The following is a 115,343-nucleotide window of genomic DNA, read 5'->3' on the forward strand; positions in this document are numbered from 1 at the left end:
AGGACGTATTGTGGTGCACGGTCACCTACTTCCCAAAGGCAATATCGCTGCTGCCATTAAGCGGGGAATAGGGCTTGTTCCGGAGGATCGGAAAAACCAAGGACTGATTCTTGATGCTCCGGTTTCTGACAATATTGGCCTTGCGACCTTGCATAGCTCCGGAAAGTGGGGACTCGCAGATCGCGGTGGGCAACGACGTCGGGCTAAAGGAGTGGCAGAAAAACTCAAGCTCAGGATGGCGTCTATTGACCAGCCGGTCCGGGATCTCTCTGGCGGTAACCAGCAAAAGGCCGTCTTTGGACGCTGGGTTATGGCCCAGTCCCAGGTTTTGTTATTAGATGAGCCCACCAGGGGTGTGGACGTAGGCGCCAAGGTCGAAATCTACAACATCATCAATCAGGTGACCGCTCAGGGCGGGGCGGTGGTGATGGTGTCTTCTGATTTGCCGGAAGTACTGGGAATGTCGGACCGCGTCCTCGTCATGTCCGGCGGCAAAATTGCCGGCGAACTTCCCCCTACTGCTTCTCAAGATGACGTGATGTCTCTGGCCGTGGCCAATGTGCCTGACAACGTCGCTACTGCTCCCACCCCGAACCTTCGCACCCTGGAGATTTAGTGCCATGACTACTCGTAAGTCCTCCTTCTCGATAAAAGAGTGGATGCTCAGCAATGGTGCCCTGGTCGGGCTGATTGCCTTAATCATCATCCTCGCTCTGGCCTCACCGGCTTTCTTGAGCTTCCACAACCTCATCAATGTGGGGGTCCAAGCCGCTACTGTCGCTATCCTCGCCTTTGGTATGACCTTCGTCATTGTCACTGGCGGTATCGACCTCTCAGTTGGTGCTGTCGCTGCACTCGGCGGAATGGTCGCCGCCTATAGTTGGGCTGAGCTCGGCTTACCCGGCTGGCTCACCCTCATTCTTGGGCTTCTCACCGGTCTCCTCGCTGGAGTTATCGCCGGATTATCTATCGCCTATGGCAAACTCCCAGCGTTCATTGCCACCCTTGCCCTTATGTCCATTGCCCGCGGGCTCACCCTGGTCATTTCCGAGGGATCCCCCGCAGCCAGCCCCAACGCCGTCAACTGGATGGGTACTGATCTCGGATTCCTCCCCATGCCCGTCATCATGATGTTCCTTGCTGGGCTCATTTCCTGGTTCATTCTTTCTAGAACAGTCCTCGGCCGATCCATGTACGCCATCGGCGGAAACTTCGACGCCGCCCGCCTATCCGGACTACCCGTCAAACGCATCCTCATCAGCGTATATGCCTTATCTGGTCTTTTTGCCGCCTGGGCCGGTCTGGTTATGACCGCGCGGTTATCTTCCGCCCAGCCCAACGCCGGCACCGGTTATGAACTCGACGCCATCGCCGCGGTCGTTATCGGCGGAGCTTCTCTCACCGGTGGACGCGGCGGTGCCTGGGGCACCTTCATCGGTGCGCTCCTTCTCGCGGTCATTCGAAATGGTTTAAACCTGCTGAATGTGTCTTCTTTCTGGCAGCAAATAGTCATCGGCATCGTCATCGCCGTTGCCGTCGGTTTTGATGTCATCCGCAATAAAACAATTGCCCAATAAAACCAAGGTGGTGTGTTCTTCCATGAAGAAATTGACTCAAGCACTGGCCACCACCCTGGTGGCCGGGTGTACTGGGGCGATGATCGCCGGATGTGGCGTCGAACCTTATTCTCATGATGAGATTACGCTGGCGCTATCCACCCAAACCAACCCCTTCTTCGTTCAGGTGCGTGATGGTGCCCGAGCCAAAGCTGAGGAGCTGGGGGTAACTATCAATGTCCAAGACGCCGGGGATGACGCCCTTAAACAAGCGGATCAACTCAATAACGCTATTGCCACCGCTCCCGGCGCGGTGCTAGTGAACCCGGTGGATTCTGACGCGGTCGGAAATTCCGTCGTCGCTCTCAACAAAGCCAATATCCCGGTTTTTGCCCTGGACCGTACAGCGAACGCCGGTAAACTCACGTCCTACGTTGCCAGCGATAACATCTCTGGCGGAAAGCAAGCTGCCGACGCGATGGCCCAGGCAATCGGCGGAAAAGGCAAAATCCTCATTTTGCAAGGAACACCGGGAACCTCAGCTTCTCGGGACCGAGGACAAGGGTTCCGGGAGCAACTTGCCTACTATCCCGGGATCACTATTGCTGCCGAACAAACCGCCGGTTTTGATCGCACCAAAGGCTTAGATGTGGCCACGAACCTCTTACAGTCCAATCCAGATGTGGTGGGGATTTTCGCCGAAAATGATGAAATGGCACTAGGAGCAATTGAAGCTGCCGGCGGACGCGCCGGAAAAGACATTGCCATCATCGGCTTCGACGGCACTGCGGAGGGTCTCACCGCGGTTCATGCCGGAAGCATGACAGCCACCATTGCTCAACAACCAAGAGAGCTGGGCGCTACTGCTGTAGCTCAAGCTCAGTTACTCCTGAGTGGACAAGAAGTTCCAGGGGTGGTTCCCGTTCCAGTGGTGACAGTAGACCAGCGCAATATTGCTGAATTTTATCAAGAAGAACGGCACAACTAGGAGCAAATCATGAGGAAACAGGGAATCCTCAATTCCCAACTTGCTGGACTGATTGCCCGCCTCGGCCACACCGACACGGTTGTCGTCGCTGACTGTGGTCTCCCCATTCCCTCCCATGTCCCGGTGGTAGACCTCGCCCTGGTTTTTGGCGTACCACGTTTTCACGAAGTGTGGCAGGCGCTCATCGGAGAGTTAGAGATCGAAGCCATCACCATAGCGCAGGAAACTCCAGCAACGCTTCGGGAATTAATAATGCTCGACGCAACCCCGGTCCAAGAAGTCAGCCATGAGGAATTAAAAAAGCGATCCTCTAACGCATCCTTTGTGGTGCGGACTGGGGAAACTACCCCGTACGCCAATGCAATTATCCACTGTGGGGTGCCGTTTTAAAGATATTCGGTCCCCTGATCCCGCAGCAGAACCAGTAGCGGCCTATACTCAGGTTCGATAACTCTCAATGACCCATAAAGATCTATCAATCACTAGGAAAATAAGGTTTCAGGAGATTGAACTTGTCCTCTCGCCCAGCCGCTGCCGGGCTTAACCCCACTACACCGTCCCTCGCTGTTCCCCAGCGTCTTTGGCGGCTATTGGGACCGGCTTTTGTCGCTGCCGTTGCCTACGTCGATCCAGGAAATGTTGCCGCCAATATCACCGCCGGAGCCCGCTACGGCTACCTCCTAGTGTGGGTCTTGGTGGTAGCTAACCTCATTGCGGTGGTGGTGCAATACCAAAGCGCAAAACTAGGCATCGTAGCCGGGAAATCCTTACCTGAGTTACTCGGTGAACGGCTCCCAACCGCACAACGAATCAGCATGTGGGCCCAAGCGGAAATAGTAGCCGCCGCCACCGACATCGCTGAATTAATCGGCGGCGCCATCGCCTTAAATCTCTTATTCGGGATCCCTCTTTTTCTTGGTGGAGTCATCGTTGCCGTCGTGTCTCTGCTTCTGCTCCTCATCCAGAACTACCGCTACCAACGGGCCTTTGAATCCACCATCATCGGCCTCCTTGTCCTCATAACAGCCGGTTTCATGGCGGGATTATTCTTTTCTCCCCCCTCACCCTCCGGAATAGCTCACGGACTCATCCCTGGCTTTGCGGGAACAGACTCCGTCCTCATCGCTGCGTCCATGCTCGGGGCCACCGTCATGCCCCACGCAATTTATCTCCACTCCTCCCTCGTAATTCACCGCCACGGCACCACCGGCTCCTCAGGAACCGAGTACCGGATTAGCCCTAAACGGCTCCTCCGGGCTTCCCGATGGGATGTGGTCTGGGCTCTGCTCCTTGCTGGTGCAGTCAACATCGGTCTTCTCCTTCTTGCCGCCTCCGCACTAGGCGGGCAGGACAACACCGACACCATCGACGGTGCCCACGCCGCCATCGAATCCACCCTAGGCCACAGCGTCGGCATCATTTTTGCCATCGGACTTTTAGCCTCTGGTCTGGCCTCTACCTCAGTAGGCGCTTATGCAGGCTCAGAGATTATGAAGGGTCTACTCCATATCCGCATTCCAGTTAGCGCCCGACGCCTAATCACCGTCATTCCTGGCCTTGCGCTCTTATGGTGGGGCGTGGAACCCACCTGGGCGTTAGTCATTTCCCAGGTTGTGCTCTCCTTTGGCATCCCCCTAGCGATCCTCCCCTTGTTCCGCTATACAGCTAACCCCACTATCATGGGCGAATTCGTAGACTCACCTTTCAAGAAACTCACTACCTTGGTCATTGCGCTATTCATTGTGGGGCTTAATGCGCTTCTTCTGGTGCTCACCTTTACTGGGGTCGGGGTATAGCAGCGCTGACACTATCAGAGCACTGAGAGGGTTTCAGCGGTTTTATTCCTCTCCGATTTCGTCTGCCCTCGTCCCCAAAGCGTGAAGCGTGAGCGATTACTGAATACTTCCATCAGGACCCGTCGCGCTGGTTCTTCCACCAAGATATAGCTAGCGGCGGCAACCACAAGGGAGACGGCGGTTGAGGCCACAAGGATGATGAGGAAATCCGTCCAGGAACCGCTGAAGTAGGGGATCCCCAAAACCGGGAAGATTACCTCCAAGATGGCGACGTGCCAGAGGAAAAAGCCGTAGCTCCAGCGACCGCAAGCCTGGAAAAGTTCCGAGCTCAACAGTCGGGAGGGGGGCCCAATCAGGTAGGGAACTATGATGAGGAACGCAAAAAGCGCGCCGGCCAGAATGCGTCGGTTAAATTCCCCGGCACTGGGATGTTCTAAACCGAGGGGGCTAAACCATTCCTGTCCCGCAGCCCAGAGGACCACGATGGCTAGCGCCCAGGCGCCAGGTCGCAGCAGAGGCGAACGGGCTAGGGGGAGGCGTTGAAGAAAAGGTTCGGCTTCCGCGCACACGATTCCGACGGCAAACCACAGCGCCCAAGAAAGCGGGAATAGCTGCAGATTAACTGGGGCCCAGGCGGCCCCTTCCCAGAGCCAGGGCCAGGCTAAACCTCCAGCCACCAGAGCTAGGACGGTGAGGATTCGCCATCGCTTGGGAAGCAGGAGGATCAGGGGCAAGATGAGATAAAAGGCCACTTCCACGCAGAGTGACCACAGGTGCGTTAATCCTGCCACAAGTCCGTGCGGAACATAGATTTGGGTGAGGGTGAGCGTGGCGATGATCTGAGTGACAGAGGCTCCCATGAAAAGCAGAACCACCACACAGAGGCAAAGGTAAGCGGGGAGAATCCGTACCGCGCGTTTGAGGTAGTAGTGGCCGAAGCGGGAATCATTACGGTGCCGTCGCCACAGCAAATAGGCAGAAAGGGCAAAAAATACAGCCACAAAGAAATCACAGCGGGCGAGGATGGCGCCCGGGGTGGTGGCGGGATCGATTCCCACTTGGAAGGCGACGTGGGTGAGCAAAATCCCCCACGCTGCAATGGCTCTGAGGCCCTGCAACATGGGAAGAAAGCTAGTTGCGTAGGATGATTCCATGGGCAACGTAGGCAGCTCCCTTCATGTCATGATGTTGCTCTGAGCCTACCTGGAGGAGAACCCTGTGCCCGGAACCACCGCCCAAGGCGCAAGTTTAAGGCGCCGGATGTTCGGAGATCGACGCCTCAGGCGCACCCTGTTATCCCTACTGATAACGATAATTCTGCTTTTCCTCATCGGCTCCGTAGGCCCGCGACTGCTCATCTTCTTCACCCGCCCTATCCCGCTGGATCAGGATTATTCCTTTAGCACTACCCCGGTAACCGGAATTGTCGCTGGCCAACCTCATAGCATTAGCTCTACCTTGACGGTGCATACTGCTGCCGGATCTAAATCTAAATACACCCAGGTCAGCACCCAAAGAACCATTGAGGCCGACGGCTCTCCGATACTCCAGCTTGAGGACCAGGTTGACCTTATCCGTAGCTCAGCTTTTCCAACGCCCGAGCCCACGAGCCACACAAGTCTAGTGCTACCGACTGCGGGTATCACCTTAAGCAGTGAGAATTTCATTCGCGAGGGGTTGCAGTACTTCATGCCCTCAAGCACAGAACGACGTTCCTTTAATTACTTTGATCCCCTTACCCAACGTCCCACCCCACTGGATTATGTGGATAAAGATCAGCACGCAGGGCTTCGCGCCTACCTCTTCCAACAAGATGTGGAACCGGTGGATCTGGTGGAATCTGCTATTCGCTCTCACACCCAGCCCACCAAAGAAGGAGACGTTATTACCGAGGACCAGCGGCCGCACCTTTCTCAGTTAGATCCGCAGCTGCAACAAGACATCCTCAAGTTGAGTCGAACCGAGGTGACGTCGAACCTCTATCACGCAGACGAACTTCAACACCGTGGTTTATCGGCAGATTCTGCTCTTACCGTTCACCCCTATTACACGGTGGATCGCAAAGTATGGGTGGAGCCACGATCCGGCAAAATTGTTGATGTATCTGAAAACGTGCTCATAGTGTTAGCTAATTCTGACGACTCCGCCGCCCAGGACGCCCAAGCCTGGCGGGCAGGAAAAACTATAAATCCGGCGCGGGTGGTGTTTTCCGCCCCCTTGCACTGGGATGAGCACACTGTGTCCCAGCAAGCTCAGCTTGCGGCGGACCGGGTACACACCCTGAGAATTTTGCAATGGGTAGCGGTGCTGAGCACCACGGCCATGGTGATCTGCGGAATCGCTATGGTGGTGGTTCGGGTGAAAGGGCACTAATAGTGCTGCGTCCGCACTGGACCACGATGGCGCTAGGTGCCTGGTGCGCAATGGTGATCACTGCATTGCTTTTGCCACTTGCTCATCCTGGCCCGCTAACGCTACGCGACATGGTAGTGCTCCCCCACCCTGCCCTATCGCCCGGCGCCTTGGGTTGGGGGGATCTTCCCGCTCGTAACTCTCCCCAAGATGGGGTTTTAGCTTTAGCCGGAATGGTCCTTGACGCCAGCTATTGTGCCCGCGCAGCTATTCTTCTTTCCGCCCTAGCCGCCACCGCAGGGGCTCTCGCCATTGCCGGGGGACGCCGCCGTCCCTTTTCCTCAGCAGCAGCGGTTTTCATGGCCTTATGGAACCCCTTCATCATTGAACGACTTCTCCAAGGCCACTGGTCTCTTGTCATTGGAGTATGGCTACTCATCCCGCTCACCTGGGCAGGTCTAAACGGCCGCACCCGGCTCCAAGCACTCTGTCTCTGGGCGGCATCACTGACTCCCACCGGCGCCGTTTTTGGACTCATCACCGGGCTGATCACCGCGCGCCGTCGCTTAGTCGTGTTCTTCTGGGGACTTCTGTGTTGTCTGCCGTGGCTCGTCCCCGCCTTATTGGCTGCCCTGCACCAATCTTCTTCTGCGCTAGTCACCTCCGCTTCAGCGAACGTTTTTAGCCCCCGCGCAGAAGCTTTAAGCGGCACCGTGGGAACATTGCTGGGGTTAGGCGGTATCTGGAATAGCTCCGCTGTGCCTGCCTCCCGAGAAGCTGGCTTTTCCCTGGTTGGAGCACTATTAGGACTAGTGATCTTAAGCTATGCCCGATCCTGCCCGCGGTCTATTCATCTACTTCTTGCCCTGGGTGTCGGTGGGGCTTTCCTCGCCTGGATAGTCCCCCAACCTCTCTCCTGGGCCGTGTCCACTATTCCCGGCGCGGGACTGTTCCGCGACTCTCAGAAGCTACTCGGCCTAGCACTACCCGGCTATGTGTGGGTGTGCGCCCGGATCAAACGCCGCACTGTAGCTGCGGCCCTGATCCCGCTGATATTTTTCGCTATGCCCGACGCCCCCCTCGCGCTCAAAGAACTCACCCCCAATAATCCTCCGGTAGTGATTGACGGCAGCTTTGCCCAAGGAAAAGAAGTGCTTATTCCTGAGATTGGTGCAGTAACCACCATTAATGGCACACCGATGGTGCAGCCGTGGTCTAAAGCAGTAGCTTTGGTTGAACCAGGACAACTCCAGGTGGATGGGATAATAACTGATTCTGCTAATCCGCGTTACCTGGCTGCCATGGACGCCTGGGAGAACAAAGATATGCCCGCGCTGGAACAACTTGGAATAGGAATAGTTGCAAATAGCCACGGTGAGGTCCTGGCCGCCACCCCGGCAGCTAAACCCTCACTCATTACCGGACTTAGTATTCACCTCTTTTGGCTTGCTCTGCCACTACTTTTGCTATGGCCTGCCCGGTGGCTTCCCAGGAGAATTGCTGAGCAAAAACCTGCGCTTGACACCCCAACTCAGACCGGCGCTGCGGATTCTGCCACAAACTAAGCACATAGTCCCGAAACTGCGACGGGGAATGAGCAAGTAACCCGGTTTCTCCGTGGATGATGGAGTCTTGTAACCCGCCGGAGCTGACATATCCCACCGTAGGGGTGGCATGTTGGGCAGCTTCAATAACCGCCAAACCCCACCCTTCTTTACGGGAGGGCATGAGGTGAATATCCGCCCGTTCCAGCAGCGCATGTTTTATCGCTTCACTGCACTGACCATGGAAACTAATCCGATCTTCAACCCCGCTGCGCCGGGCATATTCTTTGAGATTTTCTGCCCACCATCCGCTACCAACAATATCCAGGTGACAATCCGGCACGGTGGCAACCAGATCAATTGCTTGCTCAATATGCTTATGCGGAACTAGGCGAGAAAGCGTCATGAGGTGCGTGGCCGAGAGCCGATTGAGGTGCGGAATATCGCTGGGCAGCGGATCCACCCCATTGCGGATAATCCGGATCTGTTCCGGCTGAACCCCTAGCTGAACTAATTCCTCTGCTGATGGCTGAGACACGGTGATATATTGGGAGTGGCGATACACTCTGGGTGCAACCCGGGATTCTAGAAACCACCCCAGGCGGGCGATGAAAGGGCCTGCAACTGGCCATTGTTCTCGGTGACAGTGATGAGTCAGGAGGATGGTGGGCCGGCCGGAAAATATTTTGGCAAAAAAGGGGATTCCGTTTTGGGTGTCGATGACAACGTCTACGTCGGCTAGTGGGCCGAAGCCTAGCCGGCCCCGAAGCATCCGCCACCAGGCGCGAGGATAGACAGTGAATTTTCCACCCGCCCGGAGATAGCGAATTCCCTTGCGACGGCTCCTAGCCGGGGCGTCAGTGTAGGCACTGGTTTGGTAAACCACCTCGTTTCCTTGCTGTGCGAGGTATTCCCCGACGCGCTCTAGGTATTGTTCACTGCCTCCCCCCTGGGGATGGGTGCTGTCACGCCAACAGAGCAAAAGGATCTTCATCAATCCTCAACACTATCCTTGGTACTGCTATGAAAGAACTTCGCCACCATGCAACGCTGCGACGCTCCTGGAAACTTCTTTCCGCGTTTCGGTACGAGCAGTCAGAACCAGACCGCTTCTACCAGCCGCTAGCAGCAGATACCGCGCAGCTCATTGAGGATGTGGTGGGGGATCTTCGCCATAAAACAGTCCTCGATATTGGTGGCGGTCCAGGCTATTTCCACCGCGAGTTTGCCGCTAGAGGAGCCAGATATATTGGCGTCGAACCTGATGTGGGAGAAATGGCAGCCGCCGGAATTACCATCCCCCACGCCATTCGCGCCGATGGGATGAACCTCCCCATCAAAGATGAGGCTGCCGACGTGGTGTATTCCAGCAACGTCGCCGAACATGTTCCCTTCCCCTGGCGCATGGCTGAAGAGATGCTTCGCGTCACCCGCCCCGGCGGGGTGATGATTTTTAGTTACACCATTTGGTTGGGCCCTTTTGGTGGACACGAAACCGGATTATGGCAACACTACCTTGGTGGCGACTTCGCCCGGGATCATTATATTCGCCGCCACGGACACCCACCGAAAAATTCCTTCGGTACCTCCTTATTCAATGTGTCCTGCGCTGAGGGGTTACGTTGGGCCCGCCAGCGGTCCGACGCCCACCTACTGCTCGCTTTTCCTCGCTATCATCCCTGGTGGGGGTGGTGGATGGTGCATATTCCTGGGCTTCGGGAGTTTCTGGTCAGCAACCTTGTTTTGGTTCTACTCAAGAAATAATCACTGATGGTGAAATTAGCCCCAGGGGACAGCTCCCCTTAGCAAAAATACCTATTTCCAGGGAGTTCCGATATATCTAAATTGTTGTAAGCGTCCTTTTTCATCTACCATTTTCACCGAGTGCACGTGTGCAACGTGAACATCTCGCCGAAAATATTAATTTTGTTCAAGGAGAAGCTGGGGTCTTTTAGCCGGAGATTTAGCCGATTTTGGTCCTTTTCTGGCTAAGAATCAATATGGCAGTCACTAATCGACGTTTTGTTGCAAAAACCCCAAATACTTTGTTGGGGATTATTCCCTTGGGCCATGAAGAGCGTGGTGTTCCCATTGGAGCAATTGCCGGTGTGACTTCCTCGCTGTCTGTCAAGGCCGTTCGGCTTATCATTGGTATTCTCCTAGTTATCTTTGCTCTCATCGTTATTTTCGACGCCCCTAAAGCAGGCGTAGGATTCCTCCTCTTCCTTCTTTTGTTAATTGGTTTAGCAATTGCTGCTAGCGGTATTGTGGGCAGCCTGAAAATCACTAATAGCGGAGGTGCAGTCAGCGAATTCTCCGTCTCAGTATTGGAGCAGACTAAATTAGAGCAATTTGCCAATAAGCTCAATGAGTACCTCTACTCCGCGAGCCCTGCCAGCCAAAGCTGGAAACGGGCAGAAATGATGGGTAATACGGGAAACCCCTATCAGCAAATGCCACAGCAGCCTTATTCACAACCCCCGCAAGGTTTCCACGACCAGAACTACCCTCAGCAAGGCTATCCGCAACAACCCGGTTTCCCGCAGAATTATCCGCAGCCTGGCTACCCCCAACGCTCTAGCGAGCAGCCCCAGCAGCCGTTGAACCCGTTCCGTGAACCTCATCAGGATCCTTCTTCTGATAATTCCGAAGGTAAAAACAATAACTAACCCTGTGAGGAAGGGATGGCACTCTAGCGCCCTTCCAACCGGGCTCGATCATCCCTGTGGGGGCTTCACCCTAGGCGCTTACGTGCTCGCTAACCACACTCGAGTCTCATAACCACGCAGTGGTGACTCCGGTGTGGTTTTTTCCTTATCTTCATAGTTCGAAAGAATAAGTCGATAACCAGGGTTAGAATCTACGGCAACGGAGCGCTCATGTTCGGTGAAATTAGACGTCACAAGAAGGGTGTCCGTCTTCGTTCTACGAAGATAAGAGAAGGTGTACGGGTCATCTGGACTCAGAAGCTGAAAATCTCCATCAATAATGACCGGGTACTTCTTCCTTAACTCAATGAGCCGTTGATAGTACTGGTACACCCCACGTGGATCGGCTACGTCCCGCTCCGCATTAAGCTCCCGATAGTTGGGGTTGATCTTGAGCCACGGGGTTCCGGTACTAAATCCCGCATTCTTGGTGGCCGACCATTGCATCGGGGTACGGGCGTTATCTCGCCCGCGGGCGTGAATATAATGCATCATCTGCTCATGGCTAAAGATCTTTGCCTTATCCACATACTGAGCATAGGCATTGCGCTGTTCAATATCGTCATAATCAGATAGCTCTGGAAAAGCGACGTTCGTCATGCCAATTTCTTCCCCCTGGTAGATGTAGGGGGTTCCGCACATCATATGCAAGGTAGTGGCCAACATTGTGGCGGAAGTTACTCGCCACTGGGGACTGTCATCACCGAATCGTGACACTACCCGGGGTTGATCATGATTATTCCAATACAGCGAATTCCATGCTTTTCCGGCTAACCCTTCTTGCCAGTGAGCTAGGTTCTGCTTCAGGGTAGGGACATCAACTTTTCCGTCCCACCATTTGCCGTAACCGTCAGGATTGCCGTCCAGCATCATATGTTCAAAGGTAAACACCATATTCAACTCACCGCGGTTAAACCCAGCGTAGGCTAAACCATCAGCCACAGTGGTATCCGGGGTTTCTCCTACCGTCAACGTGGAATAATCATCTAGCACCTCGCGTCGCATTTCCCGGAGAAACTCATGAACTCGAGGACCATTAGCTATCAGATAAAGCGAGGATTCCCGACCACCGGCGGTGACTCGAGGATCATCGGGAAATTCGGGGTCTTTACTAATGGCGTTGATGACGTCCATCCGGAAACCGGAGACTCCCCGATCTAGCCAAAAACGCATGAGATCATAGACTTCGGCGCGGACTTTCGGGTTGTCCCAATTGAGGTCTGGTTGTTTGGTGGAAAAGAGGTGCAGGTAGAACTGCTGAGTGGGTTCATCCCATTCCCACGCCGATGGGGAAAAACAAGAGATCCAATTATTCGGCGGGATGGGTTTCCCCTCAGTGGTGTAGCCGGATGGGTCGCGCCAAATATAGTAATCCCGATAGGGATTATCACGGGAAGATCGTGATTGCTGGAACCATTCGTGTTCATCAGAGGTGTGATTCACCACTAAATCCATAATGATGCGCAGCCCGCGTTTTTGTGCTTCATGCACTAAACGGTCAAAATCATCAAGGGTACCGAACTCCGCCATGATCGCGCGATAATCAGAGATGTCATAGCCATTATCATCATTGGGCGAAGCATAAATAGGTGACAACCATATATCTGTGACGCCTAAGTCAGCTATATAATCTAGGTGCTGGATAATTCCCGGTAAATCACCCACGCCATCTCCATTAGAATCAGCGAAACTGCGTGGATAAATTTGATAAACAACGGAACGACGAAAATCAATATCCTGGGTCATGGAATCTCCACTACTATTCCGGAATGGTCAGAAACTGCTTCATCAGTATTGTCCTGAAAAACTACTTGGTAGCTTGAGACCGAGAGGTCGTCAGATATAAATACAAAATCAATTCTGAGGTTGTCTGCAACGTTCTCCCATCCGTCAATAACCCGATGCACGGTGCACTCCCCTTCGGTGTAGTGAGCACACCGAAAACTGTCTCGCCAACCGTCATTGAGCACCAACGAATAGCCTTCCCCATCTCGATTCGCGGGATTATTGAAGTCTCCAGCGATGATCACCGGGGCCTGAGCACGCAGATCCTCTAGTTGCGGTTTGAGTTGGCCCCATTCTTCCCGAAAGGCTGGCCACCAAGAAAAATGTGAACTTAAGATCCATCGTCCAGCAATGTGAGCAGCTAAGGAACGACGACGCCGATGATCAGTCCATGGATAGTCTCCACCATGATCGAGTTCACGGCACTCTATCATCCCGATGCGGCTTAACACCGCAACGCCTTCGTCGTACCTATCGAAGCCACGATGTGTACCCAGCCAGGCCCATGTCCAAGATATCTGGGGATCACCTAGTTGGCAGAGCGCTAAAACCAATAATCGAGCAAAATTATCGTGATGGATTTTTCGCCCAAAACTTTCCTTCAATCCTAAGGGGTGCTCATCGCGTGGGGTAGCAGGGAATTGGTTGACTTCTTGAAGAACCACAACATCCACGTTCTCCTGCAGGATTTCTTTGGCCAAGGCATAAAGCTTAGGGATTTGATGAACCTCAAGCCAGGAATGAGTATTGAGCGTCAATAGCTTCATGAAAACCATGCTAAACCCGAATAGGAATTAACCCTCACCAAAAGCGGGAGTTAAAAAATACTAATTTTGGAAAATGATACAAGTTGCGAACTTTAGTACAACTTGCCCTAAATAGGTCCCCAAGGAAGAAAGCCAGCTTTAAAGTCAAATCAGATCACATTCATTCCTGAAGAATTAAAGGAATCACAACCATGATGGAGAAAATTCAGCGCTTCGGCAGCGCAATGCTGGCCCCTGTTCTGATTTTCGCGGTCGCCGGGTTGGCCGTAGGTCTCTCAGTCATCGCACTCAATGCAGACCTGGTAGGCGGTATCGCAGAAGAAGGAACATGGTGGTTTAGCTTCTGGACAGTGTGGCAATCCGGCGCATGGACCATTTTCAATCAAATGGAGATCCTCTTCGTGCTGGGGCTACCTATTGCTTTGGCTAAAAAAGCGCAGGGGCGCGCGGTCCTTGAGGCCGGAATGGTCTACCTCACTTTCCAGTATTTTGTTTCTTCTCTCCTCGAACTCTTTGGTGACACATTCGGAGTGGATTTCTCCGCTGATCCAGGCGGTAGCTCAGGCTTGAAATTAGTAGCCGGCATCAAAACCCTTGATACCGGCATCCTGGGTGCCATTATTATCTCCGCGATCGTGGTGTGGGCACATAATCGCTGGTTCGAGAAAAAATTGCCGGACTTCCTAGGAATTTTCCAAGGCACCCAATTTGTCTACGGGGCCTGCTTCCTCTTAATGCTTCCTTTCGCCCTGCTGACGTGTTTTGTCTGGCCTATTTTCCAGCACGGCATTGCTAGTATGCAGGGATTCTTCGTAGAGTCCGGGGTCATTGGCGTCGCCATATATACCACCTTAGAACGCCTCCTCATTCCCACCGGTCTTCATCACTTCGTCTACACTCCTTTCGTTTTCGGCCCAGCCGTCTACCCTGACGGAATTCAGCGCACCTGGATTGATAACCTCAGCACGTTCGCTAATTCAGATCAAGATCTGCGCACCCTATTCCCTGGTGGCGGCTTCGCATTACATGGCAACTCCAAAGTCTTCGGCGCCATTGGCATTTGCTTGGCTTTTTACAGCACAGCTTTTAAGGAACGACGTAAAGAGGTCCTTTCCTTACTCATCCCGGTCTGTCTCACGGCCGTCCTCATTGGCATTACCGAACCTTTGGAATTCACCTTCCTCTTCGCCGCCCCGCTACTCTTTGTGCTTCATGCCATCCTCGCCGGGTTAATGTCCTCAACGATGTACGCATTTGGGGTATCCGGCAACTTTGGCGGTGGGCTTATTGATTTCTTGTTCCAAAACTGGATCCCCTTATGGTCCAGTCACTACACCACCTACCTCATCCAAATCTTCATTGGTTTGAGTTTTACGGTGATCTACTTCCTACTGTTTAGGTTCCTCATCCTCAAACTCAATCTCAAGACCCCTGGCCGAGAAGACGAGGGCAAGGATATTCATCTCTACTCCAAGAAAGAGTATCGGGAGCGTAAGAAGCAGGCCACAATCGGTTCCACCACAGCAGCTGCGGAAAACAACACTGCTGACGGGGAGGAAGAAGATGATTCCTATGCTCACCGGGCCCGCGGTTTCCTCAGGCTGCTGGGAGGTCAAGACAATATCGCTAGCGTGACCAATTGTGCTACCCGGCTACGGGTTACCGTCCATGATGAAACGCTTGTGTCCACTTCCGATGGAGAGTTTAAAGAAGCCGGGGCCCTGGGAATTGTCCGAAAGGGATCGTCTTACCAAGTCATTGTGGGCATGGATGTGCCACAAGTCCGAGACCGCTTTGAGGAACTCCTCCACACCACAACGCCGGAATCTGCCTCATCATAGCTATACCTCTCCGCGTATCCATATTCTCCGACTATCCTCGGACGATATGGATCTTGTGGAACATGCCTGCGCAACTGGAACCTTTGCTGAGCTCAGTACCACCGAACGAACCATCTTGACCTACCTCGTCAATCACGAAGATGAAGTCATTAACTCCACCCTCTCCGCTATCGCTCGGGAAACATTTAGCTCAACTACTAGCGTTATCAGACTGTCCAAAAAATTGGGTTTCGCAGGTTTTTCGGAACTCAAATTCTTCATCAAGAACTCACGCCAAGGCCATTCCTTTAATTCTCAAGATCTTCTTGAGGGAGTTCGGGCAGATACTATGAATAGCATTGATACCCTCCTGAACTCTCCGGAATTCTCTACCCCAATTAATATTATTCACAAAGCTAGGGTGATCTATCTCTGCGCTACCGGATATTCCCAACGGCTAGCCGCCAAAGAACTCATGAAAGCCCTTCTTAATTACGGGTATTTCTGTGTTCTTATCCCTTCTCATTTAGAACTGGAAAATGGTTTAGGCGCTATCCAAAAAGAGGACGTGGTCATGATCCTCAGCCTCTCTGGTGCCACCCCCGGCTATGAGAATATCCTGACAAAACTCAAAGCCCGAGGGGTGAAGATTATCTGTCTTGCAGCACACACTAACGGGTACATCGCCGAAGCCAGTGACCATTTACTCACATATCAGTCCACACCCATTCCCGTGTCACCACGCTCCAAAGATTTTGTTAGCCTCATTGGGCTTCATATTCTAGTGGACTTTATTATCAGAAAACTTTTAATTCAAAAAATGGAAAATAATGAAAATTCTTACTAGCCCTCAAAAAATCTCCACTATTCTTTTTTGGTACTGGTTACTTTCCGCTCTTGCTTTTCTTGCTCTCCGTACTTTAGGTCTCCGAAATAATTCGAATAATTTTCAGGATTTATCTACAGATCCAGGACTCACAATAGCTTTCACCCTTGCCTGTCTCTCCCTTATTGTGGCAGTTTTCTTAAAATCGCTCACATCCCAGGGGTTTTCTCCACTCCTAAGAATTTTCCTTCCAGTGATCTTTATCCAACAGATTCTTCTCTGGAACTTCCCCGGAGCCGCTGGCGTGGGATTATTGTGGTGGAATAGGCCCCGGTGGCCGCAACCCCTTCATCACCAGATATCAACCTGGGTTTTCTACCCTGCCCTCGCGCTGATCATCGCCGCTTCACTACTGATGTGGATAGTCCAGGTGAGCTAACACAGCTCGGTCTCACACCGTGACCCCCAAGGCCATACTCGCTTTATAGTTCATCACGTTCTTCTTGATTCCAGTCTTGACTTTCGAATAAGTCCCTAAAAGGGCCCGCTTGGTTTTTCAGTTCTTCGAAGTCCCCGCTTTGGGCAAGCGCGCCATTTTCAAGGAGATAGATTGTATCTGCGTAGCGTAGCGTCCAAGCACGGTGGCTCACCAACAAGACGCTACGCTTGGGGGTTTCAGCTTTGAGCATACGGAACAGTTTGCTTTCGCTTTCAGCATCTACCGAAGACGTCGGTTCATCCAGCACAAGAAGTTTGGCGTCACTGAGTAACGTGCGGGCTAAGGCCAGTCGTTGCCATTGACCACCGGAAAGATCTGTACCGTCCCACTGTTCACCTAGCTGGGTATCTAGCCCGTGCGATAACACGTTCACATAGTCGGCTAGGTCTACTTTTTCAAGGACTCCCCAAAGTTCCGCGTCGCTGGGCACATGTGTGCCGTAATAGGGTAAAGAAAGAAATTGTCGAATGCTGAGCTCAAACTTTTCAATATCCTGCGGCATGATCGCCACGTCGGTTGCCCTTAGGCGGCTATACAGCTGGCCTGCTTTGGGTTTTAGCTGTCCAGTCAGCACCTTCACGGCGGTAGATTTTCCAGCCCCATTAGCCCCTACAACCGCAACAATTTTTCCTACCTCGACCGCTAGAGACAGATCATTGAGAACGTTTTCACTCTGGTCAGAATAGGAAAAATACACCTGTTTACATTGCATGAGGGTGTTGGGAGCAGCCGGCGTTTTCAGTTGTGGGCGTCATCCTCGTTGGTCGTGGAGTGCAGTGTGGCCCGCACATTCAAGTAGCGCATCACGATAGGTGCGGAAGCCATAAGTTCCCCGTAGGCACTTCCGGCACTTTTCGTAGCTAACATTGCTGAAACCACACCCAAGATCGCAGCTGCGAGCATGTCAATAGGAACTTGGGAGCGCCAGATAAGGGAACTTAATGCGCCGGCGATCAAGATTAGAGCGAAGAAACCGGAGGCAAGAGCGGAGGCAAAACGGATTGACATGATTTTCATCCAGTATCCGCGCAGGATCTCATGCTTGGCTTTGGCCCAGTTTGCGACCTGATTGGCACCGTTCAGGACGGACAATTCCGTCCCCGGGCGGGCGTAACGTAACTGATTTTCAAGGTAGTCAGCCCGTCGGGAGGTAGCTGCCTGTTTGGGCCAATAGAAATTTTCAGCCTTAGCAATCAATGAATAGCCGAACAACTGTGGCAGCAAAGAAAGCGTCACTAACGACGCAGCAACCACGTCCAAGTTCGCCAAAGAAGAAAATAGTAAGGCCGCGGTGGTAATTGCACCAATAATGTTCAGTGCACTGCTAGCTTGCCAAGACAGATTAAAAGGGATGGAATCGTGGGCAGCTTGCACTTCATCAATAACCGAACTATCGCGCCTTTGTGCTGGTGTTAATGATGCGTACAGGTCGATTACTTCATATGTGTAGGCATAACGCAAAGTAAACTGTAAGCGCAGATTTAAAGCATCAACCATTGCCGATAGCGGCAAAATCCCACCAGTCACCACAACCAGCAGCACTACTCCCCAAAGAGTTAGATTCGCGCCTGAACGACCGGCAATCACGTGACCAACTACGTACACCTGCAGGGCTGGTAAGGCTGCCTCTACTAGGCGCGCCAAACACAGGCCAATCGTGACAGGAAAAGAGAATTTTAGTGCATCTTTAAGGGCATACCCAGATGAAGACAGAGCAGACCAAACAAAAGAACGCTTTGCTATAACGTCACTGCTAGAGCGTGTAACACCACCGCTAGAGCACATACTACGACAATAAGCACGTAAACAGGTATTATCAAGTTAATTCTTCGCCCATTAGGGAAGAACAGCCTTTATTAGTTAAATAATAACGAATTACCGAAATTATTATTTTTTAGAAAATTTTAAAAAGTTTAAATTTTATTGGCGGCATCGTTCTGGCAATTCAAAATTCACAACGCAAAGGGCAAAGCCAAGCCTTATCAGGTCAACCAAGTTCTAGAAGCAATTGAAAACTGGAAGCACTGAAGAAGACCTAGAATTCTGGCAACCGTGACTGAATTCCCCTCTTTGTCATGGTTGGATACAGGCCGGCAGCAGGCCGAGCGTGGCTTGCTTGATCTTATAGCCGAGGTTGTTGAGGATATGGAGTCCTCCAGTGAGGTGGTTCCTACCCCTTGGGTAGCCGTAACCGTACATCGTCATCATTACATCGCCGGTTAGCTATTGCTGCGAAGTCGGAGGAAATATCTCTGAGCACCGTGAATATAGATCATGACCCGATCCATAGAAAATCGTGTGATTTCCCCTTTTCCCGCCTAAACACATAGCCCAAGGATAAAATCCTTAGGCTACGCGATGGAAAGAATCTTAGTTGGGTTTAGCTCTTGCGAGAGAGCCGATCAGCGATCCGCTCTTTGAGTGCCTCGAACTCATCCCAGATTTCCTGGGGCACCTTAGGCCCAAGGAACTTCAACCATTCCTCATTATCAGGCAAATCGCCTTGCCACTTCTCGGCCGGTGACCGCAGTGCTTCCTTGACATCATCCAAGGGGATGTCCAATCCTTCAAGATCCAGATCCTCAGCATTAGCGGTATAACCCACCAGGGTCTCGCGAGCAGGAACTCGTCCTTCAATGCGGTCGACAATCCACTTGAGAACACGTGAGTTATCACCGAATCCAGGCCAGAGGAAACGTCCATCATCACCACAGCGGAACCAGTTCACCAGGAACACTGCGGGCATCCGGTCGCCGCCCTTCTTGCCCATGTCAATCCAGTGCTGGAGGTAGTCGCCCACGTTGTATCCAATGAACGGCAACATGGCCATCGGGTCATGGCGCAGCGAGCCAACCTTGGCTTCTGCAGAGGCAGCGGTTTGTCCGGAGGACAGGGTGGCCCCAATGAAAGTGGCATGATTCCAGCTCATAGCTTGGGTTACCAGCGGCACAGCGTCGGCCCGACGTCCACCGAAGAGAATTGCATCAACCTTGACACCCTTAGGGTCATCGTATTCAGGGGCTGCCACCGGGCACTGTTTAATGGGAACACAGTAGCGGGAGTTCGGGTGGCTAGAGCGGCTTTCCCCGTCTGGGGTCCACTCATTCCCCTTCCAGTCAATAGCGTGGTTAGGCTTGTTCTCCATGCCTTCCCACCAGATGTCGCCGTCATCTGTAAGGGCCACGTTAGTAAAGAGGGTGTTGCCCGGTTCCATGGTCTTCATGGCGTTGGGGTTGGAGGAGTAGTTCGTTCCTGGTGCTACGCCGAAGAATCCATTCTCTGGGTTAACTGCATATAATCCGTCCTCGCGCAGCTTCAGCCAGGCAATGTCGTCGCCCACAACCTCTGCTTTCCAGCCGGGAATGGTGGGGGTGAGCATAGCCAGGTTGGTCTTACCGCACGCTGAGGGGAACGCGGCACATATGTGGTAGGCCTTGCCTTCGGGGGAAATGAGCTTCAGGATAAGCATGTGCTCAGCCATCCAGCCCTCTTCCTTAGCCATGACAGAGGCGATGCGCAGTGCGTAGCACTTCTTAGCCAAGATGGCGTTTCCGCCGTATCCGGAACCGTAGGACCAAATCTCTTTGGTCTCTGGGAACTGAGTGATGTACTTGGTGTCATTGCAGGGCCAGGGGACGTCTTCCTCGCCTGGCTCCAGCGGAGCTCCCACGGAGTGGAGACAGTGTACGAAGTCTCCGGTGGGGCCAATCTTATCTAGTGCCTCTTGGCCCATGCGGGTCATGATGCGCATGGACATGACAACATAAGCAGAGTCGGTGAGCTGCACACCCAGCTTTGGCTCCGGGTCAGTGATGGGTCCCATGCAGAAGGGCACCACATACATGGTGCGTCCTTTCATGGAGCCACGGAAGTGCTCGGTCATCTCCGCTTTCATCTCATCCGGATCAGCCCAGTTGTTGGTAGGACCGGCTCCTTCTTTGGTCTTGGAGCAGATGAAAGTGCGAGACTCTACGCGAGCTACATCGGAAGGGTTGGACCGGGCCAAATAGCTATTGGGGCGCTTTTCCTCATTCAGTTTGACCAGGGTGCCAGCTTCAACCAGTTCGCTGGCAAGACGATTCCATTCCTCATCGGAACCGTCGGCAAAAACAACACGCTCTGGGGTGAATAGTTCAACTGCCTCGGCAATCCACTTCAGCAGCTCCTGATTCTCCGTCGGAGCAGGTGTTTCCAAGCCCTTGATCTCAATGCTCATGTTTTCTCCTGACGTGATGGACTTTCGTTGGAGTATCCACTTATCAGGGTAATGACTTCCCCCCGTTGTCGCGGGGAATTTTGCTGACAGGGCAGGTTGTATCCACCCCGGCCGAGAATTGAGTGATTCACGGCACAAAATTAATACCCCCGGATTAGGGCACTGTTCCTAACTTCATCATCATAGAGGCTCGACGCCTACGTCCGAACCTTGCGCGATCTCAACCCGCTACCGCCGGTGGTTGCACCCCCTTCACCCCCGTGTTACGTGACGATGAATTTATGGAGCAAGAAAAGCAGTTGAACACTGTGAGATTTCTCGCAGTACGAACCGCGCCATTATCGCCATCGGGAATTGCAGTTCCTAGGGAGTTAACGCAACAATGTCCTGGATGTCTAATAATTCTGAAACGCCCGGTACCCGCTCTTATCAACAGCCCTCAGACTTTCGCGATGGACTGGCGTATCCGCGCTTAGGGTCAATCGGGTTTCGACGTGGGACCTTAAGCGATAACCAACAGGCTCGGTGGGATAAATACTGGCCGCGCTTTGGTCGGGAACTTGACGATGAGGTACTCGACGTTCCGGAATGGTTCAGCCGAGAGGGGGCGAAAACCATTCTGGAAATTGGGTCTGGCACGGGAACATCGACAGCTGCGATGGCGCCGCTGGAAGAAGATACCAATATCATCGCCGTAGAACTGTATCGACCAGGACTAGCTAAGTTATTAACCCAGATTGTACTTAATGACATAAGTAATATCCGAATGCTCAAAGGCGATGGAATAGAAGTGCTGAAGCGCATGTTTCCACCCGCTTCCCTCGATGGAGTACGGATATTCTTCCCAGATCCGTGGCCTAAAGCTCGGCACCATAAGCGGCGAATCATTCAATCTGGTCCGCTGCATCTGATTGCTAACCGGCTCAAGCCTGGCGGTGTGCTCCATGTGGCAACCGACCATGCAGACTATGCCGAGTGGATTTCAGAACTGGTGAACGTCGAACCTTTATTGGACTACCGGGGCTGGCCTTGGGATGAGTGTCCGCAACTTACTGACCGACAACTACTGACCAAATTCGAAAACCGTGGGTTACGGATGGAGCATTCAATTTCTGAATTTCTATGGCAGCGTACTGACGCGCCCGATACCCGGGAGATTTAATAATGAGTAGCTACGATGATCCTCGGCTCCCCCACCTCGGCGGCCCCTCGCATCCCGAGGAGAACACCTTATTACTGGTGTGGGACGCGCCAAACCTGGATATGGGACTAGGGGCGCTGCTGGGTGGCCGGCCTTCCTCACAACAACGCCCTCGCTTTGATGCGGTAGGCCGATGGCTGGTGGAAGAGTCCCAACGCATGTCTGAGGAGATTGTTCCGGAAGCCACTGTCTTTACCAACGTGTACCTCGATGGTGCGGAAGTTATTCGACCGTGGGTGGAAGCACTACGGAATGTAGGTTTCGCAGTATTCGCCAAACCAAAGCTGACTGAAGAATCTGATGTTGATCCGGACATGATTGACCATATTCGACGTCGCCATGCTGAAGGGGTGTTGCGTGGGCTGGTGGTAGCTAGTGCTGACGGTCAGAATTTCCGGGAGCTTCTTGAAGAACTCGCTGAAGAAGGTCTTCCTGTTACCGTACTGGGGTTCCATGAACATGCCTCCTGGGCAGTAGCTAGTGACCTCTTACGCTTTATTGATCTAGAAGACATTCCGCAGGTGTTTCGGGAACCGCTACCTCGGATTAACCTGGACCAACTCCCCGACTCCGGGGCCTGGTTGCAACCGTTCCGGCCACTGACGGCTTTGGAACATCAACGCGATCAGCTCTAAGCTCTACAAAGGTTTGAAGAGTTCAATCAAGGAAGGGCCGCAATGTTCGAAAAGTGGGGATATTTTGCCTACCGACATCGGCGAATCATCCCGATTGTCATTGTGGTGGCAGTACTAGCTCTCTATGGAGTGTTGGGAACCCGCCTGGCCGAAAGGATGAGCCAAGAAGGGTGGGATGACCCAGGTTCGGCGTCTACTCAGGCGGCCCAGATTGAAGAAGAAACCTTTGGCCGAGACAACAATGGCGACGTCATTCTGCTTTTCCATTCCCCTTCTGACCGCACTCTGGATGATCCTCGCACCTTTGGGGCGGCCCAGGAACATCTTCGGAACATCGCAGAACTACCGCAGGTAGATCATGTCACCAGCTACTTTGATACCCGTAATGTACAACTCATCAACCAGGATCACACCGAAGCTTTTGCGGCGCTGGGGCTAAAAGGAGATGGTGAACAAACTCTCAAAGACTTCCGAGCCATCAAAGATCAACTTGTCGGGGAACTGCCTGGCGGCACTACCATCCAAGTAGCTGGCGCCACCGCTGTCGCCGATGCCCTTGATGAAGGAATGGCGGGCGACATCCACCGCGCTGAAATCTATGCCCTTCCCGCTGTCGGCCTCCTGCTCCTCATAGTTTTTGGCTCCGTTGTCGCCGCCGCAATGCCGCTGATTGTCGGCGTTCTGTCCATCCTCGGTTCCCTCGGGGTGCTTTCTTTTCTTGCTGGATTCACCCAGGTCAACATCTTCGCCCAATCAGTGGTAACGCTGTTGGGCTTAGGCCTAGCCATTGACTACGGTTTATTCATGGTTTCTCGGTTCCGCGAGGAAATGGATAAAGGAATCAAGGTAGAAACTGCTGTAGCAATAACTACGGCTACCGCAGGAAAAACCGTGGTGTTCTCCGCCGCGATGGTCGCGGTGGCGCTGTCGAGTCTTTTTGTCTTCCCCCAGGCGTTCTTAAAGTCAGTTGCCTACGGAGCGATCTCCGCCGTAGGTCTCGCTGCTTTGCTGTCCCTAACTGTTCTACCCAGCATCTTCAGCATGCTGGGTAAGAATATTGACCGCTGGGCGGTGCGTCGAACCTCAAGGAAAGCCCGTCGGCTAGAAGACACCTTCTGGTACCGTCTCCCCGCCTGGGCGATGAAACATGCCAAGGTTTCGACCGTGGTTGTTGCCGGCGTGTTGGTAGCTCTCGCCATTCCGCTGGTGGGCGTGACCTTTGGTGGGATCAATGAAACATATCTGCCCCCGAAGAATGAAACCAGGGTGGCCCAGGATGACTTCAACGACACGTTCCCGGCTTTCCGCACTGAACCAGTAAAACTGGTGGTGACAAACGCTGATAACCGTCAGCTCGTGCAGATTTATCAACAAGCTAACGCGGTTGAGGGGCTTACCGGGAGGTTCAGTGCTTCATCCACTAAGAACGGCACCACGGTGCTTTCCGCTGGTATTCAAGATCGTTCCTTGAATCAGCATGTGGTGGAACAACTGCGCAATATCTCCACCCCTGAAGGTGTGAAGATGTACGTGGGGGGCACCCCTGCCCTGGAAGTGGAATCCATTGAGGCACTACTCAATAAACTTCCGTGGATGGCTCTTTATGTAGTCATAGCGACTTTTGTCTTGATGTCCCTCGTCTTCGGGTCCCTCGTGCTACCGGCAAAAGCCATCATCATGACTGTGTTAGGTATGGGGGCCACTCTCGGAATTTTAACCCTCATGTTCGTCGATGGTTTAGGTGCCGATCTCTTAAACTTCACCGCTGGTCCGCTGATGAGTCCTATCTTGGTGCTGCTTCTTGCCATCATGTATGGGTTGTCCACCGACTATGAGGTTTTCCTGGTTTCTCGAATGGTGGAAGCTAGGGATCGAAAAGCCAGTACTGACCAGGCTATTAAATACGGTACGGCCCACACCGGACACATCATTACTGCTGCTGCGCTCATTATGATTGTGGTTTGCGGGGCGTTTGGATTCTCCGAAATCGTGATGATGAAATACATTGCGTTCGGCATGATTGCGGCGTTGTTCCTCGACGCCACAGTAATCCGAATGTTCCTGGTTCCCGCCGTAATGCATCTTTTGCGTGAAGATAACTGGTGGGCGCCAAGATTTATCCGCACCGCCTATGCACACCTCGGACATGGCGAGCAGGTGCCGGAACCTAGAGCCGAATATGTGCCAGCGGCTCGCCCCCATCCGGAGCCCGCTGCAGCTGCACAGCCTGTTTCTTCTAGCTCCGAGCCAGCTCCGGAATCTCCGCCGGCTGATCCATGTCCAGACTGGCACGAAGAAGATGAAGGGATCTATGAGGCGGAAATTGTGGAGGACCATGAGACTTCCCGCCACGGACGTCGCGCCCGAGACGATGATGAGCTCATCCCCTTCTCAGAACTCATGCGACGATTAGAAATAGAGCAGCAAACACGAAACGAATTGGAGTAACATGCAGGCCTCGAAGAGGAAGATCATCACCTGGACTATCTCCCTCTTCGCTCTCCTGTGCATTTATATTGCATTCCGCAAACAACTAGGCTTCATCGAAGAAGGCATCGCTACCCTCGGCCAAGTATCGCCACTCAAAATTCTTTTAGTTTTTCTCTTCATCGCTCTTGCGCTCGTCGCCATGGCGGAAGTGATGTACCTGCTACTAGAAAACGGTGCGCCCCGGATGCGTCGTCGCGATACCACCCGGTTATCCTTTGCCGCTAACGCCTGGGCCACAACCCTACCCGGCGGCCCCGCCTTCGCCGCTGTGTTCTCCTTCCACGTCCAGCGCAGCTGGGGAGCCAGCGTCGTTCTATCCTCATGGTTCATCGTCCTCTCCGGAGTCCTATCAAGCATGTGGCTTGCGGTGCTCGGACTGCTCGGGGTATTCCTCTTAGGCGCCCACCTTTCCCTCGCCTCACTATTCAGCACCTTAGCCCTCATGTTCGCTGTCGCAGCAGCAGTGTTCTACATCTCCCGCAACCCAGAGTTTCTCGCTCACGGTGTCATCGCTCTGATCACCCGCTTTAATAAACTCACCCGCGCCCCAGCTAACCGCTGGGTCGATACGGTGAGGCACCAAATCCTTCAACTTCGTTCCGTGGAACTCAGCCCAACACGCTTCAGCCTCGCCGCTTTTTGGTCCCTCATGAATTGGGTTTTTGACATCCTCGGACTGTGGGCTTCTGTTTGGGCTATCACCGGCTCGCTTCCCTGGCTTGAACCCGAACCCGACTCCACCACTCTCGTCGGCGTGGTCCTTGCTTTTGTCACCGCAAAAATCGCTGGCACCGCCCAAGTCACCCCCGGTGGCCTCGGTACCGTTGAAGCTGCCCTCGTGGGAACCCTTGTCGCTACCGGCATGACTGCCACCACCGCCACCGGAGCAGTGATTATCTATCGTCTGATTTCCTTCATCGCTATCACCGTTATTGGCTGGGTGATCTATGTGATTCACTACGCCCGAAGCGGATTCAAACCCACCAGAAGATTAAGCTCGAAGTCATGACTAAACCCGCTATCGCTGGCATCGATGCCCTCGCTATATTCCTGTTCGCTCTCCTTGCTCGGATAGCTCATAATTCCGCCGATCTCCCCTTATCTTTCCTCGGAATTCTCAACTCAGCCTGGCCATTTTGGCTAGGTCTGGCCCTGGCGTGGGCGATTATTTATATCCGACGTCTACCTGGCCTTCCGCTCTCTCCGGCGGGCGTTCTTATCTGGGTGTGTTCCGTCGTCGTAGGCCTTGCAATCTGGGGTATCAAGCACGCCGCTTTCCCCCACTGGAGCTTCATCCTGGTAGCGGGAATTACCTCAGCAATCTTGTTATTTGGCTGGCGTTTCCTCTACTCCCGGTTCTGCACGAAGAAACGTGGCTAAACTTTATCCTGTAAAATCTTCTATCCGCTATCAAGGTGAAAAGCACCTTCCTGCCTCAGAGCTTGAGGATTTATATAACTCCGTGGGGTGGGGTGCCTACACCTCCGATCTTGAAGCGTTAGTTTCCGGAGTAGGGAATTCCCGGTACGTCGTTACCGCCCGCGATGATAACGGCACACTACTAGGATTAACCCGAATTGTTGGGGATAGCCACACCATTGCTTACTTGCAAGATATCCTGGTTCGCCCCACTACCCAGCGCCAGGGAATAGGGCGAGAACTCATGAACCGAGTTTTTCAACCCTTTATACACTGCCGGCAGCACGTCCTGATCACCGACGGGTAGGACAAACAGCGGAAATTCTATGAAGCACTGGGGTTTTGCGAATACCGAGACTTCACTGGCTTGGAATCTCGATGCTTTCTTCGCTTTCAAAACTAGGCCACAACATAGCCCCTGCGGTGTCATCCTGATACAGATAACCGCAGGGGCTATTTTTTAACCTCAAGCTACATTGAGCCCATCGGGGTTTAACGGAACTGGCTGATGAACTTGTTGATTTCAAAACCAGCGTAATCAGCTGCCACAACCACAGCGTTGATCAGTTCACCGATGATGTCAATGGTGATGCTCAGCATAAGTTTATCCTCCACTTAAGGATCGGTAATCGGGATTCTTTAGTGTAATCCCCTGGGGTCTTTACATCGTTACACGATAGCCGGATTTCTCCAGAAACTTTCTACCCAGATAGGGGTAGTGTGATGTGTTTCTCTTCCCATCCTTTAATCTTAAAAACTAGTCAGATTATTCCTTGGAGCTAGAAAGATAATTCTCATGAAAATCAAATTTTCCCGCCTCGTTGCCGTTCCAGTTCTCCTCGGCGCCCTCACTTTTAGCACCGCATGCAGTGGAGATTCCAAGGAAACGTCCACTTCTACGAGCACCAGTACCAGTACCTCTAAATCCAGCAGCTCCTCAAGCTCTACTACCCGTTCAAGCGGACACATGATAACCGAGGGAGAGCAAAGCGGCGGCCAGAACCAGGAACCGCAACCTCAGGGCGGATCCGGCTCTTCCGGGGGACATCATCACAACGCTCCGGCGCCAGCCCCAGCACCGGCACCTGCAGCTGGAGGCGCAGCTCCTGCCCCGGCGCCTGGCGGTGAAGCTCCTGCCCCTGCCCCCGAAACGCCGAAACCAGGTGAAGAAAAACCCGGCGATGATAATAAGGATGACAACAAAACCACAACCACTAGCACTGCGTCATCGACCGCAACTCCAGATGAGGGAGACAAGGACAATAACACTGGAGGCGGAGAGGGAAACGGCGGGAACTAAACCAATTGCCTCCAGTCCGCCCCAGTTAAAAACTCCATTAAAGACACTATTCTTCATTCATGCCTTTAATGGAGTCCCAAAACCTGACTTATGAGTGTTCTACTGCCGTTCAGTTTTACAAGTCGTCTCCTCTAGCTGAAGACTACTAAGAACCAACAATATCTTTTAATTCTTCAGGCATTTTTCCTAGATCCGGGTTCTTCACATATGCCCTTTCTCGATGGTCATACCGCCAGAGCCAATCTGCATACTTGTACCAACCGGTTCCGCTAACAGCACGAAACAGCTCATTTCTGATAGCCCTAGCACGGCCAGACTCGTGCCAGAGATCCCCCCAGAACCGCCCAGTTGTTTGGATTCTAGTACACCGTGGAATCCGTTCCGCTTGTACTTCGTCGAGAATATGGTCCCAATTTACTTCACCATTTTCAGCCACGTAATCAGCTGCATAATCAGCAATGCAAGCAGCATCTTCCATAGCCATTACTGCTCCCGACGCCAGGTACTGCAAAGGAGGGTGCGCTGCGTCACCTAGGAGAATAATACGGCCCTTCTTCCAATTATCTAAAGGCTCGCGATCACTCATCTTCCACCATCGATCTTTCCAAAGATAATCAACGCGACTTTGAACCGATTGATGACAATGTTTATAAGCTACCGAGAGTTCTTTATTTGTTCCCCATTCTTCAGGTACAGCCCCGTTGTCAATCGCGTCGAAATAATTTTTTGACCTAAATACACCCACTTGATTTAGTAGCTCTCCACACCGCAAAGGGTATTGGATGAAATGACAATCTGGGCCAATGTAACCCAAAACATCCTCTAATTCACTCATGCCTTTATCTTCAGCAAGTGAGGATGTTCCGCGATAAGCAACATATCCAGAAGGAACAGGCTGATCTGAAATAAACTTCTTTCTGAGAGTAGAGTGAATCCCATCAAAAGCAAGCAAGACTTCCGCTTCAACAGACCGTAGACCGTGCTGGTCTTTAATCTCTGCCTTCACTTTGACGCAATCACCTTCATGCTCAGTGGCTGCATCCACTACTTTCACGTTATTCAATAACTGCGCCCCAGCGTCTCGAGCTGCATCTACCAAAATACTTAGTAAGTCTGAACGGTGAATGACCAAGTACCGACCGCCGTAGTGTCGTTCAAAATCTTCATCAAAGCTAAGTCTTAACAAGTCATCACCAGAGACCGCATCTCGGAATTGGATTGCTTTTGGGAGATAACCGGCATTAACTGCTATATCGAGAACTCCCCACTGTTCTAGCATCCTCCACCCATGAGGACCTATTTGGAGTCCTGCTCCGACCTCTCTGAACTCTGCCGATTTTTCGAAGAGTTCTACAGCCGCACCCTTTTGTGCTAAAGCTAGCGCAGCAGAAACACCACCAATTCCCCCACCCGAAATGATGATTCTCGTGCCCTCCAAAGAAGCATTGTTTTCTTTTAAGTTCACTTTTCTACCTTCCATAGTTCTGCATTTTTGGTCTTGCTCACTTGAGCTGTTTACGCAAGACCAGGAACATCAAAAACGATGACAGTAATGCCGAGAACCCAAAGAGAATGAAATTAGAGTTGACACCGAATCCCCACCCTAAAAACAGGCCAGCAAGTTGAGGGGCCACTACCGCCCCAATTCGACCAGTACCTAGTGCCCACCCTAAGGCTGTGCCCCTCAAACTACCCGGGTATCCATTTGCAATGGCAGCAATTATCAAAATCTGGGACCCATGCGTTCCTACACCAGCACAAATCAAAATTAGATAGACTGCCCAAACCGGTGGCATAACCAATAAAGAGCAAAGTGCCACACCTGCTATAAAGGCAGCGATAATACCCGCTTGAAGTGGTCCGAATCGGTCTCCAGCCCAAGCGGTGAGTCCTGATCCAATAATTGCACCGATGTTCAGGGCAAGAGTGAACAGTAATGCTGCACCTAAGTCATAACCAGCGGTTTCCATTAACCTGGGAAGCCAAGTTCCAAGTCCGTACCACGCAAATAGCGTGACAAAGGTTGCCAAAGCGAACCAGAGCGAAATCGTGCGGTATTTGGAACCAAGCAAATCTTTGAAACCTGAACTTTCCGGAACGGCAGCTTTCTTGTTGGCGTCAGGTTTTAGATCTTTAGGTAGATACTTCATCGCTAGCGGTATTCCAACCGCTAGGGGGATAACTGCAACAAGGAACATTATTCGCCAGCCCCATTCTGGATGGCTTGGTACTACGCCTGTTCCGAGTAAAGCTGCCAAGGATCCACCGAGGGGAACCCCAGACATCATGAGGGTTGCCCACGCCGACATTGTTCGTCTTGGTGCTACCTCAGCAGTTAAAGCGTTGACTGATGGGACTAAACCACCTAAACCTAAACCAGCAACGAACCTTAAACCCCCGAAAAACCATGGGTTTGGCGCAAAGGCGCAACAGACAGTGAATACCGAGAGAATAACCACAGATAGCAAGACAGCCTTTTTTCGACCAACAAGGTCAGAGATCCGACCGATAAAGATGGCTCCCAGGGCCATCCCTAAAAAGGCAGTGGAACCTATGGTTCCCAGAGTGGTATTCGTTAAATTCCATTCTCTAGCCAAAGAGGTCTGCACGGTGCCATAAACAATCAGGTCATAGCCATCGAATATTACAAAGACCCAGCACACCAGTAATGCCACAAGCGAGGATCCGCTGACCCCTAAAAAGCTTAGACGTTTAATGCTGCTCTTATCTCTCTCCTCACCTATCTGAGGAGTAACTATTACTTCCGTCATATTGAGATAGTGACTGTGATGTAGGATATAGAAAAGATTTTTCCGCTATTTGGAAGACAAATCTATGCTCACTCCCCCACCTTTTACCTCTCAGCCCAAGGACTATCTCGCCACGGTTGATCTGGCTCTCGTTAGCGTTTTGCTTCTTAGAGAAAAGGGAAGCACTTCGGTTACTCAGCTGGCGAAGGACCTTGACATTAATCCCCCCAGGGCCCACCGAATCCTCCAGATGCTGACCTACCGTGGTTTTGCAACCCGAACAGAGTCTCGGACCTATCTAGCTGGCCCTTCACTGTCTTCCACGGGGATTAAACCTGGGTATGGTTTTGCACTTACACGGCTAGTCCAGGATCACATTACCGCGATCTCCCGTGAGAGCCATGAAACCTGCCACCTAATTGTGCGCTCTGGGACCAATTGCCATTTCCTTCATTCTGAAGAAGGATCTCTGCCCGTTCGGGTAGGAAACCGAAGAGGTCAGGTTATTCCAGCTCATCTAAATTCTGGAGGATTAGCTACTCTCACCGATCTCTCCACACACGAATTATCCAGCCTATATCCTGATATGGGGGAGAAAGAGATGCTGGATTTACGTCGGGTTCTGCATCGAGTGAGAAAGCAAGGATTCGCCGTAAATCAGGGAATGTACGAAAAAGATGTATCCGCCATCGGCATTGCATTACGCAACGATGTTGGTGATACGTTAGGAGCGCTCTCTTTGGCGATTCCTACTTCAAGATTCCGCCAGGTCAGGGATCGCTGTATCGAAATAATGGTTCGTCGTTGTAAGGAACTCAACCAAGTTCTCGAGAAGAACCACACGACGCATTCCGAATCTTTGAAGAGAGTAAAGATCTCAACCACGGGAATTCATCCCTAATTTTCCAATATATGGAATGTGCTTTGGATTACAAACATAGGCTCCTAAATTTTAGGCAGAGAGCTAATCGCATTCGAATCAATTTGGCTATCTGACTAGTTATTTTCATGAAAACGATTGAGCTGCGTGGAAAGCGAGGGAACGTGGATAACTTAGATGCCGAGGTTAAAACAGAGTTACTCGGCGAGGACCATAAGGCTGTGCGAGAGTCATGCGTAGTGCCCGGCCCTATCCCTGAAGAAGCCGAGGAACTGGAGCAAATTTACCAAGAGATGGAAAACCTCAATATCAAACCTTTATGGACTCAGATTGATGGACTTATGCCTTCAACCCCTGAGCCCAAGGCAGTTTCCCATCATTGGAAATGGGAGGAACTCTACCGTCTAGCAAAAAAATCGGGAACTCTAGTTCCCGTAGGCCGAGGAGGAGAGCGCCGTGCGATCGGACTCGCCAACCCAGGTCTTGACGGCAATACTTACATATCACCTACTTTGTGGTGTGCAATTCAGTACCTCCAACCGGGAGAAAACGCACCAGAACATAGACACTCCCAAAATGCTTTCCGATTTGTGTTGGAAGGTGAAGGCGTTTGGACGGTCGTTAATGGTGATCCCGTCCCTATGCGTAGAGGTGATTTCTTGCTAACTGCAGGATGGAACTTCCACGGTCACCACAATATTGCGACAGAACCGATGGCATGGCTAGATGGCCTCGATATTCCATTTGCTCATCAAATGGATTCTGGCTTTTTCGAGTTTGGTTCTGAAGAACTAACCGATCAAAGCACTCCAGAGAAATCTCGTTCTGAACAATTATGGGCACACCCCGGACTTCGTCCCCTGGCTTTCCCTGGACCCATGAGCTCTTCTCCCATTGGCCGTTATGCCTGGGAACATACAGACAGCGCGCTTAATGCTCAGCTGGAGCTAGAAGATGCCGGGTACCCCGGTGTCTACGAGCCGGGACATGCCGCTATTAGATTTAGCAATCCAACAACTGGTGGAGATGTGATGTCTACTATTAGGGCTGAATTCCACCGCTTACGGGCTAACGTCTCCACTAAGCCGCTCTACGAAGTCGGAAATCGCGTCTTCCAAGTTTTCGAAGGCCAGGCCACCGTCCAAGTTGGTGAGCAAACCTTCAAAGCAACTAAAGGCGACATCGTTAACGTCCCATCCTGGCAGCAATGGCACATTGAAGCTGGAAATGAAGGTGTCGATCTGTTCTGTTTTTCAGATCACCCGATATTCGAAGCCCTACACCTGAACCGTACATTCTCTCCGAAAGGAATCTGAACATATGCGTCTCGCTACTATTCGGCAAAACCAGACCACCTCTGCAGCACGGATAGAGACTGAAAATACCGCAGTCTTAATCCCCGGATTCAAGGATCTTGGTGAACTCCTTACAGATGCAAACTGGAGAAACATCGCGAAGGACGCTTCAGGGCAATTAATCGAGTTCGAGAAAACTGATTTAGCGCCTCTCGTTCCTAATCCCCGGAAGATTATTTGCGTTGGCTTAAATTATGCCAACCATATTCGGGAAATGGGGCGGGACCTACCAAAGTACCCGACTCTGTTCGTGAAGTTCGCTGAAGCACTCACCGGCCCTTATGATGACATCGAAGTTCCGGCCTATGGTGCCGAAGCTCTTGATTGGGAAGGCGAACTTGCCGTTGTAATTGGAAAAACCGCACGTCGCGTTAAGTCCTCTGAGGCCAAAGATTACATTGCTGGCTACGCAGTCATGAATGACTATACCCAGCGCGACCTGCAATACCGCACTCTGCAATGGCACCAGGGAAAGTCTCTGGAGAAGTCCGCTGGATTCGGCCCATGGCTTACGACCACTGACTCCTTCACCTTTGGTGGTGAGCTAGCCACTTATGTAGGCGAAGATAAAGTCCAGTCAACTCCAACAAATGATTTGGTTTTCAAGCCTGAAGACTTAGTAGAGTACATTTCTCACATCTATCCACTTGTCCCTGGCGATATCATCATTACCGGCACCCCTGGCGGCGTCGGCCATGCAAGCGATCCCAAGCGATACATCCAGGATGGTGAAACTGTAAGAGTTTCAATCGAAGGCTTAGGGGAAATTGCAAACAAAACGGTGATTGTCTGATGGATGAAAACTTTCACGATTTACCTCTTTCGGGGCAATTAACCCTCACTCGTCAAGGGACAGCTCATTATTCCGGGCAAATAGCCCAATTGTCTTCCGAGGATTTTGATGAACCCACTCTTCTGCCTGGCTGGTCCAGAAAACACCTCATAGCCCATGTTGCATACAACGCTGCTGCACTTTGTAACCTGATGCACTGGGCAGAAACGGGTGAAAGGACCCCGATGTACTCCTCGCCTGAAGCACGGCTACGAGAGATCGAGTTTGGCGCGACGCTAGATCCTGATCCACTGCGCAATCTCCATGCGCACACTGTGGCCCGCCTAGACGCGGCTTGGCGGGAGGCTACTTCTGAGGCTTGGCAATACCAGGTGGAAACAGCCCAAGGAAGAAGCGTCCCAGCATCGGAAACACTATGGATGCGAACCCGTGAGGTCTGGATTCATGCGGTAGATCTAGGGCTCAAAGCTTCTTTCGAGGAAATTCCTTCTATTATCCTTAAATCCTTGCTAGAGGATATTACTTCTAAGTGGCGTAGCAGCGGAGTTGGAGTGGGTCTGACTTTGGTGGATCCTGCAGACCAACTGGAAGTTACGGTTTTATCCTCCAGCGAGGAGCCAGAAACGATTATTTCCGGCGGTTTGTCCGGCCTCGTTCGCTGGGCTTCAGGAAGAGGAGCAGAAGGGGTTACAGCTCTGGATCGAGAGAGTGTTCCTTCGCCACCTCGCTGGTTATAGGTCAAACGCTTCAGCCGATAATCCTCTAAACTGTGCTCGTTGTAATTTTCCTAGTCTGTTATGAAGGATTACCTCTTCATGAGCACAGAAGACTCTCATCCTCGCCCTGAGCTTCCGCACTATTTCAAGAATCCACGGAAGATCGACTACGTGATCTTCGGATATATGGCGCTGAGCGTAGCTGTCGGGCTCATCGCCCTACCGCTGAGGGTGTGGTTGATTAACCGCCCGGAGATATACGCTCTTTTCATCGGTGGTTTTACCTCCGCTGTAGTCGGTGGCGCCCACTCCACCGCCGGCGGCAGTCCCATTGTCCTTATTGTGGCGTTATCGCTGGTCGGTGCACTATGGACAGTTCCGCTATGGTGGCTGGTGGGCCGTCACTGGGGTGCGGAATATCTAGCGCAGCTCACTGCTTCTTCTAGCCGGACTCGTTATTGGGTGAACCGCCTCCAAAAGCTCCCAGCACCGTGGCTGCTAGCTGCAACCATTATCTCCTATGTTCCCTTTATGCCAACTTTGGTGATATGCAATATCCTCTCCGGAATTAAGGGAATAAAACTGTGGCTGTTTCTTGTCACCAACGCTGTCGGTGTCATTCTGCGTAACACTTTCTTCGCTCTCTTAGGCGCCCGCTTCGGTGAGGAGGTCATCGAGGTCGTGAACCAAATTAACCGCTACGCGCTGTGGGTTACGCTCATCCTCATCGGTGTCATGTTCTACTCCGCCTATAAGAAAGGCCGACGCACCCCGCCGCCGGCCAGCCCTTCTACATCGGCATAATCGTGTGTTTCTTCGGAAGATCTGCGTCTTGTTTATCAGCCATCTGTCTTAAAGCTCGACGCAGCGCCAGCCGGGTATCTCGCGGCTGAATCATGGCATCGATATAGCCGCGTTCAGCAGCTACATAGGGGCTGGTCATGTTTTCATCATAGAAATCCATAAACAGCTTCTTGAGGTATCCTCGCTGTTCGGGCGGTGCCGCTGCTAGTTGTTTTCCTTGCAGCATAACCACAGCTGCCGCTGACCCCATGACCGCGATCTGCGCCGTTGGCCAGGCCAAGTTAATATCACCGGTCAGATTCTTTGAGCCCATCACGGCATAGGCGCCGCCATAGGCCTTCCGCACAATAAGCGTGATTTTTGGTACGGTTGCCTCCACCACGGCAAAAGCTAGCTTTGCCCCGCGGTGAATAAGACCTACTTTTTCTTGTTCCACACCCGGCAAATATCCAGGGGTGTCAACCACAAACACCAGCGGGATATTATAAGCATCACAGATCCTGATAAACCGTGCGCCTTTATCCGCAGCATCAGCATCAATACAGCCTGCGTATTGCATCGGCTGGCTTGCTACAAATCCCACACTTCGACCATCTATCCGACCAAATGCGGTTATCAGGTTCGGAGCAAAATTCGGCTGAATCTCTAAGATATTCTCGTCGTCACCTAATTTTTCCAACAGCTCAACCATGTCGTATCCGGCATTAGTATCATCCGGCATAAAGGAGTCAAGCTCTAGGTCAACGCCTATTTCTTTATCGCTAGGGGCTTCGAAAAGTGGGCTTTCCTCGAAGCAGGTAAGAGGAAGATGATCGAGGAGTTCATGAACTGCATGGAAAGCGGCTTCTTCACTCTCAACCACAAGAGAGACGTTTCCGTTGTGTTCTTGCTGTCGGGCACCGCCTAATTCGGCAGAGGTGATGTCTTCTCCAGTGACTTCTTTAATCACCGCGGGACCGGTGACATACATCTCTGCTTCCCCGTCAACAGCAATAACGAAATCTGTTGTCACCGGAGCGTAGACCGCACCACCTGCACATTTACCCAGCATGATGGAAATTTGTGGACTACGCCCAGAAAGCGGCATTTGGCGTCGGGCGATCTCTGAATACATGGCCAGGGAGGTCACCGCATCTTGGATTCGGGCGCCGCCGGAATCCTGAATCCCGATCACCGGGCAGCCAATCCGAATAGCCATGTCCATGACTTCGCAGACTTTTTTACCGAAGGTGACCCCCACGGAACCACCAAACACCGTCTTGTCATGTGCATAGATAGCCACTGGACGGCCATCTATACGACCATAACCAGTGACAACACCATCGGAGTAGGGGGCGTCTTCCTCGCCAGGGGTCTTCCCCAGGGCACCAATTTCGACGAATGTTCCCTCATCCAACAGCGCGTTAATCCGCTGGCGTGGGGTAGTGCGACCCGCCTCGTCGCGTTTAGCTCGAGAATGCTCGGAGCCAGGGTCCTGTGCCTTCTCCAAGCGGGCCCGCAAATCTGCGATCTTCTCCGCGGTGGTCCTCGCGGTCACACTCACACCTTCCCTCTATGAAAGGTTCTTAATCCGACGCGTCAAATCCGCGCCAACCTTCCCAATTTCCGGTTCATCCACGACGCCTAAGTGGTCGCCACGGAGCTGAACAATATCCAAGTCCTCCACGATAGCGGACCAACCACCATCCGGGTCAATTTCGGCATAGTGGGGTTCTAATTCAATGGCCCCATCATGCATCCGCTCCGCTTTATACAGTACGACAGGAACCTGGACTTTTTCCCAGCGCCGGAAATCTAATTTATCGAGAATCCGGTTATCTACAAAACTGTGATGCTGGTGCTGCAACACTGCCGCTGATAGCCCGTGAGCCGAAGCATCCGCAGTAGCCAAGAACTCCTGGATCATCCCGAGCACCGCGTCCTCACCCGCAGAATCAAGTAATTCTAGGGGAATCGGAAAATCTATATCATAGGTCTTCTTCGCGAAAGCGGCATAGCGCTGCCATCGGGCGCGGGTTTCCTCTGGAGTATCTGGGATGGGGGTACTGGGCTGAACGGTGTCAAGCAGCGCAATTAACTTCACATCCACGTCAGTGCCCTGAAGTTGAGAAGCCACCTCATAAGCCAAGGCACCGCCGAAACTCCAACCACCGAGAATTACTGGGTAACCGTCAGCGTAGCGGCGGATATCGGCCACATACTCGGCTGCGCGTTCTGCCAAGCTCCCCTCCCGGCGCTCTACCCCATATACCGGCACAGAATCTGGAAGACGTCGGGTTAATGGCTGGTAGGTCACCGTGGAGCCACCGGCTGGGTGGAACATGAATACCGCTGGCGCGGTAGACCCCTCTGGTCTGGCTCGAAGCACCCGGATATTGCCTTCAACCTCGGTTTCAAAACCTTCCCGAACCTGGTTGGCTAAGGGTTCTAGGGTTTCAGCAGCTAATACGTCAGCGGCATTAATCTCTACCCCGGCGCGTTCACTAAGGCGCTGCGCAATACGTTCCGCCGTATCTTCGCTTATAGGTGGCAGGGGGCTAGTTACCCCTGGCACGGCGCTGCCAGTTATTCCCGCCCAGGTTCCAAAAACCATTCGTTCTGAAGCGTCTCGGGGTGCTACTGCGGCAGCATTACTTGCTGGGCGTTCCTTCACATCTGGGGTGAGTTCCTGGGCCGGGGCGGCGTTCCCGTGGCGTTGAGCCACGAGATCTTCCACCATGGTGACCACATCAGCAACCGAGGCATCTCGTAGAGCTTGCACCTGTAGCGGTGGAATTTGGAAGTCATTTTCCACTCGGTTTTTAATTCTCATCCCCATAAGAGAGTCCAGCCCTAAATCAATAAGCGGTAACTCTCCTGGTAGATCATCGACGTCATAGCCCATGGATTCAGAAACAATGGCTCGCAGTCGATCCTCGACACTTTCACCGCTCGTAGGATCCCAGCGCCATTGCTCGACCTCGGGTTCTTCACTGATTTCCGGATCCACATCCTGTTCTAGGGCAGGTTGATCTTCCTCTGAATCAGCGGCACCGGCATTCTGGGTGAGGAAAGTACGGCTGCTAGCGGTAGTAGCAAAAGCCTGAGCCACCAATTGAACTGAATTCTCCCCGCGGATGTGGTACAGATCCACGGCTAGACCACCTACACTCCGCTGTACCGTGCAGGTTAATTCTCCCTCTGCTGGCAGATCACCCGTATCCACACTGTGTACTACCTGGGCGTCGGGATCCACGGCGGCGGCAGCGGCTTCAAGCACCGCTCCCGCTGAGGGAGCCTGATCTGCATTCGTGGAAAAGGCGACGCTGCCGTCGGGCATGGTGACCCGTTGCCCCGGCAATCCGCGGTTGCTGGAGCTTGCAAAGCGAGCATTGGTCCAATACCGCTGATGTTTCCACACCTGGTGCGGAGCGGGCAGCACTGTGCCCGGACCGTAGAACCAGCTAAAGTTCACTAGCTGACCGGCGCAATAGAGTTTTGCCGCAAGGTCGCTCAGAGAATCCGTAGCCGAAACTTTCCGCTTCAACACATATAACAGCTTGGCATTGGGTTGCCCGACGCTAAAAGCGGTATTCATCATGCCCATCAAGGCAACCGGGTTGGGGGCAATTTCCACCATCGTGTCATGCCCAGCAGCAAAAGCAGCCTCTGTGGCAGCCTGGAAGTGGACGGACTGGCGGGTGCACCGGGTCCAATATTCGGGATCATGAACTACCGACCCCTCCGGGTACGTAACCCCTTTATCCACCGAGCTAAAGAGAGGGATGGTCAGCGGTTTCGGGCTGATCATCGCGCATTCAGCGGCTAATTCCCCAAGGATCGGCTCCACTGCTGAGGTATGGCCTGCGCCCTTCACCTGAAGTAAGCGAGCAAATTTCTCCTCAGCGGCTAATTTCTCTACCAGCGCACTGACCTGATCCCGTGGACCACCAACAGTAGTCATCCCCGGCCCGGCATACACAGCCGGCTCTACCTGGGCAAACTGTGGATCCTGATTGAGTTCCGATAGTTGTTCGGGACTTAATTCCACCACTGCCATGGCCCCGAGTTGGTCCTCCAGCAAACTTGCTTCCCCCTCACCCATCAGCCGGGATCGGTGAGAAGCAATAGTCAAGGCATCCTCAGCGCTTAAGCCTCCACAGGCATAGGCCGCGGCGATCTCCCCCATGGACATGCCCATGACCGCAGCCGGGCGGATCCCCAGCTTAGTCAGATAATCTGTTAAGGCTATTTGAATAGTGGTGATGGAGGTTTGCGCAGTCTCAGTGCCATAGGTTTGCTCATCATCGTCAATGAGCTCCATGACTGACCAGCCGACTTCCCGTGTTACGACCTCGTCGAGTTCCTGGATGCGGCGGCGGAAAAAGGGAGAGAGTTCGCATAGGTCTTTCGCCATTTTGCGGTGCTGGGAGCCGAAACCGGAGTAAACAAAGACTGGGCCCATCACCGCTGGAGAGTCCGCCTGGTGAATCCCTGTGCCGGTTTTACCCTCCGCTATGCGACGCAACCTCGCAATAGCTTCTTCCATGGTGCTAGCTTGTACTGCCGCTCGAGAGCGCCCATGATTACGCTTCGCTAGAGAACGGGCTAGGGGAACTAAATCTTCGTCCCCATAATCGCTAAGGAAATCAGCGAGGGCTTCAGCGGCTTCTCGACGACGCGAAGGTAGTAACCCAGATACCGGTAGCACCGCAGCAGTAGGCGTCGAACCTTCAGGGGTTGCTAGTTGGGCATGGAGATTATCTGAGTCTTCGTGCTCGGGATAGCGGGCTGGGTCATAGTCACTAACCACCACATGGGCGTTGGTGCCGCCGAAGCCGAATCCGGAAACTCCGGCGATGCGATGGCCCGAATAAGCCGGCCATTCTCGTGGATCTTCCACTACTTCCAGGTGCTCAGCATCAAAGTCGATAAAACGATTTGGGGTGCTGAAGTGTAAAGATGGCGGCAAGGTGTCATTCATCAACGACAGCACCACTTTAATCATTCCGGCTGCTCCGGCTGCCGCCTCAGTATGGCCGAAGTTTGTCTTAGCAGAACCGAGCAGCAGCGGATCCCCCATGTCACGACCCTGCCCCAACACAGCTCCCAGCGCGGTAGCTTCAATAGGATCACCCAAAATCGTGCCCGTACCGTGGGCCTCTACGTAATCCACCTCAGCGGGATTGATACCGGCATCGGCATAGGCGCGTTGCAGTACCGCAACCTGAGCCTCCGGATTAGGTGCGGTAATACCGTTGGAGTGGCCGTCAGAGTTCACTGCGCTTCCGCGAATGACCGCCAAGATATTATCTCCATCGCGTTGGGCATCGGCCACCCGTTTGAGTACCACTACCCCGGCGCCTTCGCCACGGATAAAACCGTCCGCATCATCGGAAAAAGCGTGGATGTGACTGGTGGGGCTTAAGACTCCGAGTTCCCCGAACGCGGTGTTAATAAAGGGATTAGCTAGTATGTTGACGCCACCCGCCAAGGCGACTGAGATTTCCCCAGTGCGCAAGGCCCGAACTGCCTGGTGTATCGCCACGAGGGATGAGGAACAAGCCGTGTCAATAGCGATAGAGGGGCCTCGGAAATCAAAGGCATAGCTGACTCGGTTGGCAATAATGGACGTCGCGGTGCCGGTCATGGCATAGGGATGAGCTTCGGCTGGATCAGCGGAAACAAGAACCTGATAATCATTAGCTGATGAGCCAAGGAAAACGCCGACGTCGGTACCTCTAAGCTCATTAGCGGGAAGATGAGCGTGTTCGAGAGCCTCCCACACCAATTCCAGGATGATGCGCTGCTGCGGGTCGGTGTTGGCGGCTTCTAGCGGAGAGATCCCAAAAAACTCGGCGTCGAAATGAGCGATATCTCTCAAGAAACCGCCGTCGTTATTGGTGTTGTCAATTTTTCGGCTCATCTCCGGGTCGTGAGAATACTCACTCCACCGTCCCATAGGGAGCGGGCCGGTCCCATCCTGTCCGGCAACTAGAAGTTCCCACATGGCCTCAATGCCGTTGTCCGCCCCTGGGAAGCGCGCTGCCATGCCTACCACCGCGATGTCATGGATTTCTGGTGCGGTAGCGTTGTGCTGCGGAAGGTTCGACGGTAGGGCTGCAGGAGCCGTAGGTTCTCCAGATAATAAACGAGTAGCTAAAGACGCGATGGTGGGATGTTCATAGACGATCGTGGCGTCGAGCCTGGTGCCCAGGAGGTTTTCTAATTCCCCGGACAGTACTACCGCATCTCGGGAGGACAATCCTAAGGACTCCAAGGGCCGGTCCTCAGTAACTTCATCGAGCGGCAAACCGGTGGCTCCGGCTACCCACTCTCGAAGCCAGCTCCGCAGTTCCTGCGTGCTCATATCCATACGCGACGTCATCCTTATCAAAAATTAAGAGTTAACCTCGTTCATTATCGTGCATGCCGAAGCAATTGTTACGCGTAGACACACCGCTGAAGAACACTACAGCCCGGCACCCCATCTACGGTAATAGGGGCGGCCGGGCTAGTGTGCCATTGACTAACAGATCACAGTTATTAAGAATTCTGTGAGTCAACAAAACGTTTCTGGGCTACGCGACGCGCAATCTTCGCGCTAGAGGAGCGCGGAATTTCTTGGTCTTCCAGGATGCGAATGTCGCTGGGCACAATTCCGTGCTTCGTAGTCACGGCCGCTTTAATGGCAGCAATTGCTGCTTCATCGTCACCTGGATCAGCTTCCATAGCACGCTCAGCCAAAATGACAAGCTGTTCTACATCCTCGCCAGGCACGGAGAAAGCGGCGATAGCTGCTGGATTAACGTGTGTGCTGGCTTCTGCCACGGTGTGCTCAATGTCTTGGGGATAGTGGTTACGCCCGGCAATCACGATGAGGTCCTTGAGTCGGCCGGTGATATATACCTCACCATCAACAATGACGCCCAAGTCCCCGGTAGCTAACCAGTTGTCATCGCTAGTACCCTCCGCCCCGGAGTGGTCGGGAAGCCGGGAAGCCAGGGTGTTATGGAAAGTAGCTGCAGTGTCCTCATCTCGGTTGTGATAGCCCACAGCCATATTCTCACCACGAATCCAAAGCTCACCGACTTTACCTTCGGGAAGTTCAGCCTTGGTCTCAGGATCGACAATCACTAACCACTGCGGCTGAACTACCTGGCCGTTGGAGGTAAAAGAGGTGGCCTTTTCATCATCTTTCGCTACCTGATGGGCTTCCCCCTCAGCTAGCTTATCCCGATCAAAGTAAGCAACCAGCGGGCGGTTTTCCCGCTGCGGTGTGGTCACCAAGAGAGTAGCCTCAGCCAACCCATAGGAAGGCCGAAGGACGTCACGCTCAAGGCCTACCTCCGCAAAAGTCTGGGCAAACTGTTCTAGGGCTCGGTACGTGACCGGCTCAGACCCCACAATGATGCCATCGACACAACTCAGGTCCAGGTGATCCGACTCCTGAGGAGCGGCATAGCGGGCCGCTAGCTCCAGCGCGAAGTTGGGGATCACTGAATAAACTCCAGCGTTTTCCTCTCCTTCACGGCGAGAAAGCTGCTGGATCCAGCGAGAAGGTTGCTGGATAAAATCACGAGGACTCATCAACTCATTTTCAATGCCCAGGATGGTGACAAAGGCATTGAGGATAATTCCCATGTCATGATGGAGGGGAAGCCAGGAAACCAAGCGCAGATCCTTATCCCCCAAACCGATGGATGAGAAAATCTGCAGCACATTGGTAAGGATGGAACGGTTAGTGAGAATAACTCCCGCCGGGGTGCGGGTAGAACCTGAGGTGTACTGCATAAAGGCGGGCAGGTCTACCGGCATGACCTGAGATGAAGCCATCATTTGCTGACCGGCGAGGGTGGTCATGGGATTAGACCAGCTAGCAGCCAGAGAGTCCGGTAAAGAGTCGACCGCGATAACGCGAGGACGAGCCCGGCCAGATTGTTCCGCGAAGAAGGTGCGCACGGCGCGAGCTGAAACCCCATTCGTCAGCACGATCTTGGGGTGAGAATCAGCAAGCACTGCTGCAAGGTGATCTGCATGTCCCGGCTCCTGCGGGTCATATAGCGGCACTGGGGTCATGCCGGCGTAGAGTGCACCGAGGAAAGCAAAAAGATACTCAGGTGAATTGCCTGCTAGAATGGCAACCCGATCTCCGATGGTACCTACTTGTTGTAGCCGCGCAGCTACCGCCTTAATTCGGGTATTGATCTCCGTACGGCTGTATTCCCGAACTTCTCCTTCCCGCGATTGGGAATAATCCCAAGCCCTCAGGCAGATTTTTTCTCCCCCGCCGTAGGCGAGATCAGCCTGATACACCAGTTCTGCAAGACCAGCGAGCGTTAGCTGCGGGGCGAGGACAATCTCCCCCTTGTCGTTGAAAAACTGGCCCATGGCTTGTTTGAGGTCCATGTTTCTCCTCCCTCGACCTGCTTCGCGGTGCGAAAACACCAGGTGTTCTTCAGACCCGACGACAGGCAATGGTGTGTTTTGCGTGTGAAAAATATACCAGGCTTATTATTGCTTAAGTTCTTAGCCCGGACTAATTGTTTGCATCGATCAATCCATTAACCCATCCCACAACCCATTGATTTGCCGTGGTGCCAGGAATAACACCTGGGTTGGTGGCATATTGGGCATGAACTCCATTGGCACTCACCAAAGCCTGGGCCCGAGCCATGGCATTACCTAAATCTCGGGGGGCATCACAGATTGAGTCATTGGGAGCACATATAGAGAAGGTGCGATCCTGAAGTTCACCAAAACCACCTTCTCGAGGCCCCCGCATGGTAGCGCCGGGAACAATGGGCTGAACCAGAGCAGACACTGGCGCCAACGCCACCTCAGCGCCCACTCCGCCGACCTCAACGCCGGGGTTGATACCCACTCCAGGTTCGCGTCGCCCATCGGCAACAATTGCTACACCGAGCACCCGGTCCGCCGGAATCACCCCGGCCCCTTGACCGATCCGGCTAGCAATATCGCCAACAATCACCGCACCCTGGGAAAATCCGCTGAGAATATAGCGGGTATTGGGGCATTGGTTGTGCATGGTCTGCAGCTCATTTTCCAGTTTGGAGGTGCCTTCCTGTCGGGATTGGTCATAGCTCATTTCCTGTTGCGCATTGACGTTTTTAAATTGCGCGGTATAAGGAAGCGTCCAGACCTTCACCTGGTTCTCTGGGTATCGCTGCTGAATAGGATCAGTGATGCTCAGCATAAAAGAGCGAGGATTGGCGTGCGGATGAATAGGGTCATCATCTGCCGCTGATTCCCATGTTCCTGGAGCAGCCACAACCTCCACAGCCGGACACCACGCGGGTTGCTCAGGAGCGGGACCTTGAGCACCCGGAAGCGGGCCTTTTGTTTCGTTAACGGAGCGTTGCCACTGCAAAAGACCCGCACCAATAAGTACCAGCACCACGATGACGGCCAGAACCGTCAGGAGTTTTCTCATCCTTTTAGCAGTACGCATTCTTCGCTGCCTTTTCAATCATGGCTGCGACCTCATCGACGGATTTATCTGTCCTGTGTTGTTCAACTAGCTGGCCAGCAATGGCTTTTATCAAAGTATGGCTTTGCTCACCATCCTGACAATAGGTTTGGGCGGTAGCCACGATCGTGTCTTCCAACGTGCTCACGTCCACCCCCTCATTTTTCAGGGTGCTCAAAAGCTTCTGCTCCTGCTGAGGACGAGACTGGTCATCAGGGATCCGCTCCACCTCCCGAGCACCACGATCTGAGCCGCCACTTGCCGTAGAGGGTTCTTGGGCCCGGCTGGTGTTTGTTCCTGACGATGTGGCACTGGCACTAGAGCTACTGGAACTATCCCTCGTTAACGGGGATACCGTCGTACTAGGAGCACCTTGGTTGTCAACCGTGGCTTCACCGCCACAGGCAGCCATACCGCCAGCTAAAGCGAAAGTGAGGGCAACTACCGCGAGTTTCCTCATTAGTGACGTTCCTCCTGGATTTGTCCGTTGATTTCCCGGATGATGCCGTGCTGGAATTTCATTTCCAAACCTCCCGCCGGAATATCTTTCATATCCTCGGTGGGCCAACCGTATTCACCCTGTTCCCAACGATGTTTACCCCAGGTATCAAAAATCTGACCGTAGCGAATCACCTTCGGGCCGAGCTCATGAGTCCAGTAAATATTTCCGTGTTCGAACTCCTGGAACGCTCCACCCGGAATGAGGCGCTCATTGCCAGTGGGTTGACCCAGGGATTGAACTGCGGGGTCATTAGCTACCCAGCGCTTCCCAATATCGCCGCGAACCCAGTGGACCCCGTGGTTCTTCGTGCGCACGAACCATCCACCTTGGAAGGGGAATACGGTGTTGCCATTGAGATCAAAAGCATTGCCGTTGGGGTAACCGAACTCACCGCGCTCATAGTTTTCTGCACCCCAGGCTTTCATGATGTCCTCGGGCACCGCAAAAGCGCCGAGCTCCCTGGTCCAATAGATAGACCCATGCTCAAAGTGGACAAAACGCCCCACGCCGTCGGGCGTTCCTAATTCTGTGGTGACCGGGAATCCCAGCCAGGAGGTGGCCGCCCCCATCGAGGAATATAAACCGTTGATGGTTCCGTACAGGGCGTAGGCGCCAGTTTGCGGAGACCAGTAGGCCGTACCATTTCGGAAGTCCTGAGCCACTCCGCGATCCATGGCGTATTCATTGGTCACGCAGGAACCAACAATCGACAGATCCAACTTGGCGATATCACCCTGGACAATACAATCTGAGCCCCGATCCTCCCGGGACAGTGCCATGGCGTCAGCCATATAGGGCCAAGCCTGACCGATTTCGTACTGCCAATAATCCCAGGAGTGGACCCCCGAGGGACGGAATTGGGTGATCACATTGACCGGTGTTTTCTTCGCCGCATTCACGAAGGTTTGACTGGTCATCCGGGATAGAACTTCCAAGGACATGCCCGCAGCACTACCCGGACGTGAAGCGGCAGAACCAGGTTGACCAAAGTCATCGCGGCCGGAACCGGCAGAGACATATACGGTAGATCCCTTGAGCGCCTCAATGCCGAGCTTAGGATCATGGTCAATCCAGTCTTGGGAATAGGCCGGGCCCCACATGGCGTCGGAGTTAAAACCACCAGCATCTTGCTGAGCCACCTTGATGGCTTCGGGCATTCCGGGGCTGGTGGTATCTAGGTAACCGGAGAAGGAACCAACGAATTTGAAGATTCCTGGGTTTCGCTCGGCAAGGTTAACGGCAGCGGTACCACCCATGGAAATTCCGACGACGCTTCGGTTGCGGTTAGAGCGGAAACCATTATCCAGAACCGGAATCAGTTCCTTCATCAAGAAGGTTTCCCACTTGTAGTTCTTTCCGTTGTTGGGTTGCTCCCAATCAGAGTAGAAGGAACTTTGACCTCCGACCGGAAGAATCACGTTGACGTTGCGATCAGCAAATTGCTGAGCAATATTGGTTTCGATTGTCCAGCCGTTTTCATCATCGCGAGCGCGTAGACCGTCAAGTGCCCACACTTCAGGGAAGGTGCGCGTGGGGTTGGAGTGCCAATCCCGAGCCAAAAGGATCTGAACCTGCATCAATTGGTCTGGCATGGCTGCGGATTTAATAAACACCTTGATGTGGCGACTGCTGATCCACTCCACCCGATCCACGCTGACGCCTGCGGGCAAACCACCGACATCCGGGTAGGTGGTTTCGACGGGGGTGCGCACCGGCGGTTCACCTGGAGCATCGGGCGCCGCAGTGGAACCAAAAAGTTGCGAAGATAAGTCCTGGGCTCCAGCGGTAACCGGACTGAGAATGCCACAGCCAGCAGCTAAAGCAGTGGGAAGGGCGGTGGCAGTCAGCGCAATCCGGAGGGAATGCCGCCGGGTGTTACGTGGTGCGGTATCGCTCATAGTTGTTCTTTGTCCTTGATTTTGCGGTCGGTTCAGCAACCCGTCACGAAGGAACCATGCCGAAGGTTCCCCTCCTCCGGCATGAACTGCACAGATTCGCGACGGTGGCATAAAAGCACTGACTTCAAGTTTAAGTACAACTTGAGGGTTTTGGGAAGTGACACACCGGATTTTTCTTTTATTTTGGGGACAGAATTAGCCCCTCTTTACCCCCTCGTTATACACAACGCAACCCACCCTCAACGAGGAGGATGGGTTGCAGGAAGGAAATTGTGAATCCGGAACCGGGTTCTACCAGGCGTTCATCACATCCAAGATGCGCGGCTTAGTGGCGTGGAGTTCACCGGTGAAGTTCCGCCAGTTGTGAAGACCATAAGCCGGGAAATCTTCGGCATACTTCACGCCTTGAGCTTGTGCGCTCAGGGTCCATACTCGGGTGGTGTAGAGCGAGAAAGCCTCCAAAGGAGAACCAGCGATCAGCATATTCGGAGGCAGACTCCACTCATCCGGGTGAGGAACGCCGCTTGCTGCAGAAACAAAGACGTCACTATTGCGCAGTCCGCCCAAGTTGAGCATCGGGTCATTTTGGAAACGACGCGGGTTGAGCATACTGCCATACATGGCGTTGATATTGAATCCACCGGCATCCAGCAGGGCCACGCGCATCATGGTCTGCATACCCGGCAAGGTGGTAGCTAAGTAACCGGAGTAAGACAGCACCTGGCGGAACTGATCCGGGTGCTTTGCGCCCAGGTTCATGGCTGCAGTGCCGCCCATGGACAACCCAGCAATAGCGTTGTTATTGCGAGCAACGCCGAAGTTCTGCTCCAGGTAAGCAGGAAGCTCCTGGGTAAGGAAGGTCTCCCACTTGTAGTTCACCGGGTTGTTGAAGTCATAGGTAGCGGGACCTTCCCAGTCTGCATAGAAGGAAGCCGCACCACCAATCGGCATCACCAGGGTGATGTTGTTGTCTACGAAGAGACTCTGAGCGTCAGAATCATTAACCCAAGCATTAGTTGCGTCCGTTGCGCGGAGACCATCCAGAAGGTACAGGCCGGCGTTACCGCCGTTTTTAGCGGGCTGAATCTGGACCTGAATGGGGTGTCCGGTTGCCGGTGAATCCACCGTACAGCGCTGCACCCAAAAGCCCACCGCATCCCATACACATCCGGGACCTAGAACATCGCGGTTTGCCGCTGCTGCCGTACCGCTACCAGCCACCATCAAAGAAGTGGCGGTTACCGCGGCGGCAACCACAGCAGAGGCCTTTTTCCACAAGCCTCGCAAGCCAGTCTTCGTAGACATGGTTCTCCTTTTATTACACAACTTCTTAAGTCAGTTCTCATCGAGATTTATCGACGCTCAGGCCATCAGCGTTACGGCCAATTCGAAAGTTTTATCCCGAGTGACATCGGCTAGTGTAAACCATTCCCGCCCCAAACTTCATCTTTCCGTTATCAAAACGTGAACATTTCCCGGCGTGTCTTCCCTGTTTCTCCTGCTTAGCCCCAAGAAATTTATTTTTCAATAAGATAATCTTTGGGATCATCAGAAAGCTTTAAGGTTCTTCCTTCACCGAGTGCGAATCGGATGTTCTTGAAGAAGCGAGACCAACTCATCGGCTCCTGATAACTCGCAAAAAGTTCCTCGAACTCCGGGATGCGCAGTGCTTTCTGCGCGGCTTTGACTTGGTCGATATTGACTCCTGAAGGTAACGCCTTGGGGTCAGAAATATCCGCCCCACTGGCGGCAATCTGCCAGTCCAGAGCCAAGGATTTGTCATGGCCAATTCGCCCATCGGGGATCCTCGGTTGACGGGCAGCAAGAGGGGTGGCCAAGCCCACCGTGTCATACATCCTGGCATCAAGCGGAGCCTCCAAGCCCGGAGCTCCCAAAGACAAAATATAGATCGATAGCGGCGGGTGAGTTCCCGGTTTCGGCGGCAAACTAATCCACGACTTCCCATCCGGCAAACTCAACAACGCGTCATGGTTTTTCTCCGCCTTCGCCAAAGAAACGCCGAAATCCGCCAACAACGGGGAATCTAAATAATCTTGCGCCAGCGTCGGGGCATCACCAGATTCTCGGTCCACTGCTCTGGTCCAGAACTCACGTTCATCCACAATCTTGATCGGGGCGTCGGGATGAAAAGCCACAGACCCGCGCTGGATGGTGATTCCACCCCACACCACAACCACCGCGAGGGCAACCATGCCGAGGTCTCGGCGTAAGGGGATAATCCACAGCGGCAGAAGCAGGGCGAAGAAGGGAATCAGCAGCATTCGGGCGTGCATAAAGTCTCCGCCCACCCGGATCACATAGAGAATGTGCAGGGCAGCACAAAGAACCATGAGTCCGACGGCAACCGTGGTGCGATCTTTCTTAATCCGGGCACCAGCCGGGACCACTACTGCAAGCAGCACCACCACTAGAACTACGGGAAGCCAATACGGGTTCAAGAAATTCTTCAGGTACTCAATCCCGTTAGACCACCGCTCACCACTTGCGGATTTAGCGACCGCGGTATGCGGAGTTAACAGACCGTAGTAGCCCATCCGGAAAATCTGATAAGCCAGGGGAAGCGGCACCGCACAGCCAAGAACCGCGATGCCTCGCTTCCAGGTTCCCGCCGTCAACAGTAATAACAGCCCTACTGCACCACCATAAAGAACAAGTTCAGGACGAACCAGCCAACTCAGGCCGGCCCAGACAGCCAGCGGCATCCAGATCCTGGAGAAGCGCGCGTCGGACCATAACACCAAAAGGAGCCAGAGTACTGCAACCCAAAAAATGGAGAGTCCCCATTCCAAGCCGGACGTAGCGAAATCTCGAGCAGGCGGAAGACACAGGTAAATCAGTCCACCTAAGGGAGCCAGGAGAAAATTGTGTCGGCGATACAGATGCCCCGTCCCTAAAGCTCCAATAACCATAGCCACCGCGCTGAGGAGCAACGCAGACCATAAAGCCACCAACTCTAGCCGGGCACCACTAATGCTGGCGGCCGCCCAGATTAGATACTGCCACAGCGTGGAAGTATTGGCTTCAACTCTCTCACCCGCATTAAACACCGGGCCGTTGCCGGCCTGGAGATTCAAGACTGTGCGCAGCACGATAAGACCATCATCGGCGATCCAGCGGCGCATCCAGCCCCCCACCCCCATCCCGATTCCCAGGATGAGAGCAGACAAGCAGGTAGTGATCAGCGTTCGACGGTTCAACTAAGCTCTCCTAATTGGCGTGCAAAATCTCGGCGATCTCCGCCTCAGTGAAATAATCCCGAGGATTAGCGGAGAATTGAAGATGACGCCCCGTAGTTAACGCAAAACGAATATTCTTCATGAAGCGGCTGAAACTCATCGGATCTTGATACGTGGCAAAAAGTTCCTGGAATTCCGGTTTTTGAAGTGCCGCACGCGCGAGTACAACATCATCTCTGTTAATCCAGCCCGGAAGCTGATGAATATCGGCATCACTAGCAGCTACCTGCCAAATGACCGGGAGCCATTTATCATGACCAATTCGAGCGCCTTCAATGCGCGGCATACGAGCTGCAAGCGGAGTAGCTAGGCCCACGGCATCATGCACCTGCACATCAAGGGGGGCAATCATCCCCGGTGTTCCTAATACGGTCGGATACAGATTCAACGGCTGGGTAGGTGCTTTCCCTCCCGCCGGACGAGCCAAAGGCATCCAGGAATATAACAACGTCGGCTCTTGTTGCACTACGATCGGTTGAAGCTGCGCGGCATGGTCGTGGATAGCTGTTTGCAAAACCGGCTGAAAATCACGCATCACCCCGGCGCGGAGGAAATCCTCGGCATTCTTTGGCCCATCCCCCGGCGCACGCTGCGTATCACACGTCCAAAATTCCCGCTCATCAATAACTCCCAAATGTTCTGGGCGAGCTGGATCAGTACAGGCTTGGGAAGAACGCACCGCCACGATGCCGCCCCATGCCACGACCAGACATAGCCCTACGACACCCGGAACCATCGCACCAAGACGCCGAGACGAAGCGGAAAGCGGGACAACCGGCAGCACCATGATCGGGAGAAGAGCAGCAAAAAGCGGGATGAGAAGCATCCGGCCATGCATGAAATCCCCACCCACCCGAATGACGTAGAGGACGTGGAGCGCACTGCACCCTAGCATGATGCCGACAATGATGAGATGGGAACGAAGCGGCCGGCGCTGATGGGTTTCCTGACTGCGCACCCAGTATTGCCAACACACCAGGCCAATAACGAGAAGCATGACCAACCACAAAACATAGGGGTGCGCAAAATTAGTGAGGTAATGCCAACCGCTCGCCCATTCAGCACCACTGGCTGATTTAGCCACCGCAGTATGTGGAGTGAGCAAACCGTAGTAGCCCATCCGGAAAATCTCATAGGCCAGGGGCAACGGTAAGCCCCACGCCATGATCGCCATGCGACGTCGCCATGATGGCGCGCTAAAAAGTAAAACTAAAGCTACTACTCCCCCATAGAGAGCGAGCTCTGGGCGAACCAACCAACTCAGGCCTGCCCACAGGGCCAGCGGTTGCCATATCCACGGCCAGGAATCGTCGGACCATAACACCAGGAACAGCCAAAGAAGGGCGAGCCAGAGAAGAGACAAGCCCCACTCCAAACCGGAGGTGGCGAAATCTCGAGCCGGCGGAAGACACAGGTACACCAGACCGCCAACTGGAGCTAATAGCCAATGAGTGGAGCGACGATAAAGGTGCCCGGCCCCGAGAGCACCAATAAAGACGGCGGCCACCGTGCAACCAAGGGCCACGCCAAGAGCCACCACTTCCAATTTGAAGTGGGTAATCTCAGCAACTATCCACAACAAGTACTGCCATAGTGCAGAAGTGTTGGCTTCTACTCGCTCTCCAGCATTAAAGACTGGACCGTTACCAGCTTGAAGATTACGCACGGTGCGTAGCACAATGAGGCCGTCATCAGCAATCCAGCGGCGCATCCAGCCACCAATCGCCGCGATCACGGCAAGGAGGGTCGCGCTCAGCATGGTGCTGATGAAAGCAGGATTAAGCGAACCCCGTCGATTAGTCATAATGGTTGATCATATCTTAAAGGGCCGGGACTATATATACCGCTAAACTAATGCACAACAGCCACAGCACAGCCAGTAATTGCAAAACCCGGTCGGTAAGAGCTAGCTCATCAGGTGCGCCCCCATCACCCCGGTCAACGTCTGCGGCATAGCGCAAGATAGCCACGGTGAAGGGAACCATGGAGATTTGATACCACATACCTGCTGCTCCGCCCGTCTTATGGGATAGCTCAAAACCCCAGAGTGCGTAGGACATAACCACCGCGGTGGCGGCGAGAGTCCAGACAAACCTCAGATAGGTGGGGGTGTAGCCCTGGAGAGATTTGCGGATTTTCGCGCCGGTTCGCTCTGATAATAAGCGTTCGGAATACCGCTTGCCGCTGGCCATGAAGAGAGAACCGAAAGCAGCCACCAAAAGAAACCATTGGGAAAGTTCAATATTGGCTGCTACGCCGCCAGCCATGGCACGAAGCATGAAACCAGAGGACACTAACGCAATATCGACGACCGGTTGATGTTTCCAGCCAAAGCAGTATCCCAGCTGCAGCACAATATAGACCGCCACCACGATGGCAAGCGCGTGGCCTGAGGTCGCGACATAGCTAATCCCAATGGCCAGGGCGATGAGGATAACTGCCATGCCGTAGGCCACGCCCACCGGGAGCACACCAGCAGCAATAGGGCGGAACTGTTTTGTGGGATGCTGCCGATCTGCTTCCACGTCACGAGCATCATTGATGAGGTAAATAGAGCTGGCCGCAAAGCAAAACACGATAAACGCCAACACCACGTCAAGAATGGTGCGTTTATCCAGGAACGCATCGGCACCCGCAGCGGCAGGTGCAGCAACAACCAAGACATTCTTCACCCATTGTTTAGGGCGAAGTGCCTTAATCATGCCGTCAAGGAGATTCTTCGGCGGCTGCCTTTTCTTGAGGTTGTCAATACCCTCGGTGTGCGGTTCGGAGCCCAGATGGATCTGGTCTGATTCGCTCACGCTATTTGCCTCTCTATCTTCCGGGTTAGCTCTGCACCGGCAGCGCCTAACAGCGCCCCCGCGGTGACATCAGTGGGATAGTGAACTCCCAGCACCATACGCGAGCACATCATGATCGGCACAACTGACAGCGGCCAAGCAGAGTTCATCATCCGCGACAAAAACACCATGGCGGCAGTAGTAGACGTCGCATGTGACGAAGGAAAGCTCAGCTGAGAAGGAGTTTTTACCCCGATCTTGATCCGCGGATCATGAGGCCGAGGTCGGCGAACAATTCTTTTGATCACAACTGAGGCTGCGTGGGTTCCTAAGGCAGCCGCCCCGAGCCCTAACCACTCTTTCCGTCGCTGAGGTTCGACGCACGCCCCGACCCCAGCCAGCCCCAACCAGCCGGCAGAATGTTCCCCCATAAAACTCAAAGCTCGAGCCCCAGATAACACCCCAGGGATGTGGGCAGTTGCTTTTTGGAGCCGCACTAATAGATCAGACTCATTCATTAAAGACCTTCTCCCAAGATTCCCGTGAACTTAGTTCCGGGCGTGCTGCCCGATAGCGTTCCCGCATCTCATCAAAACGTTCAGCAATCTCTTTTTGTAACTGCCAAGTTTCTTTGAGCAACTTCTTGGCTAACTCGCGATCCCGTTTCCGGAAGACCACGCCATTATTACCAGCGGTGGTAACCGTTGCAGAATCTAGGCGCGAGAGAGAGAACCATCGTGCTTGATCTGGGGTGAGGTTTACTTGGGGGCAGTCATGGTGTTCCGCTTTCGCTTCAGTGAATGAATGCTTCAGCCCTTTATACAGCCAACGCAGCTTCTTCACTTTCGCTAGCCGACCACCAATATCCTGGAGCGGAACCCCTGGGGCACCGCTAGCAGCGGGCAGTTGCGCAGCAGATGGCAGCACTTGGGCGTCGGAATATTCCTTGCGGATAGCGTTAATCCGGGGCAACGAGCTTTCCAAGATGTCAAAGAGATGCTCCGGGCCGGCGAGGAAATCTCGCATGGACTCAAGTTGGATAGCCAGGGTGGAATACTCCATGCACATGAGGTGCTTGAAGGTAGATTTCCGCAGGTTGGCGATGATTCCCTGAACTGGGCCATCATGGTACATGGCCGCAACGATCAACCGATTCCGCAGGTGGAAATAGGCTTGCCAATCAATTGCATCATCCTTATCCGCCCACGCCATATGCCAAATCGCTACCCCTGGCCAGGTGACTGTGGGAAAACCTGCTTGCTTGCCGCGGAGAGAATACTCGGTGTCATCCCACTTAATAAATAGCGGTAAAGGCAAACCAATAGCGTCACAGACTACCCGGGGGAATAAGCACATCCACCATCCATTGAAGTCCACGTCTATTCGGCGGTGTAAGTCCCGGGAGGTCTTAGCAGCCCATTGTTCTTTGCTATAGCCGCGGGGGCAGGGGCCTGGGTCTTGGCAATCGCTGAGGGGATGTTCCGCAAAGTCATGGTCATAGTGGACGTAGGGTGCAGGAGACCACATAAACGTCCGAGGATCGACGATTTCTCCCATCGTGCGTAGCTGGGCGCGTTCCTGCAGGTTGAGCATTTGTCCGCCCAGGATGAAAGGTGACCGGGCGTATCGAGCAATTTGAACGGAACGCAAGATCGATTCCGGCTCAATAACGATGTCATCATCCATGTAGAGGGTATAGGGAGAGTCCCCCACGTTGGTGAGGGATTCAAACATAATCCGAGAATACCCGCCGGAACCGCCCAGGTTTCCTTGTCGGAATTCATGGAATCGCTCTCCGAAATGTTCTACGACCTCGTGATAGCCGGGCTCATCGGCGGGGTGTTGGGTGCCCTGGTCAGGGAGGATCACTGCCTCAATAATCTGATCCACCTCAGGATCACTTGCTAAAGCTTGAAGCGCATTGACGGCATCGCGGGGGCGGTTAAAGGTCGGGATTCCCACTGTGACCCCGGCGCGAAATGGTCCCACCTGGGAGCCGTCTGGCATCGTTTGTGCCTGGGGCTGGCACGGAGCGTACCACCCACCACTGATCCGAAGTTCCGTTTCCGCGACGGCATCAAACCATAACCATCCGCCATCCTCAAAATGCGTTAAGGAGATCTCAATAGCCACTTCCCCTGATTGCGTAGCCGCGCTGGCAACATGAACCCTGGTCCCGTTGACCTTAGAGCGATAAACCTCAATGCTTCCTGCTCCCCTGGTCTGGAGATAAAGAATGACGGAATCTAGCTGAGACCAGCGTCGCCAATAGGAAGCCGGAAAGGCATTGAAGTAGGTTTCAAAGCTTGCCTCGGTACCAGCAGGAAGGGTTAAAGTACCGCGATCTTCCCACCGAAGCCGAACCGTATTGTGCTCTGCTTCGTGGAGATAAAGCATCCGCACATCATGAGGTTCACCATGTCTAGGTAAGAGCAATCGCTGTAACCGCTCTACTGGCTGGTTACTCATTCTTTTAAGGCCTCCGTTGGAGATCGGGGACATTTTCTACGCGCACCAGCGTAGTCGAATATCCTGGCAGCTCCCTTATGGCACAACCAAAATCACAGAAGAACAGTCACGGCTCACGGCACCGCTAAGCGTGAAGCTGATACGTCGATTCTCCCGTGGCTTAGCCATCAGAAGCTGAAGAAAGCCGCCGGACAAAACCTCTCCTTCGCCCTATCTGAGTTGAGAATTTATGCAGCTAACAGTGCACATGATGAACTTCGGGCGGCAGCTAGAAAGACGTCGACATAACCATTTCTTCCCCCGGAATCAATGTTCCATCGCGCAGGTGATACTGACGATCTGCCCGCGCAGCTTCAGCTCGATCATGAGTAACCAGAACGGTGGCTATCTGATATTGGTGAGTTACGTCACGAAGGATAGAAATAATCTGATGGGAAAGCTGACTATCTAATGCCGCGGTAGGCTCATCAGCGATCAGGATGCTGGGCTGAGCAGCCAAGGCCCGAGCAATAGCTACACGTTGGCGTTGCCCTCCAGAGAGTCGTTGTACTGGGCGCTGTTCCAGACCCGCTAAACCAACATTGTCTAAAAGTTCCTGTATTCGGCCTTGCGGTATGGGCTTCCCCTGAATTTTCCCCACCAGTTCTAGTTGTTCAGCGACCTTCAACGAGGGGATGAGATTAGGAGTCTGAAACACCATCCCCATGGTGTTCCTCCGCCACCGGGTCCGGTTTTCTTCATCCGACGGCAGAACTTCTCCGCGGATGAATACTTCCCCTTCGGTGGGAACCGTCAGTCCCGCAATAACCGACAGCACACTCGATTTTCCAGATCCGGATTCTCCAGTAATTGCCACCATATGTCCGGCAGAGATCTGGAGATTAACGTTCTTCACGGGGGTGATGTGCCGATCACCATCGGGGTAACTAACAGTAATATTTCTCAGTTCTATCTGTGGTGTTGTCATGACAAACTTGCTCCTAACGCCAATAGCGGATTAATAGTGGTTACTCTCCGGGTGGCGAGCCACGCCGCAGCTAATCCCAAAATGCTGGTTCCCACGGCGGGAAGCAGAATGGTCGATAGCCCCAATTGCACTGGCACCACGGCACTGGCTAGAAGCATCAGACCTGCCGCAGCTATCGTGCCGATGCTAACGCCGATGATGATGGTCAATGCGGCACCCCCGAGCGCATCTTTGAGGACAAAACTCCGACTAGCCCCGAGACTGCGCATAATTGCTACATCTCGGGTTCGCTGCATTGTCCAGATGCTGAGAAAAGCCACGATGACTAGTGCTGAGATGGCATAGAGCAAGGCCTGCATGGTGAGTAGAGAACCATGTTCTGAGGAATAAGCGGGTAAGGCTTGAAAAGCTTGACACAAGCTCAAAGCTTGGGTGCCAGCAATATCGCCGTGATTGCTCGCAACAGGCTCGTCGAGCAGAAGAGCAGTGGGTTGCTGATTGTGAGTTTTTTCTTGCCAGGTAGCAAAATCTGTCCACACCACCGGCATGTGACTATAGGTTAATTCCTTGTCGTACATTAGCTGCCCGGCGTGGATTTCTCCCTGACCACCGGGAATTACTGTGCCTACAGGCAAACCAATGTAGGTGACAGCTTCAGAATCAGAGGCGCTTAACCGTCCTTGCCTAATCCCGATGGGAGTAGGTTCGACGCCTACTGCCGCCGCCCACTGTTCTTGTTGCTGCGGAGTGATCTGGGACGTATCAAACCGGGCAGGAGAACCGTCGTGAACAGCAATAACTATCTGGGCTGGGTTGAGCGCCTCGAGAGCGGAGGTGTTTTGTTTAGCTAAACCTCCGGTTAGTGCGCTTAAACCCACCAACAGGAAGGTAATGAGGGCGACAGTGCCGCTCATCAATAAAAACCTGCCCTTGGCATGGAGCATATCTCTCAGGGAAACAAACATGGTGTTAGTTTCGCTGCTGCTGGGGTGGGAAAACATCAGTTTCTTGGCTGGTTCTGGAATCAACCACCTGGTTGATGCCTCCCACCACCCCCGGCTTCTACGCTAGTGCAGTGTGAACCCCGCTGTATTCCATTCTTCGCCATTGGCCCAAGGGCTGCGGTGGCTTCGCCTGGTACTGCACCTTATGGTGGCGCTGCTCCTTGGCGTAGGGGTGATATCTTCGCCTCACCCCACCGCTGCACTTCTGCTACTCACCGCCAGTAGTTTTGGATTGTGCTACGTCCTAGGAACCGGCTGGGAACGACGCTTTGCACTAGGGCTAAGCCGCAAAGATTTTTCTCGCTTCGCTACTCTCTGGGCGGCGATCATCCTCGCACTATGGGTACTTTTGGTGTACCTCAGCCCCAGCTTCAGTTGGCTGCTTTTCCCCCTCGTCTTTATCCTTCTCCAGGTTTTTGGCACCCGCCTCGGACTACTCGCCATCCTCGCCAGCTGGGGGTGGATCACCCTCGGACCTCACCCAGCCACCACCGCGGGAGCCGCGCTCGGCCCCGGAATAGGTGTGGTCACAGCCGTAGGTGCATTTTATATTTACCGGATCTTGCTCCACGAAACTGAGGAGCTACGCCGCACTCGCTCGCAACTGCTCGCAGCCGAAAAACGAGCCGGGCAGCTTGCAGAAAGGGAGCGACTCTCCCATGAAATTCATGACACCCTCGCCCAGGGGTTTAGTTCCATTGTGTTGTTATCTCGGGCTGCGCACCATAGCGCCGACCCCAGTGAACAACTCAACACTATTCATGACGTTGCCCAAAGCAATTTAGCGGAAGCCAGAGCACTAGTTGCTTCTCTTTCCCAGGAAAGAATGTCCCTACCGCAGCTCCTCGAACAATTAGTAGAACGGACCCGACGCCAGGAAAAGGCCTTGGATAACGCAGTGCAGATTAGGTTTGTTGTGGAGGGATCGGGCGTCGAACCTTCCCCAAAAGTGAGCGATGCCCTGTACCGAGTTGCCCAAGAGGCACTCGCCAATGCGGTGCGCTACGCCGACGCTCAACGTATCCAAGTAGCCCTTACCTACTGGCCGGAACAAGTGGCGCTGGACATCCGCGATGATGGCAAAGGTGGCGCCCAGGAAGGAGCAGGCTTTGGGATCTCTGGGATGCGCGCTCGACTCAACGAGGTGGGCGGTGTTTTAGAGGTGGTAAGTGAGGCCGAAACTGGCACAATTATTAGCGCTCAAGTGTCAACCAAGGAGGCCGCGTGATCCGTGTGATGCTAGTAGATGACCACCCGGTTGTTCGGGCTGGACTTCGTGCCATCTTAAATGCCTTCCCCGATATTGACGTGGCATGGGAAGGCGCTAATGGGCAGGATGCGATCACCACAGTCCGCGCCCATCCCGGAGACATTGATGTCGTGGTGATGGATCTTCAGATGCCCGGCGTGGATGGGATCTCCGCCACCGCAACCTTATCGGAATTATCCGGCCCCCCAGTCTTAGTGCTGACCACCTATGACACCCAGTCTGACATTGTCGCCGCGATCCGCGCCGGGGCGTTGGGATATTTACTCAAAGATGCCCCAGAAGAGGTGTTGCATCAAGCTGTTCTAGACACTGCAGCGCGGAAAAGAACTCTGTCTGCCGAGGTGGCTCAAGCCCTAGCTACCCAGCTCAGCTTTCCTGATGAAGCACTGTCCCAACGAGAAATTGAGATCCTGACCCTAGTAGCAACCGGCGCCAGCAATAAAGACATCGCTGCCGATCTTTTTATTTCGCTCGCAACAGTCAAAACCCACCTCATCCATATCTATCGAAAACTGCGAGTAGACAACAGGACAGCAGCAGTCAATGAAGCACGACGTCGAGGAGTCCTCCACCAACGCTGACCCACGCCTTCGCTCAGTAAAGATTACTGACCAATTTCGGCAGAGCTAAAGCTAACACCTAAGGATGTAGCCGTTCTTCATGACAGAGGGTCCCTTTGATGATGCGTGTCGCGGAGCCGCGATTCCGTGGTGGAATCCGAAACACCAGATCAGATGACGCTACATGATTCGGCAATACTGCTGTCGAAGACTCCTAGTTCGCTCTCCTTGGCACAGCAGTGCCTTCCGATAATCGGATTTTGGTGAGATTAGGTAGTCGCCGATGTCCATCGGTCTGTATCGCGGGTTCACGTACTAATTCAGCTTCCCATCGCAGTCTAACCGAGTTCGCATGAGATCGGCTTAATAGCCAATTTGACGCAGACTCCCCTTCTGATGTGCAAGGTAAGTGAATCTTCAGGAAGAAAAACCTCAGCAACTCTCTTAAAAATCTTGTGGCATCGCCTGGTGTCAAATTACCGGTGCCCCAGCATGGATCAGTGCTTCGACCAAGCAAGCCATCAGCGACAAAGAAACTCCAAAAGTCTATCTATGATCATCTCGACTGAGACGTCCGAAGTGTTAACCACAACATTCCTGATGCCACAAGATATCCGGAATTTTTGCTAGGTCATCTCAATGCATGTGCAGTACCGGGATACATTCTCCACAGCTAGATTCGTCTTTTCAAAATCCCCTACAAGACCTTTAGGATCTATACCTCCTATATTCAGCCTGTATCCAAATCCTGCAGCTCAATTCAATCGATAGATTATCCACCTTTGCCCAAAAGGTGAGGGAGTTACACCATCAAAATGGACCTTCCTTACTTAATGGCCACTGGGTTAACTGGGGCACCAGTGCCCGAATGGATTTTGAGTGGAGCTGCGCTGTACAAGAAGTTCCACTGCCCATCCTTGTGACAGTCATCTGCCAGGGCGTCAAGGGAGAGAATTTCACAGAAGAGGACGCCAAGGTTACGCATAAGTGCCTGATGGAGCGGCAGACTAGTACCGTTATTTGGGTCGATAGTGACCTCATTGGCGATAATGTCCGTACCTAACACAGGTATTTCCATGTCAGCGAACCATTGAACTAACTCAGGCGAGTAGGTTAGCCCGGGTTCGATAAAGGGAGTGGCGTGGAATTTCTCCACATCGCCGTTATAGTACGAACCAATCCAGCCGGTGCGGATAAGTAGAATATCTCGCTTTTGAATTTCGATGCCCTGCTTTTTGGCTGTCTTGAGAAGATCTTCGAGGCCAAAAGTCTCACCCGGTGCCAGCACTGCTTTATCACGGTAGGAAGCAATGTCGATCAGTACGCCTCGCCCGACAACTCCATGCTCCGCGATTGGCATAATAGAGGCTTTTTCCGTCGCCCCGATGGTACTCTCTGCAGGGTAGCCATTGTAGATCTGATCGCTATGCCAGGCGTGGCCAAGCGCATCAAATTAGGTGGTGCCCTGCAGATACATGACTACTACGTCGTCGGCATACTCCGCACCCCCAGGAATTACAGGACCCTTGCCACACGCGAAATGAGAACGATCAATAACGTTAAAACGCTGAGTGGGACGGCGTCCTGGCCACACAGGATCTCCAGCGGGATCGGCGATTGGGATGCCAAGGGTGAAGGTTTTTCCCGAGCGGATCGCAGCTTTACCTCTCAGGGCTTCCTGCTCATTCAAGTAGTTAAGCGACCCAATTTCATCTTCATTTCCCCACTTTCCCCAGTTTTTAGGAGAATCTGCAAGCAATTCAGCAAAATGTGGAGGGGTATTGACGGTGTTATCCATGTAGTTCCTCAGAATATTAGTAGGTAGCACGGCCTCCGGAGAGGTCAAAGACGGCTCCGGTAGAGAAAGAAAGGGAGGGAGAGGCGAGGAAGGCAATCATTTCTGCAACTTCTGCGGGTTCCCCTACTCTGCCCATAGGGATTCGCTCCAAAAGCTGCTTTTTGGTCTTTTCGTCAAACCATGGTTGGTCAAGCATTCCTGAACCGATAAGCGCCGGTGCGATGGCGTTGACTAAAACCCCCTTCATGGCAAGTTCTTTCCCTACAGCTTTCGTCATGGCAATTACACCACCTTTCGCTGCGGCATAAGGGCTAGACAGAGCATGACCTTCCATGCCAGCAGCTGAGGCTGTGTTAACAATCCGTCCGTAGCCTTGTTTGATCATTTCTGGTATAACTGCCTTGAGCATCAAGAATTGACTAGTCAGGTTGACGTCTATATCTCGGCGCCACGTCTCAAGGTCGATTTCCCATAGAGGAACCATGCCTGAACCCATGCCAGCGTTATTAATCAGAATGTCTAGGCCACCAAATTCGGACTGGGAAAGCTCCATTGCCCGGGTGGCAAGCGATGGATCGGTGACATCTCCCACCAGAGTGATAATTTTTCCTCTTGTGCTGCCGGCCTCTTCAATCAATACTTCAAGAGCTTGTTGATGAAGGTCAACGGCAACGACGTTAACGCCGCTTTCTAGGAACTTGGTTACAACAGCACTTCCTATACCACCTGCAGCGCCTGTGACGATTGCGGTCTGGCCAGCTATATTGTTTTTCATTTGTTTCCTTTGAACTTTTAGAACAGAATTATCAGGTTGCCTTGACAACATTCAGTCCCCCCGCGATCCAAATGGGTTGGCCAGTCATATAGGGGAGGTCGCCCGAAGCCAACGTTCCTACAGCAGTGCCGATATCATCAGCATCTCCCCACCTCGACAGTGGTACCCGCCCATCTGCGATGGCAGCTTCTATCTCAAGAGATCCTGCAGAAGCTGTCATGGCTGTTTGCATAAAACCGGGCCGGATTTCATGAACTGCTATTCCTTCAGGCCCCAAACGGTAGGACAGGATTTTAGCGAGCATGGAGAGTCCCGCTTTGGTAATGTTGTACTGCGCACGGTCAGGGGAGACGAGTTCTGCGGCTATGGAGGTCACTATGATAATGGACCGGTAGATCCCATCCGAGAACCGATCGGGGTCTTCTACCATGCGGCTGGCTACTGTTTGGCTTAAAAAGAATGTCCCCCGCAGATTGATATCTACAGCTCGATCAAAGGCATCAGGGGAGAGCTCTAATATATCCGTCAACGGTCGAGCCGCTATGCCTGCGTTATTGTGGAGACAATCAAGACGCCCGAAATCTTCCCATATTTGATCAACGACCTCCTGATGCCGTTCAACCCTAGAAATATCCAGTTGGTAATATCGCGCGGTCGCCCCGAACTCTCTCAGTTCCTGAAGGACTAAATCCGTGGCACTGTCAGGCTCCGACAAATCAACGATGGCTACGTCAAACCCTCGGAGGGCCAACCCCTTAGCCGCACCTAATCCGAGACCCTGCCGCCCACCGGTGACAAGTGCCACCGGCTTTACTTCTTTTTCTACACTGTTCTCCGACACGTTAGTATTTCGCATTTTGACCTGCTGTTGCTTCTCCGTTGGGTGACGATATTGTTAGCCGGGAGGCTGTCGCCTTTTCTTTCCCATGGTCGGCTAGAAGGGGAATTGTTTCTGACCAGATGCCACCCCAACCCAGTGGGTGGTGGTGAACTCTTCAATAGCCCACTCACCATTGAAACGCCCCAAACCAGAATTCTTCTCACCACCGAACATCACATGCGCCTCATCATTGACCGTGATGTCATTGACATGGGTCATACCAGCCTCAATCTGGCGAGCGAAGTTCAATCCTCGGGCCAGGTCACGGGTACACACTGCAGAGGAAAGACCAAACTCAGTGTCATTAGCCAACTCAAGAGCATGGACCTCATCCTCAGCTTTGACGATGCCAACCACGGGGCCAAAGATCTCCTCACGGAACAACTCCATCGCCGGGGTAACGTCAGCGAAAACATGTGGGGCGATGACACGACCCTCAACAGGCCCAGAAACAACCTCCCGGGCACCCTCAGCGCGGGCACGCTCAATCCTCTCAGTCACTGAACACAGCTGGCTATCGTTGATGACCGGGCCAACAACCGTCGCATCATCACACTGGTCACCATAGGTAAGGGTCTGTACCCGCTTAGAGAAAGCCTCCACAAACTCCTCATAAAGCGGTGCCTGAACGATGATGCGGTTAACAGCCATACAGATCTGACCCTGGTGGAGGAACTTGCCCATCACGGCCGCACCAACCGCCTGATCCAGATCAGCATCCTCAAGAACTACCAACGGGGCATTCCCACCAAGCTCTAGCGCCACCTTCTTGATATATTTGCCACCCGTGGCCGTAGCACCAACCTGCTTTCCTACCGGGGTGGAACCAGTAAAAGAAATCAAACGCGGAATGGGATGTTCGACAAAGTGATCACCGATTTCGGAACCCGCACCAACAACAATATTAAGTACTCCTTCGCTCAGTCCAGCTGCCTCGAAGATCTTGCCCAGCAGTAAACCGCCGGTTAACGGAGTGTCAGAAGCCGGTTTTAGCACCACAGCATTACCGCACGCTAAAGCCGGTGCCACCGACCGCATCGACAGGGCGAAAGGGAAGTTCCACGGGCTGATAACGCCTACAACACCCAGTGGCTCACGGAAAACGTAGTTAGCCTTACCTGGGGTATTCGATGGTAAGATCTGACCAGTAATACGGATCGGGAAGGTGGCAGCTTCGCGGAGGGACCCAACCGCCAAACTGGTTTCGATATTGGCCTTAATGGCAGTAGAGCCGGATTCCACACGAATCAGCTCGACGACGGCCTCCTGGTGCTCCTCAATCCAATCGGCAGCCTTAGTGAGGATCTGGGCACGCTCCCTCGGAGCCAGAGCAGCCCAGCTGGCTTGCGCTTCCTGAGCTATCTCGTATGCAGCGTCGACATCGTCTGTTGAAGCCTGACGAATAGTAGCGATAGTCTCTTCATTAAAGGGGTTAGTGGTCGCAGTAATCCTCTTAGAGGTACCCTCGCGCCAACCTCCGATATAGAGCTGGTCGGCGATGATAGCGGAATATGGAGTAGGTGTAGTAACGGTCATTGTTTTCAGCTACTTTCCTTAATGCGTAGTCGGTTCAGTAGTTATGGGTTACTGGTTTGTTTCGTCAATTCGGAGCACGGCCTTGATGGTGCCACCCTCATGAACATCGTGGATGGCCAGTTCGAGTTCGTCGAAGCTATAGGTGGTGATCAGCTTGTCGAAGGGGAATCTCCCCTGTCGGTACAGCTTGATCAGACCAGGGATGAGAGTGCGACTGTTTGAAGAACCACCCAGGGTCCCAACCACGGTCTTGCCAAATAGCGTGCGCATGTGGTCAAGAGAAAAGCGTGCCTCAGCCGGGGCACCGCCAACGAGAATTAACGTACCCATCAGTCCGACGGTGTCCGCGGCCTGCTCGATAACCTTGATGCTGCCGGTGCAGTCCAGGACATAGTCGGCTGGGCCACCGCAGATCTCGGCGACGGCCTCGACAATATTCTTCTCACGGGTGTTGACGGTATGGGTGGCACCAAGTTCACGGGCCAATTCCAGACGTGAGTCCTGCAGGTCCATCGCGATAATGGTGGCTGCCGGGGTGTTACAGGCTGCCATAACCGCGGCCAGACCGACGGCTCCGGCCCCGATGATGACAACTGATTCGTTCGGACCAGGCTGGGCGGTATTAAACACCGCGCCCGCTCCTGTAGTTATGCCACAGGCCAGGGGACCCAACAGTACAAGGTCAATATCCTTATCAACTTTCACCACTGCATTCGCACGGGTCAAGGAATAGGTGGCGAAGGAGGACTGACCGAAGAAATGCCCAGATAGCGCTGTACCGTCAGTCCTGGTATAGGCCGAGGAACCAGCATCGGGTCCGTGCAGACGTACACCAGCGAGCAGTTCGGCACCGATGTTGAGGCAGTAGCGGTGTTCACCGCGGACACAGTTGCGGCAGGTGCCGCAGTAGGGCCAACCCATGATGACGTGGTCACCGGGTTTGACCTCAGTTACTCCCGCGCCTACCGCTTCGACAACACCGGAGCCTTCATGTCCGAGGACACCTGGTAGTGGCAGGGGCATGTCCCCGGATTGAGTGTTCAGATCCGTGTGGCACACACCGGTGGCAACCACCTTAACCAAGACCTCCCCCGGGCCGGGATCGTCAATAGTGAGTGTCTCACGAACTAGTGTTGCGTTGATCTCTTCTACCACATAAGCATCGATCTTCATGTTCTGTCTCCTTAATTATTAGGGGAAAATTCGTTAAGAGATGGCTGCGACGGTGGCGGAGACGTAGCTGAACTCATAACCTTCAGGATTGAATGTTCCATTCGCGTCGCGGAAGGCGTAACCGAAATCCGGCCAGATGAGAGTCAAACGGCCTGTGCGCTGATCGACGTACCAGGAGTTACATCCGCCATCAAGCCATACAGTGCCGGCGGCATTGCGTTGGATTCGTTCGACATAGGCCTCTTCTGCCTCAACGGTGGGCTCGATGATGTCCACCCCAGTGGTAGACATGTAGTCCATGGCGCCCAGGATGTATTCGATTTGGGATTCGATAATGTAGACGATGGAGTTGTGTCCTAGAGAGGTGTTCGGGCCATTGATAGAAAACAGGTTGGGGAACCCAGCCACTGCCACCGACTGGTACGCCTGCATGCCCCTTTTCCAATGCTCAGATAAGTTGAGACCATCGCGACCGTCGATGAGCTGGGCATAGGGAGGCTCTGTAGCTTCAAAACCGGTGGCAAAGATTAAGATGTCCAGTTCGTATTCTTCTCCGGAAGCTGCCCGAGCAGTCGACCCGTTGACACTGCTTAACGCGGAAGCTTCCAAAGTGGTTATGGGAGACTGGAGAGCCGGATAGAAAGTATTAGAGATCAGGACACGCTTGCAGCCGGGTTCATAAGAGGGGGTTAGTTTTGCTCGAAGTTCCTCATCCGTTACTTGGGCTGCGAGGTGATCCAGTGCCATTTTTTTCCCTTCGGCGAGGAAACGAGGAATGGCACGTCGCTGAGCAAAAGTGTTTTCTCCTCCCCAGAAGAGCTCGGAGCGAAGATTTTCGATGGTGCGGGGATTGCGTTGGAACAGCCGCTTCTCACCGCCGGTGTACTCACGCTCCATCCGGGGAATGATGTAGCTCGGGGTACGCTGGAAGACAACCAGCTCTGACGCAATCTTGGCCATTTCTGGCACAATCTGAACAGCAGAGGCTCCTGTTCCCACCACGCCAATCCGCTTGCCTTCCAGGTTGACATTGTGATCCCAGCGGGCAGAATGGAATTTCTTACCTGTGAAACTCTCGAGGCCAGGAATAGCGGGATAGGACTCATCAGCTAGATGGCCGGTTGCGGTGATCAGAAATTGTGCGATATATATTCGCCCGGCAGTGGTGATGTACCAGCGCCCCTCTTTCTCTTCCCACCGAGCATTAACCATGTTTCGGTTGAAATGTAGATGAGGAAGGAGGCCTTCCTTTTGAGCGAAATTCTGCAAGTAGGTCTGGATTTCCGGACCTGGCGAAAAGACTTGGGACCAGTTGGGGTTGGGATGGAAGGAAAAAGAGTAAAGGTGGGAGGGAACGTCGCACGCAGCCCCTGGATAGGTGTTATCCCGCCAGGTCCCGCCGACGTCATCAGCGCGTTCGATGATGATGAAGTCGTGGTCCCCGTGGCGCTTGAACTGTGCTCCCATTCCTAGACCTGCGAAACCAGAACCAACGATGACGGTGCGTGTGCGGATAGTTTCAGTAGTAGTCATGTGTTCTTCCCTTTTAGGCTGGGTTGGATGATTACGGTTTGGGTGTGGGGATGATGGTCCCAGCATCGTATTGGTCCGGATTATCCATGAATTGCTGGATGTGGTGGCTGAGTTCACTGGGGCGCTCGAAAACCACAGCGTGACCAGCAGAGATCTCCACATAACGGGAATTCTCGATTGCCCCGAACAGAGCGAGTTGATGACGGGTAGGCACCATCTGGTCATGGATGCAGGAGACTATCAGGGTAGGGGCTGTGATGGTTTCAGCTTCGGCAGTGATGTCGATCCGTCGATTCAGTTCCATTTGCTGGTCACCGAACTCATCGAAAACCATGGCTTGCATTCCGGGCTGCATCTCGGACAGAGTCTTGCTAGCGAGGAAGGGGCCGCCGAAGGCGCAAAAGGTAGAGTATTCACGAAGTGCTTGTTCATCCCCTGCTCGACGAAGCGCGTGCCACACGTCGTTTCGCAGAATCTGCTGAAGATCGGTACGGATCCAACCGGCCACGAGGATAAGGCGTTCAACCAGATCAGGATGATCTGCAGCGATTTTAGCTGCAATTACTGCGCCCAGCGAGTAACCCAGCAACACAACCTTCCGACCGGGCAGCAAACGCTGAATTGTCGCGGTAACCTGATCGGCTAGATCATCGGTCTCCAGGGGGCGAGTGGAGTCGACCTGAGCCCAGTCGATGGAAATAACTCGCTGTCGGGCTGCGAGCACCGGGTAAAGGAATCCGAAATGAGCAGCGGTAGAACCTAAGGTACCGTGGATGAGAACAAGCACGTCATCGGGATGGTTCCGGGTGTCTTCAGAGTCGTAATAAGTAATTTCTACATCGTTGATAGTGATAGTGCGCGGTATCATCAAGTCCTGCGTAAGCATGAATACTCCTGGTTTCTTAAAATGTTCGGTTATCCGGCTTCAGCGAGGCGGATTCCCTTGGTTTCCTTCCAGCGGAAGCCCACGACAATAGCGGTGCCGAGAGTCATAGCGATGATGTAACCGTCGAATAGCCAGAACATATCGATAGAGGCCAGCCAGGTGTTGAGATAGGGGGCAGTACCACCAAAAAGGGCAACTGCCAACGGCATGGCGGTTCCCATGATAAGGGCGCGGTAGCGGGTGGGAACCTGCTCGGCCAGCATGGCTGGCTGAGTTCCACCAATGCAAGCGCTAAGTCCCATCATGAGGGCCTGGGCGATAAATAAAGTCCAGGGGTTGTCGTTGATCATCGCAAAGACAGGAACAGTTAATGCGGCCGTGGCAAGAGCATAAACTAGAACTGGAATGCGTCGTCCAATCTTGTCTGCAACCAGACCCATGATTGGCACGAGTACCAAATTGACTGCCATGGCTCCTAGGGATGCAGTAAAAGCACCGGCTGGGTCCATATCTTTTTGAGTGATGGCATAGGTCGCCGCATAAGAGGACCAGATGTAGTACGGCAGAGTGGTGCCAGCCATGTAAAAGAAAACTTCGACTGCTTTGATAAAAGTCTTCCGGTTCGGCCATTCAACTACGACACTAACCTTACTGACCTCTGCAGTTACTGCCGTATTGCCCTGAGTAAGGGTTATGTCATCCAAAGTCTTGGCCGTCTGAGAGATTTCGACATGTGCCTCATGAACCTCAGACTCCATCATGTTGCGGCGGAGCCACAGAACTACTACTGCTAGCAGTCCGCCGAAGATGAATGGGAGACGCCATCCCCACTCTTTCATGACCATCGAGTCGAACATGTTAGTTAAAACCGAACCGAACAAGATTGCAACCATAGTGCCCAGCCCCATGGCAAAGCCGATCGCGGAGCCGTAGAAGGCACGGCGGTGACGAGGGGCAATCTCAGGAAGATAAACATTCGAAACAGTTGCTTCACCACCATGGGCAAATCCCTGAAGTAACCTAGCCAGCAGTAGTAAGAATGATGCAACCCCGCCGATAGTTTCGTAGCTGGGAATGATGCCGATGAGTAGCGAACCACTGGCCATCATGAGCATGGTGACCAAAAGAACCCATTTACGTCCTTTGCGGTCAGCAATCCTTCCGAACACATAGCCACCAAGGGGTCTCATGACGAAGCCCACAGCGAATACCGCCAGAGTAGACAACAGTGCGGAAACGGGGTTTTCTTGATCGAAAAGAGCCCCCGCGATGTAAGTGGAGAACACTCCGTAAACTGCCCAGTCGAACCATTCCAGGACGTTACCCAATCCAGTGGCAAGCAGAGATCGACGACGGGTGACTTTAGAAGCAGGAGACGCTGAGGCCGTGGGGGTAACGATAGCGGCGGTTGTAGAGGTTGTCATGCTGTTCCTTTGTTCAGCGGAAGAGGGCACGGGTTGCTATTTACCCGATAACACGTGGATGGTTATCGCAAATTAAAGTTCATATAATGAACTTTCGATGAACATTTATTTTTGTGCAACTCATCACTTTGCATTGCCACTGAATGCTAAAGCACAATGAGTCATAACGCAAGCTTTTTCGTGCAAAAAACGTAAAAATGATCTTTCGGTTCCTCCGCTCAACCCCTCCCCTCACTGTTTCCCATCTGTTTTTATACGCCATCTCCGACTCTGCGAGTGAAAAAATAACTCATTTAAAGTCCATTATTCGGACTCTTTATATAAGATCTAAGCTGAGGACTAGCCCTCTACGTCAAGAAAAAGCAGTTACAAAAGGAATATTCACCAACTCTGATGTTTCAGTGTTTCAGCTGGTATTTAGGAGAGAATGGGAATTGTGAAGAATGAGATAAATCGCAGCCATGTCCTGGCCCGAGCAGCCACCATCGTGGAAACGGTTGCGTCAGCCGGGCCGAAAGGTATCCGTCTGCTGGATCTCGCGGAGGACACGGACATTCCCCGCCCTACAGTCCACCGAATCCTTAGCGATCTACAGGCCCTGGGGTATGTGCAGCAGCTGGAGAATAAACGCTACACCCTAGGGGGTCGTCTAGGGTTACTGGGATTAGCAGCCCCCACTCCTTTGCAATGTGCCTCAGAACTGCAAAAGATCACCCAAAATCTTGCTGACCAGCTCGGGGACACCGTCTATATCGCCATGCAGTACTTTGACAGTGTCTATTACCTAGTACGAGCCCATGGAGGATTTCCTATTCGCATGCAGACTGTCGAGGTGGGAGACATTCAGCCCTTGAGCTCGACCTATAGTGGTATCGCCATATTATCTCAGCTCCCCAGGGAACAGCAGGAGCGAATGCTTGAAAACCTCGCACGAACCGAGCGTCCTGAGTGGTCGGAGATCGGAACGGAACAACACCAGTCGCTGATACGTAAAGCCCTCGCCCAATACTTAGAAGATGGTTTCCTCTACGGGGACGACTACGTGTTACCTGGACTATCTGGAGCAGCGATTCTGGTTCCGAAGGGGACGAAAAACCGACTAGTCGCATTGAGCGTTTCTACTATTCATAGTCGCCTTCCCGATTCGCGGAAAGATGATGTTATCCGCTCCATGCGCGCTACAGCAATGAAAATACAGCAGGTTCTGTGAGTCACAGGCAGCAGAGACAATTGAGGCGCTCCCCCTGAAAAAACGTGTCAACCATGCGACCCATCTTTTACGCAGGTGCCGAGGAATCCACATTAGAAAAGGATATATAATGCTGCCTTTCCCTCTATATCGTCAAACACAACTGCGTAAGGACACTTTGTACAGTTTGAAGAACCTAATAGGGCTCCTAATTCCCTGCACTGTAACTAACATCCCGTCAACATCGGCATCTTCTCGGATCCGTCTGGGAACAATCCCCTTGTCACAGCCTGCTCGAGTCAATCTCCTATTCACTCAGGGAGTGGAGGCACTCTTGGAGGTCTTTGACCACACCCTCATCCATCCTGAGCAGGATGCAACCATAATGGAGGCCGGGTCGAGATCTGCAGACACCTCATCCATATCTATCGAAAACTGCGAGTAGACAACAGGACAGCGGCAGTCAATGAAGCACGACGTCGAGGAGTCCTCCACCAACGCTGACCCACCGCCTTCGCTTAGTAAGATTACTGACCAATTTCGGCAGCTTTATGCCACAACCCACGGCGCTTAAGTGAATCAATCAATAGATTGCTGATCTCTTGTCCATCTACGATGCTCGTACCCCGTTTTTCTAGTTCTTCCGGCAAAGAGATAGCACCACCCTCAAATTTCTGAGGAATGTGTGGATCATATTCGTCAGCATCACTCACTGGGTATCCGTACCGCCCACGTTCTGCACCATTTTGCAAATACACCTCATAGATGAGGTTTTTCACCTCATGCACTCCATGATCCGGGTGAAAATAAATAGCCCCTAAATTGGTTTCGACCGATCGAGCTTTCCCATCTTCCGTAGGCTTTTCATCGCTGATGGGCATACTCCCTAGAAAAGGTTCACTGTGCCATTGCGTTACTAAGTGATGACCAATTTCTTTGCCGAGCACCACAGCCGGAGCAAAAGAATTCCACGCAATATAGCCGTCTTGGAATTCCTGAAGTATAGGACCACTAGGGGGTGGTGACTCCTGGTCAGGCTCTTCCGCCAAGTTGCCGGTTTCCTCGTGAACTATCGCTTCTGCCACGGGGAAACCTAACTTTCCGGTATCCCAGCCTTGGCGCTCCCAGGCTTGAGCTATTTCCATCTTCATGGCGTAGGCCCCCGTGCTCGGTGTCCACACCATAAATCCATTCCGGAATTTTTGAATAACCCCCTTGCCGTCTGCTGTTTTCTGGGCTTCTTCTACCGGCCATAATAAAACGCTACCTGCCCCGCCTTGGTGAGCATAGGATTCTGCGATGGCCCCGCACACCGGCACCTCAGAGGGCCAAAATACCCGACACTCCGAATCCGATTGACTGGCTTCAGCACGCTCTGCGCGGTCTGCACTGTCCTTATCTATCCCCTCGGGGACACCCACTCGATCCGTTCGCATCTGGCCAGAACGTTGCTCCGTATGCGGTGATTGGTCCAGAGCGCGGTTAATGAGCTGCTGTTGCTGGGCAATAGTGGCTAGTGCTATTCCTCCAGCGCCGCGTACTTCCGGACTGAATTCTGGATCAAATGAAGGAGTTTCACCAGCAGATGACGTCGCTCCTGGTGAGGGGGAGTTCAACTCAGGGACACCGGTTCCGGATCTTAGAGTGGAACAACTTGCCAGCAAAAATAGGCTGAGGATTACTGTCAAGAAGCGCATCCACTGCATCACCACTCCCCTCCCTCTGACAATAGACTTCAGGTTTTCTTAGCTATTTTAAAGCGAGAATGTAGTTTTTGCCACAAAACCCAGAGGGCAAAGGTGCACACCACCCCCAGCACTGCCCCAGCTATCACGTCAGTGCACCAATGAACCCCCACATAGAGCCGGGAGAGCATGATTCCGAGGGCGTTAACCCATGCCAGAGTCACGATCAGTCGACGCCAACGCACACACAACAACGTGGCGACCATCGCCAAGCTGCATACCGCTGTGGCATGACCCGAGGGGAAAGATGCCGACGTTTCGGAGACGAGATGGTAGGCGGAGGGTGGTCGGGGACGATCTATCACTCGCTTGAGGACTTCGCAGATCATCGCCGACGTTAGGAGACAGAGCGCAGGAAAGAGAACCCAGGAAGAACGCCGAAAACCAAGGTAAATAGTGATTAGTAAGGCGTAGAGAGTCGTTAGGGCAGGGCGGAAAAGGTCAGTCCACCCTATGATGAGGGTGCTTAGTACGTGGGGGACGTGGTCCCGGCTGGCGATAAATAGGTGCCACACCATCTGATCCATGGGTGTGATCTTATAGAGGATATGGATAATGACGAACCTCTGGTCTTAGCTATTACTGCGTGCCCCACGGGGATAGCCCATACTTATTTGGCGGCAGAAAATCTTGAGGCTGCCGCTGCCGAACTGGGGATTCGGTTAAGGGTGGAAACTCACGGGTCGATTGGTGTTGAGGGTACTTTCTCAAAATCGGAGATTCAGGAAGCCGACGCGGTTCTTATTGCCGCAGATACCAGTATTGAGCGTTCTCGTTTTCACGCGAAGAGACTGCTAGCTACGGGGGTGGATGCTGCTATTAAGGACCCCCGAGGCTGTCTGGAAAAAGCACTTTCAGCTCCGGTTGCTAGCAGCGAGACCTCTCAACACGACGAAGCTGAATCCAGCACAGTAAACGGAGACAGTAGTGGGCTCAAGACCGTGGGGATTACCCTGTACCGTGCCTTGATGAGCGGTGTTTCTCACATGGTTCCTTTTGTTGTAACCGGTGGTTTATTGCTGGCCATTGCGTTATCACTAGGTGGGCAACCAACGACCGAGGGACTAGCTATCCCAGAGGACTCGTGGTGGAAAGTCATTGAACAGGTAGGAACCCTAGCCTTTAGCCTGATGGTTCCGGTGCTTTCTGCTTTTATTGCCCAGGCTATTGCTGATCGTCCCGGTTTAGCCCCGGGTTTTATTACTGGACTGATCGCAGTCAACGGGGAGCTGTATGGTTCCGAGACGGGTACGGGTTTTATCGGCGGCATCATCACCGGCATCCTCGCCGGCTATGTGGCTTTAGGGATTAGAAAAATCCCGGTCAACAAATACGTGGCCCCGATTTGGCCGATCATCGTCATTCCTATTCTCACTACTCTGATTGTGGGGCTGCTCTTTATCTACATCATCGGCCACCCCGTCGCTGCACTTTTTGAAGCGCTTACCCGCGGCCTTGCTGGCCTAGATGGAGGGTCCGCCATCATCCTCGGTGCTGTCATCGGCGCCATGATTGCCTTTGACATGGGTGGTCCTTTTAACAAGACAGCCTTTCTCTTTGGCGGTGGGCTCATTGCCGCCGGCAACCCCCACCCCATGGGCATGGCTGCAGCGGCCATCGCGGTCCCTCCGTTAGCCGTGGGAGTAGCTACGCTCATCCGCCGCCACCGTTTTAGTCAACCAGAACGAGACTCTGGAATAGCCGCATTATTTATGGGCTGTTTTGGTATTACCGAGGGCGCTATTCCCTTGGCCGCCGCCCGACCCCTTCACGTTATTCCCGCCAACGTAGCCGGTGGAGCTATAGCAGGAGCTCTTGCCGGATGGTGGGGAGTTACTGACCATGTGATGCATGGTGGCCCCATAGTGGCGGTGCTCGGTGCTGTCGATGGGGTTGCGTGGTTCTTCCTGGCTTTGGCCTGCGGTGTTGCGGTGAATGCTGGTTTAATCATGCTTTTCGTGGGTCGAGAACCCACCCCCAGCTCATCTTCTTCCGCTCTGATTTCTGAGGACACCGTCCTCCTTGACGTTAAGTTCCCTGACTCTACAGCCGCCATCACCGCAATGGTCGATAGTGCTTCTCACGTAGGTCGGATCAATGATCCTAAGGCTGTGGTTTCTGCGGCCTTGGAAAGAGAGCGTAAAGGTTCTACCGCCGTCGGACATGGGGTGGCTATTCCGCACGCTCGTTGTGCTGGTGTCAGCGCGCCGGTGCTGGTGTGTGCACGCACTACTAAGCCAGGGGTTGAGTGGAATACGCCCGACGATTCCCCGGCCCGGTTACTTTTCCTTATTGCTGTTCCTGAGGGTGCGGGAAACCAACATCTGAAAATCTTGGCGAAACTTGCCAAAGCTTTAGCGCGTCGTGGCCTGCGGGAAGAAATACTCAACGCTGAGAATAAAACCCAGATAGTCCGCGCCATCCAGAAGGCAACACACTCAGATCAGGTCTCTCCTCATGCCTTCGCCTAGTTCTCCTCTACCGGGTTTGGCGCTGCGCAACGCGGTACTAGCGGCGCTAGCCATCATTCTGCTCACCGCCGTGGTTTTCGCTGCAGCCATCCCGCTAGGGCTCCTCCTCCCTAGCCGTCACAGCGCCTTAATCGCCGTGGTTCTGGCCCTCACCTGCCACGGTTTTGCTGCTGTCCTCACCCTGTGGTTTCTGTGTCGCCACTGGAAAATTCCCCCAGCTGCTCTTAGGATCGTGCCACCAACTCCTCGCCTATGGCACCTCTGCTGGCAAATTCCGGTGGCGCTGCTGGGGTTAATCCTAGTTCAGGCGATAGTTTTTGGGGTCCTCGGAGCCGGAGGCGGGGAAATTCCCTCCCAATTTCTCAATGACCCAGGGATTTTCACGAGCCCAACAATTATCGCGTTGGTGTTCATCGGCGCAGGGATCGCCGCACCGCTGTGGGAAGAATTCTTCTTTCGGGGGCTGCTGTACTCCATCTTTGACCAGAAGTGGGGTCAATGGGCGGCCGTTCTCCTCAGCGCGGTGTGCTTTAGCCTAGCCCACCTGATGTATCTGCTCTTTCCCTATCTTCTGACCTTTGGGTTAGTCGCCGCATTTCTCCGTATCTTTCACGGCAATATCTGGGGTGGATTGATCTTTCACATAGTGATTAATTGCAGTGTGATTGCTATGACGTTGGGCACCACATAAGGGTTTGGGCCCGGCCGGCTCGAGTCATCGCTTCATGGCGTGGTCGCACCTTTATTTCCGAGTCTTGCTGAGCTACCTCAAGAACCTCTCGTTCAGGAAGCTGCGTGATCTCTGAGACAAAGTATGAGGCGAACGCCGAGTCTCTCGTGGTGGCGCGAGCTGCATCAAGAACAACTTTAATGAGATCCACGGGTTCGGTAGAGGAAGGATCATCAAGGTTCGGTTCTTTCGCCGAGGGTATTCCGGCGCGGTAAACGATAATAAAGGTCACAACGCCTGCCGGAATAGCTAACAATAGCCACCAGTTCTCGGGTAGTAGTGAGATGACAAGTGGGACGCCAAGAACCCAGAATAGAGGCCACCGCTTCATCGTGCCGAATGAGGTGGATGGCACCGGATACCTCTCTGACCTTAGCTTTTCCCAGTAAAAAGCAAGAAGAAAGAGCACCACGGCTACTGCCAAGGAGATGCACCAAGTCCACGTCGTGCCGCGCCTGAGCAAAAGACAAATGACCACCATGGCAGCGAGGAAACTGGCTAGGACGGCACGGGGGATTCGGTTATTTAACGTCGAGAGAGCCCGTTTTCTCACTTGCTGACAATTCATCATGCGGCCTTCCTGTTCTGCCCAGTTCCACGCTGAGGCTAATTTCCTTAAGAACTACCTAGCGCCAAGTATAGGACTCCTATCTAATTCTCGGAGCGCTGCTGAGTGGAATGCTTAACCTATAACGGCATTGGCCAGTAGGCGATGGGATTGCTCAGGACATAGTAGAAGAACAAAAGGGTATCGAGAAGATTATTCATGACTAAAAGCCTATCGTCTCCCCCGCGTAAGAGCACGGTATCCACCATCGAGGAGGAGGAAAAGAAGGAAGCTTAGGCCGAATAGCGGGGCCACCAGAGAATAAAGAATGCAGCACACAACGAAAAGCGGAGGGATGCGTCGAAGCCCCACGGGGGATGGTAGTGATCCCACACGGTGTCCGCGGCGCGCACGAGCAAACCACATGAGCCATCCCCATACGATGAGGGCTGTTAGGCCCAGCGCCGTGATTCCCAAAACAAGCTGGTTAACCCAGCCAAAGAGAATCCCCATGTGTGCGTTGATGAACCATTCAGCGAACTTCGCCATGATTGGCCAGTCTTGCCAGCGCACCTGGTCTACCACTTGGCCGGTGCGCCCATCAACGGTAATGGTGTTCATGTCTGTGCGCCATTCCTGACGAGCCTCTTTAGCCGTCCACGCCTGTCCCGGTTTCGTTGGGGCAGTGAGCTCCAATTTTCCAGTTAACCCCTCTGCTCGGGCTTGGCTAAGAACGGTGTCTGCCTGACTCCAATCCACCCCGGTCGAAGATGCGGCAGGTGCAGCCTGGGCACTCACCGTGGTCTCCGGAGTAGGCGCCACCCACGCTGCCTTTTCCCGCACTGCGGTGATATCCGCCCCGGCCACCATTGACCACGTCAACCCGGTAACCGTCAAGAATAAGAATCCCGCCGCCAACACCGTTCCGGTCCACGAATGCCAGCGCATAAATCGCGCCCGACGTGTGGTAGATCCAGTCCGCTTCCCTCGATTGCGGTCCCACCACAGCCATAGGCCCATGAGGGTAAGTGCACCCATCCAGCTAGCAGCGGTTTCGCTATAAATCCGCCCGACGTCGCCGAGCCACAATCGACGATGTCCCTCCGATAACCAAGCCCGGAACGGAAGGGCTGCGGAGGAACCATATTGTACGAGATCACCTCGAATACTGGCGTCGCCTGGATCGACGAAAACAGCGTGGCGATAGCTACTGGAGATAAGTTGCGGGTCCTTAAACATCACCCGGTTACTGTGCTGAGAATCAGCAGCAATTTGAATTGCCGTGGCATGTTCTCCGGGGCGCTCAGCTTCAGCAGCCGCCACCTGTTGAGCTATGGGCAGTGCTGGTTTCCCTTCAGCTGCCGCAGGCGCAGACATTTCTTCCTGATAAATCACTTTTTCCAGGCTGGGGGCAAAAGCATAGAGAAAACCCGTAATAGCCGCGATCAGGAGAAATGGAGCAATAAAAATCCCGGCGATGACATGGACGCGATGCAGTGTTGCTCGCCAGGAATAGCGATGCCCGGGCTCTATGGCATCAAGAGCAGAGGAGGTATGAACACTATCAATAGTCACGTACAACATGTCGGATACATACATTCACTAGTTCCCAAGACTTTCGATTTTTTCAAAAGTTGCTAAAGTTACTGTCGGTAATTGTGTGACTAATGTGGAAGATGTTGTTATGCCCGCTTCATTCCCCTCTCGCCCACTAACCCGCCGATCCCTACTCCGCGCCGGAGCCATGGGCCTTGCAGCAGGTGTAGTGGCAACAGCCACTCCCCGCGCGCTAGCCGCCGTCGATCCCACTCGGCCGGTACTCGGCACCGTCCTCGACTATGCCACCGGGGTGCCCAGCGCAGCTGCCATTAAAGCCGCTGGACACATGGGAGCCGTACGCTACGTCACCCGCCCCCTGCCGGGAAATGAGTCCTGGGTATTAGGAAAACCAGTCAAACTCACAGAAACCCTGGACTTCGCAGCTCACGGCCTCAAGGTAGCTAGCGTCTATGAATCCAATGCCGGGAAGAATGCGGATTGGGCAGCCGGGGCGGCCGGAGCTCTTAAACACGCCCCCCAAGCGGTAGAACTTCATCTCGCCGCCGGAGGTCCCACCGGGCGTCCCATCTATGTGGGAATTGACGATAATCCCACAGAGACCCAATACACCCAACAGATTCGCCCCTATCTTCAAGCCTTTAAAGCAGCACTTGAAGCCGTCGGACTTCACCTAGGGGTATATGCCAACTACCCCACCATTGAGTGGGCTTTAGGCGATGGCCTGGGCACCTATTTCTGGCAGCATGACTGGGGTTCCCAAGGCAATATCCACCCCAAAGCACAGATTCACCAGGTAGGGGGCTGGCAAGCCCAAATTGATGGAGTCACCGTAGACATCAATAACGTCTACGCCCAAGATTGGGGACAATGGGCACCGGGTTCTGCATCATAGGGGAACGGATTATCTGACCCTCCCCGCTAACGAGGAGCTGAGTTCTCTGAGGATTGATCCGGTGCTGCCAACTGCCGCTTTCTTTTAAATTCCTCGGATTTACGGTGGTTGCGCAATGCCGTCACCCCCGCACCTATCCCAAGGAGGAGAGGTAACCATATCCTCCGGTATTCCATGACTGCACTCACCCAGGCTGGCACCTGCCACTGAGGAAGCTCAAAAGTGGGTAACCAAATATCAGGAAAATAGGGAATGGGGATCCAGATCTCCGGCGGACTTGGGAGTGCTGGAAAATCTGGAAGAAAGCTTAAGAACCACTCAATCAGCGGATCCAGATATTTCCCAAGGATGGGCATGATAACTAGAAGAAAGATAGCCCAGAAGGATTTCCCTAACCCCAAGACCACGGGATAGATAAACCGCTTAAGCCGGGAGCTACGAAGAGCACGCAGATATTTTTCTCCCCGGGACCCCGGCGGAGGATCACATTCCACAAGTTCTTGAGCCTCTTTATAAGTCAAACTCAGCACTTGGGAATCTTTGGTGCGCTGGAACACCAACATTGGCTTCCCCGGCACTGCGCCCATGGGACTGTGCAACTGATCTACGTCTTGGGGCTCTAAGGATTGACGGCCCTGAGGCACTCGCTCCAAGCGCAGAACAGGTTGAGACTCATGCAGGATTTGTACCCTCCTGGGCGGATTAGCTCGCCACAATCTCAACCGACGTATCCAGCCAGCATGAACTGGCACGGGTTCAAAGTCCCTGATCTGCTCCGCTTTCACCGGCCAATCGGGATATTCGTGAGCGAATTCCTTGTCATAGCCCAGTTGAACCTCATAAAGCCCGTGAGTTGGGTGGTGAAACTTCCAGGACTCCATGGCTACTCCGATGCTGAGCTGCGGTCACAGACTTTGCCGCCGACCAAGGCTAGGAGGACATAGATGACGCCGTATATCCACGACCCATGAGGATAAAAAAGGGCGGCACTCAGCCAAAAAGCCGCCCCGAAAATCAGAGAGAAGCTCCAGGTGAACCGGAATAAGTAGGCGTCGAGCATTCCTCCTAAAAAAGCTAATAACGCTAAGGCAATGAGGATGGTCCATCCCGCGGGGATGGGCGCCAAAAAGTAATGTGCGCCTAGCGGGAGAAGGAAAACCAGCAGGATAATGGCGGTGAGGTAGGCGTATTGGAGGATATTTCGGCGAGCAACATCCGGCGATGAATCCATGCTTTTTTCACTCTACCTACCGGGGGAGTTTAATGCCCGCGCTCCTGACTAATGGGCTGCCCTTCCTGAAAATACGGCACCAGGGTGTTATCGAACAAACTTAGCGCTGCGGCAATAGCCATGTGCATATCCAGATACTGATACGTTCCTAGACGCCCGCCAAACAGGACCTTGTTTTCTGCCGCCTCCTGGGCCGCTCTTTGCCGATAGCGCACGAGCATTTCTCGATCCTCGGGAGTGTTAATGGGGTAGTAGGGTTCATCTCCTTCCTCAGCAAAACGGGAATACTCTTTCATAATCACCGTCTTGTCCTTGGGATACCGATCTTCTCTCTCTGGATGGAAATGCCGGAATTCATGAATCCGGGTATAAGGAACATCGGCGTCGTTGTAGTTCATTACCGGGGTGCCCTGGAAATCTGGCACCTCAAGCACCTCTGTTTCAAAGTCCAAGGTCCGCCACCCCAAGGTCCCCTCGGAATAGTTAAAGTAGCGATCCAACGGCCCGGTGTACACCACGGGCGCCTCTGGGTTGGCTCGACGCACATCCTCGCGAACCTCAAACCAATCCGTGTTCAACCGCACCTCAATATTGGGATGGTCAGCCATGTTTTCCAACCAGGCGGCGTACCCGTCAACCGGCAACCCCTCGTAGGTGTCATTGAAATAGCGATTATTGAAGGTATAGCGCACCGGCAGCCGGGTGATGTTTCCAGCCGGAAGATCCTTGGGGTCAGTCTGCCACTGCTTAGCGGTGTAATCCCGAATAAAAGCCTCATATAGCGGCCGGCCAATAAGGCTAATGGCCTTTTCTTCAAGGTTCTTTGCCGCTTGAGGATCTAAGCCATCAGTCTGGTCTTTGATGAGCTGTTTCGCTCCTTCGGGGGAATAGTATTTGCCGAAGAACTGGTTGATGAGGCCCAAACCCATCGGGAATTGATAGGCGGTGCCGTCATGCATCGCGAAAACACGGTGCTGATAATCCGTAAATGATGTGAATTGATTCACATAATCCCACACCCGTTTGTTTGAGGTGTGGAAGAGATGAGCCCCGTATTTATGAATTTCAATCCCGGTGCGAGGTTCCGCCTCTGAGTAGGCGTTTCCACCTAGGTGCTCACGTCGCTCCACAATGAGCACCTTCTTCCCGAGCTGCTCAGCAGCACGCTCGGCGATGGTAAGGCCAAAAAGACCAGAACCTACAACAATCAAATCAACAGCTTGTGGATTGTCCATGAGGTCCCAGCTTAGCTAAAACCACCGTTCTAGCACGTCAGCCACGCCACCATCATCATGTGATGTGGTGATTTCATCGGCCGCTGCTTTTACCTCCTCGCGAGCACCAGCCATCGCCACACCCCAGCCGGCCCAGCGCAACATCTCAATATCATTCGGCATATCCCCGAAGCTGAGGACCCGTTGTTGCGGCACCTTATGCATTCGTGCCAATTCCGCCACTCCGTGGGCTTTATTAACCCCCGGTGCAGCTACTTCCAAGATCCCCGCATCCATGGAGTAGGTCACATGCGCTAGTTTCGGGTCTACTGCCGGTTGGACGAGTCGATACATCTCCGCAGCTTGCAGATCTGTGTTCCGGAGCAGCAACTTGATTGCAGGCTGGGAAAGGGCGCGTTCTTCCCGCTGTTCTCCAAATTCCCGATTCCCCCAGAGGTGGAAGTAACCCGGAGTGACGACGAATAGCTCCCGCGGGTCATCATCAAAAGCATCGCCTGTCCCGGCGCGCTCAACTGCGACTTTAACTCCGCCATAGGGTGCTAAGGCCTCCCGCGCCGCGCTCACTACCTGGGATAGTGCTTCTGGCGACAGCTCGTGGGCGCGCACTATGCGGTGGTATTTAGAGTCATAAAGAACCGCCCCATTAGCGCAGACACACACCGGGCGAATGGGCAACTGCTCTAAAACCGGCTCTATCCAGCGGTGGGGACGCCCCGTCGCTAAAGCAATTTCAGTGCCAGCCTCTGCTGCTCTTTCAATAACATCATAGACCCGAGGAAGTACCCGATCTTGGGAGTTAATGAGGGTGCCATCAATATCACTGGCAACCAGCAAAGGCTGTTTTTTCATGGGTCTTAGTTTACTCGCCGCATAGAGCTAAGGCTGAGAAACGCGTCGGGCAGAGAAAAACCCCGGCTATCGTGCCGGGGTTTTCACCACGCGGGATTAGAGTGCTGCGGACGAATCCTCAGTATCTTCTTCCCAGTTATAGGAGCGTTCCACGGCCCGGTTCCATTCCGCATAGAGACGGTCCACCTCAGATTGCTCCATCTTAGGCTTCCAGGAGGTTTCCCCGGCGCTTTGTTCCCGCAGAACATCGAGGGAATCCCAATAGCCGACGGAAATACCGGCAGCATAGGCGGCACCTGCTGCGGTGGTTTCGATATTCTTGGGTCGAGTAACTTTTGTTCCCAAAATATCTGCCTGGAATTGCATGAGCAATTCGTTCATGGTCATTCCACCGTCGACGCGAAGCTCGGTGATTTCCACGCCGGAATCCGCCACCATTGCGTCAGCGACTTCTCGGGTTTGGTAGGCGGTAGCCTCCAAAACAGCGCGCGCCAAATGCTTCCGATTAGCGAATCGAGTAAGTCCGACGATCACGCCTCGGGCATCAGGTCGCCAACGCGGGGCAAAAAGCCCAGAGAAAGCAGGGACAATATAGACCCCACCGTTGTCTTTGACTTCGCGGGCTAGATTTTCAATGCTCGCGGCATTAGGGATGATCTGGAGACTATCTCGCAACCACTGCACCAGGGAGCCGCCAATAGCTACCGACCCTTCCAAGGCATACACCGGTTTTTCGCCCTCCACCTGATAGCACACGGTGGTGAGCAAACCATTATCCGACCACTTCGGGGTGGTGCCGGTGTTCAGCAAAAGGAACAAACCAGTGCCATAGGTGTTCTTGGCCTCACCCGGGCGGAAACATCCCTGCCCAAACATGGCGGATTGTTGATCACCCAAGATTGCGCGGATCGGGACTCCGCCGAGGGAACCACGAGCCCGCACCTTTCCGAAGTCCCCCACGGAAGGGCGAATCTCCGGAAGCATAGACATGGGAATGCCCATAGCCTGGCAGATCTCTTCATCCCACTGCAGAGTCCGTAGATCCATGAGCGAGGTCCGAGAGGCATTGGTGACATCTGTCGCGTGGATTGCCGGGTTCCCCTCATCCCCGTCAGCGCCGCCGGTAAGGTTCCACAACAACCACGTGTCAATAGTTCCAAAGAGCAAGTCTCCGGCTTCAGCCCGTTCCCTCGCCCCATCGACGTTGTCTAAAATCCACTTGATCTTAGGACCCGCCGGATAGGAATTCAATAACAGGCCGGTGGTTTTTTGCCACTTATCTGGCCCGTCCTCACCCATGAGTTCCTTACAGATCGGGGTGGTCCGGGTATCTTGCCAGACAATCGCGTTATACACCGGATCCCCAGTGTTTTTATCCCACACGATGGTGGTTTCCCGCTGGTTGGTTAGACCCACGGCTACCACATCTTCACGGCCGATGTCTGAATCGGCGAGGGCTGCACCGACTGCGCGTCGGACGTTATCCCAAATCTCTTTGGGATCATGCTCTACCCAGCCACGTTCTGGGAAAATTTGCTCATGCTCAAACTGCCCGACGGCAACTTGGTTGGCATCATGGTCAAAGATGATGCACCGGGTGGAGGTGGTGCCTTGATCGATGGCAGCTACATATTTAGCGCACATGGAATCATTCCTTCACATCATTTGGTTGGTTTTCTACAAAGCCACCGCGAGTAGACCCACGAACACCGCCGAGAGCAGTGGTCCGACAATGGGCACCCAGGCATAAGACCAGTTGGAAGGGCCTTTATCACGGATCGGCAAAATGAAGCTATACGCTAGGCGCGGCCCCAGGTCACGAACCGGGTTAATGGCATAACCGGTAGGTGTTCCTAAGGACATACCTATTGCCACTACGACGAAGGCGACACCAAAGTAGCTCAATGGTCCGAGGCTATCGCCTTGCTTAAGGACCGGGCCAAAGGCAATAAAGAGCAAAAGCACCGTGGTGCCGATGAACTCTGTCACCGCATTCCAACCGTTCTTGGGGTGGGCGGGAGCGGTAAAGAAAATAGTGTTGGTGCTGTGATTTGCACCGGTGACATTACCTTGTTCATCTAGATTGTTGGCATCAAACATCTGTTTGAAAGCTGCCCACACCAGGATGGCTCCGCAGAAAGCTCCCGCTAGCTGTCCGGCAATGTACCAGGGAACTAACGCCCACGAGGTTGCCCCTTTGATAGCCAGCATGAGTGTTACTGCGGGGTTGAGGTGTCCGCCTGAGGGGTCTGCAATGGAAGCCCCGACGAAAACACCCATACCCCAGCCGAGGGTGATGAGCACCCAACCGGTTCCGCGAGCTGCGGAGGTACGCAGGGAGTTAAGAGCACATACCCCATTACCCAGAAGCAGCAGCACCGCTGTGCCAAGAAACTCCCACCCAAAGGCCTGTAGACCGGTCATGCGCCAGCTCCATCCTTTTCAATAGCGGTTCGGGTTTCGCCAACCGTGGTGAAGATTTCATTAGCTTCTTCATCGGTCAGGGCTTTTTCTGCCTCTAGTTCTGCTTCAACCCGGTCCTTAAAACTCTTGACCTCATCGGCGATAGTCTGGTCATCCCAACCCAATAGAGGCGCAATGAACTCGGCCACCGGCTGTGCGGAATCAGCTCCCCGGTGGGCGTATTCCATGGCTACTCGAAGACGTCGGTTTAACACATCCTCCAGGTGCAAGGCGCCCTCATGGGTGACGGCATATCGAACCTCAGCCATAAGGTAGTGCTCAGCACCGGGAACGGGCTCAAGCAAGGACTGGTCTTGCGCTGCTGGAGCTAAAACCTCTTCCGTCAATGAACCATAACGGCCCAATAGGTGTTCCGTTTGCGTGGTGCTAATCCCCAGGCGTTGGGCTAGCGCCGGCACCTGGTTAGCCAAAGCATGGTAGCCATCAGCACCTAAGATCGGGGTCTGATCAGTCACCGACTCAGGAACTCTCTTGGGGACATCCTGGATCGCTAAATCCACGGCATCTTTACCGATAACTCGGTAGGTGGTGTACTTACCACCGGCAACCGAAACCAAGCCGGGAAGCACCCGAGCTACCGCGTGGTTACGAGACAGGTTTGTGGTGGAATCTGAAGAACCCTCCAAGAGTGGGCGCAAACCGGAGTACACACCCACGATGTCTTGGCGGGTGATTTGCCGAGATACCCGCTGGTTCACCTGATCCAGAATGTAGTCAATATCTGCCCTTGTCGGGGCGGGATCCGGCAGGGAAAGACCCTTTTCCCAATCAGTGTCGGTGGTACCGATGATCCAGTATTCACCCCATGGGATAACAAAGAGAACAGACTTTTCCGTGACGAAGCACAAGGCGGCGTCAGCGTCCAGAGCACTCTTCGGGACCACAATGTGAACACCCTTGGATGCGTGGACGGAGAACTTACCTTTCTTCCCTGCCATCCGCTCTATAGAGTCATTCCACACCCCGGTGGCGTTGATGAAGACACTACCGTGAATGGTGGTTTCCGCTCCGGTGTCGGTATCTCGAAGCTTTGCCCCGGTTACTCGACCACCATTGACTTCAAGGTCAACCACTTGGGTCGACGTCCGCACAGTGGCACCATACTCAGCAGCGGTCCGCAACACGGTCATGGTGTGGCGAGCATCATCAACCAAGGTGTCGAAATACCGAACACCACCAACAACCGCATCGTTTTTCAGGCCTGGTGCTACCTTCAGCACGCCCTTGCGCGTGAGGTGCTTTTGCATGGGAACTGATTTAGCTCCACCCATCAAGTCATAGAGGGTGAAGCCGCAAAACATCATGACCCGCTCCCACAAGTGATGGGTCAGCGGGAAAATAAAGCGCAGTGGTTTTACCAAGTGCGGGGCTAAGGTTGACATGTTAAGTTCCCGTTCCCGGAGGGATTCAGCAACCAAGCGGAAGTCAAACATTGCCAGGTAGCGCAAACCGCCGTGGAACATCTTCGAAGAACGGCTCGACGTACCAGCCGCAAAATCTCGGGTTTCCACAACGGCTACCTTCAGACCGCGTGTTGCCGCATCTAAAGCCGCACCGGCACCTACCGATCCTCCGCCAATAATGACGACGTCAAAGTCCTCGGTACCGAATTTCTCCCATGCTTCCTGATGGGATTCCGGGCTCAACGGCCGGGTGGTGGTGGACGCCATGTCCAGTTGCCTCCTTTCCCGCACACTTTGGCGGGGCTCAGCAAAGCGGTGGGCAGCACAGTGGTGCCACCCCTGTAACATTGACCACGCTAATTTAGAATTTTCAGGCTACGCACTGGTAACTAGGTTGCCTACCTCACCCCCTTTTCCTATTGCTGCCCAAATATTCTGAATCGATACTGCATAACCCACTATTCATTATTTTTGAGCTATAAATACGTGAGCCGCACCATAGACCAAACCACCCCTGTTTAGGGGTGGCCAAAGGTTACCGCTCTCAGGAAACTAGGCAGAATCGGTATTCTCCTGGTCTTTGATAGCATCCTCGAACACTGAACGCAGCACCTCAGCCACCCCATCCCCGGCTACATCAGCGGTGGTCCAATCCGCCGAGCGAATCACCTCTGACGGGGCACTTCCCATGGCCACGCCGATTTCTACTGCGCGCAACAAAGCTGCATCCGAGTATGAATCCCCGACCGCCATCGTGGCACCTGCATCAAACCCCAGGTCCGCGATAAAACGCCCCACGGCAGCAGCTTTATCAGCCCCCGGCGCCCCCACCTGGACTTCCTCAGCGGTATAGGTCACTACTGCTTGGGTGTCTAATTCCTGTTCTAATTGCTCAGCGAGGTTACGCGGTTCAAGGTCGGGAGAGGAAACCCGCAGAAGCAATGTCTGACCTTTTGGATCATGAAGAGGACGAAGCGAAGAAGCTGCCGAGATCCTCGTCAACGCAGCCCGAGTTGCTGCCACAAGCTGGGGAGTGACCGAGATAGTCTCTAGGACCTCAGCTTTATCTACGTCATAGCGCACGGCACCATTGGCGGCTACTCCCAAAGCGCTTACCCCTAACTGCCCGGCGGCGTCGCGCACCTCCTCAATACCCGATTCAGTGGTCAGCACTATCCGCACCCCGTGTTCTACAAATTCGCGAACCATATCTCGGCTGGCGTCACTGATCTGACCTTGGTCATCGCAGAGCGTCCCGGCCACATCTAAACACACCACCTGCGGCAAACCGGAAAGCCGCTGGTGGGGTCGGTGCGGGAGACGATCGAGAATTTGTCGCGTCTGTGCCGCCAGGTTAGTCAACGCCTCTTCCAAACGTGACCCATCGTATTTTTCCCAGCCAGATGCTGCTAGCTGGGCATAGAGAGCCGTGGCATCGCGGCGCAACTGTTCGGTAGCGCCCGAAATCCGCTCCGCCCCCTCTTTGACTCCGGTCCCGCCTTCCTGGGCCAGTTCATCCAGACTCGATTTCACCCACAACAACAAATTCGACAGCCGAGATTCTTCCGAATCTGAGGAAGATACCGAGGAACTCAGCTTCTCTCGGGCTTGGCCATAAGCGTTATAGGCTCCTGAAACGACATTGCGGGAAAGCTCCTGAACCTTATCCCCTAAACCTGAAAGATCCTCGGATAAACGTCGCACCCGGTGACGCTCATCTTCAACGACCTTATCTGCCCGCTGGGCTTCTTCCACAGTAGGAGCACTTCCCCCAAAACGTGCCGGAACCCAATTCGCACCAGCCGGGAAATCTCCAAACTCACGTTGGTAATCCGCCCATAGTCCGTTCAGACACTCTTGCATGGTGGCCCGAAGCTGCTCAGTAAGCTCTTGAGGATCCCCCTGTGGATCTGGAGTCCAGGGTTCTAGCACCCGGATTAGCAGGGGAAAGTGATTCCGACCCAAGTGGCGACGATGCCCCTTAGTCCAAAACCGTTGCGAACCGAATAACACCATAGGGACAATAGGTACACCAGCTTCTTGAGCTATTCGCACCGCACCAGAACGCATGGGTTTAATCTCAAAACTTCGGGAAATTGTTCCCTCTGGGAAAATCCCGACGAGCTCGCCGCGTCGGGCATAATCTACTGCCTTTTGGAAAGAATCTTGACCATCAATGCGATCTACCGAAATATGCCCCATGGAACGCATTAACCACCCCACCATGGGGTTACGGAAAATGGCGGATTTACTCATATAGCGGACCAGTCGCCCCTTGGTCCGCGGAGCTAAACCACCGAACACAAAATCGAGGTAGCCGGTGTGATTTAGCACCAAAACAGCCCCACCGTGGGCGGGGATATTTCCTTCTCCTGATACCCGAAGCTGGGTCCCCTGAAACCCGATGATTCGGTAGCAGCTTTCCACGATCCCGCGGTAGAGCACGTCTTTCGGCATGCGCACATTATAAACGACTAAGAAAGCCCCGCCAGAGAGGCGAGGCTATTCTCAGTTAGAGGCGAGCATCCAACCACTGGATAACCGTGTCCATGGCCTGATCACCGGCCGGTTCATTGAAGACCTCGTGCATCTGCCCATGCCACTTAATGAGTTGCTTGTCTGTGGAAGAAATAGCGGAATACCAGTCATTAGAGAAGTAATCCGGCACCAGACCATCGCGGTCACCGTGCATGATCAGCGTAGGAGCGGTGAAAAGATCTGCATTGATGGCATCATAAACCGCACCAAAAGTTAGCTGCTGAGACATCCCCAACGACACCGTCTTATTCACCAGGGGATCGGTCTGATACTGGGAAGCTACCGCCGGATCAGAGGCAACCCCGTTGGTAAAGATGTTGGGGGGCTGAATCAGATCAGTACCTTCCGGAGAGGGCAGACGCAGATCCGTGCGTCCCGGAATAGCCTCCGCCGCTAGCCGTGCATTAAAGGTGGTCATCTGGTCTAATGGCAAAGCCTCAGACAAACTTGGCCACAACTTACGCTGCGTATCTGTAATGGCATCGGGAGTGATGGTTTGCCCACGCTCTAAGGACCCAGAGAGATTAAAGGGAGCACCGAAGCCATTAGTCACATACCCATCAATGGTTCCTGGATACTTAATCCCGTGGAACTCAGCAGCCTCCGCCCCCATCGAGTGCCCCAGCATAAAGGTCTTACCTGGGTTTTCCGCCTTAGCCTTTTCCACCAACTGGTGAACGTCATCGACTAAGTAGTGGAAATCATCAATGTGGCCACGGGCCACCGGATTATTCATCACCGGCGCTGCAGATTTTCCATGTCCGCGGTGATCTAAACGATAAACGTTATACCCGGCGTCCAGAAGACGGTCCGCGACATGGTCATAGCGTCCCGAGTGCTCCGCCGCGCCATGAACCACCACCACAGTGGCTTTGGCGTTGGGGACTTGCTGGGACTTCCAATAGATCTGGGTGCCTTTACCGTCGGTGGAGGTGAAATAGCCTTCGTGGACCTGCACCTCTGGGCGAGCACTAGGAGCAGCAGCATAGCCAGGAGCGTCACCGGCGTAGGCCATACCGCTTGCGCACGCAGGGGTAAGGACAAGCGCTCCAGCTAGGAGAACCGCGCTAAAGCGGGAGAAGCGAGACATGGGGGATGCCTTTCCAGAAAAAATGAGGATGAACTAATAAGTACGCTAGGCTGCGCTCAGGGCTCGATCAAGGAATCCCCAGAGGTAGGTAGCACCTCGAAAGAAGCGTCGGAAAGCCCGAAAAGGCACAGGCCATCTGTGCTTTTTTCAAAAAGCACCCGACGGGAGCTGTGCCGGGAAGGCGAAAAAGGTTACCCCATTCCGGTGGTAGACGAACGTTACTTTTTAGGTTTCAGTATGTCCTGTCCCACAAAAGGACGAAGCGCCTCCGGAACAATCACCGAGCCATCAGCCTGCTGATTATTTTCCAAAATGGCGACCAACCAACGCGTCGTAGCTAATGTTCCGTTCAACGTAGCCACCGTCTGCGGTTTACCTTGAGCGTCACGATAACGAGTTTGGAGGCGACGCCCCTGGAACGTAGTGCAATTGGAAGTGGAGGTTAGCTCCCGGTAGGTGTTTTGGGTAGGTATCCAGGCCTCGGTATCAAATTTCCGGGCGGCCGAGGCACCGAGATCCCCACCAGCAACATCAATAATCCGATAAGGAACTTCCACTGCCGCGAGCATGTCTCGCTCCATATCCAGCAAAGCTTGATGCTGCGCCTGAGCATCCTCCGGGGCGCAATAAACAAACATCTCCAGTTTGTCGAATTGATGAACCCGCAAAATGCCCCGAGTATCTTTGCCGTAGGAGCCTGCTTCTCGGCGGAAACACGAAGACCAACCGGCATATTTCAGTGGCCCTTGAGAAAGATCGATGATCTCGTCCTTGTGATAACCGGCCAGGGCCACTTCCGACGTCCCCACCAGGTAGAGGTCATCGCGCTCCAGGTAGTAAATCTCTTCGGCATGATCCCCTAAGAATCCGGTACCAGACATAATCTCCGGACGCACCAAAACCGGGGGGATCATCAACTGGAAACCAGCGGCTGTGGCTTTCTGTGCCGCCAGGGTTAACATTCCTAACTGCAACAAGGCACCCGCCCCGGTCAGATAATAAAATCGGGCTCCGCCAACTTTGGTGCCTCGCTTCATATCAATAAGACCTAAGGATTCCCCCAGCTCAAGGTGATCTTTGGGTTCGAAATCAAACTCGGTTGGGTGGCCAACATGCTCTAACACTACAAAGTCATCTTCGCCTCCAGCCGGAGCACCTTCGACCACATTAGAAAGCCGCATCTGCAAGGAATTAACCTGCTCTTCAGCATTCTTTTGAGCTTCCTCAGCAGCCTTTACCCGGTTCTTCAAATCCTGCGAGCCTTGCAATAACGCTGGCCGGTCCTCCGGGGAAGCCTGCCCAATTTTCTTCCCTAAAGACTTTTGCTCAGCACGCAACTCATCGGCGCTTTTAATGGCCTCCCGACGGGCACTATCGGCAGCTAAGAGCTCATCAACTAACCCGGGATCTTCGCCACGAGTGCGCTGGGATTCACGGACAACATCAGGGTTTTCGCGGAGAAACTTCAGATCAATCACGCGCCTAAGCCTACCGTGGAACTCACAATTCCCTACCATAGGAGGAGTCATGACTACGCACGCTTCCTGGCGCAGCGCCGCCGCAATCCGAACATTCCTGGTCGCTTCCCTGGCAGGGATCGTCGCCGCTGGCTCCTACACGTTCTTCAGTGAGGATGCCGCCAGCCTTGCCACTCATCACGCCACCGGCGATAGCTCCACCCCGTTTACCACCGCCGATACTGGCTCCTGCCTCACCTGGGATATTGGGCGCGACGGCCAGGTCAGCGGTTTTGAACAGGCCAATTGTCAAGGCAAACATCGCTTTGAGGTTGCCAGTAGAGAGGATCTGGCTGCCTATCCGAGCAGCGAATTTGGGGAGGGTGCTGCGATGCCTAGCTTAGAGCGCCAAGCTCAACTCCGCGAGGAGTTATGCCGAGCCCCGGCCCTGCGCTATGTTCAAGGCAAACTAGACCCCACGGGTCGCTATTCAATCGCGCCGATTTTGCCTCCAGCAGAAGCCTGGGCACACGGTGACCGCACCATGTTGTGTGGATTCCAATCAACAGATGATCAGGGGAACGCCCAGCTCACCACCGGAAAAATAGTGGATCAAGACCAAGCACGAGTGGCGCAACCAGGCGAGTGCCTCATTATTGATGAGCACCAGACTCTGAAGAAAGTGGATTGCGCACAAGACCACAATCTGGAAACCACCTCAATTGTGAACGTCCAACAGAAATTCCCGGACCATGTCCCCACTGTTGAGGAACAAGATGACTACCTTAAAGGTGTCTGCACCCAGGCTGGAATGGATTATCTGGGAGGAGATGACCCGCTTTATGCTTCGACCTTGCAACCCTACTGGACACCGCTATCCGAAGAATCCTGGAATGGTGGTTCGCATAGCGTAAACTGTGCCTTGGCAACAGGGGGGAAGAATGGTTTTGCGGTACTCCGCGGCTCAGCCAAGGGGCAATTCACTATCGACGGTAATCCTCCCGCCCCGCAGCCAGAGCGTCCACCTCGCCCTAGCGAGACTCCTTAGCCAGAACGTCGGGGAGCTTCGCAGACCACGCGAGCGAATCCCGCACTCCGTCAGCAATGCTGTGTTCAGCTTCCCAACCTAATACCTCGCGGGCTTTGTCGGTTGTCGTAGCGCAACCGACCACATCCCCGGGGCGAGGGTCAGCTGTTCGATAAGGAAGTTTCTTGCCGGTTGCCTCACCAAAAGCCTCCACCAATTCAATAACTGTGGTGCCTTGTCCGGTGCCGAGATTTATCACCTCGTAATGGGAGGTATCGGACTGGGCCATGACGTCGTCGAACTTCGCTAAGGCCAGGACGTGAGCGCGGGCCAGATCCCACACGTGGATATAATCCCGTAACCCAGATCCATCCCGCGTCGGCCAATCAACACCGGTAACGGTAAATTCCTTTCCGTCGTGATAGGCCTCGATCATTTTCCCGAGCGCATGAGAAGGGCGCGGTATTTGCAAACCGGTGCGAAGTTGCGGATCCGCCCCAATGGGGTTGAAATAGCGCAGCGAAATCACATCAATAATCCCGGCAGCAGCAATGTCTTGAAGGATGCGCTCCAAGATCCACTTGGAAGCCGCATAAGGGCTGTGTGGATTTACTGCCGATGTTTCAGACACCAGGAGATTTTCTTCTGGATCGTAGAACGAGGCCGAGGAACTAAACAGGAAATGTTTCACCCCGTGCTCCTGGAGTTTTTGGAGCAAAGTTATGGATTTCCCAACATTATTGTGATAATAATCCAAAGGATTTTTTACCGAATCCGGAACGACAATTTTCGCTGCGCAATGAATAACAGCACTAATATCCGGATGATCTTGGAAAATCTGATCCAACAACGCTTTATCTGCTATATCACCTTCATAATGAGGATGAGGTTCAGCAAAAACCTTCAGACCGGTGCTGAAATCATCCAGGATAACCGGGGTAATTCCATGATCTAAGCAGCAAGAAGCAATTGTGGAACCGATAAAACCGGCGCCACCAGTAATAAGAATTTTCACGGTTTCCCAGCCTACCTGAACCTAATTAACAGAATTGAGATTTTCCTGCGCTGCGGTTCCTCTACACTCCCCACTCCACGAGACGCCACTGGCCGAAATCATTTTCTCCCGGTTCTAAAATAATGCGACGGCAATTAGCCAGTCGATTCTCAAAAGCGAAATCAGGGTCAACGCCACAGGCGTGAACTGCCGCAACTCGCGTCGCCGCGCCGTGGCTGACGATCACCACATCGTCTTTGCCATGCCGACGACGCACCTGCTCCAAGGCTGGCCGATAGCGGTGAAGAACATCGCAATAATTTTCCCCACCCGGCGCGCGAGCGTCCGGATCACCACCTAACCACCCAGCTAGACAGTGATAATAATCCTGGAACGCGGCATCATCTCCGCGCATTTCCCAATCCCCCATGTCCACTTCCTGCACCCCCGCTAGGGAACGCACTGGCAGACTGCCTCTTCGCTGGCCCCGGAGCCGCTCATATTCCGCGCTTAACAGCATCGCAGTTTGACCCGCCCTAATGGCGATGGAGCAATACACTGCGGCGAGCTTGGGATAATCCTGGGCGCACACCCGCCCAGCTTCACGGGCCTGCTCCTGCCCACGGTCAGTAAGCCATGCTCCGGGTGGCCGGGTATCCAGCAGTTGAGCCACGTTACTGGTAGTTTCTCCGTGGCGCATCAGGATAATCCGGCCAGTGCTCATCAATTAGTCCTCTCCCGTTCGAGCTGCGTGCACCCAGCGGTCTGCTGCCGACACATCCACCGTGGTACGGGGAGAAGCAGCGTCATCCGGGACCGCCGGCCACGATCCTAAAAAGTGCAGGTCTTTACACCTAAGATACAGTGCGCGCAGAGCTTCAGCCACCGCCGAATCCGCAATATGCCCTACTAAAGTGACATGGAAGAGATAGGTCCCAAGTTTTTCCCTGGTGGGACGCGACTCAATCCGGGCCATATCCACCCCCCGGAACGCAAATTCCTGCAACGCCCCTACTAAGCTACCGGGCTCGTTAGGCAGACTAAAAATGATGGCAGTTCGATCATTGCCAGTGGGCTCGGGAGGTTGATGTTTAGGTCCGACGAGCGCAAAACGAGTCCGTGCACCACGATGATCTGCCACTCGCTTAGCCACCAATTCCAAACCATGCATAGCTGCAGCAGGCTCGGGAGCTGCCGCCGCATCAGCGCGGCCCTCTGCTACCTCAACAGCCGCCGCAGCATTGGAACTGGCCGGAAGGAACAGCGCTTGCGGAATATGCCGAGTTATCCAACCTTTGACCTGCTGATGAGCCACCGGATGCGTCGCTAGGGTGCTAATATCCTCCAGCTTGGTCCCGGGCCGAACCATAATGCCGAAGGAGATGTCTAAATCCACCTCCCGGTAGATATTGACCCCAGCACCAGAGCTTAAGGCATCAAAGGTAGGAGTTACCGGGCCATCGACGGAATTTTCAATGGCCACGCAGGCAAAATCCGCCTCCCCGGACCGAACCGCATCAATAGCAGCAGCCGGGCTCGGGAGCGGCAAGCTACGGACGTCGGACATCTGAAGATCACCAACAAACCTATGCAGAGCTTGCTCGGTAAATGTGCCTGCCGGTCCCAGATACGCGATGACTGTCATGCTTCTACATTATTGCGCGCTAGGGTTTATGCCATGCCTTGTGCCCGCGATGCCGTCGAGGAGTTTATAGCCGCTCTCGCCGCCCTAGAACCGCAAGAACATGGTTTCAGTTATATCGCTGCGGATCAGGCGCGTTGGCGAGCCGACTATTTAGACGCCCTACCAGCCTCACGCCGCGGCCCGCTTCACGGATTGCTCATCCCCATCAAAGACTTAAGCGACGTTGCCGGAATGCCCACCACCCTAGGCTCAGCTGAGCGCAGCTATCAAGCTCAACGCACAAATCCTTTAGTGGAACGTTTAGAAGCAGCCGGGGCGATCATCCCCGGGAAGAGCGTCGCCGCAGAACTGGGCATGACTGGATACACCGAACCAGTAGGTCAACCTACCCCTGATAATCCGTTGCTAGCTGGCTGTACTCCTGGAGGGTCCTCCGGGGGCGCAGCGGTAGCGGTAGCACGCGGATTAGTGCCCGTAGCACACGGTTCTGATGGCGGCGGATCCCTCAGGATTCCGGCTGCTGCCTGCGGGCTAAGCACCATCAAACCAGAACGGCGCCACCCAGGGGCCGGATTAGCAACGGCCGGATTCCTAGGCACCGATCTGCGTTTCTTGGCCGCTCTCTCCGGGATCCGCCAAGACCCCCGGCGGTTAAAAGTTGGCCTCATGCTTACCCCTCTGTGGACACCCGACGCCCCTGTGTCCGCACCAGCCCGAACTGCCGTCACCTACGCCGCTCACCAGCTAGCTAATAAGGGACACGAGATAGTAGAAATCCCCTACCTTGCCGGGGTCAACGTCCCACAACTATTCCACGCTTTCCGCACTATTTTCTCCACCTCTCTCCAGCAAGTTCCCCGCACCCCTCAAGAAAGCGCCATCGTGAGCTGGCTAAGGGAATGCGGCCGGAAAGCGGGGGAAAATCACAGGCGCGAAACTCTAGAACTCCTCCACGCTGTTTCCGGCCCGCAGGGCAGCATTGCCCAGGCCTTAGAGGTGGATCTTCTCCTCAGCCCCATGCTCACCTATCCTCCCCCTCCGCACCACCATTTTTCAGACCGCGACCCGGAAGAAAATTTCTGGGAACAAACCCGTTGGTCCCCGTGGGCATCTCTGTTCAACCTCACCGGCATGTCAGCTATTTATCAGCCGTGGGGTGCTACCCCAGGGGTCGGTGTCCATCTTGGTGCTATTCGTTGTCGACCCGGCGCCGTTTACCACGCCGCTCTCGAACTAGAGGAGTATGCGCATGACTGGGACGCCTAGCCGCCTACGCTGGGAAATCCTCATCGTTCTAGGGATTAGCTTTGGAATGTCCGGGCTACGCGCCGCCCTGCGGCTTATTGACGCCCTGCTTAGCCCCACCCCGCTCAACCAACAACAAGTCACCCTGAATGCCGCCCAATCTCAACTGCCCTGGTTAGACTTCAGTTTACAGCTGTGTTCAGCTTCGGTCTTGCTGGGCTGGGCTGGACTAGCACTCTACTTATTAAAGCTCGACGGCATCACGGCCCGCTCCTGGCAACGTCGAGACATCCTGAGCGGAATGGCACTAGCTGCAGTCATTGGTATCCCAGGGCTGCTGTTTTATATTTCCAGCGTGCGGCTTGGGCTCAGCCGAGAAGTCATTCCTGCAGGATTCGATTATCCGCTCCTACAAATACCTAGTTCCCTGGTCTGGGCTGCAGCCAATGCGGTGAGCGAAGAAATCATCGTGGTGTTCTGGCTTTCCACCCGGTTAGGCCAATTGGGCTGGAAAAGTGCCTCAACCCTTGCCGCCTGCTCGGTGCTTCGCGGAAGTTATCACCTATATCAAGGAATCTCCGCCGGGTGCGGAAATATCATCATGGGCCTTGTCTTTGGCTACGTATATCACCGCACCGGACGAATTTGGCCGCTAGTGATAGCCCATTTCCTTATCGACGCCATAGCTTTCGTGGGGTACAACGCCATCGGTGGACTCCCCATCTGACCCGCTAGCTCTACACTGTGAAACCATGGATGATATTGCACGGGACCGTAATGGCAATCCCATTTACGATCGCTATGGCCGGCCGGTCCGCAGACGTGCTGCGCGCCCTGCACAAGCTCCACGTCCGCAGCGCGCGCAGCAACAGCAACCACCGCGACGTCTCACACCCCAGCAGCGATTCCCCGTGCCGACTCCTCGCCCTGAGCGGCCCGTACCGACCCCTCGCCCCGAAAGACCCATGGCGCGCCCACCCTTCCAGCGGCGACGTCTCCCCCGTCTTCAAGGTTGCGGCTGCTCCCTAAAAGCACTAATACCTCTGCTCTTAGTCCTGCTTCTAGTAACCACCCTGTGGGTTGATACTCAACTCAACCGGGTAGACGCCCTTCCCACCCACCAAGTTCCCAATACTTCCGGCACCAATTGGCTATTAGTGGGCTCTGATTCTCGTCAAGGTCTTAGCGAGGCTGATATCCAACGGCTCGGAACCGGGGGAGATATTGGGACCGGCCGCACCGACACCATCATGCTGCTTCATATCCCCCGGCTAGGTGGAGGAAAACCCACGCTGGTCTCTATCCCCCGCGATTCCTATGTCCCCATCCCCGGTCATGGTTCAGCAAAAATCAACGCAGCTTTCGCATACGGCGGTCCGCAACTCCTGGTAGAAACTGTTGAGCAAAGCACCGGTTTAAGAATTGACCATTACGCGGAAATAGGAATGGGTGGTTTAGCTAATGTTGTCGACTCCGTGGGTGGAGTGCAGATCTGCGTCAAAGAAGCTATTAATGATCCTTTGGCGAATTTAAATGTCAGCGCCGGTTGCCAAAAGATGAATGGCCCTACCGCCCTGGGATATGTGCGGACCAGGGCTACCGCAGAAGGTGATCTTGACCGCGTTGTTCGGCAACGCCAATTCCTCAGCGCACTCCTCGACAAAGCGACATCGCCATGGACACTGCTGAACCCATTCCGAATGCTGCCGCTGATCATGCATACCGCGGCCACCTTCAGCGTGGATCGAGGCGATCATGTTTGGCATTTAGCCCGACTAGCATGGGCAATGCGCTCGTCCCCAGAGACCAAGACAGTCCCAATCAGCGGGTTCGCCAATTATGATGTCGGTTCTGTGGTTCTCTGGGATGACAATGCTAGCGCCCAATTATGGAACTCCCTGCGCTAGCGGATAGTTACCTCGCGGGACTTAATATTTTGTAATTTCCGACGCTCTTCGCTATCCAAACTCGTCTCATCCTGATACGCAACGTGAAGTTGTTCAGCCAGGGCCTCCAAAAGCGGGGCAAAAGAATCAGAAGACTGAGTGCGGTCAACATCAAAAACCGGGACAATGATTCCGTGAGTGCGGAACACCCCAGCAAACTTAGACCCCTCACCTAAGGCCAGATCCCCACGAGCCGCCACTCTAGCTAGCGCGCGCAGAAGCTGGTCCTCACTATCAGTGGGGAAAATCCAACGAATATGAGCCTTCGTGCCGGGGTCTACCCACCACGCGCAACCCGGAATATCGGCATGAATCCGAGTCGAAGGAATGATGGCGTCATTTGCCGCCTGCAAACTAGCCGCCATCTCAGGAGCTAACAAGCTTGGATCATTATCTGGCAACCACCAATGGAAATCCTCGTACTCCTTGACATCCAACGAGGCGTCGGGCCGCACAAGGTCTTTTAGCTGAGGCTCCGAACCATCCGCTATAGCTGAACCAAGTGTCTCCCCCACCTCAGCATTCACCACCCAGTTGATAGCATAAGCCAAATCTCTGCCGGGATTCTGAGAACGAGACCCCGCTTGCAAAGCAACCAAAGCGTCATCCTCACGAACCACCGCCGCCGCAGCCCCCGGTAACACCGTCACCACCTGCACCGGCCGCGGAGACTCAATAGTCAACGGCAACAACGCAGCAGCCGAAGGAACAAACTCCTGCAGCGCAATAAGGTCAGCTTCCATAGCCAGCCCACCAAAAGGACGAGGATCACGATCCAAGGCAGAACGCTCAGCGGCCCGGGCCGCCAACTTTGCCTGCCGCCTACTCATCCCCTCCGGGAGCTGCTGGGTTTTACGGTTCTTTTTAGCCATGTGGCTAACCATAACCTAGCTAGCTAACTAGCGGGAAAGAACTTCTCCTGAACCTCCCGCAAGGTATTAGCCGAATGCGTGAAGCGTTCCATCTCATGATCAGTGATTTCTAGCTCTACGACCCGACGGATTCCGCGCCGGTTAATGATAGCGGGCGTACCGATGTAGATATTTTCTTGCCCATATTCGCCTTGCAGCAGCGCGGAACATGGCAGCGCTACATCCTGGTTTTGCAAAATCGCACGCGTAATGCGGGCCAGTCCCATGCCAATTCCATAGGACGTGGAGCCCTTGGCGTCAATAATGTGGTAGGCGGCGTCTCGGGTGTCTTCAAATATTTTCTCCAAACGCCCTTCTAACTCGGGATCTTTTTCTAGCTGCTTCCGCATAGAAACCCCGGCGATGGTAGCGGAGGAGAGCACAGGTAACTCGGTATCACCGTGTTCACCAATGATGTATGCGTGCACCGACGTGGGTGCTACTTCGTAAAGTTCACCAAGCATGTAACGGAAACGTGCGGAATCCAAGACGGTGCCGGAGCCAATGACGCGATGGTGGTCTAGGCCGGAGTATTTCCACGTGGCGTAGGTGAGAATATCGACGGGGTTAGACGCCACGACGAAAATTCCGTCGAATTCATTGGCCATCACTTCATCCACAATGGATTTAGTGATTTTCATGTTCTTTTCTACAAGCTGCAGTCGGGTTTCGCCCGGCTTTTGGGCTGCACCGGCGCAGAGCACAACAATGGCGGCATCGCGGCAATCTGCATAGCTGCCTTTGGTGACGCGGGTACGAGAACTGGACCACACCACACCGTGGTTGAGGTCCATGACGTTACCTTCTAGCTTCTTTTCATCGATGTCGATGATTGCGAGGTGATCACAGGTGCCCTGATTCACTAGTGCGTAGGCGTAGGCTACTCCCACGTCGCCCGCCCCGATAAGCACTACCTTGTTTCCGACAATGTCTTTCATGAATCCTGCCCTTCTGCATTGGCACGTTGACAATTCCTATTATGCCCGATTCTGTTGGATTTTGCTCGGAATGCGGGCAGATTCACAGATTTACGGGCATTTCGCATGCTACTCCCGTGGAATGGTGGGGACAATAACCGCCAGGATTCTTAGCTAAATACTGCTGATGTTCATCTTCCGCCAAATAATAATGCCCGACGAGCGGAGCCACCTCGGTCGTTATCTCCCCGTACCCGCGCTCAGCTAGCTGCTTTCCATAGTGTGCAACAATTTTCTTAATTCGCTCAGCTTCATTGCGGGCATTACTCCCTACGGTATAAAAAACTGAACGGTATTGAGTGCCTACATCATTGCCCTGACGAAAACCCTGGGTTGGGTCATGCGCTTCCATTGCGGCTACAACTAACTGATCTAGAGAAATAATTCCAGGGTCATAAATAATTCCAACTACCTCTGCATGGTTAGTTCGACCGGTACACACTTCTCGATATGTCGGATTAGGGGTAACTCCCCCGGCGTATCCAACCGAGGTGGACTCTACCCCAGGCAGTTCCCAGAACAGCTTTTCAGCTCCCCAAAAACAGCCCAGCCCGGCATAGAGAATCCGCTGCTCTGGCCGCCAAGGGGCGTCGACTGGCGTTCCTAAAACAGCATGAGGCTTGGGGTGAGTAAGTACCGGAGCAGTTCCGCCTTTCAGAGCTTCTTTGACGGGAACCAGTTGGTTTGGACGGGAGGGAATTAGCCAGCCCATAGCCACTCCTTTTTATCGAAAAATATTGTTCGGATATTTGAACATTAATTATATAGTTGCAAAATCAACCACACAGCCTATTATGGGGAACCATCCTGCCAAGGAAAACACGAAAGGAAAACCATGGCTGTTTACGAACTTCCCGAACTTGATTACACCTACGACGCACTTGAGCCCCATATCGCTGGCGAAATCATGGAGCTTCACCATACGAAGCATCACCAGAACTACGTCAACGGCGCCAATGCCGCATTAGAGAAGTTGGAGAAGGCACGGGAAGATGGCAGCATCGGAGCCGTCGTAACTCACCTGTCTAAGGATTTAGCTTTTAACCTGGGTGGCCACACCAACCACTCTATTTTCTGGAAGAACCTCTCCCCGAATGGTGGCGGCGAGCCCACCGGCGAGCTTGCTGAAGCAATTAATCGCGATTTCGGGTCCTTTGAGAAGTTTAAGGATCATTTCTCTGCTGCAGCTCTAGGCTTGCAGGGCTCCGGCTGGGCCGTCCTGGGTTACGACCACGTTGCCGATCGTCTAGTTATTGAGCAGATGACCGACCAGCAGGGCAACCTGTCCGTTAACCTCACTCCGCTCCTTCTTCTGGATATGTGGGAGCACGCGTTCTACCTCCAGTACAAGAACGTCAAAGCAGATTACGTCAAGGCTGTATGGAACGTCTTCAACTGGGAAGATGTTGCCGAGCGCTACGCCAAAGCTCGCAGCTAGCTCCTTAGCATATATCTCGCCCCGCCGCATCAGCAGCGGGGTTTTTCTTGTGGAAAACACAACAACCCCCGCTTTTCCACAGCCCGCCGCATCAGCCCAAGTCCTCACCCCCAAACCCGTTCTACCGTATGGGCATGAATATCCTCGCAGCACTCGATGCTCTCAAACGACAAGGACTTGAACTAGCCCACGCGGTTTGGCAGCACGGCAAACCAGACAGCTTCGCCGAGGATTACGGCTTGCCAACCACAGAAGCTCGACGCTTCTACCGCGTAGGGAAAACCCTATTTGGGCCCTGCCAGCTAGAGCTCAAAAAAGACCGAAATGTTGTTCTCCACGCGTTGCCCGGTCTCAGCATCCACCAGCTGCTTATTATTGATGCCTATTGCCGGAAGATCGGCCCAAACTCGCGTTTCCTATTGTGGCGAGAACTCGCCGAGGCTGCGCCTGGCCGCACCCTTGCTGAACTTAGCGAATTGGCGAAAAAACGTGTTCGGGAGATCAACCCGAACACCGACAAAAACGCCACCGCGCTTCGCCGCGTCGTCTTTTCTACCTCACCCGATATCAATGGGCAATCCCATTTACTGGCCCGTGGCCCCGCCGAGCACATGGCCCATATCACCAGCGCATTAGAACAAGTTACCCAACACCATTGGAACCGAGACACCGATGATCGCAGCTTTACTCAGGCCATGTTTGATTCCCTCTACCAGTTGACAACCACCACAAGCGCACACCCCGAGCCCACACAAGACTATGGCGTGGCAATTGTTGTCCGTATACCCGAACTCAACCGCGAATCCCTAGCTAGCAGCGGAGAAGGCCGCGAGTTTATGACTAGCCAGGGCGCCATAATGACCACCCGACAGTATCTCCAAGCCCAGCTAGCTAATACGGGTTATGCCATCATCACTGACCGGAATAATCACCCCGTAGAACTGCACCATCTCACCAAAACCGACGGCACCCAGCCGCGCTTCGCTAACCGAGCCCAACGGTTCGCACTAGCGTGCATGCAAGGCGTATGCGCCAAACCTGGTTGCCACAGGTACGCGCTCAATGGCCAAGCACACCACATCATTCCCCACCACCAAGGTGGACAAACCAACCCCGCCAATATGGTGCTGCTTTGCCCCACCCATCACGCCGAAATTCCCCATCACGGAACCATCTATAAAGATTCAGAGGGAAAGCCCATGTGGCGAAACCCTGACGGCAGTAACCGAGAAGGACGATTCCCCATCCACGACATCAACGGACAAGCCCTAGGCTGCCGCTAAACGCGACTGCACAAATTCCCGAAAACCATCAACCGGAGGAGCTGGCGCAGCCCCCTGGCGCCACACCATGCCTAAATCCCGATAAACCGCTGGAGTCAACGGGCGCAGAACCGCTCTGTGCGGCAAAAGGTAAGGATCATCAAGAGGTAAAAGAGCGACGCCTAGTCCGGCGGTCACCAATCCTGAAACAGTAGTCAGCTCCATAGATTCGAACACTATCCGCAAACGGACATCATATTCGGCAGATAGTTTGTCCAGCATGATCCGGGTGCCGTATCCGGGTAACATCGCGACAACATTCTCGCTAGCTATTTCGCTAAAATGTATCTCTTCACCCTCAATAGCCAGAGGATGTTCCTCCGGAAATGCCAACGCTAATCGCTGACGATGCAGGCGACACCAACCCAGCTCTCCACCTTCTCTACTTTCCTCTGGCCGGGGCCCTACCAATGCGATGTCAGCTTGATCATAAAGGACTCGATTAGAGACCTCCTGGGCGGGCCCCTGATGCAACTTAATATCAAGATGGGGATGAGCTTGTCGATGAGCTCGTAAAATATCTGGAACCATCCACGTACCTAGCGAATGAATAAAATCAAGTCGCACTGTTCCTCGTTCTGGATCCATGAGCCGGCGAACTTTCGTCCGGCCCGCTTCTAACTCAGCTAACGCAGCTCGGGCGTGGGGAACATACGCTTCACCTCGCTGATTCAGGTGGATACCTCTACCTGTTCGATCGAAAAGCTCAGAGCCTAACTCTTTTTCTAATTTCGCAATCCGCCTAGATAGCGTGGGTTGACTTATAGCTAGCTCTCTAGCGGCATCACTCAAATGCTGAAGTTCCGCTCCTACTAAAAAGCTCTGTAATTCCGAAGACAAACTCATGCATAAAGCGTATCGTTTTGCGTCATTTTTATCATTTTACCCATAGAATTTGTTCTGCAAGGATATTTCCTATGCCAGAATCAAAATCCTTGCCCCTAGGAATACGCCGCTCAGACCCGGCCTATCGTCGCGCAGTGCTGGCTATGTTAGCTGCTGGGTTGGCCACTTTTAATGCCGTCTACGCAACACAAGCAGTGTTGCCCACGTTTGTCAGCGAGCTAGGTGTAACTCCAGATCAGGCTGCCTTGACGGTGTCAGCTACCACGGGTTTATTAGCGGTCTGCATTATGCCGGCTTCCATCCTGTCGGAGCGATTCGGCCGAGGGAAAGTTCTGATTGTGTCTGCTTTATTGGCTACATGTTTGGCTCTCCTGCTTCCCTTAGCTCCAACATTCGAGGTGATGGTAGGACTGCGGGCTGTTCAAGGAGCCGTAGTAGCCGGTGTTCCGGCAGTGGCGATGACCTGGTTAAGTGAAGAGCTTGACCCGAAAGACCTGGGATCAGCCATGGGCATCTATGTTGCGGGCACAACGGTGGGAGGTTTATCCGGTCGCCTCATCCCGTCGGGCTTATTAGAATTTATGGACTGGCGCTGGGCAATGTTCTTTTCTTCCCTCATAGCCCTAGGGTTCGCGCTATTAGCAGCCGTTTTATTACCCGCCCAGCGGCGATTCCGCCCCAAGGCCATTCATCCGCATACTGAATTTCTTGCGACGGTCAGACACCTGCGTAATCCGCGACTGCTGGCGTTATTTGCCTCCGCCTTTGTCGGGATGGGAACCTTTGTGTCCCTTTATAATTACATTGGCTTCCGAATGATGAGTCAATTTGGGCTCAGCGAAGGGCTAGTCGGGCTGGTATTTATCATGTACCTCGCTGGAACATGGTCCTCAGCCCGTGTTGGTCGACTAGTATCACGCTCCACCCGAGGTCGACTCATGGTGGGCGCAGCCTCATTGATGGGTGTCTCGATTTTGCTCCTTATCCCTGCTAATCTCATCACCACACTCGTAGCTATATTTACCTTTACTGCAGCGTTTTTTGCCATGCACTCCGTCGCTTCCGGATGGGTGGGGATCATTGCTACCGAAAACCGCGCTGAAGGTTCAGGAATGTACCTATTTTGCTACTACGCCGGATCCTCGATCATCGGCTGGATGTCCGGGTATGTGTTTTCATCCCAAGAATGGTTGGGATTAATTGTTTGGTTACTCCTGCTAGCTAGTGGGTTGGTCGCGATTGCCACGCTCTCCGCCATCGCTGAAAAATCCCAGCGCCGGCAACCCCGGCGTTCCATGACTTAGCCAGTCCCGCACAGCAGCGGTAGCCCTGCAATCATCTTCGTTATAGCTAAGCAATCGGTCCCGCCAACTCATGAGGGTTCTGGCTTCTCGATAGGCGGCGACGGAGCCTTCTCCTTCTAATTCTGCTTCCTCCCATTGGTATCCAGCTGCTTTCGCTACGGTTTTTAGCCCTAAGCCTTCAGGGCCGATTAATTGGGTTTTCACTACTTGAAAGACGTCTACCCACTGCTCTGAGTGAATAAATTCCTCTATTTCTTCAAGTCCAGGAATCCCTGGTTTCCCTGCAAATCTTTTTGCTGAAGTTCGCAACCAGTGGTTTTCGCCATTGTTGGCATAACAATAGGCACAGAAATCCGGGTTGTCAGTGCGCAGTTTCTTTAAGTGCGCCCAGAAGGCGGCAAAGTTTTCGGCTTCAGGGTCTCCGCCTAATGGTTTCCAGGTGGCATATGGATGATAGCGATGTCCGTCGAACATTCCCCAGAGATAGGCGCCATGGTCAAGGTAGGTCTCCACATCTATATCTACCTCCAATGCTGCACGCCGAATTGGGCGAGATGGGTGCCGACGAAGCACCGGGATTTTCGCTTTCCAAGCCGCAGCGAGAGCTGAAGCCTCCCCCAAGTTGGCATTAATGAGGCCGGTCACGGTGTTGATTCCCCGACGCCGAAAGCTTTCTGCCCGATCTCCGGGAAGCACCAGACTGATGTCATCCATGTCGCGCAGTTGGCTCCGACACATCTGTTGATAAGAACACCAATCGCATTCTTTGACCCGGCGCGGCCGTGTTGGCAGGGGAGCAGCCAGCGCCGCACTGAGAGCAGCTTGGTGAATGTCGGTATGATGGAGAAAAACGCGTTCTGGGTCTTGCCCGATCACCCCGCCCCACCTACTAGCTAATCCCATTCCCGCTAGGGCGCGTGTAGCGAGCGCTAAGCGATAGCTATCCACAGTATGATGCCGCAGGCGATATTTTTCCTCCGACCAACATTGGGCCTGCCCTAGTTTTCGGGTGGGCAGTGTCTGGCAGCTGCGGCGAGGATCTGGCCGGGCAGCTCGATGGGCGCTAATGACAATGGGTATGTATCCCTCTTCGCTGAGGTGGAGAATATCTACTTGGGTTTTCCACCCAGCGTCGCTGAATTGAGCATTGGTCACCAGGGGAGCTCGTTGGGCGAGAGCTTCGAGGGTGTCCATTTCAGCATCGAAGCCTTCTCCGTGAATATCAATCCTGCTAGCTAGAGCGGGGAGCAGGGAGAGAGTGTGTCGTCGGGCGGCGTCAAAACGTTGCTGGCGCTGCCGGCTGAGCTCGGTGAGCGGCATGTGTGGATGGTTATGTTGTTGGATTCGGCGATACTGGCAGCCAACAAGATCTTGGGGGCGAACACACACAGCTTCTGAAGTTTATTAGAGGGTACGGGTAATGTTGAATCCGACTGTAATCCATAGAGGGAAGTGATGAGCACATGGGACTGATGAAGAAGATTCGGAAAGCGCGGGCGGAAGCCAAGGCGCAAATTAAGGCGGCGAAGGTTCGGGTAAAAGCTGAAGCTAAAGAAAACGCTAAGTTGAAGCTGCGTCGGGAGAAGTTGCTTGCTCGGCAGGAGAAGAACTTATTGAAGGCGGAGCAGAAGGGTTTGAAAGCTAAGCGTAAGCATGAACGTGCTATGGCTAAGCGGGAGTTAAAAAAGATTCGCGCGGGTCAGCTTAATAAGCATTCGGTTCGGCGTTATGCGGGTGCCGCCCGAGTTTTGACTCCGCTTTTAATTCCGGTGGTTTATCGCTTGGTAACTATGGCAAAAGAACAGGCTAATAAGGCTGAGGCCCGACGTTTTGGCGTGGATTCTGAGCAGTTGGCACAATTCTCTGGCTTTGGCGCCCCCTTGAAGGCTCGTTTAGAAGGGGTTCGAAATACTATTAATAATTCTGATTTACCCTCTGGCTTTTGCCGTGATGTAGAAGACCGTATTTCGGAGCTTCATGATGCCGTGAACAATGCCGAACAGATGACCCCTGAGCAGCGGACTCGCGCCCATCGGAGTATTTCTCGTGAAATTGACGGACTGACCGCCCAAATTCAGGAGCGATTAGCTATTTAATCTTGACAGGATTACTTCTTTCGCTATTATCGCCTTTGATACAGTTTATTCTTTCTTGAAAAGGAGAACCACGATGGCCCGTAAAGAAGTGATCCAATACTTTGATGATCTGGACAATTCTCCCTTGTCTCAGGATCAGGTGGAAACAGTTCAATTCCGTCTTGATAATCAGGAATACGAACTCGATCTTTCCGCCGAGAATGCCCGTAAGTTCCGGGAGGTTTTAAGCCCCTATCTGGACAATGCTCGTAAAGTGAATGCTACTCGTCGGCGTCGTCGTGCCAGCAGCAACAATGGCGGAGCTGCGGCCTATGGCATTGATCCTTCGGAGGTTCGGGCCTGGGCAGAAGCAAATGGTATTCAGGTTAATAAGCGGGGCAAGATTAAGACTGAAACCGTAGAGCGCTATCGTGAAGCAAAAGGTTTAGCCTAACTCCTTAAAGCATTCCTTGTTCCCGGGCTGCTGCAACCGCTGAGGTCCGGGATCGGACACCTAATTTGTCATATATATGAACTAGGTGGGATTTCACTGTCGCCTCACTTAAGAGCAAAACGTGACCAATATCCCTATTTGAGGAACCGCTAGCTACTAATTGCAGTACTTCTAACTCTCGGGGGGTCAGGGAAGTTCGGGGAGTTCGACCTCGGGTCATTAATCGATCGGCGACGGAAGGCGAAAGCGCTGAATCCCCTTCTGCTGCTGAACGAACCGCTGATAATAATTCCGTTGGTGGCGCGTCTTTTAATAAATACCCCACCGCCCCTGCTTCAATGGCCCCCAAAATATCCGCATCGGTATCGTAATTGGTCACCACCAGAACTTTCGGCGGGTTTTTCATAGAAGACCTAATAGCGTGCGTCGCTTGGGCCCCTGTCGTCACTCGAGTTCCTTCCGCCCCAGCCCCAAACCGCAGGTCCATTAAAATGACGTCTATTCCCCCGGCAAGGGCTGCGGAGATAGCGGCGTCGGCAGTAGCGACCTCCCCCACCACCTCAATATCATCAGCCCCCTCAAGAACCGCCCTTAACCCTAATCGGACAATTTCATGATCATCTGCCAGTAGAACTCGAATCATGACGTGCCTTTCTTGGTGGTCTCCAACTCTTTGCCAGCTTAATCCTTTTTCCGTGGTATAGCCGCCGAGATCGCGGTTCCCTGGCCCGGCGCTGACTCCACACTCAGGCTCCCGCCTAATTCCTCTGCTCGGGTTCGCATCGCCCCTAACCCCACGTGCCCCATTCCCTGCGGCCGATGATCTACCTGGTCTGGGTCAAAACCTTGCCCGTTGTCTACCACGTCTAGTCGGACTTCATTGTCCCCATAGCTCAAACTGATTCGGCATCGTGTCGCCTGGGCATGGCTTACCACATTAGCTACCGCTCCTTGAGCTATGCGCAGCAACGCGGCTTCGTGTTTCATGGGAAGTTCACGACGCGCCCCTTCGACGTCGGACGTAATGTCTATGCCGGACGTTTCCGAGGCATGGTGGGCTATCCTCTGGAGTGCGGCATCAAGGGATCGCTCCTCCAATGCCGCCGGTTGGAGCGCTGCAATCATTGCTCGTGCTTCCTGAAGATTATCGGCGGCGGTCTGGCGGGCAAGGCGGATCCTTTCTTTTGCCTTCTCCTGGCCTTCGATTTCATTTTCTGCCACGTGCAAAAGCATCTGGATGCTGGATAATCCCTGCGCCAAGGTGTCGTGGATTTCGTGAGCAATGCGCTGGCGTTCGGCCACTACTCCGGCGGCATGTTGGGTTTTCGCTAGCTCATTGCGGGTGAGGATAAGTTGTTCTATTAATTCGGCGCGTTCATTATTTACTTGCCACAGAACCCGCAGAGTGAAGTGGATGGCTAGGGTCACTACAGCTGACACTGCTGGCCCCATGATTGCGCCCATGCTGAGTCCGGTGGGGATCTGGGCCAGCACAGCCACTAGGGTGGCTCCGAGTACTGCAGCTATGCCTACCCGGCCGGGGAGCACCTGTAGGTAGAGGAAAAAGAGGGGGAATACCAGGTAGACCCCGATGGGTGCCACAGTTAATAGCAGAGTCCACATCAGACTGAGCCCGGTGACCCACACCAGTTGCACGTGTAGGGGCCATCGCTTCCACCACATGAATCCGTAAAAATAAAGGCAGGCGAATGATGCGGTGAGAAGGAGGTTGAGGATGGCTTGGCCGCTGGGCATGGTGATCGACGCTGCCAGGACTACCACTAGTAACACAGCGGTCAGAATGTGTAGTCCATTGCGGAGCCTATGCTCGCCGGGACGGTCCAGGACGGTGCTCATGCGTTGTACCCTAGCGGAAGTTTGTATCATTTAAGACCGTGGTAGATCTCTTCGTGTATCCGGTCTCGGGTGTGCTGAAGTTGTGGCATCTCCTCCTCCACAATGCCTTGGGTGTCGAGGATTCTTTAGCCTGGATTCTTTCTATGTTTGGCCTAGTCATTGTGGTACGTAGCCTCATTGCTCCTTCAGCGCTGATGCAGCTGCGCAGTGTACGCGTCAATGTTTTACTGCGCCCGGAAATGCGCGCCCTTAATGATGAGTATCGTACCCGAACGGATAAAGAATCCCTTCAGGAATATGATCAACGCGTCCAGGAGCTTCGGAAGAAACACAACTATAACGCCTGGGCCGGCTGTTTTCCCGTTCTAATCCAAATCCCTGCTTTTATCGGCCTTTACCAAGTCTTATTGCGTATGGCCCGACCGCGTGACGGCCTCGAAACAGCTCAGCATAACTCCATTGGCTTGCTGAACTCCCAGGAAATTTCGGCCTTCCTCCAAGGGCACGTCGCCGGGATTCCTCTTCCCGCGTATGTGAATATGCGCCCGGAACAACACGCCATGCTCGGGACCACCCGTGATGCCGTTTATAGCTTGGTTTTGCCCATGGCCACCGTAGCTATCTGCTTTACCCTCTTTAACCTGGGGCTTTCCCTATATCGCAATGTCACTACTCTGGACTGGGATTCCAAAATGGCGCGAGTCATGGTCCGGATCACCTTTACCTTTATTGTCATCATCCCCTTGATGCTTTTTAGCGCGGCGTTAACCGGACCAGTCCCGGTGGCCATCGTAATGTACTGGGTTGCCAACAACCTGTGGACAGCCACGCAGAATCTCCTCATCCATATCTATATTGCCCGGACCATGCCGCTTCCTGAGGAAACACGTGAGCATATTAAAGCTCGACGCCAACATGTCCGGCAGGAACACCGGGAGCATCGCAGATTCAAGCGTTGGGCTCGACGACAGCGCGTAAAATCCTGGATTTTACTTCCTCAGCACCGCCAAATTCGGGCGAAGGTCAATGCTGCCTTAGCTGAAAAGAAAGAAAGCGCAGCGCAGGCGAAGGCGGAAGCAAAACAACTTAAGAAGGCTAAGAGCGCCACCCGAAAGCAAATGCAAAAGGAACGCCAAGCGCTGATGGTGCAGCAACGGAAACAGCGCAAAGCGGAAAAACAAGCGCAGCGGGATCAGATGGAATAGTCTGCCGGTGGAGCTGACAGCAAATCTTTGGCTAGGTCTCTAGCTACTTGGAGAGGCTGGAGGCTTTTGCTGAGTTTAACTCCGGCCAAGCCGCCGTCGAGCAAAATGAGAAGCTGTTCTGCCTGCGAAGCTGAGGGGTAACCATTGCGTTCACTTAATAACCGTGTGAGCGTGTCCCGGCACCATTGGCGGTGCTCCTGCACTGCAGCGATAATGTCATGCTCGGCTTCTGTTTCTGGGCGGGGGAATTCAGAAGCAGCATTCTGGAAATGCGATCCCCGGAAATTCTTCCCCGGTTCTTCTTCCATGCACTGATCAAAAAACGCCAGGATCTTTAATACCGGCTCCGCTAAATTAGCGGTTCGGTTCTCCCAGGACTCCCGCCACTGAGCATCGAGGTTACGGACGTAGGCAGCGACCAAGGCGTCCTTGGAACCGAAAAGGGAGTAAAGAGATGCTTTGGCCACATCCGCCTCGCGCAAAATTCGATCAATTCCTATTACCCGGATGCCTTCCGTAGTAAATAACCGAGTAGCACTTTCCAAGAGACGGTGACGCGGGCTGGGACGGTCACGTCGTCGGGCCATGGGGCGTTATCCTCCTTGAGATACCTAGCTAGTTCCGAATCCTAATATAGACAAATCTGTTCGGAGATATGAAAGAACGGCCCACAAAATTTGTGAGCCGTTGGGAGTAGAGACGCTTACTGCATCTTGCTGCGGACAAATTTAACAATTGTCAGCAGGATGACCGCGCCGAGGAGGCAGGTTAGGAAGCTGAAGATCAGTCCGCCACCCTGAACATCAACATGGAAGAGATTGAGGATCCAGCCACCGATAAGGCCACCTACAACACCGACCACGATGTTAAGGAAGATGCCTTGCTCAGCATCGGTTCCCTTAATCTTGGATGCAATCCAACCTGCCAGGCCACCAATGATGATCCAGCCGATAATACCTAGACCAAGCATGTTGATCCCTTTCTGATATGAGTAGGCTTATGTGCAATCCCTATCATGTCATACTCTTCAATAAAAACATACTTATTTTCAAAGTTGTTATACATTTGAGCTAAAAAAGGACCCCGCCCGTAATAGGCGGGGTAAGGCGCTTCACATTTTTAGAAGCTTTCAGGACGCACCACAGTCATCGGGCAGGGAGCCGATTGCAGCAAGGCTCGGGACGTCGAACCCAGCAGCATTCCCTTGAACCCGCCTCGTCCATGGGACCCAACCACCAGCAACTGCGCCCCTTCAGCCTGCTCAGTAAGGGCGCGTACCGGCCGATCCCGGGTGATAACGGTCTTCACAGACACATCGGGATACTTCTCCCGGATCGGCTTAATCCGTGATTCCAGCAGTTCCTTCTGCTCCTGCTCAACCTCTTCCCATTGCTGCTGCGCTGCAGAAAGACCAGCTAGCGATGCCTGTACCTGCATATCCATCCAGGTGTGAACTGCTACGAGTTCGCAGTGGCGAGCATCAGCTTCCGCAAAAGCAAATTCGGTGGCCTTTTGGGATACGTCCGAGCCATCTACACCAACAACTACTGGGCCGTATTTATTATCGACAGTTACGTTGTTATCCTCTCGCACCACCACAACCGGGCAGGTAGCGTGGCTAACGACGGCAGCCGAGACAGAGCCCATCACCATGCCAGAAAGCCCGCCAAGACCACGAGAGCCCATCACGATCATGGTGACGTCATGCGCCATATCAAGCAGCATGTCAATGGGGCTTCCTTCAGCAATGGTGTGCCCAATCTTCAGGTCCGGAGCCACCTCATGTGCAATGCCGCGCGCCTCTTCAATTTTTTCTAAGGTCTCAGATTGTAAATCATCGAAAACCTCTTGGGGCGGCACCATCCCTTCGGCATAAAGGAACTGAGGAGTGGTGTAGCTAGATGCCAAACGTAGCGGGACGCCACGCTTCATCGCGGTATTGGCAGCCCACCGCACGGCAGTTTTCGAGGCTTCAGAGCCATCGACAGCAACTACAACAATGTCTTCTTTGGCCATGGTCTTAATTTCACCTTGCTTTCTATAAACCAGGCGGTCTGGCACGAGCGGGTGGCCGGTACCGCTTTTTCTAATTCTTAGTTTAGCGCGCCTTGCGGGGGCAAAAGTGTTTCCAGCCCCTACCCCTGTCCTTCCTGGAAAACTAAACGGCCCTTCCCTGGGGGAAGGGCCTCTACGCGCTTAAATCCCCCTTATTCGGGGGTAATGCATAGGATTTACTTTGGAACAACTACGGGCTCAGCGGGGCCAGCGTTAGACGGGTAGAGATGGGTGTACAGTGCCCAGAGGGCGTCAGCAATCTGCTTGCCTACACCGTGACTAAAGAATTCCATGACTGGTGCTAGGAGTGAATCAAAATCCATGGGCAAAACTATATCTCATTTGCGAGCCCTAAGAAACCCTTTGCCCGTCAAAGATGGCCTCAACGCTTCAAGAATCCGATTTCCCGAGCACACCGCACCCCTGAGTGCTTATGAATGGCTACTTCGCGTAGTTGCGCGTCAACGGTATCGCCACCCCAGCGATACCGATGCCGAAGTTGCCGCCCGCTTCAACCGCGGTGAAGTGGTGGATTGCTATGCCCAGCCAATTTCCCCGGACCAACTCATGCACCCCGGAGAAAACATGTGGTTTTACCGCATTCCAGCCGAGGAAACTCCGGTTCCCTTTCCTATCCGAACCCTCGCACAAACCCAGTCCCTTTTAGTCATCGATAAACCACCCTTCCTGGCAACCATGCCCCGGGGACGGCATATCGTTGAAACCGCACTGACCAAATTGCGCCGAGAAACCGGAAACGATGATCTCATCCCGGCACATCGCTTGGATCGACTTACCTCCGGGGTGTTAGCTTTTATAGTCCGACGCCAGGATCGCGGAATCTATCAAAATCTCTTCGCCGCCTCAAAGACCGACAAGTGTTACGAGGCAATTGCTGATTATCGGCCCGATCTGTTCCCCCAAGAGTCTTTACCGCTGCAGTGGACATCGCGATTAGCGAAAACACCCGGGACTGTTGACGCTCGGGTAATCGATGGCCCAGCAAATACTCATACCACGGTTATCCGAATAACACCGTTAAATTCAACAGAGCAATCGTCCATTGAAGCAATTTACGGACCTCAACCACCCCAAGCCCGATATGAATTACGCCCCTTAACGGGGAAAACCCATCAGTTACGGGTGCACATGTGTGCTGCTGGAGTACCTATTCTGGGAGATCCAATATACCCGACGGTGCTCGACCATTTGGGCGCAGATTTTACTAAGCCGCTTCAGTTAGTGGCGAAGTCATTGAGTTTTGTTGATCCTCTCAGTGAAGAACATATGTGCTTTTCTTCGAGTTATCCAACTCCACTAACGCTCTAGCTTTTCTTTGCGCCATCCCCTCGGGCTATGCCTCTACCCCCCCGCAGGGCACGAAAAAAAAAGGGGGTGGTACGGGATCACACCATACCACCCCACCCCACAGGGAATTAATCAAATTATCACGTGTTGGCAGCAACCTACTCTCCCACACCCTCACAAGTGCAGTACCATCAGCGTAAACAGGCTTAGCTACCGGGATCGGAACGGGACCGGGCGTGACCCTGCCACCATCAACCACCAACACACCCACCAACACAACCCACCACACCCACCAAGGGGTGGCAGTGTCATGCCAGACACTATACAGCAGACGCAAACACACACTATCAATCCCACACACACTCATTTTTTGTGTGTTATCGGTCTATTAGTACCGGTCATCTCAACCCCTCACAAGGCTTACAACCCCGGCCTATCAACCCCATCATCTCTAGGGAACCTCAAAAGAAACCTTATCTTAAAACAGGCTTCCCGCTTAGATGCTTTCAGCGGTTATCCCTCCCGCACGTAGCTAACCAGCCATACCATAGGCACAATAACTGGCACACCAGAGGTACGTCCGTCCCGGTCCTCTCGTACTAGGGACAGCCTTTCATCAAGTTTCCACGCGCGCGGCGGATAGAGACCGAACTGTCTCACGACGTTCTGAACCCAGCTCGCGTGCCGCTTTAATGGGCGAACAGCCCAACCCTTGGGACCTACTCCAGCCCCAGGATGCGACGAGCCGACATCGAGGTGCCAAACCATCCCGTCGATATGGACTCTTGGGGAAGATCAGCCTGTTATCCCCGGGGTACCTTTTATCCGTTGAGCGACACCCAAACCACAATGAGATGCCGGATCACTAGTCCCAACTTTCGTTCCTGCTCGACCTGTCAGTCTCACAGTCAAGCCCCCTTATGCACTTACACTCTAAAACCTGATTACCAACCAGGCTGAGGGAACCTTTGGGCGCCTCCGTTACCTTTTAGGAGGCAACCGCCCCAGTTAAACTACCCACCAGGCACTGTCCCCAACCCAGATCATGGGCCAAGGTTAAGACATCCAATCCGGCCAGAGTGGTATTTCACCAACGACTCCGCTACCACTAGCGTGATAACCTCACAGTCTCCCACCTATCCTACACAAACCGAACCGAACACCAATACCAAGCTATAGTAAAGGTCCCGGGGTCTTTTCGTCCTGCCGCGCGTAACGAGCATCTTTACTCGTACTGCAATTTCACCGGGCCTGTGATTGAGACAGCAGGGAAGTCGTTACGCCATTCGTGCAGGTCGGAACTTACCCGACAAGGAATTTCGCTACCTTAGGATGGTTATAGTTACCACCGCCGTTTACTGGGGCTTAAATTCTCCGCTTCAACCCACAACAGGTTTAACAGGTCCTCTTAACCTTCCAGCACCGGGCAGGCGTCAGTCCGTATACCTCAACTTAACCGTCTTCGCACGGACCTGTGTTTTTGATAAACAGTCGCTTCCCTCTATCCTCTGCGACCACCAACAGCACCACCACAGACAACATGGGGCACCACCAGCGGCCCCCCTTCTCCCGAAGTTACGGGGGCATTTTGCCGAGTTCCTTAACCACAGTTCACCCGAACGCCTTAGTATGCTCTACCCAACTACCTGTGTCGGTTTCGGGTACGGGCCGTACACACACATCGCTAGAAGCTTTTCTCGGTAGCACAGGATCACTAACATCACCCACAAAAAGGGCTACGCATCACGCCTCACCTTTACAAACAAAGACCGGATTTCCCTAGCCTTTAGGCCACACGCTTACACCACCATAACCACCAGATGGCTTAGCTACCCTACTACGTCACTCCATCACTTGACTACTACCAGATCAGGCCCTCCCAACACCATCACACCAACCACACACCCACAAAAGGATGCGCAGCACAATAAT

General features: G+C 53.6%; 100 protein-coding genes, 2 rRNA genes and 1 pseudogene (2 of these 103 running past the window's edge). 42 read left to right on the forward strand and 61 right to left on the reverse strand.

What is annotated here, in order from left to right; translation table 11 throughout:
• From GP475_RS11470 to GP475_RS11490, 5 genes are all read left to right on the forward strand, one after another.
• Nucleotides 1–616: the final stretch of a sugar ABC transporter ATP-binding protein gene (locus tag GP475_RS11470; RefSeq protein WP_187974487.1), read on the forward strand. Its footprint begins 914 nt before the window's first position; only the last 616 of its 1,530 coding nucleotides appear in the window; its start codon lies off the left edge, out of view; the stop codon is at nucleotides 614–616.
• Between the two features lie 4 nt (nucleotides 617–620).
• Nucleotides 621–1,577, forward strand: coding sequence for an ABC transporter permease (locus tag GP475_RS11475; RefSeq protein ID WP_224399733.1), 957 nt, complete (start codon nucleotides 621–623; stop codon nucleotides 1,575–1,577).
• Between the two features lie 79 nt (nucleotides 1,578–1,656).
• Nucleotides 1,657–2,544, forward strand: coding sequence for a substrate-binding domain-containing protein (locus GP475_RS11480; protein WP_262485268.1), 888 nt, complete (start codon nucleotides 1,657–1,659; stop codon nucleotides 2,542–2,544).
• 9 nt (nucleotides 2,545–2,553) lie between these two features.
• Nucleotides 2,554–2,934, forward strand: a complete 381-nt coding sequence (rbsD, locus tag GP475_RS11485; RefSeq protein ID WP_187974489.1) for a D-ribose pyranase — start codon at nucleotides 2,554–2,556, stop codon at nucleotides 2,932–2,934.
• A gap of 122 nt (nucleotides 2,935–3,056) precedes the next feature.
• Nucleotides 3,057–4,340, forward strand: coding sequence for an Nramp family divalent metal transporter (locus tag GP475_RS11490; RefSeq protein WP_187974490.1), 1,284 nt, complete (start codon nucleotides 3,057–3,059; stop codon nucleotides 4,338–4,340).
• A 14-nt stretch (nucleotides 4,341–4,354) separates the two neighbouring features.
• Here the strand turns inward: GP475_RS11490 and GP475_RS11495 are convergent, their stop codons facing one another.
• A complete protein-coding gene (locus tag GP475_RS11495; RefSeq protein ID WP_224399735.1) occupies nucleotides 4,355–5,461 on the reverse strand; it encodes an acyltransferase family protein in 1,107 nt (368 codons plus the stop codon).
• A 97-nt stretch (nucleotides 5,462–5,558) separates the two neighbouring features.
• On the opposite strand from GP475_RS11495, the gene GP475_RS11500 reads away from it, so the two are divergent.
• Nucleotides 5,559–6,713, forward strand: coding sequence for a porin PorA family protein (locus tag GP475_RS11500; protein ID WP_187974492.1), 1,155 nt, complete (start codon nucleotides 5,559–5,561; stop codon nucleotides 6,711–6,713).
• 1,404 nt (nucleotides 6,714–8,117) lie between these two features.
• Here GP475_RS11500 and GP475_RS11505 read toward each other — a convergent pair.
• A complete protein-coding gene (locus GP475_RS11505; RefSeq protein ID WP_187974493.1) occupies nucleotides 8,118–9,230 on the reverse strand; it encodes a glycosyltransferase family 4 protein in 1,113 nt (370 codons plus the stop codon).
• A gap of 29 nt (nucleotides 9,231–9,259) precedes the next feature.
• Here GP475_RS11505 and GP475_RS11510 point away from each other — a divergent pair, with 29 nt between their 5' ends.
• Nucleotides 9,260–10,000, forward strand: coding sequence for a class I SAM-dependent methyltransferase (locus GP475_RS11510; RefSeq protein WP_187974494.1), 741 nt, complete (start codon nucleotides 9,260–9,262; stop codon nucleotides 9,998–10,000).
• 236 nt (nucleotides 10,001–10,236) lie between these two features.
• Nucleotides 10,237–10,905 (forward strand): sulfite exporter TauE/SafE family protein, encoded by a 669-nt coding sequence (locus tag GP475_RS11515; RefSeq protein WP_187974495.1) that lies wholly within the window; start codon nucleotides 10,237–10,239, stop codon nucleotides 10,903–10,905.
• 78 nt (nucleotides 10,906–10,983) lie between these two features.
• Here the strand turns inward: GP475_RS11515 and GP475_RS11520 are convergent, their stop codons facing one another.
• Both GP475_RS11520 and GP475_RS11525 read right to left on the reverse strand, forming a co-directional pair.
• The gene (locus GP475_RS11520; RefSeq protein ID WP_187974496.1) at nucleotides 10,984–12,690 is read right to left on the reverse strand and encodes a glycoside hydrolase family 13 protein; all 1,707 of its coding nucleotides are present in this window, start codon (nucleotides 12,688–12,690) and stop codon (nucleotides 10,984–10,986) included.
• Nucleotides 12,687–13,496 carry an endonuclease/exonuclease/phosphatase family protein gene (locus GP475_RS11525; RefSeq protein ID WP_187974497.1) on the reverse strand — a complete coding sequence of 270 codons (810 nt, stop codon included), beginning with the start codon at nucleotides 13,494–13,496 and terminating at the stop codon, nucleotides 12,687–12,689. Before GP475_RS11525 ends, GP475_RS11520 begins: the two co-directional genes overlap by 4 nt.
• 191 nt (nucleotides 13,497–13,687) lie before the next feature.
• Here GP475_RS11525 and GP475_RS11530 point away from each other — a divergent pair, with 191 nt between their 5' ends.
• Genes GP475_RS11530 through GP475_RS11540 form a run of 3 tightly spaced genes read left to right on the forward strand, consistent with a single transcriptional unit; the run spans nucleotide 13,688 to nucleotide 16,581 of the window.
• Nucleotides 13,688–15,337, forward strand: a complete 1,650-nt coding sequence (locus GP475_RS11530; RefSeq protein ID WP_187974498.1) for an alpha-glucoside-specific PTS transporter subunit IIBC — start codon at nucleotides 13,688–13,690, stop codon at nucleotides 15,335–15,337.
• 46 nt (nucleotides 15,338–15,383) lie between these two features.
• Nucleotides 15,384–16,163: a MurR/RpiR family transcriptional regulator gene (locus GP475_RS11535; RefSeq protein ID WP_187974499.1), complete on the forward strand. Its 780-nt coding sequence runs from the start codon at nucleotides 15,384–15,386 to the stop codon at nucleotides 16,161–16,163.
• A complete protein-coding gene (locus GP475_RS11540; RefSeq protein WP_187974500.1) occupies nucleotides 16,147–16,581 on the forward strand; it encodes a hypothetical protein in 435 nt (144 codons plus the stop codon). The genes GP475_RS11535 and GP475_RS11540 overlap by 17 nt, the downstream gene beginning before the upstream one ends.
• A gap of 43 nt (nucleotides 16,582–16,624) precedes the next feature.
• Here GP475_RS11540 and GP475_RS11545 read toward each other — a convergent pair whose 3' ends face one another.
• The gene (locus GP475_RS11545) at nucleotides 16,625–17,353 is read right to left on the reverse strand and encodes an ATP-binding cassette domain-containing protein (RefSeq protein ID WP_187974501.1); all 729 of its coding nucleotides are present in this window, start codon (nucleotides 17,351–17,353) and stop codon (nucleotides 16,625–16,627) included.
• A gap of 26 nt (nucleotides 17,354–17,379) precedes the next feature.
• Entirely contained in the window at nucleotides 17,380–18,183 is an 804-nt protein-coding gene (locus GP475_RS11550; protein ID WP_187974502.1) for a hypothetical protein, read from the reverse strand.
• Nucleotides 18,184–18,693: 510 nt separating this feature from the next.
• On the opposite strand from GP475_RS11550, the gene GP475_RS12575 reads away from it, so the two are divergent.
• Both GP475_RS12575 and GP475_RS12580 read left to right on the forward strand, forming a co-directional pair.
• On the forward strand, nucleotides 18,694–18,864 hold the full coding sequence (locus GP475_RS12575; RefSeq protein ID WP_224399783.1) for an antitoxin HicB: 171 nt from the start codon (nucleotides 18,694–18,696) through the stop codon (nucleotides 18,862–18,864).
• A complete protein-coding gene (locus GP475_RS12580) occupies nucleotides 18,819–18,971 on the forward strand; it encodes a toxin-antitoxin system HicB family antitoxin (RefSeq protein WP_224399741.1) in 153 nt (50 codons plus the stop codon). The genes GP475_RS12575 and GP475_RS12580 overlap by 46 nt, the downstream gene beginning before the upstream one ends.
• Nucleotides 18,972–19,021: 50 nt before the next feature.
• On the opposite strand, the gene GP475_RS11560 is transcribed toward GP475_RS12580, so the two are convergent.
• A complete protein-coding gene (locus tag GP475_RS11560; RefSeq protein WP_187974503.1) occupies nucleotides 19,022–20,857 on the reverse strand; it encodes a phosphoenolpyruvate carboxykinase (GTP) in 1,836 nt (611 codons plus the stop codon).
• A gap of 382 nt (nucleotides 20,858–21,239) precedes the next feature.
• On the opposite strand from GP475_RS11560, the gene trmB reads away from it, so the two are divergent.
• The 7 genes from trmB (at nucleotide 21,240) to GP475_RS11595 (ending at nucleotide 27,902) form a co-directional block, all read left to right on the forward strand.
• Entirely contained in the window at nucleotides 21,240–22,019 is a 780-nt protein-coding gene (gene trmB / locus GP475_RS11565; RefSeq protein ID WP_187974504.1) for a tRNA (guanosine(46)-N7)-methyltransferase TrmB, read from the forward strand.
• A 2-nt stretch (nucleotides 22,020–22,021) separates the two neighbouring features.
• Nucleotides 22,022–22,693: an NYN domain-containing protein gene (locus GP475_RS11570; protein WP_187974505.1), complete on the forward strand. Its 672-nt coding sequence runs from the start codon at nucleotides 22,022–22,024 to the stop codon at nucleotides 22,691–22,693.
• 42 nt (nucleotides 22,694–22,735) lie between these two features.
• Nucleotides 22,736–25,141, forward strand: coding sequence for an MMPL family transporter (locus GP475_RS11575; RefSeq protein WP_187974506.1), 2,406 nt, complete (start codon nucleotides 22,736–22,738; stop codon nucleotides 25,139–25,141).
• A 1-nt stretch (nucleotide 25,142) separates the two neighbouring features.
• Nucleotides 25,143–26,192, forward strand: coding sequence for a lysylphosphatidylglycerol synthase transmembrane domain-containing protein (locus tag GP475_RS11580; RefSeq protein ID WP_187974507.1), 1,050 nt, complete (start codon nucleotides 25,143–25,145; stop codon nucleotides 26,190–26,192).
• Nucleotides 26,189–26,563, forward strand: a complete 375-nt coding sequence (locus GP475_RS11585; RefSeq protein WP_187974508.1) for a DUF3054 domain-containing protein — start codon at nucleotides 26,189–26,191, stop codon at nucleotides 26,561–26,563. The genes GP475_RS11580 and GP475_RS11585 overlap by 4 nt, the downstream gene beginning before the upstream one ends.
• A complete protein-coding gene (locus GP475_RS11590) occupies nucleotides 26,556–26,909 on the forward strand; it encodes a GNAT family N-acetyltransferase (RefSeq protein WP_223144666.1) in 354 nt (117 codons plus the stop codon). The genes GP475_RS11585 and GP475_RS11590 overlap by 8 nt, the downstream gene beginning before the upstream one ends.
• A 489-nt stretch (nucleotides 26,910–27,398) precedes the next feature.
• Nucleotides 27,399–27,902 (forward strand): hypothetical protein, encoded by a 504-nt coding sequence (locus GP475_RS11595; RefSeq protein ID WP_187974509.1) that lies wholly within the window; start codon nucleotides 27,399–27,401, stop codon nucleotides 27,900–27,902.
• A gap of 145 nt (nucleotides 27,903–28,047) precedes the next feature.
• On the opposite strand, the gene GP475_RS11600 is transcribed toward GP475_RS11595, so the two are convergent.
• Together GP475_RS11600 and GP475_RS11605 are read right to left on the reverse strand one after the other, a co-directional pair.
• The gene (locus GP475_RS11600) at nucleotides 28,048–29,367 is read right to left on the reverse strand and encodes an FAD-dependent monooxygenase (RefSeq protein ID WP_187974510.1); all 1,320 of its coding nucleotides are present in this window, start codon (nucleotides 29,365–29,367) and stop codon (nucleotides 28,048–28,050) included.
• Between the two features lie 37 nt (nucleotides 29,368–29,404).
• A complete protein-coding gene (locus GP475_RS11605) occupies nucleotides 29,405–30,673 on the reverse strand; it encodes an MFS transporter (RefSeq protein ID WP_187974511.1) in 1,269 nt (422 codons plus the stop codon).
• 64 nt (nucleotides 30,674–30,737) lie between these two features.
• On the opposite strand from GP475_RS11605, the gene GP475_RS11610 reads away from it, so the two are divergent.
• The 5 genes from GP475_RS11610 to GP475_RS11630 all read left to right on the forward strand — a co-directional run bounded on the left by GP475_RS11610 (nucleotide 30,738) and on the right by GP475_RS11630 (nucleotide 35,200).
• Nucleotides 30,738–31,553, forward strand: a complete 816-nt coding sequence (locus tag GP475_RS11610; RefSeq protein ID WP_187974512.1) for an IclR family transcriptional regulator — start codon at nucleotides 30,738–30,740, stop codon at nucleotides 31,551–31,553.
• A 272-nt stretch (nucleotides 31,554–31,825) separates the two neighbouring features.
• On the forward strand, nucleotides 31,826–32,848 hold the full coding sequence (locus GP475_RS11615) for a cupin domain-containing protein (RefSeq protein WP_224399781.1): 1,023 nt from the start codon (nucleotides 31,826–31,828) through the stop codon (nucleotides 32,846–32,848).
• Nucleotides 32,849–32,852: 4 nt separating this feature from the next.
• Nucleotides 32,853–33,680 (forward strand): fumarylacetoacetate hydrolase family protein, encoded by an 828-nt coding sequence (locus GP475_RS11620; protein ID WP_187974514.1) that lies wholly within the window; start codon nucleotides 32,853–32,855, stop codon nucleotides 33,678–33,680.
• Nucleotides 33,680–34,417 carry a maleylpyruvate isomerase family mycothiol-dependent enzyme gene (locus tag GP475_RS11625; RefSeq protein WP_187974515.1) on the forward strand — a complete coding sequence of 246 codons (738 nt, stop codon included), beginning with the start codon at nucleotides 33,680–33,682 and terminating at the stop codon, nucleotides 34,415–34,417. The genes GP475_RS11620 and GP475_RS11625 overlap by 1 nt, the downstream gene beginning before the upstream one ends.
• A gap of 78 nt (nucleotides 34,418–34,495) precedes the next feature.
• Complete coding sequence (locus GP475_RS11630; RefSeq protein ID WP_187974516.1) at nucleotides 34,496–35,200, forward strand: DedA family protein; 705 nt, start codon at nucleotides 34,496–34,498, stop codon at nucleotides 35,198–35,200.
• On the opposite strand, the gene GP475_RS11635 is transcribed toward GP475_RS11630, so the two are convergent.
• The 14 genes from GP475_RS11635 to GP475_RS11700 form a co-directional block, all read right to left on the reverse strand.
• The gene (locus tag GP475_RS11635) at nucleotides 35,187–36,737 is read right to left on the reverse strand and encodes an acyl-CoA carboxylase subunit beta (RefSeq protein WP_187974517.1); all 1,551 of its coding nucleotides are present in this window, start codon (nucleotides 36,735–36,737) and stop codon (nucleotides 35,187–35,189) included. The genes GP475_RS11630 and GP475_RS11635 overlap by 14 nt on opposite strands.
• A gap of 15 nt (nucleotides 36,738–36,752) precedes the next feature.
• Entirely contained in the window at nucleotides 36,753–41,567 is a 4,815-nt protein-coding gene (pks13, locus tag GP475_RS11640; protein ID WP_187974518.1) for a polyketide synthase Pks13, read from the reverse strand.
• Between the two features lie 158 nt (nucleotides 41,568–41,725).
• Nucleotides 41,726–43,588, reverse strand: a complete 1,863-nt coding sequence (locus tag GP475_RS11645; RefSeq protein WP_187974519.1) for a FadD32-like long-chain-fatty-acid--AMP ligase — start codon at nucleotides 43,586–43,588, stop codon at nucleotides 41,726–41,728.
• A gap of 130 nt (nucleotides 43,589–43,718) precedes the next feature.
• Nucleotides 43,719–44,633: a cutinase family protein gene (locus GP475_RS11650; RefSeq protein ID WP_187975935.1), complete on the reverse strand. Its 915-nt coding sequence runs from the start codon at nucleotides 44,631–44,633 to the stop codon at nucleotides 43,719–43,721.
• Between the two features lie 4 nt (nucleotides 44,634–44,637).
• Nucleotides 44,638–45,129 (reverse strand): DUF732 domain-containing protein, encoded by a 492-nt coding sequence (locus GP475_RS11655; RefSeq protein ID WP_187974520.1) that lies wholly within the window; start codon nucleotides 45,127–45,129, stop codon nucleotides 44,638–44,640.
• Entirely contained in the window at nucleotides 45,129–47,069 is a 1,941-nt protein-coding gene (locus GP475_RS11660) for an alpha/beta hydrolase-fold protein (protein ID WP_187974521.1), read from the reverse strand. The genes GP475_RS11655 and GP475_RS11660 overlap by 1 nt, the downstream gene beginning before the upstream one ends.
• A gap of 291 nt (nucleotides 47,070–47,360) precedes the next feature.
• Nucleotides 47,361–48,374: an alpha/beta hydrolase gene (locus GP475_RS11665; protein WP_187974522.1), complete on the reverse strand. Its 1,014-nt coding sequence runs from the start codon at nucleotides 48,372–48,374 to the stop codon at nucleotides 47,361–47,363.
• A gap of 212 nt (nucleotides 48,375–48,586) precedes the next feature.
• A complete protein-coding gene (locus tag GP475_RS11670; RefSeq protein ID WP_187974523.1) occupies nucleotides 48,587–50,287 on the reverse strand; it encodes a hypothetical protein in 1,701 nt (566 codons plus the stop codon).
• A 10-nt stretch (nucleotides 50,288–50,297) separates the two neighbouring features.
• Entirely contained in the window at nucleotides 50,298–52,130 is a 1,833-nt protein-coding gene (gene zomB / locus GP475_RS11675; RefSeq protein WP_187974524.1) for a flagellar motor control protein ZomB, read from the reverse strand.
• A 16-nt stretch (nucleotides 52,131–52,146) separates the two neighbouring features.
• The gene (locus tag GP475_RS11680) at nucleotides 52,147–53,127 is read right to left on the reverse strand and encodes a decaprenyl-phosphate phosphoribosyltransferase (protein ID WP_187974525.1); all 981 of its coding nucleotides are present in this window, start codon (nucleotides 53,125–53,127) and stop codon (nucleotides 52,147–52,149) included.
• Nucleotides 53,124–53,624 (reverse strand): phosphatase PAP2 family protein, encoded by a 501-nt coding sequence (locus tag GP475_RS11685; protein WP_187974526.1) that lies wholly within the window; start codon nucleotides 53,622–53,624, stop codon nucleotides 53,124–53,126. The genes GP475_RS11680 and GP475_RS11685 overlap by 4 nt, the downstream gene beginning before the upstream one ends.
• Entirely contained in the window at nucleotides 53,617–55,575 is a 1,959-nt protein-coding gene (locus GP475_RS11690) for a glycosyltransferase (RefSeq protein ID WP_187974527.1), read from the reverse strand. Before GP475_RS11690 ends, GP475_RS11685 begins: the two co-directional genes overlap by 8 nt.
• A gap of 268 nt (nucleotides 55,576–55,843) precedes the next feature.
• A complete protein-coding gene (locus GP475_RS11695) occupies nucleotides 55,844–56,542 on the reverse strand; it encodes an ABC transporter ATP-binding protein (protein WP_187974528.1) in 699 nt (232 codons plus the stop codon).
• Nucleotides 56,539–57,456, reverse strand: coding sequence for an ABC transporter permease (locus GP475_RS11700; protein ID WP_224399756.1), 918 nt, complete (start codon nucleotides 57,454–57,456; stop codon nucleotides 56,539–56,541). The genes GP475_RS11695 and GP475_RS11700 overlap by 4 nt, the downstream gene beginning before the upstream one ends.
• 163 nt (nucleotides 57,457–57,619) lie before the next feature.
• Here GP475_RS11700 and GP475_RS11705 point away from each other — a divergent pair, with 163 nt between their 5' ends.
• Complete coding sequence (locus GP475_RS11705) at nucleotides 57,620–58,774, forward strand: sensor histidine kinase (RefSeq protein ID WP_187974530.1); 1,155 nt, start codon at nucleotides 57,620–57,622, stop codon at nucleotides 58,772–58,774.
• Nucleotides 58,771–59,397, forward strand: coding sequence for a response regulator (locus tag GP475_RS11710; protein WP_187974531.1), 627 nt, complete (start codon nucleotides 58,771–58,773; stop codon nucleotides 59,395–59,397). Before GP475_RS11705 ends, GP475_RS11710 begins: the two co-directional genes overlap by 4 nt.
• Before the next feature lie 805 nt (nucleotides 59,398–60,202).
• On the opposite strand, the pseudogene GP475_RS11715 reads toward GP475_RS11710, so the two are convergent.
• The 8 genes and pseudogenes from GP475_RS11715 to GP475_RS11750 all read right to left on the reverse strand — a co-directional run bounded on the left by GP475_RS11715 (nucleotide 60,203) and on the right by GP475_RS11750 (nucleotide 69,381).
• A pseudogene (locus GP475_RS11715) lies at nucleotides 60,203–61,174 on the reverse strand (cyclase family protein).
• Nucleotides 61,175–61,190: 16 nt separating this feature from the next.
• On the reverse strand, nucleotides 61,191–61,949 hold the full coding sequence (locus GP475_RS11720) for an SDR family NAD(P)-dependent oxidoreductase (protein WP_187974532.1): 759 nt from the start codon (nucleotides 61,947–61,949) through the stop codon (nucleotides 61,191–61,193).
• Between the two features lie 31 nt (nucleotides 61,950–61,980).
• Nucleotides 61,981–62,790, reverse strand: coding sequence for a 3-ketoacyl-ACP reductase (locus GP475_RS11725; protein WP_224399757.1), 810 nt, complete (start codon nucleotides 62,788–62,790; stop codon nucleotides 61,981–61,983).
• Nucleotides 62,791–62,883: 93 nt separating this feature from the next.
• Nucleotides 62,884–64,365 (reverse strand): aldehyde dehydrogenase family protein, encoded by a 1,482-nt coding sequence (locus tag GP475_RS11730; RefSeq protein ID WP_187974534.1) that lies wholly within the window; start codon nucleotides 64,363–64,365, stop codon nucleotides 62,884–62,886.
• 48 nt (nucleotides 64,366–64,413) lie between these two features.
• Nucleotides 64,414–65,538 (reverse strand): NAD(P)-dependent alcohol dehydrogenase, encoded by a 1,125-nt coding sequence (locus GP475_RS11735; RefSeq protein ID WP_187974535.1) that lies wholly within the window; start codon nucleotides 65,536–65,538, stop codon nucleotides 64,414–64,416.
• Nucleotides 65,539–65,571: 33 nt separating this feature from the next.
• Nucleotides 65,572–67,071 carry a flavin-containing monooxygenase gene (locus GP475_RS11740; RefSeq protein WP_187974536.1) on the reverse strand — a complete coding sequence of 500 codons (1,500 nt, stop codon included), beginning with the start codon at nucleotides 67,069–67,071 and terminating at the stop codon, nucleotides 65,572–65,574.
• 31 nt (nucleotides 67,072–67,102) lie between these two features.
• Nucleotides 67,103–67,957 (reverse strand): alpha/beta fold hydrolase, encoded by an 855-nt coding sequence (locus GP475_RS11745; RefSeq protein WP_187974537.1) that lies wholly within the window; start codon nucleotides 67,955–67,957, stop codon nucleotides 67,103–67,105.
• Between the two features lie 29 nt (nucleotides 67,958–67,986).
• Nucleotides 67,987–69,381, reverse strand: a complete 1,395-nt coding sequence (locus GP475_RS11750; protein WP_187974538.1) for an MFS transporter — start codon at nucleotides 69,379–69,381, stop codon at nucleotides 67,987–67,989.
• A 427-nt stretch (nucleotides 69,382–69,808) separates the two neighbouring features.
• Between GP475_RS11750 and GP475_RS11755 the strand changes: the two genes are divergently transcribed.
• The gene (locus GP475_RS11755) at nucleotides 69,809–70,591 is read left to right on the forward strand and encodes an IclR family transcriptional regulator (RefSeq protein ID WP_187974539.1); all 783 of its coding nucleotides are present in this window, start codon (nucleotides 69,809–69,811) and stop codon (nucleotides 70,589–70,591) included.
• Between the two features lie 506 nt (nucleotides 70,592–71,097).
• Here the strand turns inward: GP475_RS11755 and GP475_RS11760 are convergent.
• Together GP475_RS11760 and GP475_RS11765 are read right to left on the reverse strand one after the other, a co-directional pair.
• Complete coding sequence (locus GP475_RS11760; protein ID WP_187974540.1) at nucleotides 71,098–72,276, reverse strand: LGFP repeat-containing protein; 1,179 nt, start codon at nucleotides 72,274–72,276, stop codon at nucleotides 71,098–71,100.
• Between the two features lie 29 nt (nucleotides 72,277–72,305).
• Nucleotides 72,306–72,842: a phosphatase PAP2 family protein gene (locus GP475_RS11765; RefSeq protein WP_187974541.1), complete on the reverse strand. Its 537-nt coding sequence runs from the start codon at nucleotides 72,840–72,842 to the stop codon at nucleotides 72,306–72,308.
• Nucleotides 72,843–72,863: 21 nt separating this feature from the next.
• Between GP475_RS11765 and GP475_RS11770 the strand changes: the two genes are divergently transcribed.
• Both GP475_RS11770 and GP475_RS11775 read left to right on the forward strand, forming a co-directional pair.
• Nucleotides 72,864–74,786, forward strand: coding sequence for a fructose-specific PTS transporter subunit EIIC (locus GP475_RS11770; protein ID WP_187974542.1), 1,923 nt, complete (start codon nucleotides 72,864–72,866; stop codon nucleotides 74,784–74,786).
• The gene (locus GP475_RS11775) at nucleotides 74,773–75,477 is read left to right on the forward strand and encodes a CPBP family intramembrane glutamic endopeptidase (RefSeq protein WP_187974543.1); all 705 of its coding nucleotides are present in this window, start codon (nucleotides 74,773–74,775) and stop codon (nucleotides 75,475–75,477) included. The genes GP475_RS11770 and GP475_RS11775 overlap by 14 nt, the downstream gene beginning before the upstream one ends.
• On the opposite strand, the gene GP475_RS11780 is transcribed toward GP475_RS11775, so the two are convergent.
• A complete protein-coding gene (locus GP475_RS11780) occupies nucleotides 75,455–76,087 on the reverse strand; it encodes a hypothetical protein (RefSeq protein ID WP_187974544.1) in 633 nt (210 codons plus the stop codon). The genes GP475_RS11775 and GP475_RS11780 overlap by 23 nt on opposite strands.
• 207 nt (nucleotides 76,088–76,294) lie before the next feature.
• Nucleotides 76,295–77,662: a PepSY-associated TM helix domain-containing protein gene (locus GP475_RS11785; protein WP_223144667.1), complete on the reverse strand. Its 1,368-nt coding sequence runs from the start codon at nucleotides 77,660–77,662 to the stop codon at nucleotides 76,295–76,297.
• 61 nt (nucleotides 77,663–77,723) lie between these two features.
• On the opposite strand from GP475_RS11785, the gene GP475_RS11790 reads away from it, so the two are divergent.
• The gene (locus GP475_RS11790; protein WP_224399759.1) at nucleotides 77,724–78,515 is read left to right on the forward strand and encodes a DUF1906 domain-containing protein; all 792 of its coding nucleotides are present in this window, start codon (nucleotides 77,724–77,726) and stop codon (nucleotides 78,513–78,515) included.
• Nucleotides 78,516–78,541: 26 nt separating this feature from the next.
• Here GP475_RS11790 and GP475_RS11795 read toward each other — a convergent pair whose 3' ends face one another.
• The 10 genes from GP475_RS11795 to serS all read right to left on the reverse strand — a co-directional run bounded on the left by GP475_RS11795 (nucleotide 78,542) and on the right by serS (nucleotide 90,823).
• On the reverse strand, nucleotides 78,542–79,396 hold the full coding sequence (locus GP475_RS11795) for a hypothetical protein (RefSeq protein WP_187974546.1): 855 nt from the start codon (nucleotides 79,394–79,396) through the stop codon (nucleotides 78,542–78,544).
• 2 nt (nucleotides 79,397–79,398) lie between these two features.
• Nucleotides 79,399–79,746, reverse strand: a complete 348-nt coding sequence (locus GP475_RS11800) for a hypothetical protein (protein ID WP_187974547.1) — start codon at nucleotides 79,744–79,746, stop codon at nucleotides 79,399–79,401.
• A 29-nt stretch (nucleotides 79,747–79,775) separates the two neighbouring features.
• Nucleotides 79,776–80,981, reverse strand: coding sequence for a UDP-galactopyranose mutase (glf, locus tag GP475_RS11805; RefSeq protein WP_187974548.1), 1,206 nt, complete (start codon nucleotides 80,979–80,981; stop codon nucleotides 79,776–79,778).
• Between the two features lie 15 nt (nucleotides 80,982–80,996).
• Nucleotides 80,997–81,830 carry an HAD family hydrolase gene (locus GP475_RS11810; RefSeq protein ID WP_187974549.1) on the reverse strand — a complete coding sequence of 278 codons (834 nt, stop codon included), beginning with the start codon at nucleotides 81,828–81,830 and terminating at the stop codon, nucleotides 80,997–80,999.
• A gap of 96 nt (nucleotides 81,831–81,926) precedes the next feature.
• Nucleotides 81,927–83,474, reverse strand: coding sequence for a glycerol kinase GlpK (gene glpK / locus GP475_RS11815; protein WP_187974550.1), 1,548 nt, complete (start codon nucleotides 83,472–83,474; stop codon nucleotides 81,927–81,929).
• A gap of 33 nt (nucleotides 83,475–83,507) precedes the next feature.
• Nucleotides 83,508–84,254 carry an MIP/aquaporin family protein gene (locus tag GP475_RS11820; RefSeq protein WP_187974551.1) on the reverse strand — a complete coding sequence of 249 codons (747 nt, stop codon included), beginning with the start codon at nucleotides 84,252–84,254 and terminating at the stop codon, nucleotides 83,508–83,510.
• Nucleotides 84,251–85,984, reverse strand: coding sequence for a glycerol-3-phosphate dehydrogenase/oxidase (locus GP475_RS11825; RefSeq protein WP_187974552.1), 1,734 nt, complete (start codon nucleotides 85,982–85,984; stop codon nucleotides 84,251–84,253). The genes GP475_RS11820 and GP475_RS11825 overlap by 4 nt, the downstream gene beginning before the upstream one ends.
• A 285-nt stretch (nucleotides 85,985–86,269) precedes the next feature.
• A complete protein-coding gene (locus GP475_RS11830; protein WP_187974553.1) occupies nucleotides 86,270–88,174 on the reverse strand; it encodes a 1-acyl-sn-glycerol-3-phosphate acyltransferase in 1,905 nt (634 codons plus the stop codon).
• Between the two features lie 55 nt (nucleotides 88,175–88,229).
• Entirely contained in the window at nucleotides 88,230–89,345 is a 1,116-nt protein-coding gene (locus tag GP475_RS11835) for an alpha/beta hydrolase (RefSeq protein ID WP_316932477.1), read from the reverse strand.
• 218 nt (nucleotides 89,346–89,563) lie between these two features.
• The gene (serS, locus tag GP475_RS11840) at nucleotides 89,564–90,823 is read right to left on the reverse strand and encodes a serine--tRNA ligase (RefSeq protein ID WP_187974554.1); all 1,260 of its coding nucleotides are present in this window, start codon (nucleotides 90,821–90,823) and stop codon (nucleotides 89,564–89,566) included.
• Nucleotides 90,824–90,872: 49 nt separating this feature from the next.
• On the opposite strand from serS, the gene GP475_RS11845 reads away from it, so the two are divergent.
• A complete protein-coding gene (locus GP475_RS11845) occupies nucleotides 90,873–91,850 on the forward strand; it encodes a septum formation family protein (protein ID WP_187974555.1) in 978 nt (325 codons plus the stop codon).
• On the opposite strand, the gene galE is transcribed toward GP475_RS11845, so the two are convergent.
• From galE to pheA, 3 genes are all read right to left on the reverse strand, one after another.
• Nucleotides 91,834–92,844, reverse strand: coding sequence for a UDP-glucose 4-epimerase GalE (galE, locus tag GP475_RS11850; RefSeq protein WP_187974556.1), 1,011 nt, complete (start codon nucleotides 92,842–92,844; stop codon nucleotides 91,834–91,836). The genes GP475_RS11845 and galE overlap by 17 nt on opposite strands.
• 61 nt (nucleotides 92,845–92,905) lie before the next feature.
• The gene (locus GP475_RS11855) at nucleotides 92,906–93,547 is read right to left on the reverse strand and encodes a histidine phosphatase family protein (protein ID WP_187974557.1); all 642 of its coding nucleotides are present in this window, start codon (nucleotides 93,545–93,547) and stop codon (nucleotides 92,906–92,908) included.
• Nucleotides 93,548–93,550: 3 nt separating this feature from the next.
• On the reverse strand, nucleotides 93,551–94,468 hold the full coding sequence (gene pheA / locus GP475_RS11860; protein WP_187974558.1) for a prephenate dehydratase: 918 nt from the start codon (nucleotides 94,466–94,468) through the stop codon (nucleotides 93,551–93,553).
• A 33-nt stretch (nucleotides 94,469–94,501) separates the two neighbouring features.
• Here pheA and GP475_RS11865 point away from each other — a divergent pair, with 33 nt between their 5' ends.
• The 3 genes from GP475_RS11865 to GP475_RS11875 are packed head-to-tail and all read left to right on the forward strand — an operon-like array spanning nucleotide 94,502 to nucleotide 97,620.
• On the forward strand, nucleotides 94,502–95,734 hold the full coding sequence (locus tag GP475_RS11865; protein ID WP_187974559.1) for an amidase: 1,233 nt from the start codon (nucleotides 94,502–94,504) through the stop codon (nucleotides 95,732–95,734).
• Entirely contained in the window at nucleotides 95,712–96,440 is a 729-nt protein-coding gene (locus tag GP475_RS11870; RefSeq protein WP_187974560.1) for a CPBP family intramembrane glutamic endopeptidase, read from the forward strand. Before GP475_RS11865 ends, GP475_RS11870 begins: the two co-directional genes overlap by 23 nt.
• Nucleotides 96,441–96,465: 25 nt before the next feature.
• Nucleotides 96,466–97,620: an LCP family protein gene (locus GP475_RS11875; protein WP_187974561.1), complete on the forward strand. Its 1,155-nt coding sequence runs from the start codon at nucleotides 96,466–96,468 to the stop codon at nucleotides 97,618–97,620.
• Here the strand turns inward: GP475_RS11875 and GP475_RS11880 are convergent.
• From GP475_RS11880 to msrA, 3 genes are all read right to left on the reverse strand, one after another.
• Nucleotides 97,617–98,531: a DUF5926 family protein gene (locus GP475_RS11880; RefSeq protein ID WP_187974562.1), complete on the reverse strand. Its 915-nt coding sequence runs from the start codon at nucleotides 98,529–98,531 to the stop codon at nucleotides 97,617–97,619. The two genes, GP475_RS11875 and GP475_RS11880, sit on opposite strands and share 4 nt — an antisense overlap.
• Before the next feature lie 23 nt (nucleotides 98,532–98,554).
• Nucleotides 98,555–99,508: an L-lactate dehydrogenase gene (locus tag GP475_RS11885; RefSeq protein ID WP_187974563.1), complete on the reverse strand. Its 954-nt coding sequence runs from the start codon at nucleotides 99,506–99,508 to the stop codon at nucleotides 98,555–98,557.
• A gap of 82 nt (nucleotides 99,509–99,590) precedes the next feature.
• Nucleotides 99,591–100,259, reverse strand: coding sequence for a peptide-methionine (S)-S-oxide reductase MsrA (msrA, locus tag GP475_RS11890; protein WP_187974564.1), 669 nt, complete (start codon nucleotides 100,257–100,259; stop codon nucleotides 99,591–99,593).
• 123 nt (nucleotides 100,260–100,382) lie between these two features.
• Between msrA and GP475_RS11895 the strand changes: the two genes are divergently transcribed.
• Together GP475_RS11895 and GP475_RS11900 are read left to right on the forward strand one after the other, a co-directional pair.
• Nucleotides 100,383–100,985 (forward strand): superoxide dismutase, encoded by a 603-nt coding sequence (locus tag GP475_RS11895; RefSeq protein ID WP_187974565.1) that lies wholly within the window; start codon nucleotides 100,383–100,385, stop codon nucleotides 100,983–100,985.
• Nucleotides 100,986–101,119: 134 nt separating this feature from the next.
• Nucleotides 101,120–102,268, forward strand: coding sequence for an HNH endonuclease signature motif containing protein (locus GP475_RS11900; protein ID WP_187974566.1), 1,149 nt, complete (start codon nucleotides 101,120–101,122; stop codon nucleotides 102,266–102,268).
• Here GP475_RS11900 and GP475_RS11905 read toward each other — a convergent pair.
• Complete coding sequence (locus GP475_RS11905; protein ID WP_187974567.1) at nucleotides 102,254–103,153, reverse strand: LysR family transcriptional regulator; 900 nt, start codon at nucleotides 103,151–103,153, stop codon at nucleotides 102,254–102,256. The two genes, GP475_RS11900 and GP475_RS11905, sit on opposite strands and share 15 nt — an antisense overlap.
• Before the next feature lie 71 nt (nucleotides 103,154–103,224).
• Between GP475_RS11905 and GP475_RS11910 the strand changes: the two genes are divergently transcribed.
• Nucleotides 103,225–104,457 (forward strand): MFS transporter, encoded by a 1,233-nt coding sequence (locus GP475_RS11910; RefSeq protein ID WP_187974568.1) that lies wholly within the window; start codon nucleotides 103,225–103,227, stop codon nucleotides 104,455–104,457.
• On the opposite strand, the gene GP475_RS11915 is transcribed toward GP475_RS11910, so the two are convergent.
• Nucleotides 104,371–105,777 carry a TM0106 family RecB-like putative nuclease gene (locus GP475_RS11915; protein WP_187974569.1) on the reverse strand — a complete coding sequence of 469 codons (1,407 nt, stop codon included), beginning with the start codon at nucleotides 105,775–105,777 and terminating at the stop codon, nucleotides 104,371–104,373. The two genes, GP475_RS11910 and GP475_RS11915, sit on opposite strands and share 87 nt — an antisense overlap.
• Nucleotides 105,778–105,920: 143 nt before the next feature.
• Here GP475_RS11915 and GP475_RS11920 point away from each other — a divergent pair, with 143 nt between their 5' ends.
• Both GP475_RS11920 and GP475_RS11925 read left to right on the forward strand, forming a co-directional pair.
• Nucleotides 105,921–106,553, forward strand: a complete 633-nt coding sequence (locus GP475_RS11920) for a DUF6474 family protein (RefSeq protein ID WP_187974570.1) — start codon at nucleotides 105,921–105,923, stop codon at nucleotides 106,551–106,553.
• Nucleotides 106,554–106,626: 73 nt separating this feature from the next.
• Entirely contained in the window at nucleotides 106,627–106,986 is a 360-nt protein-coding gene (locus GP475_RS11925; RefSeq protein WP_187974571.1) for a histone-like nucleoid-structuring protein Lsr2, read from the forward strand.
• Between the two features lie 4 nt (nucleotides 106,987–106,990).
• Here the strand turns inward: GP475_RS11925 and GP475_RS11930 are convergent, their stop codons facing one another.
• Nucleotides 106,991–107,629, reverse strand: coding sequence for a response regulator transcription factor (locus GP475_RS11930; RefSeq protein ID WP_187974572.1), 639 nt, complete (start codon nucleotides 107,627–107,629; stop codon nucleotides 106,991–106,993).
• Between the two features lie 38 nt (nucleotides 107,630–107,667).
• Nucleotides 107,668–108,843, reverse strand: a complete 1,176-nt coding sequence (locus tag GP475_RS11935; protein WP_187974573.1) for a sensor histidine kinase — start codon at nucleotides 108,841–108,843, stop codon at nucleotides 107,668–107,670.
• Nucleotides 108,844–108,881: 38 nt separating this feature from the next.
• On the opposite strand from GP475_RS11935, the gene yidC reads away from it, so the two are divergent.
• Nucleotides 108,882–110,048 (forward strand): membrane protein insertase YidC, encoded by a 1,167-nt coding sequence (gene yidC, locus GP475_RS11940; protein WP_187974574.1) that lies wholly within the window; start codon nucleotides 108,882–108,884, stop codon nucleotides 110,046–110,048.
• Here the strand turns inward: yidC and GP475_RS11945 are convergent.
• The 4 genes from GP475_RS11945 to GP475_RS11960 all read right to left on the reverse strand — a co-directional run bounded on the left by GP475_RS11945 (nucleotide 110,036) and on the right by GP475_RS11960 (nucleotide 112,426).
• Complete coding sequence (locus GP475_RS11945) at nucleotides 110,036–110,635, reverse strand: TetR/AcrR family transcriptional regulator (RefSeq protein ID WP_187974575.1); 600 nt, start codon at nucleotides 110,633–110,635, stop codon at nucleotides 110,036–110,038. The genes yidC and GP475_RS11945 overlap by 13 nt on opposite strands.
• A 116-nt stretch (nucleotides 110,636–110,751) precedes the next feature.
• The gene (locus tag GP475_RS11950; protein ID WP_187974576.1) at nucleotides 110,752–111,018 is read right to left on the reverse strand and encodes a GlsB/YeaQ/YmgE family stress response membrane protein; all 267 of its coding nucleotides are present in this window, start codon (nucleotides 111,016–111,018) and stop codon (nucleotides 110,752–110,754) included.
• Between the two features lie 149 nt (nucleotides 111,019–111,167).
• Nucleotides 111,168–112,064, reverse strand: a complete 897-nt coding sequence (locus tag GP475_RS11955; RefSeq protein ID WP_187974577.1) for a universal stress protein — start codon at nucleotides 112,062–112,064, stop codon at nucleotides 111,168–111,170.
• Between the two features lie 215 nt (nucleotides 112,065–112,279).
• Entirely contained in the window at nucleotides 112,280–112,426 is a 147-nt protein-coding gene (locus GP475_RS11960; RefSeq protein WP_187974578.1) for a hypothetical protein, read from the reverse strand.
• Between GP475_RS11960 and GP475_RS11965 the strand changes: the two genes are divergently transcribed.
• Nucleotides 112,425–113,432 (forward strand): pseudouridine synthase, encoded by a 1,008-nt coding sequence (locus GP475_RS11965; protein ID WP_187974579.1) that lies wholly within the window; start codon nucleotides 112,425–112,427, stop codon nucleotides 113,430–113,432. The two genes, GP475_RS11960 and GP475_RS11965, sit on opposite strands and share 2 nt — an antisense overlap.
• Nucleotides 113,433–113,556: 124 nt before the next feature.
• On the opposite strand, the gene rrf is transcribed toward GP475_RS11965, so the two are convergent.
• Nucleotides 113,557–113,674, reverse strand: a 5S ribosomal RNA gene (gene rrf / locus GP475_RS11970).
• Between the two features lie 105 nt (nucleotides 113,675–113,779).
• Nucleotides 113,780–115,343: ribosomal RNA gene (locus GP475_RS11975) — 23S ribosomal RNA — on the reverse strand (it continues 1,550 nt past the right edge of the window).

Origin of the sequence: Corynebacterium poyangense, from assembly GCF_014522205.1 — a bacterium.
GTDB lineage: Bacteria > Actinomycetota > Actinomycetes > Mycobacteriales > Mycobacteriaceae > Corynebacterium > Corynebacterium poyangense.

Bases quoted from the DNA above. Each gene is read 5' to 3' on its own strand.
- GP475_RS11835 (WP_316932477.1), bottom strand. From the start codon at position 89,345: ATGTCTCGCTTCTCCCGCTTTAGCGCGGTTCTCCTAGCTGGAGCGCTT.
- GP475_RS11755 (WP_187974539.1), top strand. From the start codon at position 69,809: ATGGGAATTGTGAAGAATGAGATAAATCGCAGCCATGTCCTGGCCCGA.
- GP475_RS11690 (WP_187974527.1), bottom strand. From the start codon at position 55,575: ATGAGTAACCAGCCAGTAGAGCGGTTACAGCGATTGCTCTTACCTAGA.
- zomB (WP_187974524.1), bottom strand. From the start codon at position 52,130: ATGACTAATCGACGGGGTTCGCTTAATCCTGCTTTCATCAGCACCATG.
- GP475_RS11595 (WP_187974509.1), top strand. From the start codon at position 27,399: ATGAAAATCAAATTTTCCCGCCTCGTTGCCGTTCCAGTTCTCCTCGGC.
- GP475_RS11760 (WP_187974540.1), bottom strand. From the start codon at position 72,276: ATGCAGTGGATGCGCTTCTTGACAGTAATCCTCAGCCTATTTTTGCTG.
- pheA (WP_187974558.1), bottom strand. From the start codon at position 94,468: ATGACAGTCATCGCGTATCTGGGACCGGCAGGCACATTTACCGAGCAA.
- GP475_RS11960 (WP_187974578.1), bottom strand. From the start codon at position 112,426: ATGGATTTTGATTCACTCCTAGCACCAGTCATGGAATTCTTTAGTCAC.
- GP475_RS11740 (WP_187974536.1), bottom strand. From the start codon at position 67,071: ATGACTACTACTGAAACTATCCGCACACGCACCGTCATCGTTGGTTCT.
- GP475_RS11795 (WP_187974546.1), bottom strand. From the start codon at position 79,396: ATGGAGTCCTGGAAGTTTCACCACCCAACTCACGGGCTTTATGAGGTT.
- GP475_RS11665 (WP_187974522.1), bottom strand. From the start codon at position 48,374: ATGTCTACGAAGACTGGCTTGCGAGGCTTGTGGAAAAAGGCCTCTGCT.
- GP475_RS11685 (WP_187974526.1), bottom strand. From the start codon at position 53,624: ATGAATGAGTCTGATCTATTAGTGCGGCTCCAAAAAGCAACTGCCCAC.
- GP475_RS11605 (WP_187974511.1), bottom strand. From the start codon at position 30,673: ATGACGGAAGTAATAGTTACTCCTCAGATAGGTGAGGAGAGAGATAAG.
- GP475_RS11645 (WP_187974519.1), bottom strand. From the start codon at position 43,588: ATGGACCTCAAACAAGCCATGGGCCAGTTTTTCAACGACAAGGGGGAG.
- GP475_RS11935 (WP_187974573.1), bottom strand. From the start codon at position 108,843: ATGAGCACCGTCCTGGACCGTCCCGGCGAGCATAGGCTCCGCAATGGA.
- GP475_RS11735 (WP_187974535.1), bottom strand. From the start codon at position 65,538: ATGAAGATCGATGCTTATGTGGTAGAAGAGATCAACGCAACACTAGTT.
- GP475_RS11910 (WP_187974568.1), top strand. From the start codon at position 103,225: ATGCCAGAATCAAAATCCTTGCCCCTAGGAATACGCCGCTCAGACCCG.
- GP475_RS11720 (WP_187974532.1), bottom strand. From the start codon at position 61,949: ATGAAAAACAATATAGCTGGCCAGACCGCAATCGTCACAGGCGCTGCA.
- GP475_RS11620 (WP_187974514.1), top strand. From the start codon at position 32,853: ATGCGTCTCGCTACTATTCGGCAAAACCAGACCACCTCTGCAGCACGG.
- GP475_RS11520 (WP_187974496.1), bottom strand. From the start codon at position 12,690: ATGACCCAGGATATTGATTTTCGTCGTTCCGTTGTTTATCAAATTTAT.
- GP475_RS11905 (WP_187974567.1), bottom strand. From the start codon at position 103,153: ATGAGTTTGTCTTCGGAATTACAGAGCTTTTTAGTAGGAGCGGAACTT.
- GP475_RS11515 (WP_187974495.1), top strand. From the start codon at position 10,237: ATGGCAGTCACTAATCGACGTTTTGTTGCAAAAACCCCAAATACTTTG.
- GP475_RS11510 (WP_187974494.1), top strand. From the start codon at position 9,260: ATGAAAGAACTTCGCCACCATGCAACGCTGCGACGCTCCTGGAAACTT.
- GP475_RS11900 (WP_187974566.1), top strand. From the start codon at position 101,120: ATGAATATCCTCGCAGCACTCGATGCTCTCAAACGACAAGGACTTGAA.
- GP475_RS11895 (WP_187974565.1), top strand. From the start codon at position 100,383: ATGGCTGTTTACGAACTTCCCGAACTTGATTACACCTACGACGCACTT.
- GP475_RS11695 (WP_187974528.1), bottom strand. From the start codon at position 56,542: ATGACAACACCACAGATAGAACTGAGAAATATTACTGTTAGTTACCCC.
- GP475_RS11870 (WP_187974560.1), top strand. From the start codon at position 95,712: ATGCGCATGACTGGGACGCCTAGCCGCCTACGCTGGGAAATCCTCATC.
- GP475_RS11495 (WP_224399735.1), bottom strand. From the start codon at position 5,461: ATGTTGCAGGGCCTCAGAGCCATTGCAGCGTGGGGGATTTTGCTCACC.
- GP475_RS11750 (WP_187974538.1), bottom strand. From the start codon at position 69,381: ATGACAACCTCTACAACCGCCGCTATCGTTACCCCCACGGCCTCAGCG.
- GP475_RS11540 (WP_187974500.1), top strand. From the start codon at position 16,147: ATGAAAATTCTTACTAGCCCTCAAAAAATCTCCACTATTCTTTTTTGG.
- GP475_RS11615 (WP_224399781.1), top strand. From the start codon at position 31,826: ATGGAAAACCTCAATATCAAACCTTTATGGACTCAGATTGATGGACTT.
- GP475_RS11830 (WP_187974553.1), bottom strand. From the start codon at position 88,174: ATGCCGAAAGACGTGCTCTACCGCGGGATCGTGGAAAGCTGCTACCGA.
- GP475_RS11885 (WP_187974563.1), bottom strand. From the start codon at position 99,508: ATGAAAGACATTGTCGGAAACAAGGTAGTGCTTATCGGGGCGGGCGAC.
- GP475_RS11545 (WP_187974501.1), bottom strand. From the start codon at position 17,353: ATGCAATGTAAACAGGTGTATTTTTCCTATTCTGACCAGAGTGAAAAC.
- GP475_RS11585 (WP_187974508.1), top strand. From the start codon at position 26,189: ATGACTAAACCCGCTATCGCTGGCATCGATGCCCTCGCTATATTCCTG.
- GP475_RS11560 (WP_187974503.1), bottom strand. From the start codon at position 20,857: ATGAGCATTGAGATCAAGGGCTTGGAAACACCTGCTCCGACGGAGAAT.
- GP475_RS11945 (WP_187974575.1), bottom strand. From the start codon at position 110,635: ATGGCCCGACGACGTGACCGTCCCAGCCCGCGTCACCGTCTCTTGGAA.
- GP475_RS11475 (WP_224399733.1), top strand. From the start codon at position 621: ATGACTACTCGTAAGTCCTCCTTCTCGATAAAAGAGTGGATGCTCAGC.
- GP475_RS11845 (WP_187974555.1), top strand. From the start codon at position 90,873: ATGACTACGCACGCTTCCTGGCGCAGCGCCGCCGCAATCCGAACATTC.
- trmB (WP_187974504.1), top strand. From the start codon at position 21,240: ATGTCCTGGATGTCTAATAATTCTGAAACGCCCGGTACCCGCTCTTAT.
- GP475_RS11775 (WP_187974543.1), top strand. From the start codon at position 74,773: ATGCCTTCGCCTAGTTCTCCTCTACCGGGTTTGGCGCTGCGCAACGCG.
- GP475_RS11800 (WP_187974547.1), bottom strand. From the start codon at position 79,746: ATGGATTCATCGCCGGATGTTGCTCGCCGAAATATCCTCCAATACGCC.
- glpK (WP_187974550.1), bottom strand. From the start codon at position 83,474: ATGTGCGCTAAATATGTAGCTGCCATCGATCAAGGCACCACCTCCACC.
- GP475_RS11535 (WP_187974499.1), top strand. From the start codon at position 15,384: ATGGATCTTGTGGAACATGCCTGCGCAACTGGAACCTTTGCTGAGCTC.
- GP475_RS11770 (WP_187974542.1), top strand. From the start codon at position 72,864: ATGGATAATGACGAACCTCTGGTCTTAGCTATTACTGCGTGCCCCACG.
- GP475_RS11655 (WP_187974520.1), bottom strand. From the start codon at position 45,129: ATGAGGAAACTCGCGGTAGTTGCCCTCACTTTCGCTTTAGCTGGCGGT.
- GP475_RS11915 (WP_187974569.1), bottom strand. From the start codon at position 105,777: ATGCCGCTCACCGAGCTCAGCCGGCAGCGCCAGCAACGTTTTGACGCC.
- GP475_RS11825 (WP_187974552.1), bottom strand. From the start codon at position 85,984: ATGGCGTCCACCACCACCCGGCCGTTGAGCCCGGAATCCCATCAGGAA.
- GP475_RS11965 (WP_187974579.1), top strand. From the start codon at position 112,425: ATGGGCAAAACTATATCTCATTTGCGAGCCCTAAGAAACCCTTTGCCC.
- GP475_RS11780 (WP_187974544.1), bottom strand. From the start codon at position 76,087: ATGATGAATTGTCAGCAAGTGAGAAAACGGGCTCTCTCGACGTTAAAT.
- GP475_RS11950 (WP_187974576.1), bottom strand. From the start codon at position 111,018: ATGCTTGGTCTAGGTATTATCGGCTGGATCATCATTGGTGGCCTGGCA.
- GP475_RS11955 (WP_187974577.1), bottom strand. From the start codon at position 112,064: ATGGCCAAAGAAGACATTGTTGTAGTTGCTGTCGATGGCTCTGAAGCC.
- GP475_RS11920 (WP_187974570.1), top strand. From the start codon at position 105,921: ATGGGACTGATGAAGAAGATTCGGAAAGCGCGGGCGGAAGCCAAGGCG.
- GP475_RS11630 (WP_187974516.1), top strand. From the start codon at position 34,496: ATGAGCACAGAAGACTCTCATCCTCGCCCTGAGCTTCCGCACTATTTC.
- GP475_RS11820 (WP_187974551.1), bottom strand. From the start codon at position 84,254: ATGACCGGTCTACAGGCCTTTGGGTGGGAGTTTCTTGGCACAGCGGTG.
- GP475_RS11570 (WP_187974505.1), top strand. From the start codon at position 22,022: ATGAGTAGCTACGATGATCCTCGGCTCCCCCACCTCGGCGGCCCCTCG.
- GP475_RS11480 (WP_262485268.1), top strand. From the start codon at position 1,657: ATGATCGCCGGATGTGGCGTCGAACCTTATTCTCATGATGAGATTACG.
- glf (WP_187974548.1), bottom strand. From the start codon at position 80,981: ATGGACAATCCACAAGCTGTTGATTTGATTGTTGTAGGTTCTGGTCTT.
- GP475_RS11785 (WP_223144667.1), bottom strand. From the start codon at position 77,662: ATGTATGTATCCGACATGTTGTACGTGACTATTGATAGTGTTCATACC.
- GP475_RS11505 (WP_187974493.1), bottom strand. From the start codon at position 9,230: ATGAAGATCCTTTTGCTCTGTTGGCGTGACAGCACCCATCCCCAGGGG.
- GP475_RS11855 (WP_187974557.1), bottom strand. From the start codon at position 93,547: ATGAGCACTGGCCGGATTATCCTGATGCGCCACGGAGAAACTACCAGT.
- GP475_RS11580 (WP_187974507.1), top strand. From the start codon at position 25,143: ATGCAGGCCTCGAAGAGGAAGATCATCACCTGGACTATCTCCCTCTTC.
- msrA (WP_187974564.1), bottom strand. From the start codon at position 100,259: ATGGGCTGGCTAATTCCCTCCCGTCCAAACCAACTGGTTCCCGTCAAA.
- GP475_RS11930 (WP_187974572.1), bottom strand. From the start codon at position 107,629: ATGATTCGAGTTCTACTGGCAGATGATCATGAAATTGTCCGATTAGGG.
- rbsD (WP_187974489.1), top strand. From the start codon at position 2,554: ATGAGGAAACAGGGAATCCTCAATTCCCAACTTGCTGGACTGATTGCC.
- GP475_RS11880 (WP_187974562.1), bottom strand. From the start codon at position 98,531: ATGGCTAAAAAGAACCGTAAAACCCAGCAGCTCCCGGAGGGGATGAGT.
- GP475_RS11765 (WP_187974541.1), bottom strand. From the start codon at position 72,842: ATGGATCAGATGGTGTGGCACCTATTTATCGCCAGCCGGGACCACGTC.
- GP475_RS11865 (WP_187974559.1), top strand. From the start codon at position 94,502: ATGCCTTGTGCCCGCGATGCCGTCGAGGAGTTTATAGCCGCTCTCGCC.
- GP475_RS11660 (WP_187974521.1), bottom strand. From the start codon at position 47,069: ATGAGCGATACCGCACCACGTAACACCCGGCGGCATTCCCTCCGGATT.
- GP475_RS11700 (WP_224399756.1), bottom strand. From the start codon at position 57,456: ATGAGCGGCACTGTCGCCCTCATTACCTTCCTGTTGGTGGGTTTAAGC.
- GP475_RS11650 (WP_187975935.1), bottom strand. From the start codon at position 44,633: ATGAGAAAACTCCTGACGGTTCTGGCCGTCATCGTGGTGCTGGTACTT.
- GP475_RS11925 (WP_187974571.1), top strand. From the start codon at position 106,627: ATGGCCCGTAAAGAAGTGATCCAATACTTTGATGATCTGGACAATTCT.
- GP475_RS11530 (WP_187974498.1), top strand. From the start codon at position 13,688: ATGATGGAGAAAATTCAGCGCTTCGGCAGCGCAATGCTGGCCCCTGTT.
- GP475_RS11745 (WP_187974537.1), bottom strand. From the start codon at position 67,957: ATGCTTACGCAGGACTTGATGATACCGCGCACTATCACTATCAACGAT.
- pks13 (WP_187974518.1), bottom strand. From the start codon at position 41,567: ATGACGTCGCGTATGGATATGAGCACGCAGGAACTGCGGAGCTGGCTT.
- GP475_RS11625 (WP_187974515.1), top strand. From the start codon at position 33,680: ATGGATGAAAACTTTCACGATTTACCTCTTTCGGGGCAATTAACCCTC.
- GP475_RS11610 (WP_187974512.1), top strand. From the start codon at position 30,738: ATGCTCACTCCCCCACCTTTTACCTCTCAGCCCAAGGACTATCTCGCC.
- GP475_RS11730 (WP_187974534.1), bottom strand. From the start codon at position 64,365: ATGACCGTTACTACACCTACTCCATATTCCGCTATCATCGCCGACCAG.
- GP475_RS11575 (WP_187974506.1), top strand. From the start codon at position 22,736: ATGTTCGAAAAGTGGGGATATTTTGCCTACCGACATCGGCGAATCATC.
- GP475_RS11525 (WP_187974497.1), bottom strand. From the start codon at position 13,496: ATGAAGCTATTGACGCTCAATACTCATTCCTGGCTTGAGGTTCATCAA.
- GP475_RS11875 (WP_187974561.1), top strand. From the start codon at position 96,466: ATGGATGATATTGCACGGGACCGTAATGGCAATCCCATTTACGATCGC.
- GP475_RS11810 (WP_187974549.1), bottom strand. From the start codon at position 81,830: ATGAAAAAACAGCCTTTGCTGGTTGCCAGTGATATTGATGGCACCCTC.